A 112882-nucleotide genomic window follows, 5' to 3' on the forward strand; every position below is an offset into this window, starting at 1 on the left:
TCCTTGGCGTCGGAGAGCACGCTGCCATAGGCGAGGTAGCTGCGGATGTCCTTCGGGTCGGAGGCGATCAGCGCCTGCAGGTGCTTGCGCGCCTCGTCCACCTTGCCGCCCTGGGCAAGGGCAAGGCCGAGCTGAAGCTCGGAGATGCGCCGCATCGGTGAATTCTCCGGCACCTTCTTGTAGAGCGCGATGGCGCGGTCCATCTGGTTCTGTTTCTCGGCGATGCCGCCGAGCAGCACCAGCGTATCGGCGCTGTTCGGGTCGAGCGCTTTGGCCGTCTGCAGGTAGAGCGAAACGATATCCTCGGCGCCGTCGCGATTCAGCGCGCCGCCGACCGAGAACAGCACGCCGGCGGCCCCTTCTGCGGCGGTCTTGACCTGCTGTTCCTGCTTCTCGCCCTTCTCGATACTGTCGCGCAGCGCGTTCAGCGGCGCGTAATTCGGCAGCAGGTTGTCGCCGACGGAAACGGCGTCGAGCGCCTTCTGCTTGTTGCCCTGTGTTGCTTCGAGGCGGGCAAGCGCCATGACAGCCCGCATGAAGGTATCGGGCGCGGTCGCACCGCCCTCCTTGTCGAGCACGGCGTCGTTCAGATGCTTTCGGGCGGATTTCACGTCGCCGGTGGCAATGGCGATGGCGCCGGCATTGTAATTCTGGAAGATGCGGAACCAGTCCGGCCCCTTCATCTTCTCGACCATGGTGAGTGCTTCCTTGCCGCGGCCGGCGCCGACGCGGGCCCAGGCGAGCAACAGATCGTTCATCATCCGGTCGAGATCGTTCGGACCCTTGTATTTCAGGATAGCTTCGGCGCTCTTGTAGTCATCGCGGCGCACGGCATCCATGCCGCGCACGATCGTGGTGATGCGCTCGACCGAGGGATCGCCCTTCAGGTCGTTGGCATATTTGACGCCTTCCTTGATGTCGCCGTTGAGCAGCAGTGAGATCATCAGCCGCTGGCGAATCTCCGGATTGCCGGGCTCGATCTGAAGCGCCTTCTTGTAGAGTGCGATCGCCGTTTCATAATCGTGATCGACATCGGCCGTGCGTGCGGCGAGGAAGGCACCGGAGAAGGTGGTGACGCTATCGGCATTGAAGGTCTCGGTTTTGCCGGCATCGCCCGCCGTCTTGGCCGCATCCTCGGCATTCACGCCGGCGACGACGCCGAGCGAAAGAACAGCCGCCAATGCTGCGCTCGTAAGAAGACGGATGGCAATTCTCTGCCGCATAAGGAAACCTTTCTTCGAGAGCGTCCGGCCATAAGGCCGGCCGCAAATCAGTTGCGATCACTGATTCATAACAGGATGGCTTTTTTGAAGCGGCGCCGCAAGAAAATCAGGCTGCGATCGAGGATGTGTGATCAGTTGACGCGCTCGATGCAGAAGTCGATCACTTCCATCAGGGCAGATTTCCACATCGTATCGGGAAGCGGCGCCAGCGCGTCGCGGGCGATCGTGCCGTAATGGACCGCCCGACCGATCGTGTCGCTGAGCGTGCCATATTTGGTGATCAGCCCCAGCGCTTTTTCGAGGTTGGCGTCTGTGCTGTTGCCGGCCTCGATCGCATCGCGCCAGAAGGCGCGTTCGTCCTGCGTGCCGCGGCGATAGGCAAGGATGACCGGCAGCGTGATTTTGCCTTCGCGGAAATCGTCACCGACATTCTTGCCGAGATCGGCGGCCTTGCCGCCGTAATCGAGCGCGTCGTCGACGAGCTGGAAGGCGAGCCCGAGATTCATGCCGTAGGATTTCAGTGCGTTGCGACCGGACCGGCCGGCTTCGGCGACGATTGGCCCGACCTCGGCGGCGGCGGCAAACAGGGCGGCCGTTTTGGCGCGAATGACGGAGAGGTAATCGTCCTCGGTCGTCTCCATGTTCTTGGCGACGGAAAGCTGCAGCACCTCGCCTTCGGCGATCACGCAAGCGGCGGAAGACAAGACGTCGAGCGCGTCGAGCGAGCCGACTTCGACCATCATGCGGAACGCCTGGCCGAGCAGGAAATCGCCGACCAGCACGCTTGCCTGGTTGCCCCAAATCATCCGTGCCGTCGATCTGCCGCGGCGCAGGTCGCTTTCGTCGACGACGTCGTCATGCAGCAGTGTCGCCGTGTGCATGAACTCGACCGAAGTCGCGAGCTTGACGTGATTTTCGCCGCGGTAGTCGAACAGCGAGGCGGCGGCCAGCGTCAGCATCGGCCGCAGCCGCTTGCCGCCGGACGAGATCAGATGGTTGGCCACTTCGGGGATCATCTGCACGTCGGAGCCGGCCTTGGACAGAATGAGCTGGTTCACCCGCTCCATATCGGCCCTGGTAAGATCGACCAACGGCTTTATGGATGCCAGTTTGTTTTTGCTTTCTTCAAGCGGTATGACCACGCCCAACGACCCGGACTCCTGTTCATTCATTGCAGCTGACAATAGAAAGGGGCGATGGACGCGGCAAGAGGTGAATTGTCGCGCAGGGCGAAATTGGAAGGAAAATGACGGCAAATGCATGAGCTTATCCGCGCCAACGACCCCGTGCTGCTCTCCTATGCCGAGAGCTTGATGAAGGATGCCGGCATTCATTGCTTCATCGCCGATCAGGGCATGAGCGTGCTGGAAGGCTCGCTCGGCATGCTGCCGCGCCGTCTGCTGGTGGATGAGGAGATGGCCGATCAGGCCCGCCGCATCCTCATCGATGCCGGTCTCGGCGGCGAATTGCGCGACAGGAAGTGAGCGGGGATGACCGGCGAGCCTGCCCAAACAATCGATGCCTTCCATCGCGGCGCCTTCCACCTGGTGCAACCGCAGGGCAGGGGGCACCGCGCCGGCATGGATGCGATGCTGCTGGCCGCACTCGTCGCCGATAACCGTCCGGTCCGGGTTGCCGATCTCGGCGCCGGCGCCGGTGCGGCCGGCCTTGCCGTCGCCTCGCGCCTTGCCGATGCTGAGGTGGTGCTGTTCGAACGCTCTGCCGAGATGGCCGCTTATGCCAGCCGCAGCATTCTGTTGCCGGAAAATGCCCATCTCGCCGGCCGCGTCAGCGTCGTCGAGGCCGATGTGACGCTGACCGCCAAGGCGCGCAATGATGCCGGCCTCACCGATGAGAGTTTCCACCACGTCATCATGAACCCGCCCTTCAACGACGCCGGCGACCGGCGCACGCCGGATGCGCTGAAGGCCGAAGCCCATGCGATGACCGACGGCCTGTTCGAAAGCTGGATCCGCACGGCCGGCGCCATCATGATTCCCGGCGGACAATTGTCGCTGATCGCGAGGCCCGAATCGATCGCCGAGATCGTTGACGGCTGCGGCCGGCGTTTCGGCGGCATCGAAATCACCGCCATCCATCCGCGCGAACGTGAAAACGCCGTGCGTATCCTGGTGACCGCGATCAAGGGGTCGCGGGCGCGGCTGTCGCTGCGCGCACCGCTCATCATGCACGAAGAGGGGAGCCACAAGTTCTCCCCTCTCGTCGATGATTTCAACAATGGCCGGGCGGCCTATGCCAGGCTTCGATCTTCATCAGCCAGAGCATGATGCCGAAAAGTGTGAGCGGTTTTCGGACAACATCATGCTCTAACTCTTTAATTTAGAACAGTATTCAGATTTTGGGCCGACCGGGCCTAAAATCATCCTGTTCTAGCCGGTGACGAAGTCGAGCAACAGCTTGACGTTCAGCCCGGCGATCACGACCGCGATCACATAGGAGATGCCGCTCAGCCAGCGCGGCGCCACCAGTTCGCCCATCTTGGCCTTGCTGGCGGTGAACATCACGAGCGGGAAGACGGCGAAGGAAAGCTGCAGGCTGAGCACCACCTGGGTGAGGATCAGAAGCTCCGCCGTGCCCTGGTCGCCGTACCATATGGTGACGACCGCCGCCGGCACGATGGCGATGGCGCGGGTGATCAGCCGGCGCACCCAGGGTTTCAGCCGGATCTTGAGGAAACCTTCCATGACGATCTGGCCGGCAAGGGTCGCCGTCACCGTCGAGTTGAGGCCGCAGCAGAGCAGCGCGACGCCGAACAGCGTCGGCGCGATCGCGAGACCGAGCAGCGGCGACAACAGCGAATGCGCTTCGCCGAGCTCGACGACGTCGGTCCTGCCATGCGCATTGAAGGCGGCAGCGGCCAGGATCAGGATCGAGGCGTTGATCAGCAGCGCGAAACAGAGCGCGACCGTCGAGTCGATCGTCGCATAGGTCAGCGCCTCCTTCTTTTCGGGAACCGTATGGCCATAGGCCCGCGTCTGCACGATGCCGGAATGGAGATAGAGATTGTGCGGCATGACGGTCGCACCGAGAATGCCGAGCGCCAGATAAAGCATCTCCGGATTGGTGACGATCTCGGTGGTCGGAAAGAAGCCGGTGATGACGGCGCCCCATTGCGGGTCCGCGAGCAGGATCTGCACGCCGAAGCAGAGCGCGATGACACCGAGCAGCGCGATGATGAAGGCCTCGACCCAGCGGAAACCGAGTTTCTGCAGGAAGAGGATCACGAAGACGTCGAGCGCGGTAATGAGAACGCCGAGCTCGAGCGGAATGCCCATCAGCAGGTTGAGGCCGATCGCCGTGCCGATCACCTCGGCGATGTCGGTGGCGATGATGGCAATTTCGGCAAAGGCCCAGAGCGGCACCGAAACCCATTTCGGATAGGCGTCGCGGCAGGCCTGCGCCAGGTCGCGGCCCGAGGCGATCGCCAGGCGGGCGCAGAGCGATTGCAGCACGATCGCCATCAGGTTGGAAAGCAGTGCGACGGTCAGCAGCGCATAGCCGAATTTCGAGCCGCCGGCGAGCGAGGTCGCCCAATTGCCGGGGTCCATATAGCCGACCGCGACCATATAGCCCGGCCCGGCAAAGGCCGCAGCCCTGCGCCACCTCGAGCTGTGTCGCCCGGTTCCGACGCTACGGTAGACATCCGACAGCGACGCCTCGCCGCGTTCGTGCCGCCAGCCTTTTACATTGGAATTGAGGGCATCCATGCGATTTCCAAACCTGTTTTATCGTGAGGGCACTATGACGAATTGGAATGATAATGCAAGTCATTCGCAACAAGAAAGCCAATCCGGTGTTTTTCAGGAACGCGGCCATTGCGTTTGTCGTTCCAACGCATACATGGATGCGATCGCGAAATGACGATCGTGCGACCCGAAGCGAAGGATGAGAGATGGCCGGATTGTTGAGAAAGCTGTTGCCGAAACGGTTCCGCAAGGATGGCCTCACCATCCCGGTCGTCCGGCTGCAGGGGGCGATCATCAGCGGCGGCGGCCAGTTCCGGCCGACCCTCAATCTCGCCAATGTCGCGCCGGTGCTGGAAAAGGCCTTCGCCATGAAGGGGGCGCCGGCGGTTGCCATAGCAATCAATTCGCCGGGCGGCTCGCCCGTCCAGTCGCGGCTGATCTTCACCCGCATCCGCGAGCTCGCCCGCGAGAAGCAGAAGAAGGTTCTGGTCTTCGTCGAGGATGTCGCCGCCTCCGGCGGCTACATGATCGCGCTGGCCGGCGACGAGATCATCGCCGACGCCACCTCGATCGTCGGCTCGATCGGCGTCGTCTCCGGCGGTTTCGGCTTCCCTGAACTCTTGAAGAAGATCGGCGTCGAGCGCCGCGTTTATACGGCGGGCGAAAACAAGGTGATCCTCGATCCGTTCCAGCCGGAAAAGGAAAAGGACATCGAATATCTGAAGAGCCTGCAGCTCGAAATCCATCAGGTCTTCATCTCGATGGTGCGCGAGCGCCGCGCCGGCAAGCTGACGGACGATGCGACGGTGTTTTCCGGCCTGTTCTGGAGCGGCACCCGCGGCCTCGAACTCGGCCTCATCGACGGCCTCGGCGACATGCGCCAGGAGCTGAAGCGGCGCTACGGCCAGAAGACGAAGCTGGAGCTCGTCACCGCCAGCCGCGGCCTGCTCGGCCGCCGCATTCCCGGCATATCGCCGGTCTCGCTCGAAGGTGCTGCATCCGGCCTCGCGACAGGGCTTGTCGAAGCGGCCGAAGAGAGAGCATTGTGGAGCCGCTTCGGGCTTTAGGAGGAGCAGGAGAGGGACATGGCGCAGCTTATCACCATCCTGGTGCTGGTCTTTTCGGCCTGGTGGCTCTACCGCCGCTTCGTCTCCGACGCCCGCAGGCTCGCCGAAAAATCCCGCCGCGCCGAAAAGGAGCGCCAGACCGGCGCGATCGGCACCTTGGTCAAGGATCCCGTGACCGGGGAATATCGGCTGAAGCGGGATGAAGAGTAAGGTTCAATTCTCCCGCCCCTCATCCGCCTGCCGGCACCTTCTCCCCGCTTGCGGGGCGAAGGGGACCGCGACCTCTCCGTCCCCACCGACCTCTCGCGGGGCACGTCCCCTCTCCCCGTCAGTACGGGGAGAGGGTTAGGGTGAGGGTGAGGGGCAGGCTCTCTCCATACGGGCCGGCCACTCTTGCAAAACCCTTGACCCCTGCCGCCCTCCATGGCACCTGTCGCGCCGATAATCCCCAAGCAATCGGTGCCGTTTCATGTCAGCTATCCCAGACCATATGAACCCGAAGCGCTCCTTCCAGGCGCTGATCCTGACCCTGCATAACTACTGGGCGGACAAGGGTTGCGCGGTGCTGCAGCCCTACGACATGGAAGTCGGCGCCGGCACCTTCCACCCGGCTACGACGCTGCGCGCCCTCGGGCCGAAGCCGTGGAAGGCAGCTTACGTCCAGCCCTCCCGCCGCCCGTCCGACGGCCGCTATGGCGAAAACCCGAACCGCCTGCAGCATTATTACCAGTACCAGGTCATCCTGAAGCCGAACCCACCGAACCTGCAGGAGCTCTATCTCGGCTCGCTCGCGGCAATCGGCCTCGATCCGCTGCTGCACGACATCCGCTTCGTCGAGGATGATTGGGAAAGCCCGACGCTCGGCGCCTGGGGCCTCGGCTGGGAATGCTGGTGCGATGGCATGGAGGTCTCGCAGTTCACCTATTTTCAGCAGGTCTGCGGCATCGAATGCGCGCCGGTCGCCGGTGAGCTGACCTATGGTCTCGAGCGCCTGGCCATGTATGTCCAGGGCGTCGACAATGTCTATGACCTGAATTTCAACGGCCGAGAGGGCGATGAGAAGATCAGTTATGGCGACGTCTTCCTGCAGGCCGAGCAGGAATATTCGCGGCACAATTTCGAATTCGCCAATACCGAAATGCTGCATCGTCACTTTGTCGATGCCGAGAAGGAATGCCGCGCGCTGCTCGACGCCGGCGCACCCGACGACAGCGCCAACCAGCGCCTGCACAAATGCGTCTTTCCGGCCTACGACCAGTGCATCAAGGCCAGCCACGTCTTCAACCTGCTCGATGCCCGCGGCGTCATCTCGGTGACCGAGCGCCAGAGCTATATCCTGCGGGTGCGCACCCTCGCCAAAGCCTGCGGCGAAGCCTTCCTGCTGACCGATGCCGGCGGCGTCAACCTGTCGAAAGAGGCGGCGTGACGCAAAAGCCTGCCAGCCGTATCGTCCACATCAACGGCTGGCCAGGCACCGGCAAGCTGACGGTCGGTCGCTTGCTGGCGAAAGGGCTCGGCGCGCGGCTCATTGACAATCACATGCTGCTTAATCCGGCCGAAGCTCTTTTCGCTCGCGGCAACCCTCTGCATGCATCACTGCGTGAGCAGATTCGGCGGGCGGTTTTTGACCATGCTGTGCACGCCGATCCGGCTGAAAGCTTCGTCTTCACCGATGCTCTTTCGGATGATGAGCATGATAGTGCGATGTTTTCCTGGTATCTCGATCTGGCTGCCGCCAGAGGCGCGGATCTGGTCGCGGTTCTCCTCGACTGCGCGCCGGAGGAGAATGCCAGGCGCCTCATCTCGCCGGGGAGGTCCGAGGCGCTCAAGCTGACGGATACGGCGAAGCTGCAACAGCTCCGGGCAAACTATAGATTGTTGCGCGGGCTGGCTGAACACACAGTCGAAATTGATACGACGGAGCTTTCACCGGAAGAGACGGCGGCTCGAATTCTCGCGCATCTCGGTGTTTGATGGCGGCGGCGCCAATCTCACGAGCGAGGCCCGAAGGCCAAGCTCGAAGCAGCGGCAGATCCGCAATAACATCCTCAATGTGAATCGTTATATCAGCGGCGAGATAAACGGCCCCGCAATGTCGGTCGAATGCTACGAGCACTATCTGCCGTTCGCAGTCGCGCTCAACGTCGAGCAGCGCTGGACCGAGCGCTTCAATCTCTGGCGAGAGAGCCAGAAGATGAATGCCTATGCTCCGGATTGGCTGATAACCTCTTAGTCAGCAGGGTATCGATCAAAGTCTCGTCGAAACCGGCTGGAGAATTGTTTCGCCAAGATGACTTTGTTCTGCCGAATCACTAACGTGCGATCATCGAATCGGGAGCCCATCTGCATGTATGTCATACTCGCTATTGTCGTTGTGATCGCGCTTTACATCGTGTTCATCTATAACGGCCTCGTTCGCTCCCGGCAGATGGCGCAAGAGGCCTGGTCGGGCATCGATGTGCAACTGAAGCGCCGCGCCGATCTGATCCCGAACCTGATCGAGACGGTCAAGGGTTATGCCGCCCACGAAAAGTCGACGCTCGAGGAGGTAGTTTCGCTCCGCAACAAGGCGCAGGCCGTGCCATCAGGCGATGTCGCCGGCAGGGCGCAGGTGGAAGGGCTGCTCGGCCAGGCGCTCGGGCGCGTCATCGCGCTCGCCGAGGCCTATCCGGACCTCAAGGCCAACCAGAATTTTGCCGAGCTGCAGGATTCGCTGGAAACCATGGAAGGCGAGCTGCAGATGTCGCGGCGTTATTACAATGGTGCGGCCCGCGATCTGAACGTCAAGGTCGAAAGCTTCCCCTCCAATCTCGTCGCCGGCCAGTTCGGTTTTGCCAAGCGGGAATATTTCGAAATCACCAATGAGGCCGATCGTGCGGTCCCCAGCGTGAAATTCTGACGGTCCGGCATTTTGCCTTTGCCAGAAAGCGATTAAGAGCAAGGGCAGATTGCGGCCGGCAATGGCCGCTCCATGGAAGAAACAACATGACACGCACAGCCAAACTCACGATCATCCCGCCTGCCGGGCCGCTTTCGGGCCGCGCCATGCCGCCGGGTTCGAAGTCGATCACCAATCGCGCACTGCTGCTCGCCGGCCTTGCCAAGGGCACGAGCCGGCTGACCGGCGCGCTGAAGAGCGACGACACGCGTTATATGGCCGATGCGCTGCGGGCCATGGGCGTTGCGATCGACGAGCCCGACGACACCACCTTCGTCGTCACCGGCCGCGGCAGGCTCGCGCCGCCGAAGGCGCCGCTCTTCCTCGGCAATGCCGGCACCGCGACACGCTTCCTGACGGCCGCCGCCGCCCTGGTCGACGGCACCGTCATCGTCGATGGCGACGAACACATGCGCAAGCGCCCGATCGGCCCGCTGGTCGAGGCGATGCGCACGCTCGGCATCGACGTGAGCGCCGAAACCGGCTGCCCGCCGGTCACCGTCCGGGGCACCGGCCGCTTCGAGGCCGACCGCATCCTGATCGATGGCGGGCTGTCCAGCCAATATGTTTCGGCGCTGCTGATGATGGCGGCCGGCGGCGACCGTCCGGTCGACATCGAACTCGTCGGCGAGGACATCGGCGCGCTTGGCTATATCGATCTCACCACGGCGGCGATGCAGGCCTTCGGCGCCAAGGTCGAAAAGACCAGCCCTGTCACCTGGCGCGTCGAGCCGACCGGCTACCGCGCCGCCGATTTCGTCATCGAGCCGGATGCGTCCGCTGCGACCTATCTCTGGGCGGCTGAAGTTCTGAGCGACGGCAAGATCGATCTCGGCGTGCCGAACGATGCCTTCACCCAGCCGGATGCCAAGGCCTACGAGACGATCGCCAGGTTCCCGCACCTGCCGGCTGTAATCGATGGTTCGCAGATGCAGGATGCCGTTCCGACGATCGCCGTGCTTGCCGCCTTCAACGAGACGCCGGTCCGCTTCGTCGGCATCGCCAATCTGCGCGTCAAGGAATGCGACCGTATCCGCGCCCTGTCTACGGGGCTCAACAATATTCGCGAAGGCCTGGCCGTCGAGGAGGGTGACGATCTGGTCGTCCATTCCGATCCTGCTCTCGCCGGTCAGACGCTGCCGGCCGAGATCGACACTTTCGCCGATCACCGTATTGCGATGAGCTTTGCGCTCGCCGGCCTCAAGATCGATGGCATCACCATTCTCGATCCTGATTGTGTCGGCAAGACCTTCCCCGCCTATTGGCGCACGCTCGCCGCACTCGGCGTGACATATCGGGACAAGGATTGACGGAAAGAGCAGTCGAGGCTGCTGGCGGGGAGACAGGGATGGGGCGTCGGTTTGTCGGTTTTTGCTTGGCGCTCATCTTGTTGGTGGCCGGCCCGGCGGCCTTTGCCACGGAGCTGATCGACAGTTTCGTTTCCGACATTGCGCTCGAAAAAAGCGGTGCGATGACGGTGACGGAAACTGTCACCGTCAATGCCGAGGGCTATCGGATCAGGCACGGCATCTTCCGTGACTTCCCGCTGTATTTCACCGACGCCGGCGGCCGTCGCCGCAGCGTCGACTTCGATGTCGTCTCGGTTAAGCGTGACGGTAAGGATGAGCCCTGGCACACGGAAAAGATAACAGGTGGCATCCGCATCTATACGGGCATGGCCGAGTTGACCGTGAGCCCGGGCCTTCATCGCTACGTCTTCACCTACACGACCAATCGCCAGATCCGTTATTTCGACGATCATGACGAACTCTACTGGAATGTCACCGGCAATGGCTGGCTCTTCCCGATCCGCTCGGTCACCGCGACGGTAAAGCTGCCGCCTGGTGTCGGCGCCACCGGGACGACTTTTTTCACCGGCCCGAAGGGCGCGACGGAAAAGAATGCCCGCGTCAGCCAAACCGCAGCCGGCATTGTCTTTTCCACCACCGCAACGCTCCACCCCAGTGACGGCCTGACTTTCGCGATCCGCATGCCGAAAGGGTCGATCGATCCGCCGACCAAGGATATGGAGAGCACATGGTGGCTGAAGGATAACCGCGATTATTTCATCGGCTTCGGCGGCCTGATCCTGGTTTTCGGCTATTATGCGAGATCATGGCTGAAGGTCGGCCGCGATCCCGCCCGCGGTGTCGTCGTGCCGCGCTGGGATGCGCCGGAGGGCATCTCGCCGGCCTTGGTCAACTATATCAACAATAAGGGCTTTTCCGGTGGGGGCTGGACCGCGCTTGCCGCAACCGCCCTCGATCTGGCTGTCCGCGGTTACGTCAAGCTCGAAGATCTCAAGAACTCGATCACCATACGCGGCACCGGCAGACCGCTCGACAGGCAAAAATTGCAGGCCGGCGAAACCGAACTCCTGAAAGCCGCCGGCGCCGCAGGCAGGACGCTGACGATCGACAAAGCCAATGGCGAGCATGTGAAATCGGTGGGTCAAGCCTTCCGCTCGGCGATCGAGAAGGAACACCGCGGCAAATATTACAATTCCAACATCGGCTACACTATCGGCGGCATCGCGCTCAGTGCCGTCTTCCTGGCGGCGCCGTTCATTGTCGGGTCGCTGGAGCCCGATACGGTCGTGCTGATGCTCATTCCGGTCGCCATCTCGGCCTTCATTGCCGTCTTCGTCGCCAGGTTCACCCGGCTGCTTTATCGCGGCAGGTCGCTGTTCGGCAGGATCGTCGCACTCGTGGTGACATCAATTATTGTTTTCGCCGGGGTCAGCATCCTTCTGCTCAGCGTACTCTCCTTTGCCTCGTCGCTCGTGGAGTTGCACGAGACTCCGATGCTCTTTGCGATCGGCGGCATCGTGCTGCTCAACATCCTCTATTTCTTCATTATGGGCGCGCCGACCCCGCTCGGCGCCAGGATGATGGACGGCATTGACGGCCTGCGGCAATATCTGACGCTTGCCGAGAAGGACCGCATGAACATGGCGGGCGCGCCTGAAATGTCGCCGCAGCATTTCGAGACGCTGCTGCCCTACGCCGTGGCTTTGGGCGTCGAAAAACCGTGGTCGCGCACTTTTGAGACCTGGCTTGCGGCCGCTGCCGCCGGCGCGGCCGCGGCCTATGATCCCTCCTGGTACTCCGGCGATTTCGACAGCGGCAGCTTCTCCGACCACGTCGGCGGCTTCTCCTCGTCGATGGCCTCGACCATTGCTTCGACGATACCCTCGCCGCCGTCGAGTTCATCCTCCGGTTTTTCCAGTGGCGGCTTCTCCGGCGGCGGCTTCTCCGGCGGCGGTGGCGGAGGCGGGGGTGGCGGCGGCTGGTAAGCTTTCTCGCTTGACCTTTCCGCCCTTGGCCCTTAACCGCCTGACGGAACAGGAAAGGGGTCGCGCATGAAGGTTCTGTTGATCGGATCGGGCGGACGCGAGCACGCGCTCGCCTGGAAGCTGGCGCAATCGCCGTTGATGAGCGAGTTCTACGCCGCCCCCGGCAATCCCGGCATCGGCGAACACGCTGTCCTCGTGCCGGTCGATGTCGAGGATCATGAAGCTGTGGCTGCCTTCTGCAGGGAGAAGGCGATCGATTTCGTCGTCGTCGGGCCAGAAGCGCCGCTCGTTGCCGGCCTCGCCGACCGGCTGCGCGCCGATGGACTGGCGGTCTTCGGTCCCTCCGCCGCCGCCGCCCAGCTCGAAGGCTCCAAGGGCTTCACCAAGGATATTTGCGCCCGCTACGGCATCCCCACCGGAGCCTATCAGCGCTTCAACAATGCGCCGAAGGCCAAAGCCTATATCCGCGCTCAGGGCGCGCCGATCGTCGTCAAGGCAGACGGTCTGGCCGCCGGCAAGGGTGTGACTGTTGCGATGACCCTGGACGAGGCGTTTGCTGCCGTCGACGACTGTTTCGAGGGCGCTTTTGGTGCCGCGGGCGCCGAAGTCGTCGTCGAAGCCTATCTCGATGGCGAGGAGGCAAGCTTCTTCTGCCTCTGCGACGGCAAGAACGCTCTGCCGCTTGCAACCGCCCAGGATCACAAGCGGGTGGGCGAGGGCGATACCGGCATCAATACCGGCGGCATGGGCGCCTATTCGCCGGCACCCGTGATGACCACCGAAATGGTCGAGCGCACCATGAAGGAGATCATCGAGCCGACGATGCGCGGCATGGCCGAGAGTGGTCATCCCTTCTCCGGCGTGTTCTTTGCCGGATTGATGATCACCGACAAGGGACCGGAGCTCATCGAATACAATGTCCGTTTCGGTGATCCGGAATGCCAGGTGCTGATGATGCGGCTGAAGAGCGATCTGCTGCCGCTGCTGCTCGCCACCGCCAACGGCACGCTTGATCAGGTCAGCGCCGAATGGAGCAACGATCCGGCCCTGACCGTGGTCATGGCCTCGAAGGGCTATCCCGGCGCTTACGAGAAGAACACGCCGATCCTGGCGCTGCCCGAGGCAGCGGACGGCGAGAAAGTGTTTCATGCCGGCACGGGCCTGAAGGACGGTGTACTGGTGGCAACCGGCGGCCGCGTGCTGAACGTCACCGCGACGGGCGGCACGGTCGCCGAAGCAAGCACACGCGCCTACGCCCTGCTCGACAAGGTCCGCTGGGATAACGGCTTCTGCCGGCGCGACATCGGCTGGCGGGCGATCGAGCGTGAAAAGGCCTGATATCACGTATAAACCGGCGCCTTCGTTAAATTTTTACCCTTTCCCCTGACGGGATGGAAACAAAGCTGCGTTATACCGCTGTCATAGTGAGACGGAGCAGCCTTCATGCGTCAGATTTTCCTCGGTGCGGCAATCCTGCTGATGGCGGGTTCGGCAATGGCCTCCTCGATCGAGGTGATCGGCCAGGCTGCGCCGCGCGCTGCCGAGGGCAGCATCGTCACCGAAAGCTGCGCCGACTGCCCGCCGCTGCAGGTCGAGGTTGCCAAAAAGGATTATACGGTGCCGGAGCTTAAGCCCGGCGCCGTGCAGGCGACCGAGATTCGCGATGTCGGCGGCGAAAAGAAGATCTATCGCACCGAAAGCTGGATGGGCGGCTCGCCCGTGGTCTTCGTCAGCAAGGCGACCCCGGAAGCGATGATGGCCGCCGCGCCGCCGGCTCCGCCTGCCGAAGGCGTCGATATGAATGCGACGACTGCGGCCGTCATCGGCGGCGACGACAAGCCTGTTGCCGCCGGCATGGCGGAACAACCGGCGACCCTCAACGTTTCCGATTTCAAGCTGCGTTTCTGAAACAATTCCCGTTTTGCGTCCGGCTTGAAGACAAAGTTCCCTGCCCCGCCTGATCAAGGTTTCGATCGTTTGGGGTTCCACCACCGGTGGATCGAATGCACCCTCGATGAGCAGCGAGGGTGCATTCATGTTTTGACGGCAGGTAAAATCGAATGCAATTTTACCCCTGGATTTTTAGGGAAAACCCTATCGAGAACAGCTAAATTAAAGATTTCTTATGGGGTGAGCATTAATGGTTACTTACCCGGTCGCAGCATGTTGTTTTTAGCAGCGGTAGACGCGTCGTCTTGTTTGGCGCGCTCGCACAGGCGGTAGAAGACCGCACCGGAATGAATCCCACCATTCCCGTTGCGAGGCGTCATGAAAAATCTGAAAATATCCAAACAGCTCATAGTGCTGGTCGCCGGACTGATGATCGCCTTCGCGGTCGCCACGTCCCTGCAGATCCGCTCCTCGGTCGGTGCGATATACAAGGAGCGTTACGACATGCTCCGCGCCGAGGTTCAGTCGGCGATCTCCATTCTCAAGCTCTACCAGGCCAAGGTGACGGCAGGCGAGATGACTCTGGAAGACGCCCAGAAGCAGGCCTACACCACCGTCAACGGCATGAAATACGACCCAGACGGCTATTTTTTCGGTTATAGCTACGACGTCAAGATGATGTTCCACTACGACGCCGCGAAAGTCGGGCAGAACCTGAAGGGCCAGCCGGACAGCAAGGGCAAGCTCTATCGCGAAGAGTTGGTGAAGCTCGGGCAGCAAGGCGGCGGTCTCGTCGAATTTTATTCCACCAGCAAACCGGGCCAGCCCGCCGGTGATTTCCGCAAGACGGCCTATGGACAGGCCTTCGAACCCTGGAAGGTCGTCGTCGTCACCGGCGTCTACATGGATGATCTCGATGCTCAGGTAAACAGCACGATCCTGACCGCATTGACCGGCAGTATCGTTCTGTTCTTTCTTGCCATGACGGCCGCCTACATCGTCATCCGCGGCATTTCCGGCCCCCTCAACAACGTCCATGCTGCCCTGAAGGCAGTAGCCGAGGAGGACGTTTCCATCGCCATTCCGCACACCGCCATGAACAATGAAGTCGGGATGATGGCCAAGGCGACGTTGTCGCTGCAGGAAAAGATCAGGGAGCGCCATCAGATGTCGGATCGCGAGGCGGCCCAGCAGCTGGCGCTCGAAAACGAGCGCGAAAACAACCTTCGCCAGCAGCAGGACGAGGCGGCCCTCCAGGCCCGCGTGGTGACGACGATCGGCCAGGCTCTGGAGCTGATCGCCCGCGGCGATCTCACCGTCCGCTGCGCCGAACTTGGCCAGAAATACGCCGCCCTTCGCGACAATTTCAACGATGCGCTGTCGCATCTCGAAGCCGCCATGGCCAAGGTCAGCGCCAAGGGCACCGATATCGGCACGAGCAAGGAAGAGATCCGCCGCGCCTCCAACGAGCTCTCGCAGCGCACCGAGCGCCAGGCCGCCAGCCTGGAAGAGACGTCTGCCGCCCTCGACGAGCTCACCGTCGCCGTCCGCCAGACGGCCGATGGCGCTCATGAGGCAAGCAAGCGCGTCCACGCCGTCAGCACCGAGGCCACCCATAGCGATGCGATCGTCGGCCAGGCGATCGAGGCGATGAGCGGGATCGAGAAATCATCGTCGGAGATCACCAAGATTATTGGCGTCATCGACGAGATCGCCTTCCAGACCAACCTGCTGGCGCTGAATGCCGGCGTCGAGGCCGCTCGTGCCGGTGAAAGCGGCAAGGGGTTTGCGGTCGTAGCCCAGGAAGTGCGCGAGCTCGCCCAGCGCTCGGCCGCCGCGGCAAAGGAGATCAAGGACCAGATCGCCCGCTCCTCCAGCCAGGTCGACCATGGCGTCCGGCTGGTCGGCGAGGCAGGCGCGGCGCTGAAACGCATCTCCGACCAGGTCAAGGCGGCCAACGAGATTGTGGCCAAGATCGCCCACAGCGCCTCCGAACAGGACACGACGCTGCGCTCGATCTCCTCGTCGATGAACCAGCTCGACGCCGCCACCCAGCAGAATGCCGCCATGGCCGAAGAGACCACCGCCTCGGCCGAGACACTCGCCAGCGACACCGACGAACTGATCGACCTGATTCGCGGCTTCCGGGTCAATGACCAAAGCGCTGCCCCGACAATGCATCAGGGCCGCCGCGCCGCCTGAACGGCGCGCGGGCGACCGGGTTTTTTCATCAGCAAAGCCTCAGCGGCCGTCGGGTTTCCGGCGGCCGTGCCTTTTTGGAAGATCACTCGGAAACGAGCTCGACCAGTCGCTCTATTTCGCGATCGGAAAACACCTCGATACCGGCCGCCTTCAGCGCGGCGGCCGTCACGCCATTGCCGGCCTGCTTACGGCCGGAAAAACTGCCGTCATAGATGAAGTCCGAGCCACAGGACGGGCTGCCGTCGATGAGCAGGGCATAGCGGCAGCCGGTTTGCCGTGCGAGCGCCACGGCATTTTCCGCCGCCTGCAGAAACTCTGCCGTCACATCGCCGCCGGTCAGCTCGACGACCCGAGCTGTGCCGGCCAGCACCTCTTCGCCCGTTGCCGCGCCGGCGATCTCCGCCGGCGGCCGCGGCACCGGCATGCCCGCCGACATTTCCGGACAGATCGTCACCAGCCGCCCCTCGGCGCGCCAGCGCTCGATCGCGGGATGCACCAACGGCTTCGCCCGCCCGTCATAGCGGACGGCGTGGCCCATAAGGCAGGCGCTGACGAGAATCCTATTTTGCATGCCTGTTTGATAACGCCACGGCGGAGATAATGCCAGTGTCGGGGTGGGCGGGTTGTTCAATAGGTAGCGAACCGTATCCGCCCCTCATCCGCCTGCCGGCACCTTCTCCCCGCCTGCGGGGAGAAGGGACTAGCGGCTACCTTTCTGTTCCTCGTTCACCTTCCGTAGGGCACGTCCCCTCTCCCCGCGGGCGGGGAGAGGGTTAGGGTGAGGGGCAGATATTTTGCGAGACCGCACTGCATCGACACTGGAAGAAGCCGAATATCACCCCGAAATCTTCGAGAAATCCGCAACCGTTCCCGTCGCTTCTCGGATCAGCCGGAGCAAAGCGAGGCGGTTGGCGCGGATGGCGGCGTCCTCGTCGTTGACCAGCACCTCTTCGAAGAAGCGGTCGACCGGGCCGCGCAGCTTGGACAGAGCTTCCATCGCCGAGCGGAAATCTTCCCCGGCCACGGCATCCGCCGCATCCTTCGAGGCAGCTGATATGGCGGCGAACAGTTCCTTCTCGGCGTCGAGCTTCAGGAGTGCCGGCGATACGCCGTCGGCAATGACCGTGCCCTTCTTTTCCTCGGCGGCGAGCAGTTGCGTCGCGCGCTTGGTGCCGGCAAGCAGGTTCTTGCCGTCTTCCGAGGTGATGAAGGCCGTCAGCGCTTCGACGCGGCGCGCCACCATCAAGAGGTCGTCGGCATCGGGCGTCAGCACGGCGTCGATGAGATCGTGGCGGGCGCCCTGATCGCGCAGATAGACCTTGAGGCGGTCGTGGAAGAAGGAGAGCAGGTCGCCATCCCTTGTCGTCGCCAGCAGCGGCAGGCGAACCCTTCGCTCCAGCAGGATCCTGACGACGCCGAGGGCTGCCCGCCGCAGCGCAAACGGGTCCTTGGAGCCGGTCGGCTTTTCGTCGATCGCCCAGAAGCCGGTCAGCGTGTCGAGCTTGTCGGCAAGCGCCAGCGTGATCGCCGCCTTGTCTTCCGGCACCCGGTCGGACGGGCCTTGGGGCTTGTAGTGATCCTCGATGGCCGTAGCAACCGAGGCGTTTTCGCCCTGCAGCACCGCATATTTGCGGCCCATCAGGCCCTGCAGTTCGGGGAATTCGCCGACGGCTTCGGTGCGCAGATCGGCCTTGGCGAGCACGGCGGCGCGATCGGTGAGCGCCGCATCGGCGCCGGTGACGGCAGCCAATTCCTTGGCCAGCGCCCGGATGCGGGCGACACGCGCGCCCTGCGTGCCGAGCTTGGCATGGAAGGTCACGTCGAGAGCGTCGAGCTTGGCCATGCGCTGGTCGAGCGGCTTCTTCAGGTCGAGGCCGAACTTTGCCGCCGAAGCTGCGAGCGTTTCGAGATCCGGCAGGTTGCCCTGGTCGCGCTTCCAGAAATGCAGCGCGTCCGAAAGCCGGGCCCGCACCACCTTGCCGTTGCCGTGGACGATTTCCTTGCCGCCGTCATGCGCTTGGATGTTGGAGACGAGGATGAACCGGTTCGACAGCGTCTCCTCGCCCTGCTTGCGCGTGACGAAGCACTTCTGATTGGTCTTGATCGTCAGCCGGATGATTTCCGAGGGGATGGAGAGGTAATCCTCTTCGAAGGAGCCCATCAGCACCTGCGGCCATTCGACGAGGCCGGAGACTTCCTCCAGCAAGCCTTCATCCTCCACCAGCTCCAGCCTGTTGGCAAAAGCGATATCGCGTGCGTCGTGCAGGATGATGTCCTTGCGCCGCTCGGCATCGAGGATGACCTTGGCCTTTTCCAGGCTCGCCGCATAATCGTCGAAGCGCCGGACGGTGATCGCCTCGGGCGCATGGAAGCGGTGGCCGTAGGTGATGTTGGAGGCGGTGATGCCGTCGATCTCGAAGGGGATGACGGTGGTTTCCTCATGTTCGGGGCCGAAGGTGCAGACGATCGATTGCAGCGGCCGCACCCAGCGCAGCGCGCCGGACTTGGACGAGGCCTTGCCCCAGCGCATCGACTTCGGCCAGGGAAAATCACGGATGATGCCGGGCATCACCTCTGCGACGATCTCTTCCGCCGCGCGGCCGGGCTTGGAGATGACCGCGACGTAGAAATCGCCCTTCTTCGGATCGCTGACCACCTGCGCCTCGGAGACCGAGGAAAGGCCGGCGCCGCGCAGAAAACCTTCGATCGCCTTCTCATTGGCGTCGGTGCGCGGTCCCTTGCGCTCTTCGCGCACGTCGGCCGAGCGCGCCGTCAGGCCGTGAATGTCGAGCGCCAGCCGCCGCGGTGTCCAATATTCGCGCGCGCCCTCATAGGACAGACCCGCTTCGACAAGCGCATCGGTGACGAGCTTCTTCAGGTCGCCGGCAGCCTTGCGCTGCATGCGGGCCGGGATCTCTTCGGAGCGGAGTTCGAGAAGAAGGTTTGGCATGTCACACTTTTCCTTGCGCCCGCGGGCAGGGCGATCCAAAACGTTGCTTCTGCTATCAAAGAATGCCGCATCTGCACAACCGCAAAAACGGAAGAGAGCGAAGGGTAGGGGCGACCCTTCAGGCGTGTTGCCGTGTAGCCCCCTCATCTGCCTGCCGGCATCTTCTCCCCGAGGGGAGAAGGGATATGCCGCACCGCTTTTCCTCCATCGCAAAGGGCAGCGGCAAGCATAAGCCGCTGCCGCACCTCCCCTTCTACCCATCGGGGAGAAGGTGCCCGGCAGGGCGGATGAGGGGCCACACGGCAACACGCCTGCCGATGATCCCCCAATCCAATAACTTGCGCTGTGGAAACCACAGTCGGGCATTGCCTTGCCGCTTTTCGCCGCTATGGTCCCGCAACTTTCGTCGACACAGGAAATCCCATGGCCGCTGACCTCCGTTTTCTCGCAGCCCGCATCTCGGCCGAAATCAACGCCCGGCCGGATCAGGCCAAGGCCGCCATCGAGCTGCTCGATGAGGGCGCCACCGTGCCCTTCATCGCCCGTTACCGCAAGGAAGTGACGGGCGGGCTCGACGACACGCAGCTGCGCAATCTCGCCGAGCGGCTGGTCTATCTGCGCGAGCTTGAAGCCCGGCGCGCCGCGATCGTCGAATCGATCACCGGCCAGGGCAAGATGACCGACGAGCTGATGGCCAAAGTGGCCGGCGCCGAGACCAAGGCCGAGCTCGAGGATCTCTATCTGCCGTATAAGCCGAAGCGCCGCACCCGCGCCGAAATCGCCCGCGAACGCGGCCTCGGCCCGCTTGCCGAAGCGATCCTTGCCGAACGTGGCCGGGAACCGGCGGCGCTCGCCGAGGGCTTCGTCACCGCTGATGTGCCCGATGTGAAGACGGCGCTCGAAGGCGCGCGCGACATCATCGCCGAAGGCATTGCCGAAAATGCCGATCTGCTCGGCAGGCTGCGCGCCCATATGCGCCAGGCCTCGCTGCTGAAGGCCAAGGTCGTGGACGGCAAGCAGGCGACGGGCGAAAAATTTTCCGACTATTTCGACCATTCCGAACGCTGGGCGACGGCGCCCGGCCACCGGGCGCTCGCCATGCTGCGCGGCTGGAACGAGGAAGTGCTGACACTGACGATCGAAGCCGATGCCGAGACCGCCTCGCCGAACAAGCCGGTCGAACGCATGATTGCATCAGCCTACGAAATCGGCGCGACCCGTCCCGGCGACCGCTGGCTGATGGAGGTCGCCAGCTGGACCTGGCGCGTCAAGCTTTCCATGTCGCTGTCGCTCGATCTGATGCGGGAGCTGCGCGAGCGGGCAGAAGAGGAGGCGATCCATGTCTTCGCCCGCAATCTCAAGGACCTGCTGCTCGCCGCCCCCGCCGGCTCGCGCGCGACCATGGGTCTTGATCCCGGGATCCGCACCGGCGTCAAGGTTGCCGTCGTCGACGGCACTGGGAAGGTGGTGGCGACCTCGACCGTCTATCCGTTCCAGCCGAGGAACGACGTGCGCGGCGCCCAGGTCGAGCTCGCCTCGCTGATCCGCAAGCACAATGTCGAGCTGATCTCGATCGGCAATGGCACCGGCAGCCGCGAAACGGAAAAGCTGGTGGCCGACATGCTGGCCGAACTGCCGGCGCCGAAGCCGACCAAGGTCATCGTCTCGGAAGCCGGCGCCTCGGTCTATTCCGCCTCGGCGACCGCAGCGGCCGAGTTTCCCGATCTCGACGTGTCGCTGCGCGGCGCCGTCTCGATTGCCCGGCGTCTGCAGGATCCTCTGGCCGAACTCGTCAAGATCGAGCCGAAGTCGATCGGCGTCGGCCAGTATCAGCACGATGTCGACCAGCAGAAGCTGTCGCGTTCGCTCGATGCCGTGGTCGAAGACGCGGTGAACGCCGTCGGCGTCGATCTCAACACCGCGTCGGCGCCGCTGCTCGCCCGCGTTTCCGGCCTCGGGCCCTCGATCGCCGACGCCATCGTCCGCCACCGCGACAGTGAGGGCCGTTTCGAGACGCGAAAGGATCTGCTGAAGGTTGCCCGGCTCGGCGGCCGCACCTTCGAGCAATGCGCCGGTTTCCTGCGCATCCCGAACGGCAAGGAGCCGCTCGATGCCTCCTCGGTGCATCCGGAGGCCTATGGCGTCGCCAAGAAGATCGTCGCCGCCTGCGGCCGTGATCTCAGGGCTCTGATGGGCGACAGCGCCGTGCTGAAAGCGATCGATCCGCGCCAGTTCGTCGACGAGAAATTCGGCCTGCCGACGGTTCGCGACATCATCGCCGAATTGGAAAAGCCCGGCCGCGACCCGCGTCCGAGCTTCAAGACCGCGACCTTTGCCGAGGGCGTCAACGAAATTTCCGATCTCAAGCCCGGCATGGTGCTTGAGGGAACGGTGACCAATGTCGCTGCCTTCGGCGCGTTCGTCGATATCGGCGTGCACCAGGATGGTCTCGTGCATGTGTCCCAGCTCGCTGATCGCTTCGTCAAGGATCCCCATGAGGTCGTCAAGGCCGGCGATGTCGTCAAGGTGCGGGTCGTCGAGGTCGACGCCAAGCGCAAGCGCATCGCTCTGTCGATGAAACGAGATGATGGTTCCGCAGCGCCGCCGCGTGGTGATTCTCGCGGAAACCAGGGCTCGCGGCCGCAGAACGAGCGCCGGCCTGCTGCGCCGAAACAGGAGAGCCAGGGTGCCTTCGGCGCCGCACTGGCCGAAGCGATGAAGCGAAAATAAGGGTTTAGCCGGCATTTCGGCAAAAATGCAACAATTTGGCAGCGTTCTGAACGGAGTGCTAGATCCGGCGCTTGTAAGGCGAAAGAGATCGCTTAAGTTGATGTGACCACCCTGTCACATCTGCGAGGCGTCCATGGCGTCGGCATTCCTATCGATCGTGCAGCAAATCATCCGCAAGGGTTCGTTGAAGCTTACCCTTGCCAATGGCGAGACCCATGATATCGGCGACGGCAGCGGTGAGACCGTTGTCGCCCGCCTTGCCGACCAGGAGGCGGAGGACGCCATCCGGCGCGACCCGACGATGAAGCTCGGCGAAATGTACATGCAGGGCCGGTTCATTCTCGAACAGGGCAACATCTATGATTTCCTGTCGCTGGTGAAACAGAACACCACCAACGAGATCTTCGATTTCAAGATGGCAGCACTGCTCGTCGGCCGCATTGCCTGGCAGCAGTTGAAGAGCCGCCTGCCGGTCAATCGCAACAAGCACAACGTCGCCCATCACTACGACCTGTCGGCCAAGCTCTTCGATCTTTTTCTCGACGAGGACTGGCAATATTCCTGTGCCTATTTCGAACCGCCGGGCATCAGTCTCGACGAGGCGCAGCTCGCCAAGAAACGCCATATCGCCGCCAAGCTCCTGCTTGCGCCGAACCAGCGCATTCTGGAGATCGGCTCCGGCTGGGGCGGCATGGGCATGTATCTGACCGAGGCGACGGAGGGCGCCGAGTTTACCGGCATTACGCTCAGCGAAGAACAGCTCAAGGTCTCCCGTACGCGCGCCGAAAAACGCGGCCTTGCCGACCGCGTGCGTTTCGAGCTGCAGGACTATCGCAGCATGACCGGCCAAAAGTTCGACCGCATCGTCTCGGTCGGCATGTTCGAACATGTCGGCATCGGCAATTACGCCAATTTCTTCCGCAAGGTCTCTGATCTCCTCGATTACAATGGCGTCATGGTGCTGCATTCGATTGGCCGTCCGAAGCCGAGCTTCGGCACCAATGCCTTTATCGAGAAGTATATTTTCCCCGGCGGCTATATTCCGTCCGTCGGCGAAGTCGTGCCGCCGCTCGAGAAGGCCGGGCTGCTCGTCAAGGATATTGAGATCCTGCCGATGCATTATGCCTATACGCTGCGCCATTGGCGCGAGCGTTTCGTGGCGCGCAAGGCCGAAGCGGTGGCGCTTTACGACGAGCAGTTCTTCCGCATGTGGGAATTTTATCTCGCCGGTTCCGAGATGGGCTTCCGCTGGGACGAGCTCTTCATCCTGCAGATCCAGATCGCCAAGAACCAGTTCGCCGTTCCCAACAATCGCAATTACATCGCAGAGAACGAAGCCAGGCTGAAGGAATTTGAGGCGCGGCGCGCGCCGCTGGAAAAGGTGACATTCTGAGCGGCAGTGGTCGGACCTGATGAAAGGACATGCGGATGAGCAGTGCGTTTCCCGAGATCTACCTCGTCCGCCACGGCGAGACCGAATGGAGCCGGTCGGGGCGTCACACCGGACGCAGCGACATTCCGCTGACTGAGGTGGGCGAGGCCGCCGCCGGCAAGCTTGCCGAACGGCTCTCGGGCCTATCCTTCGCTGCCGTCTGGTCGAGCCCCTCCGCGCGCGCCCGCAAGACCTGCGCGCTCGCCGGCTTCGGATCGGGCGCGGTGATCCGCGACGATCTCGCCGAATGGGACTACGGCGCCTATGAAGGCATCACCACCAAGGAAATCCTGGCCGACCGCCCCGGCTGGCAGCTCTTTCGCGATGGCTGCCCGAATGGCGAAACACCCGCCGATATCGGCGCCCGCGCCGACGCCGTCGTCGAGGCGCTTCGCCAAGTGAGTGCGAACATCCTGATTTTCTCGAGCTCGCATTTCCTGCGCGTGCTCGCCGCCCGCTGGCTCGGCCTGCCACCCGAAGGCGGCGCGCATTTTGTGCTTGATACTGCTTCTATCAGCGTGCTCGGTTTTGAGCACGATCTGACAGAGCCGGTCATTCGCCGGTGGAACCAGAGATAGACCGGCTGCAGAGCGAGACTGCGGTGAGGTCGGTTCAGGATGACCAAATCGTCGTTGGCGCCGTGCCTGCGGCCCCCTCATCCGACCCTTCGGGCCACCTTCTCCCCGAGGGGAGAAGAGGGAGCGAGCGGCACCGCCGTCACTCCTAGCTAAGGTCCTGGGGAACGAGACGTTGCCGCGATTCCCTTCTCCCCTCGGGGAGAAGATGCCGGCAGGCAGATGAGGGGGCCGCACGGCACAGCTTTCAATAGCAGCCTTTGCTTGCCGTGGTTAACATTGGCGTAACGACCTCACGATAAATGTAGCCACCGCCGCCATCCGCGGCTTTGTTTTGCGTTTCTGGAGTGCGGACGTGTTTCATCGATCAGTCGTATCGATCTCTTTCCTTATTGCCTTTTCATCCATCGCTCCCGCGGCCGCACAGGAAAGCGGCCAGCATTTCTGGTCGGGCGACTGGTATCTGAACGTCGGCGTCGCCGGCTTTTCCGCCCCGAAATTCGAAGGCGCGTCGCGCAACGAGTTCAAGTTCAGCCCGCTGATCTCGGTCGGTCGGCAGGGCGCCGGCCCGCGCTTTTCCTCGCGCAACGACAATCCCTCCTTCGCCCTGATCGACAAGGGCGCCCTCCGCGCCGGCATCGTCGGCAGGTTCGTGCCGTCGCGCGATGACGGTGATGGCCATGAGCTCAAGGGCTTTAGGAAGGTCAAGTGGGGTGCTGAGGCCGGCGGCTTCGTCGAGGTCTATCCGACCGATTTCCTGCGCGCCCGCGCCGAGGTCCGCCAGGGCATCCGCTCCCATGACGGCGTCGTCGCCGATCTTGCCGTCGATGCCTTTACCGATATTGCACCCGACCTGCAGCTGTCGGGCGGTCCGCGCGCGACATTTGCGACAAGCGGCTATTACGACGCCTATTACGGTGTCAGCGCCAAGCACGCCGCGGCAAGCGGCCTCGATCCCTACAAACCCTCCTCGGGCATTCAATCCTATGGCGCCGGCGCGGCGCTGACATGGAAGGCGACGGAAAACCTGTCGGCAAGCTCCTTCCTTGAGTACAAGCGGCTGGCCGGTCCCGCCGCCGACAGCAGCCTGGTGCGCGAGCGCGGCTCGAAGAACCAGCTCCTGATCGGCGTTTCGGCGACCTACAAGTTCAATTTTTCGCTGCAGTGATTGCCGGCGCCCGCGCGTCTCTTTAGGTACGCGGGCGCTGCAGGATCTTGAATCGCCGCAAAATTAATCCCTGAATCGAGTCCGATCCCAAAGAGCATGCACGTGGCAGGCGGCGATCGCTTCTTGACCGGATCGCCGGCCGGTCGCTAGATGGCGGCATGCAAGATACTGGCGACTTCAACGACCGCGTTTCCGACGCGCCTTCCGACAACTGGGTTTACCGGATCCTGCCGCCATGGCTCTGGCCCTATGCGCAGCTCGCCCGCTGGGACCGCCCCATCGGCTGGCAGCTGCTGATGTGGCCGTGTTTCTGGTCGGCGACCCTTGCCGCCAATGCGGCGATCGACGAGGGGCTCTATTCCGGCAGCCTGCTGGTCTCCCACCTTATCCTCTATTTCATCGGCGCCGTCGCCATGCGCGGCGCCGGCTGCACCTACAACGATCTGGTCGATCACGAGATCGACATGCAGGTGGCGCGCACCCGTTCGCGCCCGCTGCCTTCCGGCCGCGTCACACGCGCCCACGCGAAAATCTTCATCGGCCTGCAGGCGCTGGTCGGGCTTTTCGTGCTCTTGCAGTTCAACTGGTTCACCGTCTTCCTGGGTCTGCTCTCGCTCGGCATCGTTGCGCTTTATCCCTACGCCAAACGTTTCACCGACTGGCCGCAATTCTACCTCGGCCTTGCCTTTTCCTGGGGCGCGCTGATGGGCTGGGCCGGCATTTTGGGCGAGATTTCCTTCGCCTCCGTCCTGCTTTATGCCGCCTCCGTCGCCTGGACGATCGGTTACGACACGATCTATGCCCATCAGGACAAGGAGGATGACGAGCTGATCGGCGTCCGCTCCACCGCCCGGCTGTTCGGCGATAGGACGAGGGCGTGCCTGATCGGCCTTTACGGGCTGACGCTGGTGCTGATGTTTGTCGCCTTCGCGCTTGCCGGCGCCAATCTCATCGCTTTCTTGGCGCTGCTCGGCGCGGCCGGCATGTTCGCCTGGCAGATCGTCCGGCTCGATATCGAGGATGCCGCCCAATGCCTGGTGCTCTTCAAGTCGAACAACCGCGTCGGCCTGATCATCTTCTTCGGCCTGTTCATCTCGCTGCTCTTCGCCATTCCCTGAATGGAACGGCGAGTGAAACGACAAAACCCGGCGCGGGCGCCGGGTCTTAATGTTTGCGAAAACCAAGCGTCGCGATGCCGCTCAATTGCGGGCGATGATTTCCTTGCCTTCGATCCGCATGGCGACGCCGAGCTGGCCGGTGGTGCGGCGCACCAGGAAGCGCGGACGACGATTGGCGAAGTAGGAATGGCGACGGCGCGGCTTCAGATCGCCGGTGCGCAGGGCGCCGATGTGGTCTTCGAGCGGCCGCGCCACGCCGTCGGCCTCGACCATCAGCATCGGAATGCGGAAGGCCTCGGACCAGCTGCGCCAGTCGGCGGCGATATCGCTGAGATCATGGGCAACCAGCAGCGGAATGCAGAGCTCCGGGTCGGCATGGTGGAGTTCGAGCGTGACGGTCACCTCGCCGTCGCCATGGTCGATGGCGCGGGCGGCGACACCCTTGAAGACACGCTTCGGCAGGGCAATCGAGAGCGGCAGGCCGCTGGAGGGAAGGACTTTGCGCAGGACCGCGCCGCGTTCGTCTATGGTGATGCTGACGTCATCCGAACAATCATGGATGGCGTAGCTGACCTGCTGCGGGAAGCGGGACGGATCGAGACGCAGCGTCGTGCCAGCCCAAGCGGGCTTCAAAACGGGATTGTTCATTTCATTCTACCCTTGTCTTACCTGAGAGCCGGTTTGCGGTCTTCTCCTCGGGACTTTTCGTCCTCTATGGCCGACAATAGGCGGGCGCCCTTCCGTACAGCTTAAAAATTGCGGTTAAGAAAACTTTGCCTCCCCTGATGGTTATCAAAACCGAATCCGGCAGGGTTTCCGGAAGGTGAACGCTGTGCCGTCCCGAAATGACGCAACCCAGAGGTAAGTCTCGGGTAAGTTTTGCGTGGCAAAATGGGCTTACCGGCAGTTCGTCGTTCTTTTAGAGATTTTGCCAAAAGGGCGCTTTTGATGATTACGGCTTCCCTCGCTTATTCGATCCTGTCGAAGGATATGACGTCGAGCCTCAACAAGGTCGCGTCGCAGGCGACGGTCAAGAAGGATGCGCAGTACTACGCCGACCATATCAACAAGGTCACCTCGGTCGACGACTTTCTCGGCGATTACAAGCTCTACAGCTATGCGATGAAGGCCTATGGTCTCGAGGATATGACTTACGCCAAGGCGTTCATGAAGAAGGTGTTGGAGAGCGATCTGACCGATCCCAACAGCTACGCCAACAAGCTCTCCGATGCGCGCTACCGCGAATTCGCCGCCGCCTTCAATTTCAACGCACCCGAGAAGGACGTGCAGACGGACGCCCAGGAGGACGAGCTCATCGGCCTCTACAAGCAGTCCTTTGTTGATGCCGACAAGGCGTCGGCCGCCGAGAGCACCTATTACAGCAACAATATCGACAGCGTGCAGACCGTCGACGATCTGGTCAACAACACAAGGCTGCGCACCTATGTGCTGAAGACCTTCAAAATCGATCCGACCTATGCGTCGAAGGATTTTCTGCGCCAGGTGCTGACGAGCGATCTCAGCGACCCCGCAAGCGTCGTCAATACGCAAGGCGGCGACAAGTACAAGGCGCTTGCCGCCCAGTTCAGCTTCAATGCCGACGGCACCGTCACCGGCACCGCCCAGACCGCGGCGCAGAAGGCCTCCGTCATCGAGACCTACACACTGAATTCCCAGTCCGTCATCATCGACAATTCGGTCGGTTCGGACGTTGTCTATGTCAGCAAGACGGCGGCCGAATACAACAAGGCCTATTATACCGCCAAGATCGGCACGATCACCAATGTCGACGATCTGGTCGCCGACAGCCGCCTGACCTCGTACATCAAGACCGCCTACAGCATGGGCGCCGATTTCACCGCTGCGGCACTGCGCACGGTCCTGACCGATCCCGGATATGCCCAGCTGATGGGCTTTACCAACGTCTACAACGCCTTCAACTTCAAGGCGGATGGTTCGACCTCGAACACGGCACGTGTGCGGACGATCGAGCAGGCGAACAAGCTGTCGTCGGCGGCGTCGCAGACCGCCAACTACTATAAGGTGACCTCGCAATCGAGCGGCATCACCAATGTCGACGACCTGCTCGCCGACGCAAACATGGCGCGCTACATCAAGGATGCCTATGGTCTCGGCACCGATTTCAGCAATGCCGATCTGAAGAACATCCTGACCGACCCGGCCTATGCCGCCGCGCAGGGCCATGCCGATATCAATGCCGATTTCAACTTCCAGGCGGATGGCTCGATCAACGGTTCGGTGATCCAGACAGAGACGCAGCGGAAATCGACGACCGACAAGTCGGCGGCGAATGCCGCCCACTTCAACGCCATGATCGACAATGTCACCAATGTCGACGACCTCATGTCCGATCCCGTTGCGGTCAGCTATCTCAGAACAAGCATGCAGATCGCCGACAGTGTTTCCGATGCGACGCTGAGGACTTTCCTCGTCGATCCGGCGGCGGCCAGCGCCCAGGGCTATAGCGACGTTCACGATCTCTTCAATTTCAAGACGGACGGGTCTGTCGCCACCCTTTATGCCTCGCAGACCGCCACCCAAAGCGCCAACACGACAAGCAAGGCCGACAATGCGGCCGTCTATTACCAGTCGACCATCGCCGGAATCTCGAACGTCGATCAGTTGCTGGCGGACCAGAAGCTCAACAACTTCGTGCGCAATGCCTACGGCATCCCGTCTACCGTCACGGACGTCGATCTTCGCAACATCCTGACCGATCAGAGCGGCACCGGCACCTATGCCGACGTTGCCGCCGCCTTCAACTTCAAGGCCGACGGATCGCTCGAGGATGGCTTGGCTGCGCAGACGTCCAGCCAGATCACCAACACGAAAATTGCCGCCGGAGCGCGCACCGACGATTATTCTTCCCGGATGGCGACGATCGCCAATGTCGACGAGCTCATCGCCGATCCCGCCATCACCAATTTCCTGAAGAGCACCTACAATCTGCCGTTCAACATCTCGGACGCCGACCTGAAGAGCATCCTGACCGATGCGACGGCTGCCGCAGCCGCCGGCCATGCCGACCTCAACGCCGATTTCAATTTCGCCGCCGATGGATCGCTGCCGGCCGTCAGCTCGGTGCAGACGGCCGATCAGGCGCAGACCACCAATGACAACTATATGGCGCGCTATGACGACGAGCGCGACGAGGCGATCGAGGAGGTCGCCGACAACTACTCGAGCATGATGGCCGACAGCACGAGCCTGCTCGATACTGCCGAGATCAAGAGCGTCAACGACTTCCTGCGCACCAATGCCGCGGCCGATTTCAAGAAGAGCAACGACAATCTGCCGGACCCCTATCATGTGGCGCTGCAGGCCTTCGGCCTGACCGACCAGGACGTGCCGCGCTCGATGATGCGCAAGATTCTGACGAGCGATGCTTATGACCCGGATGGCTATATCGCCTCACTGAAGGACGAACGCATCACCAATCTCGCCCGCGCCTTCAATTTTGGACCGGACGGCAAGGCGGCGTCACCCTTCCAGGCGCTTCCCGACGCGACCCTGGCCAAATACGCCACCGACTACAAGGCGCATATGACCATGCTGCTGAAGGCCGGCCCGGTAAAGGACAAGGCGTCGAAGGACGCGACCGCCGAAGTCGATTATTTTGCCAAGGGCATGGCCAAGGTGAAGTCGCTCGACGATTTCCTCGACGACAGCCGCCTGACCGATCTGGTGCTGAAGGCGAACAACCTCGACCCGAAGGATTACGACAAGGCGACGCTGAAGAAGATCTTCACCTCCGACCCCGACGACAAGAAGAGCTACCTGAACAGCAAAGCCGATGCGCGCTTCCAGGACATCGTCGCCGCCTTCAACTTCGACAAGGACGGCAATCTGACCCGCGCCAAGATCGGCACGATCCAGAACAAGGCGGCCGAGGAGAACACCCAGGAGCTCTATGTCAGGCAGACGCTGGAAGCCCAGCAAGGCGAAACCAACGACGGTGTGCGCCTGGCGCTCTATTTCAGCCGCAAGGCCCCGAGCATCACTTCGATCTATTCAATCCTCGGCGACAAGGCGCTCTATCAGGTGATCACGACGGCCTACAGCCTGCCGGCTCAGATATCGAGCATGGACGTCACCAAGCAGGCCGATCTGATCAACCGCTTCGTCAAGCTCGAGGATCTCCAGGATCCGAAGAAGGTCGACAAGCTGCTGCGCCGCTTCACCGCGATGTACGATGTTCAGAACAGCGCCCAGCAATCGCCGGCGCTGCAGATCCTGACCGGCGGCGGTTGATAGCGGTCGTCTAAAGGTGATTTCAGTAAATCGCGTTGCGGGTTCCCGACGCTCGTTATTGATGGCTGCCCCTCACCCTAACCCTCTCCCCGCTCGCGGGGCGAGGGGACGTGCGCTGCGACAGCGTCGCGAGGACCGGAGAGGTCGCGGCTCGGTCCCTTCGCCCCGTTTACGGGGAGAAGGTGGCGGCAGCCGGATGAGGGGCGGGCTCGCCGGCGCCCCCGACCGCCACCTTTAAACGTCGAGGCTGACGACCTTCCCCGGATTCATGACACCAGCCGGATCGAAAGCGCGTTTGATGCGGCGCATCAGCTCGATTTCGATCGCCGGGCGGATCGCCGCCAGTTCGTCGCGCTTCAGTTGGCCGATGCCGTGTTCGGCCGAGATCGAGCCGCCCTGGGCGAGCACCAGCCCGTGCACGATGTGGTTCATTTCGCGCCAGCGGGCGATGAAGGCGGCTTTGTCGGCGCCGATCGGCTGGGAAATATTGTAATGGATATTGCCATCGCCCATATGGCCGAAGGCGCAGATGCGGGCTCCGGGCATGGCCGCAATGACCGCCTCTTCGGCCTCGGCGATGAAATGCGGGATCCTCGACACCGGCACGGACACGTCGTGCTTGATCGATCCGCCTTCCGGCTTCTGAGCATCCGACATGCTCTCGCGCATGTGCCAGATGGCTTTCTGCTGGGCGACGGATGAGGCGATCGCCGCATCGAGCACCAGACCGGCCTCAAAACCCTGTTCGAGCACGCCGTTCATCATCCGCTCCGCCGTCTCGGCCGAATCCGACGTCGAAATATCGATCAGCACGTACCAGGGATAGGCCGCTTCCAGCGGATCGCGCACCCCGTCGATATGGCGCGTGGTGATCTCGACCCCGAAACGCGGCATCAGCTCGAAGCCGGTGAGCGAGGTGCCGCAGAGACTGGCGGCAAGGTTGAAGAGACCGAGCGCGTCTTCGACCGAATTAAGGCCGGCGAATGCCACCTGATGGCCGAGCGGCTGGGGAAACAGCTTCAGCACCGCCCCGGTGATGATGCCGAGCGTGCCCTCGGCGCCGATGAAGAGATCACGGAGGTCGTAGCCGGTATTGTCCTTCTTCAGCCGACGCAGGCCATCCCAGATCTCGCCGGTCGGCAGCACCACTTCGAGGCCGAGACAGAGCTGGCGCATATTGCCGTAAGCAAGCACCGCCGTGCCGCCGGCATTGGTGGAGAGATTGCCGCCGATGCGGCAGGAGCCTTCCGAGCCGAGCGACAGCGGAAACAGCCGCCCATGCGCCTCGGCCGCCTTCTGCACATCGGCCAGAATGGCGCCGCCGTCGGCGACCAGCACGTTGGCTACCGGATCGACGTCGCGAATCCTGTTCATGCGCTCCAGCGACAGGATGATATCGGACTGGCCCGCGCGCGGCGTCTGGCCGCCGACGAGGCCGGTATTGCCGGTCTGCGGCACGATTGCGGTTCCGGTCTCGGTGGCGAGTTTCATGATTACAGAGACCTCCTCGACCGAGCCGGGCTTTAAGAGGAGAGGGGAGGAGCCGTGATAGAGCCCGCGGTTTTCGATGAGATGCGGCGCCAGGTCGGCCTCGCCACGCAGCGCGTATTTGTCGCCGACGATGGCGGCGAAGCGGTCGAGAAGATCGGTTGAAATGCCGGGGTTGCTCATCGGGTCGATCCTCTGTCGCTTCTATCAGCTTTGTCAGTCGCGCGGGGAGCGGCAGCCCTTTGCAGGCGGTCGTTGATCGCTTCGCCCAGGCCGTCGTCGGGAATGGGCGAAAAGGCGATGCTCGAAACGCCGCTGGCATCGGCCCGCTTCATGTAGTCGAAAAGGTTGGCCGCCGCTTCCGCAAGGTCGCCGCGCGGGCTGAGGTCGAGAACGATGCGTGCGTCGCGCGCGCCCGCGACCGCCGCACCGCCGAAGGCGATCAGCGCCTCGCCGGGTTCCACGGCGCTCGCATTGAGACGCACGCTGGCGCCCGGCGCATAATGCGAGGCGAGCATGCCCGGCGCCTCGATGGCCGCCGATGCCTTTTTGGCGCGCAGCAGCGGCCTGCCGGCGACATGCTCGATCTCGCGCGCCGCAAGGCCGCCGGGCCGAAGCAGCCTAACCCGGTCGCCTTCCACCTTGACGATCGTCGATTCGACGCCGACCGTGCTCGGGCCCGCATCGAGGATCAACGGAATCTTCGCGCCGAGATCGGCCTCGACATGGGCGGCACTCGTCGCGCTGATGGCGCCCGAGGTATTGGCGCTCGGGGCTGCGAGCGGCCGCCCGAAAGCGCCGATCAGGGCGCCGGCGAAACCCTTCGGCACGCGCACGCCGACGCTGTCGAGACCGGCAGTCGCCAGCGAATGGATCGGGCTTTCGGCCTTGAGCGGCAGCACGAGCGTCAGCGGACCGGGCCAGAAGGCTTCGGCGAGCGCCCGCGACAGCGGATCGAACTCGGCATGATGTTCGGCCATGGCAAGGTCGGCCATGTGACAGATCAGCGGATTGAAGCGCGGCCGGCCCTTCGTCTCGTAGATGCGGGTGATGGCGGCGGGGTTGGTGGCGTCGGCGGCAAGGCCGTAGACGGTCTCCGTCGGCATGGCGATGGCGAAGCCGTCGGCAAGAGCCGCTGAGGCCGCTTCGAGCGCCGCCTGCCTGTCTGCCTTGATGTCGATGATGCGTGCCATGTGCTGCCCGGATTGATCCCGGCAGGTCATTAGGCTTTCCGCCGCCGCCGATCAATCGCTGTTATAGCTGCCGGATGATTTCGCGCAGCTGTTCGTTGCGGGCGCCGAGCAACAGGACGTTGCGGATCGCCGCCTGTGGGTCGTGGGTGCGGAAGAGCAACCCATTGCCGCGCACCGACCGGTCGATGGTCATCTTTTCCGAGGAATCCTCGCCCGGCTTCATCGCGACGGCGAAATACATGCGGGAATAGCCGACGTCGATCCGCTGGAAGAAATTGTCGTTGTCGCCGATGTCGGAGTAGAAGTTGGCGATATAGAAGGCCCAGCTGACGTCTTCATAATGGGCAAACTTCGTGCGCGCGGCGGTGACATGGCAATAGCCGAGATGTGGGCTGTCCTCCAGCGTCCGGTGGAAGACCATCTTCGGAAACTGGATCGAGTGGTGAAAGCCGTTGATGTGCTGATGCGTTTTTTCGCCGGCCACCTGCAGCTTGCGGCCGGTCTTTGCCGCGACCTCGTCATGGGTAAGGTAGCGCTTTTCCTCCGCCAGCCAGTGCCGCCGTTCGCGAGGGATGCGGCCGGTGCGCAGGAATTCGGAATGGGCGGCAATCGGCTGCCGCTCCCGCAATCTGCTGGTGTCCTTCGCATCGAAATAGCGGAGTCTGGCCATGGTTCGCGTTCTTCGGTCGGTCTGATTCATCGCAAGGATAGGGTCCTATGCTTAAGGCGGTGTTAACGCGGTTCCGGCTGCGCCACGGCTGCCGGCAGATGCAAGAGGATGTCGCAAATGCGACGGTGATCGGCATCCGGCAGCCGAGCTCTTTGCAAAACGGGGCTTTACGCCATGTCGCAATTGACGATAATTGCCTGGAGAGTCGGCGATGCGATTGATCGGGGCGGGCCGCCACAGCCTTGCCGCATCCTGTCGTCAATTTCGAAGCCGATGTCGCATTACAACCAAGCAGCGGCCGGGCTCGGTGATTAAATGACGCCATGAACAATTCTCCAAAAGGAGAAGGAAGCGGGCGCGCTTCCGCGGTTTTTCCGCTGAACGGTACCGGATGCACGAGGATATGAAGATGGATATTCGCAGCAACGTTTTGCGTCAGCTCAAGAACCGCCGTGAGGGCTTCAGCCTCGAGCAGCCGTTCTATATCGACGAGGATTATTTCCAGCTCGACATGGAGATGATCTATTATCGCGACTGGCTGTTCATGGGCCATGATTGCGAGCTGCCGAAGCCGGGAGCCTATTTCACCGTCCAGATCGGCCGCTATCCCGTCGTCATCGTGCGCGGTCGCGACAATGTCATCCGAGCCTTCCACAATAGCTGTCGCCATCGCGGCTCGCGCGTCTGCACCAAGGAGCATGGCTCCTCCGTGCGTCTCGTCTGCCCCTATCATCAGTGGACCTATGATCTCGACGGCAAGCTCGCCTTCGCCCGCCACATGGGCGATGATTTCGACAAGACCGGCTTCAACCTGAAGCCCGTCCATTGTGAAAGCGTGGCCGGCTATATCTTCATCTGCCTTGCCGACACCGCCCCGGATTTCCAGACCGTGCGCGACAAGATCGAGCCCTACATGGCGCCGCATCGCATCGGCGAGACCAAGGTCGCCTTCCAGAGCACGATCATCGAGAAGGGCAACTGGAAGCTCGTCTGGGAAAACAACCGCGAATGCTATCACTGCGCCGCCAATCACCCGGAACTCTGCCGCACCTATCCGGAAGCGCCGAGCGTTACCGGCACCGATGGCGGCGCCGACGACCCGGAGATCGCCGGCCATTGGTCGCGCTGCGAGGCCGCCGGCCTGCCGAGCAAGTTCCAGATTTCACCGGACGGTCAGTTCCGCACCGCCCGCATGCCATTGATCGAGGATGCCGAGAGCTACACGATGTCCGGCAAGCCGGCCGTCAAGCGCCGGATCGCCGACGATATCTCGATCAGCCATATCGGCACCATGCTGCTCTTCCACTATCCGACGACCTGGAACCACTTGCTCGGCGACCATGCCATCTCCTTCCGCGTGCTGCCGCTCAGCGCCAATGAGACGGCGGTGACGACCAAGTGGCTCGTCCATAAGGACGCGGTCGAAGGCGTGGATTACAATCTCGAGGAACTGACGCATGTCTGGACCGAGACCAACGATCAGGATCGCCGCATCGTCGAAGAGAATGCCTTCGGCATCCACTCGCCCGCCTACGAGCCCGGCCCCTATTCTTCCCTGCACGAGGGCGGCGTCATGCAGTTCCTCGAATGGTATTCGAACTTCATGGTGAACCGGCTACAGGGCGACCAGGCGAAGATCTCCGCCGTCGCCTGATGTATGTCGCCTGCAATTAAGGCCGGTTCAGGTCCGCCGATCGAAAACAAAAGCAGCCGGTCCTCGGCTGCTTTCGGAACCATTCAGCCACGAACGCGTTGCGTGGCAGGCGGTGATCGCCGTTGAATGGGAGAGAAGAATGATCGGGCTGAAAAGCAAAATCGCGACTGCAATTCTCACTGCCGCCGTCGTGCTGACGGGCTTTGCCCCGTCGCAGGCAATCCAGATGCCCACCACCCCGAAGGTGGAGAAATCCTCCGCCGTCGAGGAGGTCCAATACCGCCGCTACTATCGCCGCGACTATTACCGGCCCGGCTATCGCCCCGGCGCCTATTACCGCCCCGGCTATTACGGCGGCTATCGCGGCTATAGTTACTATCGTCCGGGTTATCGCCGTTATAATGGCTACTGGTACCCGCTCGCCGCCTTCGGCGCCGGCGCGGTCATCGGTGGCGCCATTGCGGCGCAGCCGCGCTACGTCGCGCCGGCACCCCGGATGGGCTCAAGCCACGTCGCCTGGTGCGCCAACCGCTATCGCTCATATCGCGCCTACGACAACACCTTCCAGCCCTATAACGGCCCGCGCCAGCAGTGCTATTCACCGTATTGATGTAGGCACGACAAGCGCAGGGCTGGGCAATACGAGCGCCGACGGTGAACCGATTTCATCGTCGGCTGTGAAGCTCAGTGAACGACAGTTATTACCGAAATTCCAGCTTCGTCGGCAGCACGGATAAGCGCTGCTCGCGCGGCCTGAGCCGGAATCTCCCCGTGTATTGCGTCCCGGCAAGCCATAATTGCCGTGAGGTATTCTTCTCCATCGTCGATTGGCCAGCCAACGGTCAGCATCTCGGCGGCCTGCACGAGAGTTGCAACAAGCTTGTATTTTTCCGGCCCACTCACAACGAGCATCAGAGGGGCAAACTCTCCGGATGTGCACCATTTCATGACATTAGGTCTCCCCACGGTAAATATATTAGTAACCGTGCAAGAACCGTTCCGGGCGAGGTGGCGGCCTGAACCAGCCGATCATTCGAGCGTCGATCGATGGGATGGCCCGCCAGCAGGGCGGGCTATTCGCCTTAATTGATGGCCCCGAAAGCTGCCCCTCACCCTAACCCTCTCCCCGTAAAGACGGGGCGAGGGGACGTGCCTTACGAGACGCTGGAGAGGGACGGAGAGGTTGCGGCTATCCCCCTTCGCCCCGCAAGCGGGGAGAAGGTGCCGGCAGGCGGATGAGGGGCGCGGCCAACCGCACCTCTCACATTCAAAGAATATTCACCCGCCTCAGCAGCCACCAGGCAAGCGCGACGGAGCCGACTATGAGGATGACGGCGTATTCCGTGCCGTAATCGCCGACGGAGAAGGGCAGGTTGGCGGTGTTCATGCCGAAAAAGCCGGTCACCAGCGTCGGCGGCAGCAGGAAGGCCGTCATGATCGACAGCAGGTAGAGGTGGCGGTTGGTTTCGGAGGATTGTTTCGAATCGATTTCTTCGTGCAGCAGGCGCGCCCGGTCCTGCAGCGCGTAGATATCGTGGTCGACCGTTTCCAGCCGGCTCGTCAGCCGCCGCGCCACGTCGTCGAAGCCGAAGGGCATCTCGTCGTCGTCGGCCGCCGCCGCCCGGCGCATCAGCGCCAGCACCGTGCGCAGGTGCCGGTGCAGCCTGACCACGGTTCGCCGCACCGGCGCCAGCCGCCGGCGCTCGTCGCGCGGGGCGTTGTCGTAGACGATATCCTCGATCTGGTTCAGTTCTTCGGTGAGTTCGATAACGATGGCGATCAGCGTGCGCTGAAATTCGATCACGAGCAGTTCGAAGAGATCGACCGGCAGCGCAATTTTGCCCGGGTTCTTCTCGATCAGCGCGCGCGCGCGCTCGACGCTGCGCAGCGGCTGCAGCCGGGTGGTGATGATGAAGCGGTCCGACATGGCGAAATGCAGCCAGCCGAGATTGTTGGTGTCCTGGGCGAAATCACGCTGGCAGTCGACGAGCGTGCCGTAGAGCATCTGCTCGTCGACGGTCAGCGCCGCATGCGTGTCATGCGTCGTCAGCGCCGATTTGGCGTCCTCGGTCAGCCCGCCGAGCGTCTCGAGCAAGGCCGGCACCCGGGCGTCCACGAGGTTGAGATGCAGCCAGTAGAAACAGTTGTCGGCGGTCAGATCCGCCACCGTCGCGCTGTTGTTCAGCCGTACCGCCGTCTTGTCATCCGGCGAGAAACGATAGGCCCAGACGAAACCGGGTATGTTGACGGGCAATGTATCCATTGTTCGCCGGTCCTTTGCGAGGGCGATGTCATTCTAAAGCGCGTCGCATCAAATTTGATTCATGCGACGCGCTTTAGCCCTTTGTTTTGATGCATGTCGTTGTCCCGGAACCGCTGCACACTTCCGGGCGACATGCATTAGAAATTCTCCATGACGTCCATTTGTGCAACTGTGCAAGAGCAAACCGCCATGTCGGGTAAACTATCGCACGGCAGCCCGGGAAATCGAAATTGACGTTTACGTAAAAATCAATTAGCCCTTGCCTCGGAGGGGCTTTGCGCGAGGTGCAGGCCGGTCCCATGGAGGAGAAAGCATGTATAAGGCGCCCGTCGAGGAAATCGCGTTCACGTTGAAGCATGTAGCGGGCATGGGCGAGGCGCTGTCGAACGGTCTTTTCGGCGATCTCGGCGAAGATCTGGTCGACGCGATCCTCTCCGAGGCGGGACGTTTTGCCACAGAGGAGGTGGCGCCGCTCGCCGAGATCGGCGACCGCCAGGGTGCCCGCCTCGTCGACGGCGAAGTCCGGCTGCCGGATGGCTGGCGCGAGCTCTACCGCAACTGGATTGCCGGCGGCTGGAACGGCCTGACGGCGCCGGAAGCCTTCGGCGGCCAGGCACTGCCTGATATGCTGAATGTCGCGGCGCTGGAAATGTGGAATTCTGGCTCCATGGCCTTTGCGCTCGCCCCGACGCTGACGATGGGCGCCATCGAGGCGGTCAGCGCCCATGGCAGCGCTGCACTGAAAGACAAATATCTGGCAAAGATGGTGTCCGGCGAATGGACCGGCACGATGAACCTGACGGAGCCGCACGCCGGCTCCGATCTCGGCGTGCTGAAAGCCCGCGCCGAGCGGCGCGACGACGGCAGCTATCGCATCTTTGGCCAGAAGATCTTCATCACATGGGGCGAGCACGACGCGGCCGACAATATCATCCACCTGGTGCTGGCCCGGCTGCCGGATGCGCCAGCCGGGACACGCGGCATCTCGCTCTTTCTCGTGCCGAAATTCCTGGTGAACGACGACGGTTCGCTCGGGCCCCGCAACGATCTCTTCTGCCACTCGCTGGAACACAAGCTCGGCATCCACGGTTCGCCGACCTGCACGATGATCTATGGCGACGGCCGGTTCGGCGGCGAAAAGGGTGCGATCGGCTGGCTCATCGGCGAGGAGAACAAGGGGCTCGCCTGCATGTTCACGATGATGAACAATGCGCGTCTCGCCGTCGGCATGCAGGGCGTGGCGATCTCGGAGGCGGCCACCCAGAAGGCGCTCGCCTATGCCAGGGAGCGCACGCAGGGCAGGGCGCCAGATTCGACCGGCGCCGGCATGAGCCCGATCGTCGAACATCCCGACGTCGCCCGTATGCTGCTCACGATGAAGGCGCTGACCCAAGGTTCGCGCACCATCTCCTATGCCTGCGCCCATGCGCTCGACATGTCGCGCCGGGCAGGCGATAACCGCCACTGGCAGGAGCGCGCCGCGCTTCTGACGCCGATCGCCAAGTCGTTTTCAACCGATGCCGGCGTCGAGGTCGCCTCGCTCGGCATCCAGGTGCATGGCGGCATGGGCTTCATCGAGGAGACGGGTGCCGCGCGTTATCTCCGTGATGCCCGCATTGCGCCGATCTACGAGGGCACCAATGGCATCCAGGCGATCGACCTCGTCACCCGCAAGCTGCCGCTCTCCGGCGGCGATCAGGTCACGGGGTTCATCGCTGAATTGAAGGCGATCGCCGAGGCTGTCGGCCGTTCCAATCTCGATGGTTTCGGCGAGACTGCCGCGAGACTCGCCGTCGCCATCGCGGATCTCGACGCGGCGACCGCCTGGCTGCTGAAGGCGCTTGCCGACGGGAGGGCTGCCGAGGCGCTTGCCGGCGCCAGCCCCTATCAGCGCCTGTTCGGCCTTGTGCTCACCGGCTGTTACCTCGCCAAGGGTGCTCTGGCCGAAAGCGGTGACGGCAAAGGCGAGAGCCGTATCGCGCTCTGCCGCTTTGCCGCCGAAAACCTGCTTGCCGAGACCGCGGCCTTGCGCGACCGGGTCGTCAACGGCGCGGCGAGCCTCGCCGCCGCCCGCATCCTGCTTGCCTGACCAGGCCCCATGAGTTCTGAGGAGATCCTATGACCGACCACATCATCGTCGAGCAGCCTTCCGCCCATCCCGGCGTTCAGCTGATCCGCTTCAACCGGCCGGAAAAGAAGAACGCCTTCACACGCGCGATGTATCGCACCATGGCCGATGCGCTAACCGCCGCCAACGCGGACGCGAATATCAAAGTGACGGTCTTTCTCGGCACCGAAGGCAGCTTCTCGGCCGGCAACGACATCGGCGATTTTCTTGCCACTGCCATGGGCGGCAGCATGGGAGACGAGCTGATCGATTTCCTCTACGCGCTCGCCAGATCCGAAAAGCCGCTGGTGTCAGGGGTCGACGGTCTGGCGATCGGCATCGGCACCACCCTCAACCTGCATTGCGACCTGACGATCGCCTCCGACCGCAGCCAGTTCCGCACGCCCTTCGTCGATCTGGCGCTGGTGCCGGAAGCGGCTTCCAGCCTGATTGCGCCGCGCATCATGGGTCACCAGCGCGCCTTTGCCATGCTGGCCGCCGGCGAGGCCTTCAGCGCCGAAGAAGCCCGCGAGGCCGGCCTCATCTGGAAGGTGACGACGCCGGTCGAGGTGGAGAATGCCGCCCTTGCCGCGGCCACGAAACTCGCCGCCAAGCCGCCGGAAGCCTTGAAAATCGCCCGCGATCTCATTTGCGGCTCCAGGGAAGAGGTCATCGCTCGCATCGATGTCGAGGCCCGCCATTTCGCCACGCGGCTGAAAAGCGCCGAAGCGCGCGCGGCCTTCGAAGCCTTCATGCGCCGCTGAGGGCTGCCGAAAACCTATGGAATGCCGACCTCCTATCAGGCCGGCGGCACATCGAATACTTCGCCTGCCCTGAGCGGTCGGAATCGGTGCGAGGGGATATCGTGCTCTCTCATCGCCTCTCGCAACGCCTTTGTCGGCGCGTCGACCGCTTCATTCGTCAGTTGGAACGTTGCGAAGTGATGCCCCGCCACATAGGCCGCATTTGCGAGCTTCATCCCCATCACCGCTTCCTCAGGATTCTGGTGCTGCCCTTTCATGAACCATCGCGGCTCATAGGCGCCGAAGGGTAGAATCGCCAGGCGAAAACCGCCGTGTTTCCGCTGTGCCGCCTTGTAATTGATGCCGCGGTGAAAGCCCGTATCGCCGACGTGATAGATCTTTCCGGCGGGAGTCGACAAAACGAACGCGGCCCAGAGCGCCATCCGGCGATCGGCGCCGCCTCGGGCGGACCAATGATGGGCAGGCTCCGCATCGATGCTTATTCCGGCGTGAGAGATGCGCTCGCCCCAATCCATCGATGTCGTCTGCAGATCGGGCACGGCGCGGCGAATGATCGTGTCATTGCCGAGCGGCGTCACGACAAGCGGCCTATGCCTAGCATGCAAGCGTTTCAGCGTCGCAATATCGAGATGATCATAATGATTGTGCGATACCAGCACGAGATCGATCGGCGGCAAATCATCGAACGCGATGCCCGGTTCGACGACGCGTCTGGGTCCGGCAAAGGTGAAGGGGCTGACCCGCTCCGACCACACCGGATCGGTGAGAATATTGAGCCCGGCGACCTGCACCAGCAGGGTTGCATGCCCAACCATGGTCACCCGCAGGCCTTCGCCGTCCACGCTTGGATCCGGTTTTGCCGCCGCAAATGGACTTGGGACCGACCGCGGCCAGCGCTCACGGCCGCCGCCGAATTGCCACCGCAAGAGCTCGCGGAAACCAAGCGGCTCGATGCCTCCGGGATTGAAGAAGTACGTGCCGTCGAAGTGGTCGGACACCGGGCCCGCATAGTAGGGATTGCGTCTTTTGGTCTTGCGCATTCGGAATCGGTTTCCTTGGCCGAGGATAGGATGACTTTAAGCCTGTCGGCTTGAATCTGAATCCTATCCTCGATGAATGAGTCAGGCTGAGGCCGGAAACTCGTTGACCTTACGCAGCAGGCTGTCGACCAGCCGCTCCGGCAGGTAGCGGCGAAGCGAGCGGACCTGACGCGACTGCTTGCCGGCGGAATAGCGCAGCTTCGGCTTCTTTGCCATTGCGGCTTTCACCACCATGTCGGCGACGACCTGGGGGGCATCGCCCGTCTCCACCCATTTGCGCATCAGCGCTTCGCTGCGGGCGCGTTCCGAAGCATAGACCGGAAGAGGTTGGTCTGCTCGCGTCAGGTTTTCCTCGAAGGATGTTCTGGTGACGCCGGGTTGGACGAGGACGACACGAATGCCGAAATTGCGCACTTCATGATCGAGTGATTCCGAATAGCCCTCGAGCGCATGTTTGGTCGAAGCATAGAAGGCATTGTACGGAGCCGGGATGAGGCCGAGGATCGAGCTCATGTTGATGATCCGGCCGCTCTTCTGCTTCCGCATGACCGGCAGCACGGCATTGGCGACGCGCGCCACGCCGAAGACGTTGACGTCGAAAAGCCGCTGGGCCTGAGCGATCGAGGATTCTTCCGCACCACCGATGAGGCCGATGCCGGCATTATTGACGACGAGGTCGAGCCGGCCGGTTTGCTGGACGACCTCCGCAACGGCCGCCTGCACCGAGGCTTCATCGGCCACGTCACAGATCAGCATCGTTATCCCGGGCCTGTTGGCGACCGGTTTGCGGCTGGTCCCGAACACGCGGTAACCGGCCTTGACCAGAGACTCCGCCGTTGCAAGGCCGATGCCTGAGGACGCACCGGTGACCAGTGCAACGCTTCTGTTTTTGTCGGTCATATTATCAGCTTTCAAAAGAGTGGATCATCGTTGGCTGATCTGTTACTATCTTTTCGATATCGTGTCACTATCGAAAAGATACTAAATGAAAAATAGTCCGATTCCTCAATGTCCGGTCGCCCGCGGCCTTCAATCCGTCGGCGACGCCTGGAGCATTCTCGTCTTGCGCGACGCCCATTCGGGCCTCACCCGCTTCGACCAGTTCAGGAAGAGCCTCGGCATCGTGCCGACCATGCTGACCAAGCGGCTTAAGGCGCTGACGGAGGATGGTCTGCTGGAGAAGCGCCTCTATTCCGAACGGCCGCCCCGCGAAGAATATGTCCTCACGGAAGCGGGTCGGGATTTTCTGCCTGTGCTGATGATGATCGGGGCTTGGGCGCACCGCCATTGCGATGGCGAACTCGCCCGCTATATCGACGTCGAGGCAGGATCAGAGATCGAGCCGGTCGCAATCGATGCCGTCACCGGCGCAAAGCTCGGAACGCGACCAATGCGCATGAGTTTGCAGCGCGAAAGCGAGCCGGGCGACCGATAAGATGTTCCTGACGCTCTGGATATCGCGATCGCTTCGGCCGCGAAGTGTGAGGCCGCGGCTTATTTTTCCAGCGTCGCGACCACCTCGACATGCGAGCTCCAGAGGAACTGGTCGATCGGTGTCACCCCGGTAATGCGGTAGCCGCCCTCGACGAGGATTTGAAGGTCACGGGCCAGCGTCAGCGGATTGCAGCTGACGGCTGCGATCTTCTTCACGCCTGAGCGGGCGAGCTCCTTGCACTGAAACTCGGCACCCGCCCGCGGCGGGTCGAAGACGACCATGTCAAAGGGCTTGAACTCCTGCGTCATCAGCGGGCGGCGGAAGAGATCGCGCTTTTCGACGCTGACCGGCTTCAACCCCTGTGTCTTGCGGGCGGCCTGGTCGAGGGCGGCGAGCGCCGCCGCCTCGGCCTCGACCGCATGGACGCGGCCGATCTGCGCCAGCCTGAGCGAAAACGTGCCGGCGCCGGCAAAGAGATCGGCGATCCGCTTGGCCTTGCCGGCATGGGCAAGCACCAGCTCCGCCATCGCTTCTTCCGCAGGCTTGGTCGCCTGGGCAAATCCGCCCGCTGGCGGCGAAACCTCGACGCCGCCGAAATCGACGATCGGCTTGGCCGGCTCGACGAGAATCTCGCCATTCAGCGTCACGCGGGCGATGCCGCGCAGGCCGAGCACGGTTTCGATCGCCTTGCGCCGCTGCGGGTCGGAGAGTTTCTTGATGTCGTCGGCCGCTATATCGAGGCCGGAAAGCGTCTCGAGCACCGCCACCCGGAAGGGTTCGGCGCTGATCGCCAGCGCGGCGGCGATCGCCTTGATCGCCGGCAGCCGGGCGACGATCCCGGCCGATGAGATCGGACATTCCTCGATGGCGACGATATGGTGACTTTCGGCCTGGTTGAAACCGATCAACATATCTTTTTCGGTCTTGCGCGCCGCAAACACCACGCGCCGGCGTTCGCCCGGCCGGGCCGGAACGATGTCGCCGACCTCAGGCGTCAGACCCTTGGATCTCAGCGCATCGACGACCAGCTGCCGCTTGAAGGCGCGGTAGGGGGCATCCGCCAGATGCTGCAGCGTGCAACCGCCGCAGGTGCCGTTGACGCCGTCCGGGCCGAAATGCCGACAGGGCGGCTCCTGTCGGTCGGGCGAGGGCGTCGCAATCGACATGATCGTGCCCTGGCTTTTGACGCGGGCGATCGCCACCGTTTCCCCGGGCAGGGAAAAGGGCACGTAGACCGGCCCGCCGGCGCTGCCTGCAATGCCGTCGCCCTGGGCGCCGAGCTTCTCGATCGTGACGGTTTCGGTGCTCACGGTTTCAATCCTGCCAGAAGAAATTCCTGATTGCCGTCGCCGCCGGCAATCGGGGAGGGGATGAGGCCGAGGCTATTCCAGCCCCGATCCTCGATGAACCAGCGCTCCAATTCCGCAGCGACGGCGGGCGCAGACGAGGGATCCTTCAACAATCCGCCCTTGCCGATCGCCTCGCGCCCCGCTTCGAACTGCGGCTTGATCAGCAGCACGGCGATGGCACCCGGCTCGGCGATATCAAGGGCCGGCGCCAACGCCAGCTTCAGCGAGATGAAGGAGACGTCGGAGACGATGAAACTGGCGGGGTGGCCGATATCCTCGGCCGTCAGGTTGCGGGCGTTGAGGCCTTCCCGGTTCGTCACCCGCGGATCGCCTGAGATGCGCGGATGCATCTGCCCGTGGCCGACATCGATCGCCGTGACATGTGCAGCACCGCGTTGCAGCAGCACCTCGGTGAAGCCGCCGGTGGACGCGCCGATATCGAGACAGTGATGGCCGGCCGGATCGAGCCGGAAATGGTCGAGGGCGCTAGCAAGCTTCAATGCGGCGCGCGAGACGTAATCCTGCGCCGGATCATCGATTGCGATATCGGCGTTGACGCCGAAGAGCGCGCCGGCCTTCGTCACCACCTGGCCGGCGATCCGCACCGTGCCGCGCTGCAAGGCGTCGCGCGCCCGCGAGCGGCTGGCAAAGAGGCCGCGGGAGACGAGCAGCTGGTCGAGGCGTTGGCTGTTTTGATCGGACATCGGCTGTGAATGACCGGCAAAGCCGCCGGTTGCAAGCATTTTGTTCCAGGATCGCCATGACCGTCGGAGCTTTCGGACGCCGGAGGCAGATAATCGTCGGGCTCGCCGTTGCTGCAGCGCGTATTTAAGCAAATTTAAAGTCTGCCCGCATAGGGTCGGCTCGATTGCAGCGGTTCGTCCGAACCTCTCTGGCGCCATGAAGGCGCAGGGCGTCATTACGCCGATCATGTTTCCTATTGAAAAGTCTTGGCGGTTGCGCATTGGCGCGACCTGTCTCTCGCCGCGTCGACTGTCGTCAGGAGAAATTCACCGATGTCCGCTAAAAACATATCCTTGAACGGGAAGCTTGCGGCGACGTTCGCAGCCCTCATCCTCATCTTCATGTCCGTCTCGGCCTTCGTCTATTCCAAGGCGACTGCGTCGGCGGCCGCGTCCGCCGAGCAGGAAAAATCAGTGCTGCTCGTCAACCAGATCGACGATGCACTGCAGGCGATGCTCGAGCAGGCGGTCAACCTGCGCGGCTTCATCCTCTTCCGCAGCGACAGCACCTATGGCGACCTCTTCGCCAACCGCGAGCGCATGCTGAAGGCGATCGCCGCTGCCAAGCAGACCGCGGCCGGCGAGCCGCAGTTGGTCGAGATGATCGACGGCATGCAGAAGGCCGCCGACCTCTATTTCCATGAACTTGCCGAACCGCAGACCAAGGCGCGCAAGGAAACCGACATGCCGATCGAAGAGGTTGTCAAGATCGGTGTCAACGCCACCAAGGGTCAGCTCGACGGTTTCCGCCAGGCCTCCGCCAAGATCAAGGCCACCGCCCGCGAAAAGTCGAATGCGCTCGCCGCCATCCGCGCCGATGTCAACAGCGATCTGACGATGACGCTGATTGCCGGCGGCATTGTCGCCTCGCTTGCCGCCGCCGTGCTTGCATGGCTGATGTCGCGCACCATCGTCCGCCCGGTCGTCGGCATGACCGCGGCCATGGATCGCCTTGCCGGCGGTCAGAACGACATCGAGGTTCCGGCTGTCGAGCGCGGCGACGAAATCGGCCGCATGGCCCAGTCCGTCCTGGTCTTCAAGCAGGCGGCGATCGAGAAGCTGCGCCTTGCCGGCGAAACCGACCGCATGCGCGGTGACGCCGAGCGCCAGCGCCAGGCAAGCGACGAGCAGAAGGCGCGCGAGGAAGGCGAGCTGCGTTATGCCGTCGACGCCTTGGCCGGCGGCCTTGCCGGCCTTGCCGTCGGCGATGTCGCCGCCCGCATCCAGACGCCGTTTGCGCCGCAATATGACAGCCTGCGCAACGACTTCAACAATGCCGTCGAAAAACTGCAGGCCGCACTGCAGTCGGTCGGCCGCAACGCCTCGGCCATCAATGCCGGCGCCGGCGAGATCCGCTCGGCCGCCGACGATCTTGCCCACCGCACCGAGCAGCAGGCCGCCGCCGTCGAACAGACCGCCGCAGCGCTCGAAGAGGTGACGACGACGGTGCGCGACAGCGCCAAGCGCGCCGAGGATGTCGGCAATCTCGTCGAGCGCACCCGCCTTGGCGCCGAAAAATCCGGCGAGGTCGTCCGCAAGGCAGTCTCGGCGATGCAGCAGATCGAACAGTCCTCGGTCGCGATCGGCAACATCATCGGCGTCATCGACGACATCGCCTTCCAGACCAATCTGCTGGCGCTCAATGCCGGTGTCGAGGCGGCGCGTGCCGGTGAGGCCGGCAAGGGCTTTGCGGTGGTGGCGCAGGAAGTGCGCGAGCTCGCGCAGCGCTCAGCCAAGGCGGCCAAGGAGATCAAGGACCTGATCACCACGTCAGGCACGCATGTCCAGACCGGCGTGTCGCTGGTCGGCGAAACCGGCAAGGCGCTGGAAGCCATCGTCGCCGAGGTGCAGGACATCAACCGCAACGTCAACGCGATCGTCACCGCCACGCGCGAACAGTCGATCGGGCTGCAGGAGATCAACACCGCCGTCAACAACATGGATCAGGGCACGCAGCAGAATGCCGCCATGGTCGAAGAACAGACTGCGGCCAGCCATGCGCTCGCCAGCGAGGCAAGCGCCCTGGATGAACTGCTGCGCCAGTTCAAGCTCGGCACCCAGCTGGCCGCGCCGGCCCAGAAGACCGCCGCCGCCACGCCTGCCTCCCGCCCGGTCGCTTCTCCCGCCCGCGCACTTGCCGGCAAGGTCACCAAGGCCTTCGGCGGAAGACAGGCGAGTGCCGCGGTTGCGGTGCAGGAAGACTGGACGGAGTTCTGAGGGCGCTCAGAATGGGACGTTAGATGAAGAGGGCGGTGCAGTGATGCGCCGCCCTTTTTTCGTTGGTGGACGAACCGGTATGATCAGCTCGAGAAGCGTAGTGTCATCCGCTCTGTCGACGGCGAGTTTGGCTGGGGCATCTCCTCACTCTCCGTCATCCTCGGCCTTGAGCCGAGGATCCATGCCACCCACGCTGGTGGATGCGGTGTGGATGCTCGGCTCAAGGCCGAGCATGACGGAGGGTGGGGTGGCTGCTGGAGCAAGTACAGCGATGGACGGCGGAAACCCGCGGCCCCCCTCATCCGCCTGCCGGCACCTTTTGCCCGAGGGGAGAAGAGATATGCCGCAACGTCTCGATTCCCTCTTCTCCCCTCGGGGGTCCGAAGGACGGGCCGAGACGAGTGGCTCGGCCCAGGCATAGGTGCCCGTAGGGCGGATGAGGGGGCCACACGGCGCACCCTCACAAAGTCACTTACCCCGCCACCCCAACCGCAACCCCGCGGCCCAGCGCCCGGAACACGGTCGAGACGATTCCTGCACGATCCAACCCGGCATGCGCGTTCATCGCTTCCGGCTTGGCTTGTTCCATCCAGATATCAGGCATGACCAGCGAGCGGATTTTCAGGCCGTTGTCGAGCAGGCCCTCGCTTGAGAGATATTGCATTACCTGGCTGCCGAAGCCGCCGACGGAGCCTTCCTCGACGGTGATCAGCATCTCGTGGTGGCGGGCAAGCTGGCGGATCAGATCGTGGTCGAGAGGCTTGGCGAAACGCGCATCGGCGACCGTGGTCGACAGGCCGGCGGCCTCGAGATCCTCGGCGGCAAGCAGGCAGTCGGCAAGCCGGGTGCCGAAGGAAAGCAGCGCCACCTTGGTGCCTTCCTTGACGATGCGGCCCTTGCCGATCTGCAGGATTTCGCCGCGCGCCGGCATGTCGACGCCGACACCTTCGCCACGGGGATAACGGAACGAGATCGGTCCGGCGTCATAGGCGACGGCGGTGCGCACCATGTGCTTGAGTTCGGCCTCGTCGGCAGCCGCCATCACCACGAAGCCGGGCAGGGTGGTGAGGAAGGCGGTGTCGAAGGAGCCGGCATGGGTCGGGCCGTCGGCGCCGACGAAGCCGGCGCGGTCGATCGGAAAACGCACCGGCAGTCCCTGGATCGCCACGTCGTGCACGACCTGGTCATAGGCGCGCTGCAGGAAGGTGGAATAGAGCGCCGCGAACGGCTTGTAGCCCTCGGCCGCAAGCCCGGCGGCGAAGGTCACCGCATGCTGTTCGGCGATGCCGACATCGAAGCAGCGCGACGGGAAGGCTTCGGCAAACTTGTCGAGGCCGGTACCATTCGGCATGGCGGCGGTGATGCCGACGATCTTGTCGTCAAGCGCGGCCTCCTGCACCAGCGCCTCGGCAAAGACGCTGGTATAGCTCGGCGCGTTGGGTTTGACCCGGGCCTGGGCGCCGGTGATGACATCGAACTTGTTGACGCCGTGATATTTGTCGGCGGCGGCTTCGGCTGGCGGATAGCCCTTGCCCTTCTGGGTGACGACATGGATCAGCACCGGTCCGCGGGCATTGTCGCGCACATTGCGCAGCACCGGCAAAAGATGGTCGAAGGAATGGCCGTCGATCGGCCCGATGTGATAAAAGCCCATTTCCTCGAACATCGTGCCGCCGGTGACATAACCGCGCGCATGCTCGACGGCGCGGGTGATGGCGCGATCGATGTTCTTGCCGAGATAGGCCGTCAGCTTCTTGCCGAAATCACGGAAGCCCATATAGGTGCGCCCCGAGGCGAGGCGGGCGAGATAGGCGCTCATCGCGCCTGTCGGCGGCGCGATCGACATGTCGTTGTCGTTGAGGATGACGATGAGCCGCGCATCGAGCGCGCCGGCATTGTTCAGCGCCTCATAGGCCATGCCGGCCGACATCGCCCCGTCGCCGATGACGGCGATGACGCGGCGATCGGTCTTGTCGAGATCGGCGGCGATCGCCATGCCGAGGCCGGCGGAGATCGAGGTCGAGGAATGCGCCGCGCCGAACGGATCATATTCGCTCTCCGCCCGGCGGGTGAAGCCGGACAGCCCGTTTTCCTGGCGCAGCGTCCGGATGCGGTCACGCCGGCCGGTGAGTATCTTGTGCGGATAACATTGATGGCCCACATCGAAGATCAGCCGGTCGTCAGGCGTGTCGAAGACGCTGTGGATGGCGATCGTCAGCTCGACCACGCCGAGACCGGCGCCGAGATGACCGCCGGTGCGCGACACCGCATCGATCATTTCGTCGCGAACCTCGCGGGCGAGCTGCGGCAGGTCGCGATCCTCGAGCTTGCGCAGGTCGGCAGGGTAAGTGACCTGGTCGAGCAGAGGGGTCTTCGGCGGATGTGTCACGGGCGGGCGCTCTTTCTTACTTTTCCTTGTACCGCTTTATTCGATTAGAACGAGGCAAAACAAGTGATTTCAGGAACCGAAGGTTTTCACCTTAGAGCATGGCGGAAAAATGTGTGAGCGGTTTCGGGAGATATCACATTCTATTTCCGTGAGTTGCATTCGCCTGTTCTTGGCCGCGTCGCGCCCTGGTTTTCCGCCGCCGATCGAACGCGCAACCCGCAGCGAGCGGCTTGAATATGACACGGAATGGTAGCACTGTTGCCGCGCTGGGCTGGGGGATCAGGTCATGGGAACGATTGTTGCAGCGCATGCCTATGTGAACAACGAGGTCGCCTATGTGGCCTGGGATATCGACGCCAAGATCGACGGATGCCTTGGCTTCGAGGTCGTCCGCGTCTATCTGGACGAGCAGGGAAACGTGGCAAGAAGATCCGATGGCAGCGAGGATCGTGTGACCTGCGCCGCCTGGGTCGCCTTCAAGGGGCAGCGCAATCCGCATTGGCTGCCTCAGACGACGTCGCTCTGGCCGGTGCAGAAGCTTTCCTGGCGCGATCTGACGCTGCGCAAGCGGCGCAACGAGATGCGGCGGCGGCCGGCCGAGGTGCGGGTGCGCTACGAGATCCGCCCGCTCGGCGATCTGAAGCCGGGCATGTTGGCGGCCCCCGACCCGACGCCGGCGCTTGTCGAGATCAACAAGCGGGACGACAACGGCAGGCCGATCAAGAAGGCTGACGGCACCTTCGAGAAAATCGCAGTCAAGGCCTATGACGGGCCGCCGCGGCCACTCGGTTATCTCGGGCCGGCTGTCGCCTCCAACCCGGTCCATGTGACGCGCAAGCGCGGCCAGTTCGAATCCACCTTCACCAACGGCATCCTCGCCGCCCAGTGGCTGCGCAACGTCCTGCTGGAAGACGGTGTGAAACAGCCGAACGAGCTGATCGACATGATCTCCAATCCGGCGAACGGCATCCGCAAATATCTCGCCGGCGATGTCATTCCGATGCTCAGGGAATACTTGAATGCGCCCGGCCGGTACCTTGTCGCGCTCTACGAGCTCGAGGACAAGGAGCTGCTCGACCTGCTGCTTGCCAACAAGGACAAGCTGCGCATCATTCTGGCCAATACGGGAAAGGTCGGAGACGAGTGGGATGTGCGCAATGCTCACGCACGCCAGGCGCTGATCGATGCGGGCGTCGAAATTCACCACCGAATGTTCAACAATTCGAGCCAGATCGGCCATAACAAATTTGTCGTGCACATCCCGTCGGACGGGACTGACCGCAGCGTCTTCACCGGCAGCACCAACTGGACGGCCACGGGACTTGCCGGCCAATCCAACAACGCCTTGATCGTCCGCAACGATGCGGTTGCCGCGGCCTATGTCGCTTACTGGGAGCGGATGCTGGAGGACAATACGACGCTGGAAGCACCCGTCGAATTCGACGACGGCATGCCCGACAACCAGCAGAGCAAGGCGTTCCGGCGCTCGAACGAGGCGCCGTCCATTGTGCCCACCGGCAATGGCGCTTCGGTCGAAACGTGGTTCTCGCCGAACATGCAAAGCCGCAGAAAGGGCAAGGAGACGCCGCCGGATCTTCGCGAGGTCTACCGGCTGATGCGCCGTGCCGAGCACGCGGTGCTGTTTCTGGCCTTCTATCCCGGCCAGTCGGGCCGGGATTGCATCGTCGGCGAGGCGATCGATATCGGCCTCAAGGATCAGAAGCTGATCGTCACCGGCGCCGTGTCCAGCGCTCAGGCCATGCCTAATTACGTCGCCGGCAAGAAGAACGATCCCGACGACGAGGACGACGATACCGAGTCCATCTCGCCTCATACCTTCGACGAGGCCAATGTCTCCATTGTCCGCGCCTCGCGCATCGACGACCGCCAGCTGCTGGCGGATTTCGGCGCCGAGGAACTGACGGCCAAGAAGGTCGGCGCCATCATTCACGACAAGGTGCTGGTGATCGATCCCCTGTCGGACGATTGCGCCGTCGTGCTCGGCAGCCACAATCTCGGCTTCAAGGCCTCCTACGCCAATGACGAGAACATGCTGATCGTCAAGGGCGACCGGGCGCTGGCCGAGGCCTATGCCGTCCATATTCTCGATGTCTATGATCACTACCGCTTCCGTGCCGTCGAGGCGGAGCTGAAGCGTCAGGGCAAGAAGGGCTGGTCGGGCTTTCTCAATGTCGATGACAGCTGGCAGGACCGCTACGTCAACCGCACCAAGGGTGCGCTGATGCGCTATTTCGCGGCGGGTTGAATTGTCTGCCGCCGTCAGCCTTCCGGCAGCGGCACGAATTCCTCCTCGTCGCCGGGAACGATATCGAAGCGGCCGGTGCGCCATTCCTCCTTGGCCTTTTCGATCCGTTCCTTCGAGGAAGAGACGAAATTCCACCAGATATAGCGCTTCGAGTTCAGCGCCGCGCCGCCGAAGAGCATCAGATGGCAGCCGTCGCTGCCGGCTTCGAGCGTGATCGGATCGCCCGGCCGGAAGACCAGCAGCTGATCGGCGGCGAAACGGTCGCCCGATATGACGACCTCGCCGGAGAGCACATAGACGGCGCGCTCCTCATGGCCCGCGCCGAAGGGAAAGCGCACGCCGGGTTGCAGGTTGAGATCGACATAGAGCGTGTCGGAGAAGGTGCCGACCGGCGATGTCATGCCTTCGAACGAGCCGATGACGACCCGCCCGCGCACGCCTGATGTTTCGATCAGCGGCATCTCTGTCTTTTGCGTATGGGCGAAGGAAGGATCGATCTCCTCCTTGTCGTCGGGCAGCGCCAGCCAGGTCTGCAGCCCCGACATCAGCAGCGGATGGCCGCGCAGATTGTCGGGCGTGCGCTCGGAATGCACGATGCCGCGGCCCGCCGTCATCAGGTTGATGTCGCCGGGGCGAATAACCTTTTCGGTACCGAGGCTGTCGCGATGGCGGATCTCACCGTCGAAGAGATAGGTGACGGTCGACAGGCCGATATGCGGATGCGGCTTGACGTCGAGCGCCTCGTTCGGCTTCAGGATCGCCGGCCCCATGCGGTCGAAGAAGATGAACGGCCCGACCAGCCGCCGCTGCCTTGTCGGCAGCGCGCGCCGCACCTGAAAGCCGCCGATATCACTGGTGCGCGGAATGATCAGATTCTCGATCGCATCACAGGCGAAGGCGTCGCCGGGCAGGGGATCTTTGCCTGGAAAGAAGGACATGACGGGTCTCCGCTTTTAAAGGATGTCGGCCACAGATAGCGCCTCACACCTCGCGCGTCCAATCGAGATAGGCTTGCGCTCAGATGGCAGTGAAGCCGTTATCGACGAAGAGGTGGGCGCCGTTGACGAAATTCGACTCGTCGCTGGCGAGATAAAGGGCGGCGCGCGCCACATCCTCCGGCTCGCCGATCCGGCCCTGCTGCGCGGCGATGGCGGCATCCGAGACATCGACGCCGAGCGCCTGCAGGTCGGCCACCTCGCGCAACCCGTGCGGCGTGCGGATGAAGCCGGGGCAGACGGCATTACAGCGGATGTTGCGGTCGCGGAATTCCACCGCAATCGCCCGGGCAAACATATGCACGGCGCCCTTGGTCGTGTCGTAGAGCACCTCCATCGGCGTGGCGGCGACCGCCGAGATCGACGAGGTACAGACGATCGATCCACCGCCCGCGGCAATCATCTTCGGCAGCACGGCCTTGGTCATCAGGAACATCGAGCGCACATTGACGGCGTGCAGCCAGTCCCATTCCTGAAGCGTCGTTTCCAGGAAGGGCTTGATGACGATCGTGCCGGCATGGTTGAAGAGCACGGTCACCGCGCCGTAGCGTTCCTCGACGCCGGCGACGGCGGCATTGACAGCGGCTTCATCCGAAACATCGGCCGTCCAGCAATCGGCCTCGCCGCCGGCATTGCGGATCGCCTTGACGGTCTCATCAGCCGCTTCGCCGTTGCGGTCGATGATCGCGACACGCGCGCCTTCGGCTGCAAACAGCTTGGAGGCGGCACCGCCCATGCCGGTGGCGCCGCCCGAGATGATGGCGACCTTGCCCTTCAATCTATCCGTCATTTGTCTATCCCCTCATGGTTCTGGAGGGGATCATAGATCGGACGCAAGCCGATCGCCAAGCGGCTTCGAAAGGCTGCTCCGATCGTTCAGGCGCCGTCCAGCGGCTCGACGCCCTGCGGCTTGCCGGCGCGGTCGAGCCGGATCTTCTCGATGCGGTTTTCGGCGGCCGAAAGCAGCGTCTCGCAATGTTTCTTCAGTGCTTCGCCGCGCTCGTAGATCTCGATCGATTCATCCAGCGCCACGTCGCCGCGTTCCAGCCGGGCGACGATGCTTTCGAGTTCGGCGACCGCCTTTTCGAAGGAAAGGCCCGATACCTCAGGCTTGGCGCTGTCAGTCATTCTCAACCCTTCATCATTCGCAGAATATGCATGCCCGCCGATTCGGCGAGACCTTCGAGATCATAGCCGCCTTCGAGCAGGCTGACGACCCGGTTCTTCGCGTGCCGGTCGGCCAGTTCCAGGACGCGGCCGGTCGCCCAGTCGAAGTCCTCGCCCGTCAGGTTGATCTGCGCTAAGGGATCGCGGTGATGGGCGTCGAAACCGGCCGAGATGATGATCAGATCCGGCCGGAAATCGTCAAGCGCCGGCAGCACGCGCGATTTGAACGCCTCGCGGAAATGGTCGCTGCCGACATTCGGCGACAGCGGCGCGTTGACGATGGTATTGTGCTTGCCCTTCTCCTCTTTGGCGCCGCTGCCGGGATAAAGCGGCATCTGATGTGTCGAGCAGAACAGCACGGAAGCATCGTCCCAGAAGATGTCCTGGGTGCCGTTGCCGTGGTGGACGTCCCAGTCGACGATGGCGACACGCTCGGCGCCATGCCTTTTCTGCGCGTGGCGGGCGGCGATCGCCGCATTGTTGAAGAAGCAGAAGCCCATCGCCGTCGTCTTCTCGGCATGGTGCCCGGGCGGGCGGGCGGCGACGAAAACATTGTCGGCGGCACCGGAAAAAACGTCGTCCACCGCCGCCATCGCGCCGCCGATCCCGGTCAGCGCCGCCTGCAGGCTCTTGACGCTGGCATAGGTATCGGCCTCCAGCTGGGTGATCCGATCGTCCTCCTCGGGGATCTCCCGCATGACGGCCATCAGGTGCTCTTCCGGATGCGCCAGCAGCACCGCATCCTCGCTCGCCTGCGGCGCCTGTCGGCGCTGCAGCCGCTCGAAATTCGGATGTTCCAGCGCCACATTGATGGCGCGGATCCGATCCGATCGCTCCGGATGGCCGGAAGGCGTCACATGTTCCAGGAAGATCGGGTGTTCATAAAGACGGGTGCTCATGGAGACACTCTATCGGCCGCTTGTGTCATGTTCCACAGCAGATGGGGCATCGCAGGACGATTTCAACAAGCGCTCCGCCGCACCATCCCGCCGGCGGCGGCATTATAAATTCCTGTCATCTCAGCCGTTTACTTCAAAAAACCTCGTGCTACTGTCGTTAAAGGGGAATTTTGCAGGCAGAGTTGTTGATGAGTCAGTCGAAACGCCCGGGTGTGACGGAAATACATGTGCCGTTTCGCGATGTCGATATGACCGGCCGGATGTTCCTGGCCTCCTATATTTCCTATGCCGAGTCCGTCATTGCGAGCTTCTGGTTGGCGCGGCCTGAAGTCGAGGACGAGCCGGTCTATAGCGCCAGCAAGTTTACCTGCATTCTCCACCGCCCGCTGCATTACGACGAGCCGGCGATTTTCACCGCCGCCGTCGACAAGATCGGCGTGCGCTCGATCGGCTTCCTCGTTTCGATCGACACCGGCGAGGAGCGCGCCGCCGAGGTCGAGATCATCTGGCAGGCCCGCAGCCGCGAAGATCAGCAGCCGGTCTCGCTGCCGGAGGAAACACGCGACTGGCTCTATCGGTTCTTGGATTAGGCAATTCTATCTCGCTGCCATGCTTGCGACCAGATCGCTGAACCTTTCTCCCTGAATGCCGACATGGGTTCGCAGCAGGCGGCGGGCTTCGTCTCCGTCTCCTGTAAAGATCGCATCGACGATGGCGCAATGTTCCGAGAAGGATGTCGACAGGCGGTTACGCACCCGCAACTGCAGACGGCGATAGGGCCGCAGGCGGCGATGCAATTGCGCACATTGCTCCTGCAGGAAATCGCTGCGGCTCGCGGCGTAGATCGCCTTATGAAACTCCTCATTGTCATAATAATAGGCATCGCTGTCACCGGCAGCGGCTGATTTCTCGCAGCGGCCGTGAGTGGCGGTGATCGCTTCGCGTGACGCCTTGTCCAGCCGGCGTGCGGCGAGCGATCCGGCCAGGCCCTCGAGCTCGGCCATGACCTCGAACATTTCGTAAATGCGGTGCGGCCCCGGATCGATCACGATGGCGCCGCGGCGCGGACGGATTTCGATCAGGCCGATCGCGTCGAGCTGCATCAACGCCTCGCGCACCGGCGTCCGCGACACGCCGAACCGATTGGCTAGCACGGTTTCATCCAGCCGTTCGCCGGGGGCGAATTCGTAGGAAAGTATCGCATTTTCAATCTCATCCCGGAGCCACCGGCCGACATTCTCGGACATTTCTCGCGCTTCCTTCATACATAATTGCAGATCTTGTATACACAAACGTTGACGTCGTGTACGAAGAATGGCAATGTACATACTACAGACGAAGCCCGGCGATGGGAAGCAGCTGGTCCAACGGCGCGCACACCGCCATCAGAAGAGAGGAGAATGGCATGGCCGAGGCGTCTTTCTTCACCGACATGCTGCAAAGCATCACGGATCACGGACGCCAGCTGCTGTTTTCCGGCTCGCGCAATACGCAGGCCGCCGCCAAGGCCGATCTTGAGACCCTTTGTGAAATGTTGCTGTCGAGCCGCGGTGAAGCCTCCGGCATGGCCCTTGCAGCCGAGATCCTCGATCGCTGGGGCGCGCTCGACAGCGAGGGTGCGCAGAAATTCTTCCATATGCTTCAGCAAAAATTCGGCCCCCACACCGCCAGGCTCGATCAGGCGATTGAAGATTACCGCACGGACAAAAGCTCAGCCGCGGTGATCGCGCTCCACCAGGCAGCAGAGCCGCGGCGGCAGGAGTTGCTGCGCCGATTGAATCACGCGCCGAACGGCACTGCCACGCTCGTCCGCATGCGTCAGCAGCTGCTTGCTTCCAAGGACCGATCCGAAGCCTATCACGCGCTGGATGCCGACTTCACGCATCTGTTCGGTTCCTGGTTCAATCGCGGCTTTCTGACGCTGCGGCCGATCGACTGGACGACGCCGGCCTATATTCTCGAAAAGATCATCCAATACGAGGCTGTGCATGAGATTGCCGGCTGGGAGGAGTTGCGCCGTCGTCTGGCGCCGGCTGACCGTCGATGCTTTGCCTTTTTCCATCCCCGATTGGCCGATGAGCCGCTGGTCTTCGTCGAGGTGGCGCTCACCCGCTCCGTGCCGAAGGCGATCGCGGACGTGCTCGACGAGGGGAGGGAGCAGATCAATGCCGACGAGGCGACGACGGCCGTGTTCTATTCGATTTCCAACTGCCAGGACGGCCTGCGCGGCATCTCGTTCGGCAATTTCCTGATCAAGCAGGTCGTGGAAGATCTGCGCAAGGACCTGCCCGGCCTCAAGAATTTCGTCACGCTGTCGCCCGTTCCGGGTTTTGCCCGCTGGCTTGCCAAGATGCGCACCGCGACCGGCGATCGGTCTCTATCCGAAGCGGCGCTGAAAACGCTGAGCTTGCTCGACGATCCGAACTGGCCGGGCAGCGAGAGCAGCGCGGCCGAGGTGGAGCGTGTGTTGCTGCCGCTTGCGGCCCGCTATTTCCTGACCGAACGGACGCCGGAGGGCCGCCCCGTCGATCCCGTCGCCCGCTTCCATCTCGGCAATGGCGCCCGGCTTGAAAGAGTGAATTTTCTCGGCGACCGCTCGCCCAAGGCGCTGCAACAGGCGCACGGTCTGATGGTCAATTACCTCTACAAGCTCGACGATATCGTCGCCAACCACGAGGCCTTAGCGCAACGCGGCGAAGTGATCGCCTCGCCCGCCGTCAAAAGCCTGCTCAGCCAGAGCGACGAAGGCCGCCGTGGCGGCAATGGCCAGCAAGGTTCTCGAGCATTCGCGCAACTGATGAATTCCACGCTTGGAGGAGGGCGAAAGTGAGCAACCATCTTTTCGACGCCATGCGGGCCGCCGCACCCGATAACGCACCGTTCATCCGGATCGATAGCACCCGCACATGGACCTATGACGAGGCCTTCGCCCTTTCCGGCCGCATTGCCGGCGCGATGGATACGCTCGGCATTCGCCCCGGCGACCGGGTTGCGGTACAGGTGGAGAAAAGCGCCGAAGCATTGATCCTCTATCTCGCCTGTCTTCGCAGCGGCGCCGTCTACCTGCCGCTCAACACCGCCTATACGCTGGCCGAGCTCGATTACTTCATCGGCGACGCCGAGCCGCGTCTGGTGGTGGTTGCCTCGGCCGCTCGGGAAGGTGTGGAGACGATCGCCAAGCACCGCGGCGCCATTATCGAAACGCTCGACGCCGACGGCAGCGGCTCGTTGCTCGATTTGGCGCGCGACGAGCCTGCCGACTTTGTCGACGCTTCGCGCGCCGCCGATGATCTCGCCGCGATCCTCTACACCTCGGGAACGACGGGACGCTCCAAGGGGGCGATGCTCACCCACGGCAATCTGCTCTCGAACGCCCTGACCTTGCGGGACTACTGGCGCGTCACCCCCGACGACCGGCTGATCCATGCCCTGCCGATCTTCCATACGCATGGGCTGTTCGTCGCCACCAACGTCACGCTGCTTGCCGGCGCCTCGATGTTCCTGCTGTCGAAATTCGACGCCGACGAGGTCGTTTCACTGATGCCGCAGGCAACGATGCTGATGGGCGTGCCGACCTTCTATGTGCGCCTTTTGCAAAGCCCGCACTTCGGCAAGGAGGCAGCAGCCAACATCCGCCTGTTTATATCAGGCTCGGCGCCGCTGCTTGCAGAAACGCATACCGAATTCCAGGCCCGGACCGGTCACGCGATTCTCGAGCGTTACGGCATGACGGAAACCAATATGAACACCTCCAACCCTTACGACGGGAAACGGATTGCCGGAACGGTCGGCTTTCCGCTGCCCGGCGTGACGGTGCGCGTCACCGATCCCGCCACCGGACAAGTGCTGCCGCCGGAGGAGACCGGCATGATCGAGATCAAGGGGCCGAACGTCTTCAAGGGCTACTGGCGCATGCCGGAAAAAACCGCGGCCGAATTCACCGGCGATGGGTTCTTCATCAGCGGCGACCTCGGCAAGATCGACCACGACGGCTATGTCCATATCGTCGGCCGCGGCAAGGACCTGGTGATCTCCGGTGGCTACAACATCTATCCGAAAGAGGTCGAAAGCGAGATCGACCAGATCGAGGGCGTGGTCGAGAGCGCCGTCATCGGCGTGCCGCATCCCGATTTCGGAGAAGGCGTAACCGCCGTCGTGGTGCGCAAGCCGGGCGCCGTGCTGGATGAAAAGACCATTGTCGGCGCCCTGCAGGACCGTCTCGCCCGCTACAAACAGCCAAAACGCATCATCTTCGCCGAGGACCTGCCGCGCAACACGATGGGCAAGGTCCAGAAGAACATCCTGCGGCAGCAATACGCCGATCTTTATACCGGGACGTAAGACGGCCGCCCTCTGGGAGGAGGGTCGGCGGCATCCGCATCAATTGCAAACAGCAACCACGGCGCTGGAGGCGTCGGAGGGAGGGGAATCATGGGTATTGAAATACTGGCCATAGGCCTGCTCATCGCTATGTTCATCGTTGCGACGATCCAGCCGATCAACATGGGCGCGCTCGCCTTTGCCGGCGCCTTCGTGCTCGGCTCCATGACCATCGGCATGAAAACCACCGATATTTTTGCCGGCTTTCCGAGTGACTTGTTCCTGACGCTCGTCGCCGTCACCTACCTCTTCGCCATCGCGCAGATCAACGGCACGATCGACTGGCTGGTCGAATGCGCCGTCCGGCTGGTGCGTGGACGCATAGGCCTGATCCCCTGGGTAATGTTCCTCGTCGCCGCCGTCATTACCGGTTTCGGCGCTCTTGGACCTGCTGCCGTCGCCATTCTCGCGCCGGTCGCGCTGAGCTTTGCCATCCAGTACCGCATTCACCCAGTCATGATGGGCCTGATGGTGATCCACGGCGTACAAGCGGGCGGCTTTTCGCCGATCAGCATCTATGGCGGCATCACCAACCAGATCGTTGCCAAGGCCGGCCTGCCCTTCGCGCCGACGTCCCTTTTTCTCTCCAGCTTTTTCTTCAACCTGGCGATTGCGGTGCTGGTCTTCTTCGTTTTCGGCGGCGCAAAGGTCATGAAGCAAGTTCCCGCAGCATCCCTTGGCCCCTTGCCCGAACTGCATCCCGAGGGCGTGTCGGCATCGATCAGAGGTCACGGCGGCACGCCGGCAAAACCGATCCGCGAACATGCCTACGGCACGGCGGCCGATACTGCTGCGACGCTGCGTCTGAACAATGAGCGAATTACCACGCTGATCGGCCTGACGGCGCTTGGCATCGGCGCCCTGGTTTTCAAGTTCAATGTCGGCCTCGTCGCCATGACGGTCGCCGTCGCCCTGGCGCTGCTGTCGCCGAAAACCCAGAAGGCAGCAATCGATAAGGTGAGCTGGTCGACCGTGCTGCTGATATCAGGCATCATCACCTATGTCGGCGTCATGGAGAAAGCCGGTACCGTCGATTACGTCGCGAACGGCATATCCAGTCTCGGCATGCCGCTGCTGGTGGCGCTCCTGCTTTGCTTTACCGGCGCCATCGTCTCGGCCTTCGCATCCTCGACCGCGCTGCTCGGCGCCATCATCCCGCTTGCCGTCCCGTTCCTCATGCAGGGACATGTCAGTGCCATCGGCGTGGTCGCGGCCATCGCGATCTCGACGACGATCGTCGATACCAGCCCATTCTCCACCAATGGTGCGCTTGTCGTCGCCAATGCGCCGGATGAAAGGCGCGAGCAGGTTCTCAAGCAGTTGCTGGTCTACAGCGCGCTGATTGCCATCATCGGCCCGATCGTTGCCTGGCTGGTCTTCGTCGTGCCGGGACTGGTTTGACGACGGGCCGGCGAACCATTGCTTTCCGCCGTGGGCCATCGCCCGCGGCGGTCAAGGCATTCACGCTGTGAGCAGGCGTTCCGGAGTTCCACTCATTCCCTGCCGAAAGCGTTGATCGGAAATCTAACTCCGCCGAAGCTATAACATGCTTGAGTTGTAGTATTGATCGCCTCGCGGAATAGAGAAGATGTCGACTATTAATGCTTGAATTTCGTTGCATTTGGAGAGCCGACACTATTCAATATTTGGAGATGCTTCTTTCCGTGATGTTGAAAATTGATCATGGTTCAATCGACCGACGTCTCATCTCTGCTGACGGATATGATTTATGGAAGTCTGTTCGGAGAGTGCAGCTGGCAGGATTTCCTCGATCGCCTTGCACAGACGTCGCCGGGCGGCAAGGCGGCGCTTCACTATCATGATCTGACCGCGTCCGTCGCCCATGTTCCCTTCATGTCGGGATTTTCGCAGTCCGAGATCGATCAGTTCGTGAGCCACTTCGCCTCGGTCAACCCCTGGATTCCGAGACTGGATCTCGTGCCCGTCGGCCAGGGCCTCTGCGGCGACGAGATCGTTCCACGCGAGGAGCTGATCAGATCGGAATTTTACAATGACTGGCTGAAGCGGCAGACCGGCTGCGAGACGAGCATTGGCGTCTCGATCATTCGCGAGGAGAACCGCACCTTCATCCTTTCGGCTTGCACGTCTTCCGCCGACCCCGATCTCAACAGCGAGGCGGCCAAGCTTTACACGCAGCTCGCGCCGCATCTGAGAAGGGCTTTCGACTTCATTCGCAAGCGCGATCTTTTCGCACCGCACGAACAGGCGACGCAGGCCCTGTTCGACAGCATCGGCGTCGGATTGATCTATGTCTCGGAGCAACGCAAAGCCCGTCGCTGGAATAAAAGCGCAGAGGCCTTGCTGGCCGCCGGCTTGCCTGTGCGGATCGGCGCCGACGGCACGCTCGCACTTCAATGCGAGAAGACGGCCGCGGTTCTCGAATTTCTGACCTCCAGAAACGGCGTGCAGACCAAACCGCACACGGCGATCGTCAAGGGCGGCAACCAGGATAATTACCGCTTCACCCTCGTCCGGCTGCATTCCGATACAGTCACAGAGTTCCTGGAGGGACCGACCGTGGCGGTGATCGTCGAGCCGATCGTGGCGACGCCTCTCAATGAGCGTCGCGATTTGTTGATGCAGCTGTATAAGCTGACGGCCACCGAAATTCGGATCGCATCGAGCATTGCATCCGGGCAATCGCCGAGAGAAGTGGCGATGGCCGACGACATCAGCTACGAGACGGTCAGAACGCACCTCAGAAACATCTATTCGAAGCTCGGGGTCAATTCCCGGGTCGGCCTAGTGTCGCTGCTGATGCGGTGAATTCTGGATGCAAAATCCGGCGGGATCTGGCCCACGGTCGCTCAACTCAATATTCCGAACCGCTTGTGTTATTCAGGTCGTGACGCTCCGTCACCTTGAGCGGCGGATTGAAAACGCTGACGAGGATGAGATCCTCGTCCTTGCCGCCCCGCAAATAGTGTCGATCGTGTTTGTCGAGGACATAGATATCGCCGACTAGAATGTCACAAAACTTTCATATTGGAGCGATTGCGAAAATCGAAAAATAATCTACAATTTTTATCAGGAAACAAGATTTCCTGAAGCAAACGAAAGGATACTGATTGGTCACATTTTTTACGAATGTCTTCCTCATTGCCTATTTCGCCCTGATTTGCGCCCTGATCGTTGCGAGTGGCAAGCGAAGGTCAAAAAGCTCCGGCGATGGCGGGGGAGGCTGGTTCCAAGCCTCGGACGATGGCGGCTGTGACGGCGGCGGCGACGGAGGTGGAGGAGACTAGATCAAACTGAAATCGATAGAATGCCCGACCGCCTCAAGGCGGTTTTTTGTTGCCTGTGTTCCAGGCGTACCTTGCTCAAGGCTTTCTCTCGCAATCCATCAGCATCGAGACACAGAGCCTGCGCCGCAGCAAGCGGTCTTGGCTTGCCGCAAACGCAAATGGCCGCCTTCGGGTGAAGACGGTCCACTGCATGTATTTGCGATCGAGGCGCCTTACACGCGCGCCGGCAGCAGGGGATAGCCGACCATGACGGCGCGGCCGAGCAGGGCGGCGACGAAAGCCTTGACCACGTCGCCCGGAATGAAGGCCATCGACCCGACGAAGGCCTTGGTGAAGCCGAGGCCGGCGACGGTCGCGAGATAGGCGATGCCGAAGGCATAGAGTACGACGATGCCGCCGGCCATGGCGGCGAGGAAGAAGCTGACCGTCTGCACCAGGCCGGATTGGCCGTGATTGACCAGGCGCTCGCTGAGATAACCGGTGACGAAGGCGCCGAAGATCCAGCCGACGAGGAAGCCGGCCGTCGGCGAGGCGAAGATGGCAAGCCCGCCGCGGCCGCCGGAAAGCACCGGCAGGCCGATGGCGACGAGCAGCAGCACGATCAGCACGGCAATCGCGCCGCGCCGGGCGCCGAGCACGACACCCGCCATCATGACGCCGAGCGATTGGGCGGTGATCGGCACGGGAATGAAGCCGAGCGAGATCGGCGGCAGCAGGCCGAGCGCCACGATGATCGCGGCAAAGAGGGCGGTAAGAACGAGATCGCGGGTGCTCATCATGACTTCCGTGGTTAAAATTGGTTAACTTCCATGCCGCCGAATGCCACGCGCGTCAATCGCCGCGGCGATATTATCTGCATCTCGGAGCGTCAGAATGATCAGCGGCGCCAGCAGGCTCGTCGGCCGGACCCTCAGCCCTCGTGCCCTGTGCGCCTCGCGGATCGCTTGATAACGCTCGACAATCTCCGGCACGAAGCGCAGCACCAGCCCAAGCGCCAGGCCGATATCGTCGGCCTGCACGAGGCCGGTGCGCTCGAGCGGGCGGGCAAGCGCCGTCACCTCGTCGATGAACTCTGTGATCGAAGTCGTCGCCGTCACGGTGGCGGCCAGCAGCATCAGCGCCGTCAGCCGCAACAGCGGCACGAGAGCCTGCTGCCACGGATTGAAGATCAGGTTGAACAGCGCCACGACGGCGATCGTCAGGAAGACCGGCCGCAGCCGCCTGAGCGCCTCGCCGAGCGGCAGGCCGACCATGCGGTAGACGACCGCCGTTATCAGCGCGGCGATCGAAAGCAGAACGAGGTTGTCCGTGATAAACAGCACGATGCCGAAGGTCGCCAGCGACAAGAGTTTCAGCCGCGGCGAAAGCCGGTGCATCACGCTGTTGCCTTCGACATAGAGCGACTGCATCAGGCGGCGATCTCCCTGTAGCGGGCGATCGCCTCGGTCGCCGGCGCGTCGGCGGCAAGCCGCCCCTCATGAAACAAGAGCACCCGCTCGAACCCGGCGATCAGTTCGAGATCATGGGTGATGACGATGGCGCTTTCCGGCAGGCCGGCGATGATGCTCTCGACCAGTGCCCGGTTTTTGAGGTCGAGCTGATTTGTGGGTTCGTCGAGGATGAGAATGCCAGGCCCCGTCGCCAGCACCGAGCACAGCGCGGCCACCTGCAACTCGCCGCCGGAAAGCTCATGCGCCCGGCGATCGGCGAGTGCCTCGGCGCCGAAGCGAGCGAGCACACCCTCGACCTTGGCCTCGATCTCCGCCTTGGTGAAGCCGCGCCGCTTCAGCCCGAAGGCGATGTCGTCGCGGACGATCGGCAGGATGATCTGGTTCTGCGGCGATTGGAAGATGAAGCCGACATCGGCGGACGCCGCCTTCTCGTCAGCCGTGTCGCGGCCGTTGACGATGACGCGCCCGACCGTCGGCTTGGTCAGCCCGTTGATCAGCCGCGCGAAGGTGGTCTTGCCCGACCCGTTGAGCCCGATGACGCCGATGCGTTTGCCGCTGACGCCAAGCGTTAGTGGTTCCAGCGCTACCCGCGTTCCGAAACTGACCCCGGCGCCTTCGAATTGTATGTCCAACTCAGTTCCTCGCATCCATGCGATCGTGCTGCCGCACCAGCCCCTCATCCGCCTGCCGGCACCCTGCCTGGGTCGAGCCACGCGTCTCGACCCGTCCTTTCGGACCCCCGCTCGCGGGGAGAAGGGATATGCCGCACCGTCTCCCTCTATCTCGACGCTGCGTTTGGCACGTCCCCTCTCCCCGCGAGCGGGGAGAGGGTTAGGGTGAGGGGCAGCCATTCGCGCCAACCTGACAGCAGCGCTTCTATACGGGTAATCCAGGGTGATGAAGAGCAAATCTCGATATCGGGTGGCTAGGAAGATTTTCCGCGATATGATGCGCCTATGACGAATCTGCTCTCCAATGCCGATGCCCGCCGGGTCTTCCTCGCCAAGCAGGGCCTCAGCGCCCCGCCGAACCGCGCCTTGACCAAGCAGGGCCTGCTGCAGCTCATCCATGAGCTGGGTTTCGTCCAGGTGGACAGCATCCAGACGGTGGAGCGGGCGCATCACCAGATCCTGTTTTCCCGCAACCAGACCTACAGGCGCGAGCACCTGACGGCGCTGCTAGAAAAGGAACGTGCGCTGTTCGAGCACTGGACGCACGATGCCTCGATCCTGCCGAGCGCCTTCTTCGTCTATTGGAAGCACAAGTTCCGCCACCAGGAAAAGGTCTTGATCGAGCGCTGGCGCAAATGGCGCGGCGAGGGTTTCGAGGCGGCCTTCGAGGAGACCTATGAGCGTGTGCGTCGCGAGGGGGCGATGCTGGCGCGCGACGTCAAGGCCGACGGCCATGTCTCCGGCGGCTGGTGGAACTGGCATCCGAACAAGACGGCGCTCGAATATTTCTGGCACACCGGCAAGCTCGCCATCGCCGGCCGCTCGAACTTCCAGAAGATCTATGATCTCACGGAGCGGGTCATTCCGGCGGAATTCCGCGAGCAGGAGGTCGGCCGCGAAGACTTCGTCGACTGGGCCTGCCGCAGCGCGCTCACCCGCCTCGGCTTTGCCACCCATGGCGAAATATCGGCCTTCTGGAACCTCGTCTCGCCTGAGGAAGCCAAGGCCTGGGTATCGGCCCATCGCGATGAACTGACCGAAGTGCTGATCGAGCCGGCGACGGGCGACAAGGCGCGCGCCTCCTGGGCCTTTGCCGATTTCTTCTCGACGCTCGACAGCCATCCCGACGCACCGCCCCGCATCCGCGTGCTCAGCCCCTTCGACCCGATGATCCGCGACCGCAACCGCACCGAACGCCTGTTCGGCTTCTTCTACCGCATCGAGGTTTTCGTGCCCGAGCCGAAGCGCGAATATGGCTATTACGTCTTCCCGCTGCTCGAAGGCGACCGACTGGTCGGCCGCATCGACATGAAGGCGGACCGGAAGAAATCGACGCTCGATGTCAGGCGGCTCTGGCTGGAACCGGGCGTGAAGCCATCGGCAGGACGGCTGGAGCGGCTGGAAGCGGAGCTCGATCGGGTGGCGCGGTTTGCCGGCGTGGAGAAGGTGGTGTGGTTGGATGGGTGGAGAGGGTAAGTGAATTAGCCGCTGCCCGTTACAGCGCCCTCGCAAGCGCGGCCGTAATAAGTGCCGGCGGAATGTAACGCCAGCAGCGGTGCGCCTCTGTACGCCGACCGCGAGTTTGGCAACAACGCCAACCACACTCTCCGTCATCCCAGGCCTTGAGCCTGGGATCCATGCCACGACTGCCGGTGGATGCGGCGTGGATGCTCGGCTCAAGGCCGAGCATGACGGAGAGTGGGGTAGGCAGGAGAAAACCCATTCACCGCAGACGTTTTTCAACGCCATCCGCTAGCGAAAACGGACAGCCGCTCACGGCCTAAACTGATCTTGATGAGGGAGTCGCGAGGCCTCCCCTCAGCAAATCTCCGTCTTGCTGATCTTGATCCCGAAACCTTCGAGGCCGACATAGTGACGCTCGCGGCTGGTCAGCAGCTTGATCGAGCTGACGCCGAGGTCCTTGAGGATCTGGGCGCCGAGGCCGATTTCAAGCCATTCGCTTTCGCGGCTCTGCGCTTCGGCATGGGCTTCGCGGCCCTGGTTGCGGGCCTTGCGGCCGTTGTCGTAGTGGCCGACGCCGACGGAGCCCTCGCGGAGATAAACGATGACGCCGCGCCCCTCCGCTGCGATCTTCTCCATGTAGAAATCGACCGGGCTCTTCCTGCCGAACAGGTCTTCCGCCACATTTTCCGGATGCAGGCGCACTGGGATATCGATGCCGTCGCGGATGTCGCCGAAGACGACGGCGAGATGCTGCATCGGGTCCCAGGGCAGGGCATAGGTATGGGCCCTGGCCTTGCCGAAGGCCGTGTCGATGTCGAAGCTCGCGCCATGCTCGACCAACGTTTCCTTGCGCTGGCGATAGGCGATGAGATCGGCGACAGAGACGAGCTTCAGCCCGTGCTTTTCGGCGAAATCGACCACCTGCGGCCCGCGCGTGACGGTGCCGTCATCGTTGACGAGTTCGGAGATGACGCCGATCGGCGGCAGGCCGGCGAGCCGGCAGAGGTCGACGGCGGCTTCCGTATGGCCGGAGCGCATCAGCACCCCGCCTTCGCGTGAAACCAGTGGGAAGATGTGGCCGGGACGGACGAAATCGGCGGCCCCGACATTCGGGTTGGCGAGGTTGCGCACCGTCAGCGTCCGGTCGTCGGCGGAAATGCCGGTCGTCGTACCGTGCTTGAAATCGACCGAGACGGTGAAGGCGGTCGTGTGGGCCGAATCGTTTTCCGCCACCATGGCGTTGAGGTTGAGGCGTTTGGCCTCTTCCTTCGGCATCGGCGCGCAGACGATGCCGGAGGTGTGGCGGACGATGAAGGCCATCTTTTCCGGCGTGGTGTGCACGGCGGCGACGATCAGATCGCCCTCGTTCTCGCGGTCATCGTCGTCCATGACGACGACGATTTCGCCGGCCTCGAAGGCCCTGATGGCGTCGACGACGCGTTTCTGATCGTAAGACATGGACGCTCCTATTTCAGACGGCCGGTCTGGCCGCGGTCGCGAAGATAATGATCGGCGATGGCGCAGGCGACCATCGCCTCGCCGATCGGCACGGCGCGAATGCCGACGCAGGGGTCGTGCCGGCCCTTGGTGCGGACATCGACATTCTTGCCGTCGGCGTCGATCGACTGGCGTTCGGTCAGGATCGAGGAAGTCGGCTTGACGGCGAACCGCGCCACGACAGGCTGCCCGGTCGATATCCCGCCAAGAATACCGCCGGCATTGTTGGAAAGGAAGATCGGCGTACCGTCATTGCCCATGCGCATCTCGTCGGCATTATCTTCGCCCGAGGTCTCGGCAGCGGCAAAACCATTGCCGATCTCCACGCCCTTGACGGCATTGATCGACATCAGCAGCGAGGCGATGTCCTGGTCGAGCTTGGCATAGATCGGCGCGCCGAGGCCGGCCGGCACACCCTCGGCGATCACTTCGATGACGGCGCCGATCGACGAGCCGGCCTTGCGAATGCCATCGAGATATTCCTCCCAAACCGGCACGATCGCCGCATCGGGGGAGAAGAACGGGTTCTGACCGACCTGGTCCCAATCCCAGTTGCGGCGGTCGATCTTGTGTTTGCCGATCTGCACCAAGGCGCCGCGCACGGTCACACTGGGCACGACGAGCCGGGCAATGCCGCCGGCGGCAACACGCGCGGCGGTTTCGCGAGCCGAGGAACGGCCGCCGCCGCGATAATCGCGAATGCCGTATTTGAGGTCATAGGTAAAGTCGGCATGGCCGGGGCGGTATTGCCGGGCGATCTCGCCATAATCCTTAGAGCGCTGGTCGGTGTTTTCGATCAGCATCGAAATCGGCGTGCCTGTCGTCGTCATCGTCTCGCCGTCGGCATCGAGCATGACGCCTGAGAGCACCTTCACCAGATCGTCCTCACGGCGCTGCGTGACGAAGCGGGATTGGCCCGGCTTGCGCTTGTCGAGCCAGACCTGGAGATCGGCGAGCTTGAAGCGCAGCCCCGGAGGGCAGCCGTCGACGACGCAGCCGAGCGCCGGACCATGGCTTTCGCCCCAGGTGGTTACGCGGAAGAGGTGACCGAATGTATTGTGCGACATGTGTTCCCACGTGGCGCCAGCGCCGGTCGCCGCCGGCCGCGCCATTGCTTGAAAAAGGCGCGTCACTCATAGGCCAAAAAGCCGCCCGGTCAAAAGCCTTTCTTTGCGTCAAACCGGCCGCTGCCGAAATGCTGTTCCCGGACTTTGCGATGGATGGCCGGCTCCAAGCCGGCCACGTGGCGCGGGACGCAGCGGCCGCGAGGCAGACCTGGGTTAACGCGGCATCTTGATTATATTTAAAATCCTATTCATCAATGAGGCGTGAAAAGCCATTCTTACGGGCAATTTTCGCCATATTCAGGAGCTTATCTGTGGCCAGTCTTCTCGTGCAGCGTTTCAAAAGGATTGTTGCCATGCGTTTCGTCGTCGCCACGCTTTTGGCCACAGCAAGTTTCCTGTCGCCGATGAGCGGCTTTGCCGAGAGCGCCGACGTCGAGGCGACGATCAAGAAGGTCGACACGGCCAATCTGGTGCTGACGCTCGACGACGGCAAGACCTATCAGGCGCCTGAGGAATTCAACTTCGACGGCCTCGAAGCCGGCGTCAAAGTGATCGTCTTCTATACCGAAGTCGACGGCAAGCGCGTCATCAACGATCTCGACATCGTCAAGTAAGAGGTTTCTGGCGAATGATCCGGCGAGGTTCGCGCCGATCGCGGCCCCTCACCCTTACCCTCTTCCCGTAAACGGGGCGAGGGGACGTGCCCTGCGAGGTCGAGGGGAGCGAGAGAGTGCGGCATGTCCCTTCGCCCCGCGCGCGGGGAGAAGGTGGCGGCAGCCGGATGAGGGGCACATATCGGCGATCTCTTGGGCCTAACAACTTGCTCGTAACGCAAGCCGACCTACTGAGCGAAAGCTGGCTGGTGACGACCTACAGCCAGACGATCGTCCGGTCATTCGTGTCGATCCTGACGATCTGGTCCTGCGGGATGCCGCCTTCGGCAGCGCTGCTTTTCGGCAGGTCGGCAACCATCTGGAAAAGCGTGCGGATGACGCCGCCATGGGTAACGCAGACGGTTGGGCGATCGACGGAGCGCAGCCATGCGCCGGTGCGCCAGGAGAGAATCTCATAGCTTTCCGCATCGTCGCCGGGCGGGATGAAATCCCATTTCGAGGCATTGCGTTCGGCCACCCGCTCGGCCTGCGTCGCCTTCAGCTCCTTGAGCGTCGAACCCTCCCAATCGCCGAAGGAAATCTCCACCAGCCGCGGATCGGTGCGATAGGCAAGCGGCGGCAGGCCCATGGCGGCGCGCATGATCTCCATGGTCGCGCGCGTGCGCCCAAGCGGGCTGGCGACGAAATCGAATTCGCCGACCGTATCGCCGAGAATCTCCGCCAGAGCAATGCCGTTCCGCCGGGCCTGTTCCAGGCCGATGGCGTTCATCGGAATGTCCTTCTGGCCCTGCAGGCGGCGCTCGGCATTCCAGTCCGTCTGACCGTGTCTGATCACATAGATAAGCACGGTCAAGACTCCGGCGGCATTTAGTCCTTGACGACCGAAATATCCGGCGCGTCGACCGCCTTCATGCCGATGACATGATAGCCGCTGTCGGCATGGTGCACTTCACCGGTGACCGAGCGCGACAGGTCGGACAGCAGATAGAGGCCGACATCGCCGACTTCTTCGATGGTGACGGTGCGCCGCAGCGGGGCGTTATATTCGTTCCACTTCAGAATGTAGCGGAAATCGCCGATGCCGGAGGCGGCAAGTGTCTTGATTGGTCCGGCCGAAACGGCGTTGACGCGGATGTTCTGCGGCCCGAGGTCGACGGCGAGATATTTGACGCTGGCTTCGAGCGCGGCCTTGGCGACACCCATGACGTTATAGTTCGGCATCACCTTCTCGGCGCCGTAATAGGTCAGCGTCAGCATCGAGCCGCCTTCCGTCATCAGCTTCTCGGCGCGGCGTGCGACCGAGGTGAAGGAATAGACGGAGATCTGCATCGTCTTGTTGAAATTGTCGGGCGAGGTGTCGATGTAGCGGCCGGTCAACTCGTCCTTGTCGGAAAAGCCGATCGCATGCACGAGGAAATCGATCTTGCCCCAGAGCTTTTCGACATTCTCGAAGACCGCGTCGATGGTGGCTTCATCGGCGACGTCGCAGTGGCCGACGAGCGCCGCTTCGATTTCGGCGGCGAGCGGCTCGACACGCTTCTTCAGCGCATCGCCCTGATAGGTGAGCGCAACTTCTCCGCCCTGCGCATGAATGGCCTTGGCAATACCCCACGCAATCGAACGATTGTTGGCGACACCCATGATGACGCCGCGTTTGCCTGCCATGAGGCCGGATGCTTGAGCCATATTTCGCTCCCTAGGATTCTGATCGATCCTGCCTATGGCATAGGCCGTTAATCGGTTCAAGCTTGGCCTGGATCATCAACTGTTAGGGATCGTAACAAAGGGTGCGAAAGTCATAAAAATTTCATAGAAACAGACCTTCGCGCATGCTGCGCATGAGATCGGTGATCTTGTCGTCTGGTTTTTCCCACAGGATAATGCGCAATTCGACGACGAGATCGCCTCTGCTGCCGTCTTCCCGCGGCAATCCCTGAGCAGGAATCCGGATCGTCTTGTCCGAGCCCGACCAGGCGGGAACGGTGATATCAAGCGGCCCAGCCGGCCCGTCGATGCGCGCTTCGGTGCCGAGCACGGCATTTTCGATGCTGAGCGGCAGCACGGCGTGCAGGTCGAAACCGTCGACGGTGAAGCGCGGATCGGCGGCGATGCGGATATTGACGACGGCGTCGCCGCGCTGCATGCCCGGCAGCTTGAAGCCCTGTCCCTTGAGCCGGATCTCGTGACCATCCGTCGTGCCCGCAGGCAATGCGAAGCCGATCTCGCGGCCCTCGGGCAGCGATGCGGTGATCCAGCCGCTCTTCAGCACATCGTCGATCGTCACCGTCGCCGTCGTCACCTCGTCGGGCGCTTTTTCGAGGCCGGTATCCTTGGCGCCGGTGAAACGGCGCACCAGCGATGTCAGTATACTGAGCGGCAGCGGCAGGTTGGCGCCGGCATTATTGGCCGCCTCGCCGGCTTCCTCCTCGGCTTCGGCGGCGTCGCCCTCGGCGCGCTTGCCCGCTTCGGCCTGTGTCTGGCCCTGCGTCTGCTGATTGTGAGTCTGCTGATACTGGGTTTGCTGATTCTGGGCATGGTGGGCGCGACCCTGCGCCTGGCCGCCCGCCGCAGCGCGGGCCTGCGCGCCGAAAATGCGTTCCACCATCTCTTCGGCGCCTTCGCCGGCGGCCGCCTGCTGCCTGGAGCCTTCGGCCGCGGTCTTCTGGGCAGCCCGGGCAAGCTCTTCCATCACCCGCTCGGCATTGGCCTGCGCCGCCCTGGCGCGGGCCGCGGCCTCACGTGCGGCCTGGCGCTGCTGCATGATCGTCTGTTCTTGCTTCTTGGCTTCCGCCATGCGCACGGCATTGTCGAACAGGCTGCGTTTGCGCGGATCCCTCAGCGTTTCATAGGCGCGGCCGATTTCGGCGAACCGGGCGGTCGCCGTCGGATCATCCTGGTTGTGATCGGGATGGGCAGCCTTGGCCATGTTGCGCCAGGCCGCCTTGATCTCGTCCGCCGCCGCGTCGCGCTTGACGCCCAGAATTTTATAAGGATCGCGCATGTCAAAACCGCCGGTGTTGCGATGCGGGCGCCTGTCCTTGCCCGGCATTCCCGCCCAATATCAAAGTCCAATATCAACGCTGTGAGGCGCCACCGGCCGCAAAGGCATGCAGGGCACTCTCAACGCCGATCGTGCGGCCGAGTTGCTAATCACTTCTTATTTCTGTGGAAGGATTGGGAGTGTTTTGCCGGAAATGGTTAGCTCTTTGCTAAGCATTCGGCGGAAAGCCGGCGGCCGTTAACCTGTCGGCGCGCCAGATTAGCGTCAGCTTTCCCGCCGGATCAACTTTCCGGCTGGAAGCTCAGGAGTTGCCAGTTGCCGCCGCCGACGAGGCAGGTCTTGCCGTAGAATTTGGCGATGCCGACATAAGAATGCCGGGTGGTGCGGAACTGCCGGCAGACCTGGCCCGCCTCATTGTTTTCGACGATCGTATCGATGACGCCGGCGCTGCCGGTCGATGCATTCGCCCAGGGAAGCGGCTGGCCTTCGAGCCTGTTCACATCGGCCGAAGTCACGGCGTTGCGCACCGTCATCTCGTCCGAGAGCGTGTCGGTGCTCGGCGGCGTCTGCGGCACCGTGCCTGTTGCCACCGACCGATCGACCTTGGCTTCGCTCAAGAAATCCATGCCGCCGCCAACGCAACCGGAAAGCGACAGCATTGCGACGCCGAGGATCAGGACGGCGCTGCTGCGTTGCCGCAGACCCTTTGTATGGCGATATGACTTTGCTATGACTTCCACCCTGCATCCTGTCCAGTTATGAAAAGCTGGGCGAGTTTTGAACAATCCGGGGCATTTGAACCAATATGTCGGCAAACGAGTTAACAACCGGTGACTTTACCGAAAGTGGCGAGCCCTTCAAGCTCTTTGCCGAATGGCTGAAGGAGGCGGAGGCCTCGGAGCCGAACGATCCGAATGCCGTGGCGCTGGCGACGGTAGACGAGGATGGTCTTCCCAATGTCCGCATGGTTCTCCTGAAGGGATTCGATGATGACGGTTTCGTCTTCTACACCAATTTCGAGAGCCGGAAAGGTCACGAAATCTTGGGTCAGAGGAAAGCCGCCATGTGTTTCCACTGGAAAAGCCTGCGCCGGCAGGTCAGGCTGCGCGGCCCGGTCGAGATCGTCAGCGACGCCGAGGCCGACGCCTATTTCCAAACACGGGCGCGCGGCAGCCGCATCGGCGCCTGGGCTTCCAAACAATCCCGCCCGCTCGAAAGCCGATTCGCGCTCGAGAAGGCGGTGGCCGAATATACCGCCCGCTATGCCATCGGCGATATTCCGCGGCCCTCCCACTGGTCGGGCTTCCGCATTCGGCCGACCTCGATCGAATTCTGGAAGGATCAGGCATTCCGCCTGCACGACCGCATCGAATTCCGCCGACCCACGCCGGTCGGGGCATGGGAAAAGGTGCGGATGTATCCGTGATCGGTTTACCTGCCCATGAGCTTCAGCGGTATGCCGGAGGCAAGCGCCGAGACGTAGCGTCGCTTCTGGTAGAAGCCGTTCAGCGACATGCGCGGCAGATAGGCGGTGCTGGCGGCTGCCGGCAGCCCCGGCTGCGTGGTAACGGCGACCGAAAAGCCGAGATCGCCGGCAATCCGCGCCTCGCGGGCGGTGGCAGCCTGCGGCGTGCCGTAGGGATAGGCGATCGTATCGGGGCGGATGCCGGTCAGCCCCTCGACATAATCGGCCGAAACCTGCATCTCTATCCGCGCTTCGGCTGCCGGCAGCCGGGCAAGGGCGCGGTGGCTGATCGTGTGTGCCCCAAGTGCGGCGAGCGGACGTCTGGCAAGCCATTGCAGCTCACCGGGTCCCATGACCAGCTCACGCACGATTTCCGTCGGCTCGATGCCGTTTTCCCGCGCCAGGCTGTCGATGGCGGCGACGGCGCGTGCCTCGTCCGTACGGTGGATGTAAGCGGCAAAGCGATCGAAGGCGTTCCACTGCTGCTGCGGACGGTCGAGCGCCAGGCACTCCCGGCCGCCGCCGAAGTCGAAACGGATCTCGTTTCGGCTGCGCAGCAGCACGGCGAGCGTCTCCCACCAGATGCTGTGGGAGCCTTCGGCAAAACCCTGGCTGACGAAAACCGTGAACGGCGCCTGGTGCCGTTCGAATACCGGCAGCGCATGCTCCAGATTGTTGCGGTAACCGTCGTCGAGCGTGAAGGCTGCAAATGGCCTGCCGCCCTCCGGCTCCGCCAACAGCTCCGGCACCCGATCGAGCGGCACGAAACGATAGCCCTCCCGCGTCAGCCGGCGCAGCGCGGCATCGAGAAAGGCAGGGGTGATTTCCAGATGCGCGTTCGGCTCGAAGGCCTGGCTCACATGCGGGCGGACATGGTGAAGCGTGAAGATGACGCCGCGCCCGCGCGCTTGTGGCATCAGCCCGGCAGAGGCGATCAGCCATGACACCTCGAGCCCGGCGCCGATCGCCACGCGTTTTGCCAGCCGCTTCAATTGTCCCGTCATGCCCCGCCCATCGCCTTTTACGGCAAACTAGCAAGAGCGGCTTAAGCCTTGCTGAATCCCGTTTGCGCACAGCTTCTTTCGTTTTTTGTTAACCAAGACGATGAAAAGGCTAGAAAAATGTTAGGCGTTGCCGCAAAGTCGCGACAAACTTGCGGCTTCTGTCACATTACGACACAGGCCGGCCTATGAGAGCCAGCGCATCAGGGGGAATTCCATGAGAAAGCTATTGGCGGCTGTTTTGACCGTGACGCTGGCCGTTTCGGCACCGCTTGCGGCTCTTGCCGGCAGCGCCTCGCTGATCCTCGATGCCCGCACCGGCAAGGTTCTTGCCTCCGAAAACGCCGATACGCTGAACCATCCGGCCTCGCTGACGAAGATGATGACGCTCTATCTCACCTTCGAGGCGCTGAAGCGCGGCAAGATCACCTGGGATACGCCGATCAGAATGTCGAAATACGCGGCCGCGCGGCCGCCGACCAAGCTCGGTGTCAAAGCGGGCGGCACCATCACGGTGCGCGAGGCGGTCTATGGCATGATCGTCAAATCCGCTAATGACGCCGCCGCCGCCATGGCCGAGACGCTCGGCGGCTCGGAGAGCGGTTTTGCCCGGATGATGACGGCAAAAGCCCGCCAGCTCGGCATGAGCCGCACCGTCTTCCTCAACGCATCCGGCCTGCCGAACAGCAGCCAGGTGACGACGGCGCGCGACATGTCGACGCTCGGCGTGGCGCTGATGAAGAATTATCCGAATGAATACCGCCTGTTTTCGATGGCGAGCTTCAATTTTCGCGGCAAGACCGTGCGCGGCCACAACAATCTCATGTATCGCTACCAGGGCATGGACGGCATCAAGACCGGTTATACCAACGCCTCGGGCTTCAACCTCGTCAGCGCCGTCAGGGACGGTAACCGCCGCGTCGTCGGCGTCGTGCTCGGCGGCCGCACCGCCCGCAGCCGCGACGCCAAGATGGCGGCGCTGCTCGACCGCTATCTCGGCCGCGCCTCGTCTTCCGGCGGCGCCAGGCTGGTGGCGAGCGTCGGCGCCAAGGAGGCCGTCGAAGTCGCTTCCGCCGCCGATGCTTCCGATGTCCCGGTACCGCTCAACGCGCCGCGCCCGGCCGACGACCTCGCGTCGAAGAGCCTGGCCTATGCCGATGACGCCGTCGTGCCGTTGGACCGTCCGGTCGCGATGGATGAGATCCTGAATGCCGGCAAGACATCGAAGACCTCGGCGAAAAAGGCTGATGGAGACTGGCAGATCCAGATCTCGGCCGCCCCGAGCGCCGATGCGGCGCGAGCGCTCCTCGCCCAGGCGCAATCGGAAGGCGGCGCGCCGCTCGTTTCCGCCTCGCCCTATACCGAGGCGGTCGGGGAGGGCGCCAACAGGATTTATCGCGCCCGCTTCGTCGGTTTTGCCAGCAGGGACGCCGCCGTTTCGGCTTGCGATGCGCTGAAGCAGCGCTCCTACGACTGCATGCTGCTGCCGGACCACGGCTGATCGCCGCATCGCTGGCAAGCCGCTCTGGACAAGCATCGGGAATCAGCGTCTCCTCCATAAACAAAAGGAGAACGCTGATGTTGCGTCGTCTTGCTGACCAGTTCGAAATCTCATCCGCCGCCCATGTCGCCGCAAACGGTATCGAACGCGATGCCGATTGGTTTCTCTTGAAGCTGCAGGAAGAAATGGGCGAACTGACACAGGCCTGGAACCGGCTGACCGGCCGGGGCCGTGCCAAAGGCCGCTCGCCCGAGGAGATGCGGCGCGATCTGGCCGACGAGACCGCCGACCTCCTCGGCCATCTCCTGCTGTTTGCCCGCAGCAACGATATCGATCTTGCCGCGGCGATCGAACGCAAGTGGCTGTTTCAGCCGGCGGAGCTGCCGAAGAGCTGAGGCATATCGGCCGCGTGAATCAGCCGAGCTTGTAGCGATAGAACTTGTTGTCCACCGCCATCAGCGGGAAGGCGCGGGGCAGGGCGCTCTTGGCAATTTCGGTAAAACCGTTCTTCTCGTAGAAGCGATGGGCAGCGACAAACTTGTCCGTCGTGCCGAGGAAGATGTCGCTGAGGCCGGCATCCCTCGCATGGGTAAACATGCGCTCGAGCAGCAGCGCCGCGACGCCATGTTCGCGGCCGCGCACCTCGGCGGCGACGAACATCTTGCGCAGCGCCGCCTGGTTGTTGCCGATATCCTTCAAGCCCAGCGTGCCGACGATCGCGCCGTCCTTGACCGCGACCCAGAACTGGCCTTTGCCGGACTGGTAGAAATCCGGAATGACCCTCAAATCCGGCTGCGCATCGGCGGTGATGTCGATGCCGAATTCCTCGCGCTGGATCGGCAGGATCACCGACAGCACGTCGTCGGCGTCGCCTTCGGCAAAAGGTCTGATTTCGATCTCCGCCATCAGCTCCTCCCGCCTCAGGTCTGCGTGCCGCCGACGGTGACCTGATCCATGCGCAGATGCGGCTGGCCGACGCCGACCGGAACCCATTGGCCAGCCTTGCCGCAATTGCCGATGCCGGTGTCGAGCTTCATGTCGTTGCCGATCATCGTGACCCGCTTCATCGCGTCCGGGCCGTTGCCGATCAGCATGGCGCCCTTGATCGGCGCACCGACCTTGCCGTTCTCGATCAGGTAGGCCTCGGTGCAGCCGAAGACGAATTTGCCGGAGGTGATGTCGACCTGGCCGCCGCCGAAGGAGACGGCATAAATGCCCTTCCTTACCGAGGCGATGATTTCATCAGGTGTCTTGTCGCCGCCGAGCATGTAGGTGTTGGTCATGCGCGGCATCGGCACATGCGCATAACCCTGGCGGCGGCCGTTGCCGGTGGCCGCCATGCCCATCAGCCGGGCATTCTGCCGGTCCTGCATATAGCCGACGAGCTTGCCGTTCTCGATCAGCACATTGTAGCCGGATGGCGTGCCCTCATCGTCGACGGTGATCGAGCCGCGGCGGTTGTCGATCGTGCCGTCGTCGACGACGGTGACACCGGGCGCTGCGACAATCTGGCCGAGAAGGCCTGAGAAGGCCGACGTCTTCTTGCGGTTGAAATCGCCTTCAAGCCCATGACCGACCGCCTCGTGCAGCATCACGCCCGGCCAGCCGGAGCCGAGAACGACGTCCATCGTGCCTGCCGGCGCATCGATCGCTTCGAGATTGACGAGCGCCTGGCGCAGCGCCTCGTCGGCGCCGAGCTTCCAGCTTCCCGTCGCGATGAAATCGCCGAAGCCGATGCGGCCGCCCTGGCCATAGGAGCCGCTTTCCTGCCGGTCGCCATCGCCGACCACGACCGAGATGTTGATACGCGTCATCGGGCGGATGTCCTGGACGCGATGGCCGTCGGCGCGCAGGATGTCGACCATCTGCCAGCTTGCAGCCACCGAAGCCGTTACCTGTCTCACCTTGTCGTTCTTGTTCCTGAGATAGGCGTCGATCTCGGTCAGCACCTTCACCTTTTCCTCGAAGCTCGGTGAGCCGATCGGATTTTCGTCGGTATAGAGCTTGCGGTTCGTGCGCTGGGGCGCCGCTGCATAGCTGCCGGCATAGCCGCGTGTGACCGCACTGACGGCATCGGCCGCCCGTTTCAACGCCGTGACGGAAAGATCGCCCGCATGGGCATAACCCACCGCTTCGCCGGCAACGGCGCGAAGGCCGAAACCCTGCTCGGTATTGAAGCTGCCGCCCTTCAGCCGGCCATTGTCGAAGGTCAGCGCTTCGGCCTGCGCATGCTCGATGAAGAGCTCGCCGTCATCGGCGCCGGCGAGCGCCTCGGCGACAAGGCCCCGCATCGTGGCTTCGTCGGCATCGAAAAGCGTCAGGAGATCGGTGGTCATGGTCTGGCTCCAATGGGCATGCGGGAATGCGCTTACTCACCTAGATAGGGCTCTACCTGATAAAGAGTGAAGCCCTGCGGCGGAATTATTCTTTGTTGGGAGAAGGTACTCGGTCTTGTGCGACACTGGCCCGTTCAGCGGATGCTGCCCCTCACCCTAACCCTCTCCCCGTGAACGGGGAGAGGGGACGTGCCCTGCGAAACGTGGGCGGGGAACCGAGAGGTTGCGGCGATGCCCCTTCGCCCCGCGAGCGGGGAGAAGGTGCCGGCAGGCGGATGAGGGGCGGACCAGGAGACGGAAATTGCCCTTACGGCAGCGCGTCAAAACCCTCGGCAAAACCCTTGAGGTCGACGGGGATGCCGATGCCTTCTTCCGGAGTCTGGAAGACGATGAAGGTTGCCTGAGCGCCGCTGCGGAAGGTCTTCAGCAACTCGTCCTCGAGCACGACTTCGGCATAACAGCCATCGGCGAAGCAGCGGACGAAATAGGCGCGGCCGATATCCTTGCCGTCGACATTGAGGCCGAGGCCGTTCGGCAGCAGTACACCGAGAGGGGCAAGCACGCGCAGGATCTTCGACTTGCGGTCGGCCGTCTTCAGGACGACGACGGAAAGCCCGACTTCCGGCCGGTCCTCGGCGATGACGTTCTGCATCAGCGCGCATTGTTCGGCCGAAGCGCCGGCCGGCTTGTCGCAGACAACGGACCAGGCGCCATGATTGGATTTCACCGTGCCCGGCGCCTGCGGCTGCGTCTGGCCGGGCGTCACCGGTTCGACTTTCGGGCTGGCGGCGTTCGGCTGCTGCGGGGCAGGCGCCGGGGCGGCCGGTGCTGGTGCGGTGGGCGGGGCCGGGGAGGGAGCGGGTTGCTGTGCGAAAACGGGCGTCGCCGCGGCAGCCGCGATGCTGACAGTCACGACGAGCGACTGCGCGAGGGAACGGAAACCCATGAAAACCTCTGGATATCGAATCATTGCGGCTATTGTTGAAGCTGCCCACCGGAAATGAAAAGCCCCACCCCGTGAAAACCGGGGGACTGCGGCAGAAATTGGACCTTTCGGCAAGAATGTGCGGCGGCCGGATTGGCCGGAAAGGTGTTTTTTCATATGCTGATGAAAAACTTGTGATGTTTTGCCGTTCGGGCCTGCCTATGCTTTAAGCAAAAATGCCGCATAGACAATTGCTCTGGCCTGTTGCGGCAAATGCCAAACTGTGGTTTGAAGCGCTGAAGATGGCAAGGATTCTGCATTGGTTTTGCAGGTCAAGCGCTCGAGGGAGATAATAAGGTGATGAAGAAGGCTTATGCAGCTCTGACCGCGCTGGTCTGTCTGCTTTTTGCTTCCGGCACATATGCCGACCAGCCGACGCCGTGGCAGGCGACGCTGCAGCCGGCTGCGACGCCGATCATGCGGGAAATCCAGTGGTTCGAACAATATACCCTGTGGTTTATCGTTCCGATCACGCTCTTCGTTCTGATCCTGCTCATTCTCGTCTGCGTCAAGTTCCGCGCCAGCGCCAATCCGGTGCCCTCGAGAACGAGCCACAACACGCTCATCGAGGTCATCTGGACCGTGGGGCCGGTCCTGGTGCTGCTGCTTCTTGCCATTCCCTCCTTCAACCTGCTGACGGCGCAGCTGACGCTGCCGGAAAATCCCGACGTCACGGTCAAGGCGACCGCCACCCAGTGGCAGTGGAATTATGAATATGAGGGCTCGGGCGAAACGCCGCTGGCCTTCGATTCCTATCTCCTGAAGGATCAGGACCGCGCCGCCGCCGGCAAGGAAGACAAGTCGGTCTATCCCCGGCTTCTCGCCGTCGACAACGAGCTTGTCCTGCCGGTCAACAAGACCGTGCGCGTTCTCGTCACTGCCGCGCCGACCGACGTCATCCACGCCTTCGCGATGCCCTCCTTCGGCGTGAAGATCGACGCGGTTCCCGGCCGCCTGAACGAAACCTGGTTCAAGGCCGAGCGCGAAGGCCTGTTCTACGGCCAGTGTTCCGAGCTCTGCGGCAAGGACCATGCGTTCATGCCGATCGCCATCCGCGTCGTTTCCGAGGACAAGTACAAGCAGTGGCTGACCACGGCCGCCAGCGACCTGCCCGGCGCCTATAAGACACTCATGGCCGCAACCGATGGTCCCGCAAAGACCGTCGACGTCGCCGAAGCACAGTAATTAAAGGGGATCGGGACAATGGCTGGACCTTCCGCTCACGACGATCATTCTCACGGTCATGCCCATGATGACCACGCCCATGATCATGACCACGATCACGGGCACACGCCGAGCTTTGTCAATCGCTGGCTGTTTTCGACCAACCACAAGGACATCGGCACGCTCTACCTGATCTTCGCGATCATTGCCGGCATCATCGGCGGCGCTCTGTCGGTGGCCATGCGCATGGAGCTGCAGGAGCCGGGCATCCAGATCTTCCACGGCCTGGCCTCGATGGTCTACGGCTATGAGGGCGATGCCGCAATCGACGGCGCCAAGCAGATGTTCAACATGTTCACGACCGCGCACGCGCTGATCATGATCTTCTTCATGGTCATGCCGGCGATGATCGGCGGTTTCGCCAACTGGATGGTGCCGATCATGATCGGCGCCCCCGACATGGCCTTCCCGCGCCTCAACAACATCTCCTTCTGGCTGATCGTACCGGCCTTTATCCTGCTGCTGCTTTCGATGTTCGTTGAAGGTCCCGCAGGCGCTTATGGCGCCGGCGGCGGTTGGACGATGTATCCGCCGCTGTCGACCAGCGGCATGCCGGGGCCGGCAGTCGACCTTGCGATCTTCGCGCTCCATATTGCCGGCGCCTCGTCGATCCTCGGTGCGATCAACTTCATCACCACCATCCTCAACATGCGCGCGCCCGGCATGACCCTGCACAAGATGCCGCTGTTCGCGTGGTCGGTGCTGATCACTGCCTTCCTGCTCCTCTTGTCGCTGCCGGTTCTGGCGGGTGGCATCACCATGATGCTCACCGACCGCAATTTCGGCACGGCCTTCTTTTCTCCGGAAGGCGGCGGCGATCCGATCCTCTACCAGCACCTGTTCTGGTTCTTCGGTCACCCCGAGGTCTACATCCTCATCCTGCCGGGCTTCGGCATGGTCAGCCACATCATCTCGACCTTCTCGAAGAAGCCGATCTTCGGTTACCTCGGCATGGCCTACGCCATGGTCGCGATCGGCGCCGTCGGCTTCGTCGTCTGGGCCCACCACATGTACACGGTCGGCCTGTCGCTCGACGCGCAGCGCTACTTCGTCTTCGCCACGATGGTCATCGCCGTTCCGACGGGCGTGAAGATCTTCTCCTGGATCGCGACGATGTGGGGCGGCTCGATCTCGTTCCGCACGCCGATGCTCTGGGCGATCGGCTTCATCTTCCTGTTCACGGTCGGCGGCGTCACCGGTGTCCAGCTCGCCAATGCCGGTCTCGACCGGTCGCTGCATGACACCTATTACGTCGTGGCGCACTTCCACTACGTTCTGTCGCTCGGCGCCGTCTTCGCGATCTTCGCCGGCTGGTATTACTGGTTCCCGAAGATGACCGGCTACCTCTACAGCGAATTCCTGGGCAAGCTGCACTTCTGGATCATGTTCATCGGCGTCAACCTGGTGTTCTTCCCGCAGCACTTCCTCGGCCTCGCCGGCATGCCGCGCCGCTACATCGACTATCCCGATGCCTATGCCGGCTGGAACTACGTCTCCTCCGTCGGCTCCTACATCTCGGCCTTCGGCGTGGTGGTCTTCCTCTTCTGCGTCTTCGAGGCCCTCGCCAAGAAGCGCGTGGCGGGCGACAATCCGTGGGGCGAAGGCGCGACGACGCTCGAATGGCAGCTGCCTTCGCCGCCGCCCTACCACCAGTGGGAACAGCTGCCGCGCATCAAGTAAACTGTGCGGATAACAGGACGCCGCATCTCGATACGGCGTCCTGACATTGAGACATTCAGGACGGAATGATGACGGTCATCGACAATCACGAGGCGCTTGCAGAGGACGGCGAATTGTCGGAAGCCAGCGCACGCGATTACTTCGAACTCTTGAAGCCACGGGTGATGTCGCTCGTGGTCTTCACTGCTTTTGCCGGCCTGGTGCTGGCGCCGGGCCATATCAATCCGGTCCTCGGCCTGATCGCCATCCTCTGCATCGCCGTCGGCGCCGGCGCCTCCGGTGCGCTCAACATGTGGTACGACGCCGATATCGACGCCGTCATGAGCCGCACCGCCAAGCGTCCTATCCCGGCCGGCCGCATCGCGCCCTCCGAGGCGCTGGCCTTCGGCCTGGTGCTGTCGGGCTTTTCGGTCGTCATTCTCGGCCTTGCCGTCAACTGGCTGTCGGCCGGCATCCTCGCCTTCACCATCTTCTTCTACGCCGTCATCTACACCATGTGGCTGAAGCGCTCGACGCCGCAGAACATCGTCATCGGCGGTGCCGCCGGCGCCTTTCCGCCGATGATCGGCTGGGCCTGCGTGACGAACACGGTGACGATCGAGAGCACGGTGCTCTTCCTGATCATCTTCCTATGGACGCCGGCGCATTTCTGGGCGCTTGCCCTCTTCAAGATGCGCGATTACGAGGCTGTCGGCGTGCCGATGCTGCCGAATGTTTCCGGCGAGCGGGTCACCAAACATCAAATCGTCGCTTATGCGGTGCTGACGGCCGTCTGTGCGGTCCTGCCGTCCTTCCTCGGTTTTGCCAGCTACGGTTACGGCCTCGTCGCCGCCGCCCTCGGGGCGATCTTCGTCTACTGTTCCATCGCGGTCTGGCGCATGCCGGACGGCGATCTGAAGATGATCCCGGCAAAGAAGCTCTTCGCCTTCTCGATCTTCTATCTGTTCGCCGTCTTCTCCGCCCTGATGATCGACCGGCTGGCCGCCATGCTGGTTTCGCAAGCGGGAGGCTTGTTCTGATGGATCTCGTCAAGCTCACCGAAAAGCAGATGAAGTCGCGCCGCAACCGCAACATCGCCCTCGGGCTGGTGCTCGCCGGTCTCGTCGTTCTCTTCTACGTGATGGCGATCGTGAAGATGGGTGGGGGAGCAGCCGGATGAGCGACAAGGCCGCCGCACCGAGGAAGCAGGGGCGCAACAACGGCGCCGTCGTCATGATGTGCCTGAGCTTCGTCTTCGGCATGGGGGCGATGAGCTATGCCGCCGTGCCGCTCTACCGTCTCTTCTGCCAGGTGACGGGCTATAACGGCACGACCCAGCGCGTCGAGCAGATGTCGAGCGTCGTCCTCGACCGCAAGATGCGGGTGACCTTCGACGCCAATGTTGCGCCGGGCCTGCAATGGAATTTCAAGCCGGTCGAGCGCGAGGTCAATCCGAAGATCGGCGAAACCATCCAGGTCAATTTCGTCGCCGAGAATCGCTCGAACGAGATCCAGCGCGGCCAGGCGGTGTTCAACGTCACGCCGGGCGAAGCGGGCGCCTATTTCAACAAGGTGCAATGTTTCTGCTTTACCGACACGGACCTGAAGCCGGGCGAGAAGCTGGAAATGCCGGTCGTGTTCTACATCGACCCTGATATCGTCAAGGCGGTGGAATCGAAGGATATCCACACGGTGACGTTGTCATATACGTTCTATCCGAAAGAGGGTCCGAAGCCTGTCGCTTCGAATGAGGGTGGAGCGGTGAAGATAGAAAAGAAACTTTGATCAAGGCTCGTTTCCGGCTATGCCGGGAGCGAAGTGAGGAAGACATCCGGGGATAGCTACATGGCCGATGCGCACCAGAAGAATCACGACTACCACATCATCGATCCGAGCCCGTGGCCGATTCTCGCCTCGTTCGGCGCCTTCATCATGGCGATCGGCGGCGTCTGCTACATGCGCTACCTGAACGGCGGCTCGTTCAAGGTTGCCGGCGCCGAGCTCGCCAATCCCTGGCTCTTCTATATCGGCCTCGTGCTGGTTCTCTACGTCATGTACGGCTGGTGGGCCGATACGGTGAAGGAAGCCCATGAGGGCGCCCATACCCGCGTCGTCTCGCTGCACCTGCGCTACGGCATGATCATGTTCATCGCTTCCGAAGTGATGTTCTTCGTCGCCTGGTTCTGGGCCTATTTCGACGCCAGCCTCTATCCGAACGAGGCAATCCAGGCCTCGCGGCTCGCCTATACCGGCGGCGTCTGGCCGCCGAAGGGCATCGAGGTCCTCGATCCCTGGCACCTGCCGATCTACAACACCGTCATCCTGCTGCTGTCCGGCACGACGGTCACCTGGGCGCACCATGCGCTGCTGCACAATGACCGCAAGGGCCTGATCCAGGGCCTGACGCTGACCGTGCTGCTCGGCATATTCTTCTCCACCGTCCAGGCCTATGAATATGCTCATGCGCCTTTCGCCTTCAAGAATTCGATCTACGGCGCGACCTTCTTCATGGCGACCGGTTTCCACGGTTTCCACGTCCTCGTCGGCACCATTTTCCTGCTGGTCTGCCTGCTGCGCGCGCTGCGCGGCGACTTCACCCCGAAACAGCATTTCGGCTTCGAGGCGGCCGCCTGGTACTGGCACTTCGTCGACGTCGTCTGGCTGTTCCTGTTCTTCTGCATCTACGTCTGGGGCGGCTGGGGCGCACCCGTCGCAGCCGGTTGATCGGGAAGATATTGAAACGAAAGGCGGGCCTGGTGCCCGCCTTTTTTGTATGGTTCGCTCCATCCTCCGTCATTGCGCGGCTGCCCGGTTCGGAACAATGGCTGCCCCTCACCCTAACCCTCTCCCCGTAAACGGGGCGAGGGGACGTGCCCTGCGAGAGGTTAGTGGGGAACGGAGAGGTCGCGGCTATCCTCCTTCGCCCCGTTTACGGGGAGAAGGTGCCGGCAGGCGGATGAGGGGGCCGTCCCCGCGATCTCCTGGGACAAGACGGAGCGCGTGCATGGATGCCGAGCATGACGAACAGTGAGGCGTACGATTGGCAGGAGGCGGACACTCATCCATTCTTTGTCATCGATAGAGCATTGGCATGATCCGGGAGAGGTCTTGAGTGCTCCATCTGCAAAATTCCTGAATTCATAGAGGAGTAGGCAATTTGCAGATCCCCGATCGTTTTCATGTTGTCGAGACGGATGGATGGCTGGTGAACCACCGGGTGAATTCCGCTCTTCCCGGTTATCTCATGATCAGTTCCAAGCTGGACACCAACGATCTTTCCGATCTGTCCGAAGCCGCATTAACGGAGCTTGGTCCATTGCTGGCGAAAGCTCAGGACGTACTGAAGCGGAAACTGGGAGCGCAACGCATTTATATCGGCCGGTTTGGACACTCTCCCGGCTATCCCATCCATTTTCATGTGATCCCGATCTATGCTTGGGTGGAGGAACTGTTCTGGAAAGACAGCCGCTATCGCGTGCTTCAGAATTTTGCGGACGGGCCGGGAGAAACCCCGACAGACGGCGCTGAGCTGACGCTGTTTGTCTGGCGCGAGTTTTGCGAGCGCGCGCTGCCGCCCCAGGTTGAAGGCCGATCCGTCACGCAGACCATTGAATTGCTGCGGGAAGCAATGCGAGCTTGATCGCCAAACGCCTACCGGCGCGGGAACGACGGATCGTCGCCGGATCCGCTGCCATGACGGGATGACTGAATGTCCTTCGCCATGAGCGGACTGCTTTTGCCGGCATCGACCATGACCCAGCCAAGCTTTTCGTAGAAAGGCACAGCATCCGGCGCCGCATGGACCTCCAGGCGGCAGAGGCCATGCCATGCCGACAGCCTCTCGACTTCGGACATCAAAATCCGCCCGAGCCCCTGTCTCTGATATTCCGGCATGATGGCGACAAGTCGCACGACACCGGACTGGCCGTTCGACAGGTCAAGGCGAACTGTGCCGAGTGCTATGCCATCCTTCCTCAGTAGAAGGGGTATATGGCTCGCGTCATGCTCATCCGGATGTTTGTCGTCGTAACCATCGAGGCCACGCAGTTCGAACAAGACGTGCCGCCGAATGGCATGATAGGCCAGCCAATCCTCGGCCTCTTTCACGGGCAGAAGTTCTACAGCCATCAGCGCCCGCCAGCGATTCTCTCGAAGGCTGAAGGTTCGGGGATGCCGAGATCGAGCCGGTGGCGGATCGCCTCGGCGCATTCCAGAGCGGTCAGCACCGACGTATCGACCTCGATGTCGTAAATGCCGGGCCGGTGCACTTCGTCCTGCCATCGCTGCACCGGTTCGGGGATCGGCACGTCGTCAGTGGCGCGCAGATACAGTGTCTCGCGGCCCCCCTCTGCAACCTCCCGCCGCTGCATGATTGTCTCGATCGGACAGCGCACGCCGACGAACAGCACGGAAAATCCTTCAAGGCGCCGGGCGCAATCGCCGAGAATGCCGAGCGGCTGTGAGTAGCTGTCGTGATGGCCGAGATCGGCGACCACGTTGAGGCCGAGCCCGGCATGGATGGCGATCGATTCATAGAGGGCGGCATAGAGGAATGGTATCAGCTCTTCCAACTCCGGCCGCTCGCCGCCGGGTCTGAGGCCGATGCCGGGCAAATAGCGCTTCGGCGTCATGGCATTGTAGCTGTCGACGCCGAGGTTGATCCACGGTCCCTCGAATTCCTCCTGGATTGCCCGGGCGATGCTGGATTTGCCGCTCCGCGGCGCACCGTTCAGGATGATGATCTGCCCGGCATGGCTGTCATGGGTCATCGTTCTTCTTCTTCTGTTTGGCGCGAATCGGTGAGGCGAAACCGCGCAGGCCTTTCCATTCGGGATGCGAATACATTATGGGAGAGTTAAGGCAGCATTGAACAAGCCGCGACCGCGAAGGCAACTGCGGGAAGGAATGGCATGAACGAGGACAGCGCTCATTTTCCCCCCGTCGATCCTGTTAAAACAGGTATCAAGGGCTGCTGCCCGCGCTGCGGTCAAGGCCAGCTGTTCGATGGCCTGCTCGGGGTAAAGCCGCGTTGCGCCTCCTGCGGCCTCGATTATTCCTTCGCCGATTCCGGCGACGGTCCTGCTGTCTTCGTCATCCTCATCGTCGGCTTTGTCATCATCGGCATGGTGCTCTGGCTGCAGGTGAATTACGGCCCGCCGATCTGGGTGCATATCCTGCTGTTCGGGCCGCTGACGATCATCCTGTCGCTGCTGACGCTGCGCTGGTTCAAGGGCATCCTGATCGCCATGCAATACCGCCACAATGCCCGCGAGGGACGCCTGAGTGACTGATATCGACCGCGCCGCCCCGCGCCGCCGGCTGCCTGTGATAACAGGCGTGCTGGTGCTGATTGCGCTCGCCATCCTGATCTCGCTCGGCACCTGGCAGGTGGAGCGTCTCCACTGGAAAGAGGGCCTGCTCGCCGATATCGCCGCGCGCCAGGCTGCCGCGCCCGTGCCGCTCGCCGATATCGAGGCAATCGCGGCATCCGGCGGCGACATCGAATACCGCAAGGTCACCGCTACCGGCCGCTATATCAACAACAAGGAGCGGCATTTCTTCGCCACCTGGCGCGGCCAGGCCGGCTTTTACGTCTACACCCCGCTCGAGCTTGCCGACGGCCGGGTCCTCTTCGTCAATCGCGGCTTCGTTCCCTATGAGAACAAGGAACCGGAAATGCGCATGCAGGGCCAGTTGACGGATCAGCAGACCGTCACCGGCCTGGCGCGGGCAAAACTTCCCGGCAAGCCCTCCTCGCTGGTGCCGGACAATGACGTCGCCAAGAACATCTTCTACTGGAAGGACCTCGACGTCATGGCCGACAGCGTCGGGCTGGAGAAGGGGCGTGTCATCCCCTTTTTCGTCGATGCCGATTCAGCGCCCAATCCGGCCGGCCTGCCGATCGGCGGCGTCACCCAGGTCGATCTGCCGAACGACCATCTGCAATATGCCTTCACCTGGTATGGCCTGGCCGCCGTGCTCGTCGTCGTGGTGGCGATCTCCTGGTTCCGCAAGCCGGGCAACAAACCCTCGCAATAGTATCGCTTCAATTCTCGACTATATTGGGCTAGACGTCGATTACGACCTCGCGGGACGTCGCTGTTGAAGCTGGACCTGGCCACGTTCTCCCTCATTCCTGTGACAGGTACAGGAATATGAATTCTTGACGGAAAAGACATGAATATTGCGGCGAAACCTCCCTTGACGATCAGGCTCTGCGGGCCGCGCGGCTTCTGCGCCGGCGTCGACCGCGCCATCCAGATCGTCGTGCTGGCGCTGAAATCCTATGGCGCTCCGGTCTATGTGCGCCACGAGATCGTCCACAATCGTTATGTCGTCGAGGGGCTGGAGGCCAAGGGCGCCGTCTTCGTCGAGGAACTGGACGAGATCCCGGCCGAGCATCGCGCCCAGCCGGTGGTCTTCTCCGCCCATGGCGTGCCGAAATCCGTGCCGGAGGATGCGGTTAGCCGAAACCTCTTCTATCTCGACGCCACCTGTCCGCTGGTTTCCAAGGTCCACAAGCAGGCGATGCGCCACAACCGCCTCGGCCGCCATGTCGTCCTGATCGGCCATGCCGGTCATCCTGAGGTGATCGGCACGATGGGACAGCTGCCGGAGGGCTCTGTCTCGCTGATCGAGACGATCGAGGATGCCGACGCCTACGCGCCCGCCGACCCGGACAATCTCGGCTATGTCACCCAGACGACGCTGTCGGTCGACGATACGGCCGGCGTCATCGCCCGCCTGCAGGAGCGTTTTCCCAAGCTCACAGCGCCGGCGGCCGATTCGATCTGTTATGCGACGACCAATCGCCAGGAAGTGGTGAAGCAGGCGGCCCCCGGCTGCGATCTCTTCATCATCGTCGGCGCGCCGAATTCCTCCAATTCCAAGCGTTTGGTCGAAGTGGCGCTGAGGGCAGGGGCGAAGAAATCGATCCTGGTGCAACGCGCCGCCGAACTCGACTGGGACGAGATCGGTGCGATCTCGACGCTCGGCCTTTCCGCCGGCGCTTCCGCGCCCGAGGTCATCGTCAACGAGATCATCGAGGCGTTCCGCGCCCGCTTCGACGCCCGTGTCGAACTGGCCGAAACGGTGCAGGAAACCGAGAATTTCCTGGTCAATCGCGAGCTGCGCAGCATCGAGCTGACGGCGGCCGACATGGCCTTCGTCAACGGCTAGGCCGAACCGCGGTCCGGCCCATCCACCATCCATAACGCGAAGACGAGACCTCACTTGGCAGTCTATACCGATATCGCCGAAGACGATCTGAAGTGGTTCCTGACCGACTATGATGCGGGAAGCCTGCTCTCCTACAAGGGCATCGCCGAAGGTGTGGAAAATTCCAACTTCCTGCTGCACACCTCCAAGGAGCCGCTGATCCTGACGCTTTACGAGAAGCGAGTGGAAAAGGCCGATCTGCCGTTCTTCCTCGGCCTGATGCAGCATCTTGCCGCCCGCGGCCTGTCCTGCCCGCTGCCGCTGCCGCGCCGCGACGGCGCGCTGCTCGGCTCACTCTCCGGCCGCCCGGCGGCGCTGATCTCCTTCCTCGAAGGCATGTGGCTGAGAAAGCCGGAGGCAAAGCATTGCCGCGAAGTCGGCCGGGCGCTCGCCCAAATGCATGTGGCGGGCGAGGGTTTCGAGCTGAAGCGGCCGAACGCGCTGTCGATCGACGGCTGGCGCACACTCTGGGAAAAATCCGCGGCGCGCGCCGACGAGGTCGAGCCCGGGCTGCAGGATGAAATCCGCAGCGAACTCGATTTCCTCGCCGCCGCCTGGCCAGCCGACCTGCCGGCCGGCGTCATCCATGCCGATCTTTTCCCCGACAACGTCTTCTTCCTCGGTGATGAGCTCTCGGGCCTGATCGATTTCTATTTCGCCTGCAACGACCTGCTCGCCTATGACGTCTCGATCTGCCTGAATGCCTGGTGCTTCGAGAAGGACTGCGCCTACAACATCACCAAGGGCACGGCGATGCTCGAGGGTTACCAGAGCGTGCGCCCCTTGAGCAGCGAAGAGATCGCCGCCTTGCCGGTGCTGTCGCGCGGTTCGGCGCTGCGCTTCTTCCTGACCCGGCTCTACGATTGGCTGACAACGCCGGAGGGCGCCATGGTCACCAAAAAGGACCCGCTCGAATATCTGCGCAAACTGCGCTTCCACCGCCAGATCGGCTCGGCCGCCGAATACGGGTTGAGCCTATGAAACACGTCGATATCTTCACCGACGGCGCATGCTCCGGCAATCCCGGTCCCGGCGGCTGGGGCGCGGTGCTGCGTTACGGCGACGTCGAAAAGGAGCTTTGCGGCGGCGAAGCAGACACGACCAACAACCGCATGGAACTCATGGCGGCGATCTCTGCCCTGCAGGCGCTGAAAACCCCTTGCGAGGTCGACCTTTATACCGACAGCGCCTATGTCAAGGACGGCATCTCCAAGTGGATTTTCGGCTGGAAGAAAAACGGCTGGAAGACATCGGACAAGAAGCCGGTGAAGAACGCCGAACTCTGGCAGGCGCTGGAAGAAGCCCGCAACCGCCACAAGGTGACGCTGCACTGGGTCAAGGGCCACGCCGGCCACCCGGAAAACGAACGTGCGGATGAACTTGCCCGCCGGGGCATGGAGCCGTTCAAGAAGGGTAAGGCGGTTTCGGTTTAGGGTGTGGCGGCGATTAGGGGGCTTACACCTGTGCCTGAAGGCTGCCCCTCACCCTAACCCTCTCCCCGTAAAAACGGGGCGAGGGGACGTGCCATACGAGACCTTGGCGAGGGACGGAGAGGTCGCGGCATATCCCCTTCTCCGCGCCCGCGGGGGTCCGAAGGACGGGTCGAGACCCGTGGCTCGACCCCAGTGGGGCCGGCAGGCGGATGAGGGTTGTTCTGTTCAGGAGGTGGATGTGTCATCTATTCCCACGACCATCGAATTGAGCTCAACGATAGATCGTATGGAGAACGTGTATCGTCGGCAGGACGAGGCAAGAGCACTTTTCGATGTCTATGAAAAGCTCTGTCAGCGTTTCGAACAGGATTTGGCGGACGAGCGCGATCTGTTACTTAGCAAGGCGGCAGCGCTGATGATGATTAAGTACTCGGTTGAGCAGACAGGGTCGCACCCGTCGCGCGGTTGAAGCAGGACACGGCGATGCCACGATTCCCCTTCGCCCAGCGGGGAGAAGATGCCGGCAGGCAGATGAGGGGGTGAGCGACGACAGGAGCGAGGCACTGAGCGCGAGCGAAGGGCAATGAATGGTGTGCCGTGCGGCCAGCGAAGTTCGTGCAGCATTTACCCCACCTATTGCCGCGCCACGACGGCGGCCCCCTGGATCAGCCGGTGCAGATATTCGAGCTTGGCCACAACAGGCGAGGAGAGCACGAAGGGATAGGCGTCGGGCTGGCCCATGCTGCGTTGGATGGCGTTGATCGCCAGGCTGAGCGGTACCCAGGCGCTGACCAGCTGCTCGGCGCTTTTTGCCCTGTAAGGGATGAAATCGACCTCGCCTGATATTTCCTCGTGGCCGCGCGGATCGATGGCGATGCCGAAGGCGCGCGCCGTCTCCAGCGTGTCGACAATATGGAGGTAGTGGGCGAAGCACTCGGCGAAATCTTCCCAGGGGTGGGATGCCGCATAGGCGCTGATGAAATTGTCCTGCCATCCCAGAGGCGGGCCGCCGGCATAGTGTCTTTGCAGTGCGGCCGCATAATCCTGCCGTTCGTCGCCGAAGACGGCGCGGAAATCAGCAAGGCCGTCGCGGTCGCGCACCAGCTTGTTCCAGATGAAGTGGCCCGCCTCGTGGCGGAAATGGCCAAGCAGCGTGCGATAGGGCTCCTTCATCGAGCTGCGCGCCTGTTCGCGCGTCGCATCGTCGGCTTCCGCGGCGCGGATGGTGATCAGGCCTTCCTCGTGGCCGGTCATGGCTGGCACGACATGGCCGTCATTCTGCAGCGAATCCTCGAGGAAATCGAAGACCAGACCGCCTTGCGGATCCTCGAGGCGGTCGGGGTGCGGCAGTTTCCAGCGCAGGAGCGAATAGAAGAGGTGGCGCTGCGCCTGGCCGATCCGCCGCCAGCGGCCAATGCCGTCCTCGGTATCGGTGTTCGGCACCAGCCGGTTATGGCGGCAGGCGGAGCAGAAGTCGCTGTCGCCCTCCACCAGCCAGTTGCAGATGTCGAGGCCGGCATTGGCGCAGAAGCGCACCTGCCGCTCGGGATCGGCAACAAGCTGCCAGACCGTCTCGTCGCCCGGCTCCAGCGCATGCATGGCGAGATCGCCGGGCAGAAACCCGAGACGATGGTTGCAGCGCACGCAGTGGCGGTTGTCGAAATGGACCACCTGATCGCAATTGTCGCAGGCGAAAAGCTTCATAGTCTTAATCTCAGCAAAGCAGCGGCGGATTAAAAATGCCCGCCGCGCGAAGGGCGCAGCAGGCATGGTTCATCAAGGATGCGCTTTCTGGTCAGAGCCGGTCGACGGCGCCCTTGAGCTTGCCCTTGACCTTGCCGGTTGCGACCTGCCCCTTGCCCTTGGCTTCCTGGACGGCGCCTTTGGCCTGCATGTCGCGATCATCGGCAGCCTTGCCGACCGCCTGCTTCGTCTTGCCGGCGATTTCGTTGGCCTTGCCTGAGATCTTGTCGCTGGTGCTACCCATGTAATATCTCCTTGTTGGCGTCGGACCTCTCGTCCGCGCGGGAAGGAAACGTCACTTGCAGCTATTCGTTCCAGCGACCGCCAGCCACGGCGCCACAGGCGTCAGGCGTGGCCGGCCTCGGCCGAAAGCATGGCGGCGGTCACGCCCATGCCGGCGAGCGCCCGCTCGTATTTGTCCTCGAGGCTGCGGTCGAAGATCAACTCCTCATTGGCCGGGCAAGTGAGCCAGCCATTGTTGGCGACCTCGTTTTCGAGCTGGCCGGCCCCCCAGGAGGAATAGCCGAGCAGCATCGTCGCGCGCTTCGGCCCGACGCCCTTGGAGATGGCGCGCACGATGTCGAGCGTCGCCGTCAGGCAGATGTCGTCGCTGACCGGGATCGAGGAGTCGCTGGAATAATCGTCCGAATGCAGCACGAAGCCGCGGCCGCTTTCCACCGGGCCGCCTGTCTGGATCGGGAAGTCACGGGCGCGCTGCGGCAGCACGATCGGCTCTTCCTGCTTGATCATGTCGAGATGCAGCAGCACGTCGGTGAAGGTGAGGCTCTGCGGCCGGTTGATGACGAAGCCCATGGCGCCTGCATCCGAATGCGCGCAGATGTAAATCACGGTGCGCGCAAAATTGCGGTCCTCCATGCCGGGCATGGCGATGAGGAACTGGCCATCGAAGAAGCCACGTTCCCGTCTGTTCTTCAGCGTCGATAAGGACATCGTTCCTCCTGCCGCCAGACCGCAAAAAGGCCCCGACAAGAGAAAGATGGGCCAATGTCACCAATCAATCAACTGAAAATGAAGATTATGTGGCCGTCCGCTTCTGGCGACCAAACGACACTTTCTGTAAACCTTTGTTCCATGATGATTATTTGTTTGGCACCCCGCCAGCTTTTCATGGCGGCCATTTCACTGGCCGCGACCTTCGCCCCCTGTTGTTCCGCCCGGGCGGAGATGAGCGCCTGGGCCGAGGCCGAAGGCGGCCGCATGCGCCTCGTGGCGCTGGCGCCCGATGCCGGCGGCAAAATCCGCGCCGGCCTGCAGATCGAACCGAAACCCGGCTGGATCACCTATTGGCGCGAGCCCGGCAACAGCGGCATTCCGCCTCAAGTCACCATCGCACCGGCAAACGGCGTCACGCTTGAAACCATCGCCTATCCGGTTCCGAAGCATTTCTTCAAAGGCGCCATCGAGGATATCGCCTATGACGCGCCGGTGACACTGCCGCTGTCGCTGATGGCGGCCGGCAAAGGTCCGGTCGCGATCGACGCGACTGTTTTCATCGGCATCTGCAGGGATATCTGCATTCCCTTCCAGGCAAATCTGGCGGTGACGCTCGGTCCCGCCATCCAGTCGCATCCGCAGGAGGAGGCGATCCTTGCGGCCGCCGATGCGGCGCTGCCGAAGCCGCCTTCGGCCGATTTCAAGGTCACGGCGCATGCGGTCTCGCCGGACAGGAAGACGTTGTCGCTGACGCTCAGGCTGCCGGGCGGGGGAAGCGGCGGCGTCCCCGATATCATCGTCACCGGCCCGAGCGGCTATGCCTACACCAAGCAGATCGGCGGCAAACGCGACGGCGCCACCTTCAAGACCGACATTGCAATCGGCAAGCTGCCGAAGGATTATGATCTATCGGGCAAGCGCTGGAGCGTGCTGGTCATCGATGGCGGCAAGGCGATGGAAACCACGCTTGCCTTCGACTGAGCGGCACCTATAGTCGCCTGCGATCTTCTCGCGGCGCCCGCCAAGCCGGCATCCGCCGCAAACCAGAACAAAGGAGAAAACCCATGACCATCGCGATCGGCGACAAGCTTCCTGCCGCCACCTTCAAGGAAAAGACTGCCGACGGCCCGGTCGAAATCACCACCGATCAGCTCTTTGCCGGTAAGCGCGTCGTGCTCTTTGCCGTGCCGGGCGCCTTTACGCCCACCTGCTCGCTGAACCATCTGCCGGGTTATCTCGAAAACCGCGACACCATCCTCGGCAAGGGCGTCGACGACATTGCCGTCCTCGCCGTCAATGACTGGCATGTCATGGGCGCCTGGGCGCAATCCTCCGGCGGCCTCGGCAAGATCCACTTCCTCGCCGATTGGGACGCCGGCTTCACCAAGGCCGTCGGCCTCGAAGCCGATCTCTCCGCCGGCGGCCTCGGCCTTCGCTCCAAGCGCTATTCGATGCTGGTGGAAGATGGCGTCGTGAAGGCCCTCAACGTCGAGGAAAGCCCCGGCCAGGCCATCGTCTCGGGTGCTGCCGCGATGCTGGAACTGCTTTGAGTTTTCATTGCTGACAGTAAAAGGGGCGGCCGGTCGGCCGCCTTTCCGAGTTGTCAATCGTCGAGAAACTCGCTCAGCGCAGCATTGAACGCCGATGCCGACTCGACATTGACGATATGCCGCCCCGGCAATGACAGATGACGACCCTGCCGCACACGAACGGCGATGCTCTCCAAATCGGACGGCGGACATACCGGATCTTCTTTTCCGGAGACGGCAAGCAGGGGGTTGGTGATCCGCGTGATTTCTTCCCGCAAATCCGTGGTTGCCAGAGCCGCGCAACCGCCGATATAGCCCTGGACCGTTGTCGCGGTGAAACGATAGAGAATGTCTCGCACGATGCCAGGTTGGCCAGCGTTGAACGCCGGCGTGAACCAGCGTTCTGCCGTGGCCGCGGTAAGCCCGCCAAGGCCGTTTTCCTGCACGGCCTCCATACGCGCGACCCAGCTTTCGGCGGTGCCGATCCTGGCGGAGGTCGCACACACAACGATCTTGCCCAGACGTTGTCCGGCATGAATGCCCAGCCATTGCCCGGTCAGGCCGCCGATGGACAGGCCGCAGAAATGCGTCCGCTCTATCTCCAGCGCATCGAGCAGCGAAAGGACATCCTTGCCGAAGTCTGACAGCGCATAAGGCGGTGGCGGCGCCGACGAGCGACCGTGGCCGCGGCGGTCATAACGCAGCACGCGGTGGTGCTGTGACAATGCGGCTGCCTGTGCATCCCACATGTGCAGATCGGTTCCAAGCGAATTGCAGAACATGAGCCACGGCTTGCCGGCCGCACTCCTGTCACCGTCGATGCGATAGTGCAGGCGGTGGCTGGCGAGATCGAGATAGGGCATGGCTTGACGACTTTCGGTTTTTAGAAGTGTCTGGAGGTAATTTCCCGACGATCCGGCCGAACCTCCTATCCAGGCGTCGGCGCAGTTGCGACGCGAAGGCGCCGGCGGCCACATCGGGATGGCCGTCGGCGGAAGCATGCGTTCCGCACTCTTATGCGGCAGCCAGCACGACGGCGCCGGCGCGGCGGGCGTTGCTGATCGCGAAGATCAGCATGGCGAGCGCCGAGACCGCCGCGGGGATCGCGAAGATCAGGAAGTTCTGCTGCAGCGGCAGCTGTTGTGCCAGAAGCACGCCGCCGAGGGTCGGGCCGACGATGGCGCCGATACGGCCCACGCCGGACGCCCAGCCCAGCCCCGTCGAACGGACGGAGAGGTTATAGAGCTGCGCGACGCTCGCATAAAGCAGGATCTGCGTGCCGATGGTGGTGGCGCCGGCGATGAAGATCGCCAGGAACAGCAGCCCGGCAGGCAGATTGAAACCAATCAGCGCGATCGACAGGGCCGCCGCCACGAAGAAGCCGACGACGACCTTCGGAAGGCCGAAACGGTCGCCCAGCCAACCGCCGGCGATGGCGCCGACCATGCCGCCGAAGTTGAGTGAGAAGAGGCTGACAAGGCTCGCTCTTTCGGCATAGCCGGCTTCCTGCAGCACTTTCGGCAGCCAGGACGACAGCAGATAGACAAGCAGCAGGCAGCAGAAGAAGGCCACCCAGAGCATGAGCGTGCGCAACGTGCGCTGGTGGCGGAACAGTTCGGCGACCGATGCGGACGCGCCCTTGGTTTCGGTGAAGACCAGCATGTCGTCTTTGCCGAGGCGCGCCGACGGATCGATCTTCGCATAGATCCGTCTGGCTTTCTCCTGCTGGCCCTGGCGGATCAGAAAGCCAAGGGATTCGGGCAGCTTCCAGAGCACCAGCGGCAGCATCAGCAACGGCAGGGCGGCGACGAAGAACATCGGCTGCCAGCCATATTGCGGGATCATGCCGATGCCTAGCCCTGCGGCAACAATGCCGCCGACGGAATAACCGGAGAACATCAGCGCCACGATGGTGCTGCGGAGCCGCTTAGGGGCATATTCGTTCATCAGCGCTACCGCATTGGGCATCAGTCCGCCGCAGCCGAGACCGGCGACGAAGCGAAAGATTTTGAACTGGTCGGGCGAACTGGCAAAACCGGTCAGAAGGGTGGAAAGGGTGAAAAGCACGAAGCTGATCGCAATGCCCTTCTTGCGTCCGATCCTGTCGGCCAGGGAGCCGAAAGCGAGGGCTCCGAACATCATCCCGAACAGCGCCCAGGCCTGCAGCGCACCGGCCTGCGGTTTGGTCAGGCCCCATTCCGCAATCAGCGTCGGCAGCACGGTGCCGGCCACGAAGACGTCATAACCGTCGACGATCAGCAGCAGCGCGCAGAGCGCCACCACCGACCACTGAAATCTTCCGAATGGATTGTTGTCTATCGCTTCATTCACATCGATCGTGCGCATCATGGCTCCTCCCTGAGTTTTAACGCAGTCAGTATTGAGATGTCAGCCGGTATCGCCCCCGGCCACGGGCAGTACGCTGCCGGTGATGTAGGACGCTTCGTCCGAGGCGAGGAACGGGATCGGCGCCACCTGTTCCTCGATGGTCGCGTACCGCTTCATGAGACTGGATTGCTTCACCTGGCAGACGACTTCGGCCATCCAGGCCTTCTCCGCATCCGTATCGCCCGCGCCATTGCGCGGAATCCGACGCGCAGGCGCTTCCGTGCCGCCCGGTGCGGTGGCGACGACGCGGATGTTGCGCTCAGCCAGTTCCATGGCAAGCGACTGGGTGATGGCGTTCACGCCGCCTTTGGCCGCCGAATAAGGCACGCGATGGATGCCGCGCGTTGCATTCGAGGATATGTTGACGATGGTGCCGCCGCCCCGTGCGAAGAGATGCGGCAGGACGGCATGGCAGCAATAGAGCGTCGGCATCAGCGAGCGGCGGATCTCCGCGTCGATCTGCTGCGCTTCGAATTCCGCGAAGGGGCGCATGCGGATGGCGCCGCCGACATTGTTGATCAGGATATCGATGCCGCCGAAGCGTTGCTCGGCGAAGCGCATCGCGGAAACCGCGCCGTCATAGGTCTCCAGATCGGCATTGAAGGCGGCAGTTTCGGCGGCGCCGGCTTCGGCTGCGATCTCCGCCACGAAATCGGCGCGGTCGACGAACAGCACCTTGCCGCCCTCCTTCGCGGCACGGACGGCCACGGCACGGCCGATGCCCTGCGCGGCGCCGGTAACGACCAGCACCTTGCCGTCAAACCGACCGGTAACGCGCGGCGCGCTCATGCTGCCTCCTTCGCCGCCGCATTGGGCGTGAATTTTTCGTATTGGAAGCTGTTGGGCTTCACGCCGTTGGCGTCGAAATGTTTGCGCACCGCATCGACCATCGGCGGGGGACCGCAGAGATAGACGTCGATATCGCCGTCATGAAGCAGCTTGGCCGGCATATGTTGCGTAACCCATCCCTTACGCGGATGGCTCGAGGCCTCCTCGGCCACCACCGTGGTGAAGCTGAAGTTGGGCAGGCGCGCGGCATAGGCCTCGATCTCGTCGACGAGAACCAGATCGAGATCGCGCGTCACGCCGTAGATCAAATGGATTTCCTGCTCCGATCCTGCGCGGGCAAGAACCTCGAGCATCGAGAGGAACGGCGCAAGACCGGTGCCTCCGGCCAAAAACAGAAGCGGCCGCTCGACAATGCGCAGATAAAAGCTGCCCAGGGGCCCGGTCAGATTGAGCCTGTCACCGGGCTGGGCCTTGGCAAGCCAGCTGCTCATCAATCCACCCGGGATTTTCTTGATCAGGAAGCCGATGCGTTGCTCGCCCGGCGCTGTGCTGAACGAATAGGAACGGCTCCGGCCGCTGCCCGGCACGTCGATATTGACATACTGGCCGGGCAGGAAGGAGGGAGCGGCCTCTGCGTCCACATCCAGTTCCAATACGATCGCCGCATCCTTGTGCGGCACGACAGCCGCCACCGTGGCGGTGAATTTCTGTTGCCCGGTCTTGCAGGCGGTTGATGTCGTCGGCACCGCTATGACGCAGTCGGATGAGGGCCTCATCTGGCAGGTCAGCACCAGCCCGGCCTCTGCCTCGTCGGCGGTAAGCGCGTCATCGATAAAATCATCGCCGAGATCGTAGGAGCCGCTTTCGGCGCGACACTTGCAGGTGCCGCAGACGCCGTCGGAACAGTCCATCGGCAGGTTGATCTTGGCGCGATAGGCCGCGTCGAGAACCTTCTCGCCGCTCTTGCACCCGATGAAACGGGTTACGCCGTCTTCAAAATTCAATGCGATCTTGTAGCACATGACTCCTCCTCAAGGTCTCGGCTGCGCGCGCCGGCCTTCAGATGTGGTAGACGTCGATGACCTGGCGGATGTAGTCGTTCTTCAGCACGATTTTCTTCTTTGCGATCAGAAGGTTGTCACCGTGCTTGCGCAGAGTGACGAACATTGTGCCGAAGAACTGGTCGGTGACCTTGTAGCGGTGGTTCAGCGTGTGGAAGTTGTAGCGCACGTCCACTTCCCCGCTCCGATCCGCCAGTACCTCGACATTGGTCACGTTGTGGCTGGTTCGAGGCTCGGGGGTCGACGCGCCAGACCGCTCGGTCTTGATCCGAAACACGCGGTCTTCCAGGCCGTCGCGGTTCGGGTAGTAGATCAGCGAAATCTGCGACTGAGGGTCTTCGGTAATCCGATCGTCGTCATCCCAGGCCGGCATCCAGTAGGTCACGTCGGGTGCATAGCAGGTCAGCCATTCGTCCCACTCGCGATCGTCCAGGAGACGCGCTTCCCGATAAAGGAACGCGCAGATGGCGTCATGGGAAATGCTCATGGGACAACTCCGTTCTTTTCGGCGGACAGTGCCTGGCGCATCACCCTGGCCCAGTATTCGTGCTGGCGAACGAACAGGCCCTCGTCCTCGCTGCGCTCGCCCGACAGCAGCGGTGCGATGCCCATCTGCTTCGCGTTTTCGTCAGGACCATCGATCCAGAGCGGCGCACCCCGCGACAGGTCGTTCCAGAGCGCTGCTGTGCCTGCATATCCGGACTGGCAGGCGCGGAATTCTTCCAGGTCGTCGGCCGTGCCCATGCCGGACACGTTGAAGAAATCCTCGTATTGGCGGATGCGGAGCCGGCGATCGGCCTCGCTTTCGCCCTTCGGCGCGAAGCAGAAGATATTGATTTCGGTCTTGTCGACGCTGATCGGGCGGGTCACGCGGATCTGCGTGCTGAACTGGTCCATCAGGAACACATTCGGGTAGAGGCAGAGGTTGCGGGTCTGGTTGACGATGAAGTTTGCCTTCTCGGCGCCGACGCGGGCTGCGATCTCGTCTTTCTGGTCGTAGATAGGACGCACTTCGGGGTTCATCGTGTTGGTCCACAACAGGATGTGGCCGTTCTCGAAACCATAGACGCCGGCAATCGATTTGCTCCAGCTGTTGGCGTCGACCGCCTTCGTGCCCTCTTCCTTGCGCCGCCCCATTGTTGCGGCGTAGTTCCAGTGCACGGAACTGACGTGATAGCCGTCGCAGCCGTTTTCCATCTGCAGCTTCCAGTTTCCGTCGTAGATGTAGGACGAATTGCCCCGCAGCACTTCAAGCCCGTCCGGCGCCTGGTCGACGATCTGGTCGATGATGACCTTCGTCTCGCCGAGATAGTCCGCGAGCGTCGCGACCTCATCATTCAGGCTGCCGAACAGAAAGCCCCGATAATTCTCGAACCGGGGAACGCGCTTCAGGTCGTGCGAACCGTTCTGCGCGAACTGAGGCGGATACTGGGTGGTCTTCTCGTCCTTGACCTTGAGCAGCTTGCCGGTGTTGGAAAAGGTCCAGCCGTGGAAGGGGCAGGTGAAGCTGCCCTTGTTGCCGTGCTTGCGGCGGCACAGCATCGCGCCGCGGTGGGCGCAGGCGTTGATGACCGCGTGCAGCTCGCCGTTTTTGTCGCGAGTGATGACGACCGGCTGACGGCCGATATAGGTCGTGTAATAATCGTTGTGTTCCGGAATCTGACTCTCATGGGCCAGATAAACCCAATTGCCTTCGAAGATATGTTTTATCTCCAGCTCGAAGAGGTCTTCGTCGGTGAAGATGTCCCGGCGGCAACGGAACAGGCCGGCCTCCTTGTCGTCCTGCACGGCAGTGGCAAGCAGATGATCGAGGTCTCTTGCTTTGTCGATGATCGCAGACATGGTTTTTCTCCCGCAAAGTGCGCAATAACCGGCGCAACCTTTGCAACAGTGTCGATGATGACGATGATATGCGGGCTGGCGGCTATTCAGCCGCCCTCCTTGCCGTTTACGCGGCGGCGCGTTTGCGCTGTTCGTTGATCTGGTTGTCGATGCCGTCCACCAGTGCGGTCAGATGGATGTCGAACGTGATCTCGGCGAATGGGCCGCTCAAACCATTGGCCTTGATGCTGGCCTCGTCGCTGCGCTCGATCAGGGCCGGAACCAGGCCGTCTCGCGTCGCATAGGCAAAATCGTCGTTGACCAGCGGATCGCCTTCGATGTTGATCTGGGTCGTCAGCTTGCGATGGCCGTCGGCGCTGATGAAGAGATGGATATGCGCCGGCCGCTGGCCGTGGCGCCCGAGGGCGGAAAGCAGCTGTTCCGTCGGGCTGCCCGGCGGCACGCCATAGCCGTGCGGCACGATGCTCTGGAATTTGTAACAGCCCTGTTCGTCAGTCACGATCGTGCGGCGCATGTTGAACGGCGCCTGCTTGCCGGTCGGGTCGAAATGCGAATAGAAACCGCGGGTGTCGCAATGCCAGACTTCGACAGTCGCACCCGGCTGCGGCTTGCCGTCAGAACCATAGACGGTGCCGTGCATGATCAGTGTGTGACCATTGGCGTCGGTGCCGTCATCGAGACGGGCAAAGCCGTGACAGACCGGTGCGCCGGCCACATAGAGCGGACCCTCGATCGTGCGCGGCGTCGGATTTTCGATGCCCAGCGCCTCATCGATCGCATCGAGGCGTTCGTCTAGGAAATGATCGAGACCGAGACCGGGCGAGATCAGGCCGGCCTGGCCGGCGGCGCCGATCTCATTGAGCCAGGCAATGCCGCTCCAATATTCGTCGGGGGTGATATCGAGATCGTCGATCGCCTTGAACAGGTCGGACATGATCCGATGGACGATCAGTTTGACGCGCGGATTGCCGCCGTCCTTGTCGAGGCCGCTGAGGACACTCAGAAAGTCCTGAATGTCGGGCCTGCCGAAAATCTTCACGCTCATTTTTTCCTCCTCTTGGATTGCTCAGAAAGTCGATGCGGCTTCCGTCCCGCGCCGAACATGGCGCTAGGTGTCGTCCTCGCGGATCGCCGAGGGATGCCGCAGCAGCGGCGTCACTTCGATGTCCATGAACTTGAACAACGGCAGCCCCGACAGGATCTCGTGCAGCTCCGTATTGTCCGTCACGTCGAAGATGCTGTAGTTCGCGTATTCACCGGCAATGCGCCAGATATGTCGCCATTTGCGGCTGCGCTGCAGCTCATGCGAATAGGTCTTTTCCCGAGCGATGATCTCCGCCGCCTCCGCCGAGGGTAGATCATGGGGAATCTTCACATCCATCCTTACATGGAAAAGCATCATCGCCTCCCTTATCCGGCAATGCTGATCGTCTTGCGCACTCTGCCCCGAACAAAGAACGCCATGCGATCCTCGTCCAGTTCGATCCCCAGTCCCGGTCCGTTGGGAATGGTCAGTTCGAAATCGCTGTAATCCAAAGGCGTGGCGAGGATCTCTTCGGTCAGCAGCAGCGGGCCGAAAAACTCCGTGCCCCATTGCAGATCCTTCACGCCGGCCATCAACTGCGCAGCAGCGATCGTGCCGATCGGCCCTTCGAGCATGGTGCCGCCATAGATGCCGATGCCGGCCGTCTCGGCGATGGCGACGACCTTGGCGGCGGCGAACAAGCCGCCTGCCTGCTCGATCTTGATCGAGAACACGTCGGCTGCGTGCGCCGTCACCGCTTCGAGTGCGCTTTCGGGACCGACGAGCACTTCATCGGCCATCATGGCGATCGGCGACCCGCGCGTCAGCCGGGCAAGCGGCGCCACACCGCACACCGGCTGCTCCACCAAGACGCAGCCCGCATCGGTGAGTGCCGCAATCGCATTGCGCGCCTCGCGTTCCCGCCAGGCCATGTTCACGTCCACACGAACCGAGGCCATGTCCGGCAGCGCCTTGCGGATGGCCGCCACGTGGCGGATATCCTCCTTGATCGACTTGACGCCGATCTTCAGCTTGAAGTCCTTGTGGCGGCGCCGGTCGAGCAGCGCCTGCGCCTCTTCGATATCCTTTGCGGTATCGCCGGACGCGAGCGTCCAGGCAACCGGCAGTTTCTCGCGACGCCGGCCGCCGAGCAGCTCCGACATCGACACGCCGAGGCGGCGGGCCTGGCAATCCAGCAACGCGGATTCAACGGCGCATTTGGCAAAGTGATTGCCCTTTACCGCCTTCCGAACGAGATCCATCGTCGCCTGTACGCGCGTCGGGTCGCGGCCGAGAAGCAGCGGCGCGATATATTCGTCGATGGTGAGCTTCATGCCTTCCGGGCTCTCCGGCCCGTAGGCGAGACCGCCGATGGTCGTGCCTTCACCGAGGCCATCGATCCCATCGGAGCAGCGAACACGCACGATCGTCATGCTCTGGCGGCTCATGGTGACCATTGAGAGCGTGTGCGGCCGGATGGTCGGCAGATCGAGTATAGTAGCCTCGATGGAAACGATCCGAATTTCCGCGCGCACTGCACTTCCTCCCTTAATTTGCAGGAAGGCTAGCCCTCGTTTAGGGTAAGGTCCAAGACTATATAGGTCGAACTCTATACCTGGGAGGTATAATAGGAATGGAGCTGCGCCAACTCCGCTATTTCGTGGCGGTCGCCACCGAGCGCAATTTCTCGCGCGCCGCGGAAATTCTCCACATCGCCCAGCCGCCGCTCAGCCGGCAGATCCAACAGCTGGAGGAGGAGCTCGGCGTAAGCCTGATCGACAGGTCCAGGCGGCCGCTGAGCTTGACGGAGGCGGGACGGTTCTTCTTCGACCAGACCTCGCAGATCATCGCTCGGCTCGAGCATATCCGTGATCAGACCCGGAGAATAGGAAAGGATCAGCGCGAACGGTTCGTCATCGGCTGCGTCGGCTCCACCCTCTATGGAGGCATGCCGGACCTCGTCAGGCGCATGCGGCAGCGCTGGCCCGACCTCGATATCGAGATCCGGGAAATGATGTCGACGGAACAGGTGACTGCGCTCAAGGAACGACGCATCGATCTGGGTTTCGGCAGGGTGCGTTTCAACGACAGGGAAGTCGAACGGCTGACGCTCCGAGAGGAGCGGCTTGTCGTCGCCTTTCCGAAGAACCATGCCAAATCCATCGCCAAGGAGCCTATCGCGCTTTCCGAGTTGGAGGGGGAATCCCTGATCATCTATCCCTCGACGCCCCGGCCAAGCTTTGCGGACGAGACGCTGAACCTGCTTGGCGAGATCAACGTCAATCCCGGACATGTCGAGGAGGTTCGCGAAATCCAGACGGCGCTGGGCATGGTCGCTGCGGGCGCCGGCCTCTGCATCATCCCCGCGGCCTCGCAGCGCCAGCGGCCGGACGATGTCTGCTATCGCATGATTGCCGACGAGAGAGCGACCTCACCCATCATCATGAGCTATCGCCGTGACGAAGCCGGCGGTCGGATCGAATCGATAAAGCTGCTTATCCGCGAAATGTATGCCGACAATCCACCCTGGCTCCAACTCTCCAATGTCCATCTGGATGCGCTCGAGAGTTGACGCAGGCCCGCCGGATGTGCCTCGTTCGCTCCCTTGAGGATGCATCGCGCTCAGGCTGACCCCGACCGGCATCCTAAGTGGAGCGCACGCCCGACGGCGAGTTTGCCAGAAACGCACCCCCAGTCTCCGTCATCCCAGGCCTCCGAGCCTGGGATCCACGCCCAGTCCGATCGAGGGCAGAGTGGATCCTCGGGTCAAGCCCGAGGAGGACGGAGGGTGGGGTGGCTTACGGAGCAAGACAGCACGGTATGGCAGAATGCACGCGTGCGGCACGGCCGCAGCATCATGAACCAAATTCGGCTCTGAAGCGTCCGGCTGTCAAATGGCCGCACCTTGCCGTCCCGCAATATCAAACCCGTCAAGAGGCTCCGCCTCAATCCCGCCGCAATCGTTATAACATAACAGTAACGTTATTACATTGTCAGGATGAGCCATGCCCCCGAACCCCGATCGCCCCCCCGTCAGCCTGCTGGGGCAATCGGCCTTCTCAAGGGTGATCGGCATCTCGCTGGTCATTGCAGCGCTCTGGCTGGCCATTCACTGGGCGGTTCTGCTGCCATGACGCGATTGATCCGGCTTGAAGATCTCACGGTCGCCTATGACAGACACCCCGCCGTCCATCATCTCTCCGGCGCCTTTGCGCCAGGCAGCCTGACGGCGATCGCCGGGCCGAACGGGGCGGGCAAGTCGACGCTGCTGAAGGCGATCATGGGCGAGCTGCGTCCCGCCGAGGGCAGGGTCGAGCACCGGCTGGGGCGGGCGGAATTCGGCTATCTCCCGCAGGCGGCCGAGATCGATCGGCGTTTCCCGATCTCGGTCATCGACACCGTCATGCTCGGCGCCTGGAAGAGCAGGGGAGCCTTCGGGCGTGTCGCGCCGGCCGATGTGAAAAGGGCGGGCGAGGCGCTTGCCGCCGTCGGTCTCGAAGGCTTCGGCAGACGCCATGTCGGATCGCTCTCGGCCGGCCAGTTCCAGCGCGTGCTCTTTGCCCGCCTGCTCTTGCAGGATGCCGGCGTCATCCTGCTCGACGAGCCGTTCACGGCAATCGACGCCCGCACGACCAGGGATCTGCTCGATATCGTCGCCCGCTGGCACGGCGAGGGCCGCACCGTCATTGCCGTGCTGCATGATTTCGAGCTCGTCCGGACGCATTTCCCTCAGACGCTGCTGCTCGCCCGCGAGCTTGTGGGATGGGGGCCGACCAGCGATGTCATGTCGTCCGCCAATCTACTGAAGGCGCGCGCCATGGCCGAGCGCTGGGATGAGGATGCCGAGGCCTGCGGCCCGCAAGAGGCGCCGGCGGCATGACGGCTTACGATCTCTTCCTGGCGCCCTTCGCCGATTTCGGGTTTATGCGCCGCGCCCTTGTCGCCTGCCTCTGCCTCGGGCTCGGCTCCGGGCCCATCGGTGTCTTCCTGATGCTGCGGCGCATGAGCCTGATGGGCGACGCCATGAGCCACGCCGTGCTGCCGGGGGCGGCGATCGGTTATCTCGTCGCCGGCTCGCTCTCCTTGACAGCGATGGGCCTCGGCGGCCTTGTCGCCGGCTTGTCGGTGGCGCTGCTGTCCGGCGCCGTCAGCCGCATGACCGTGCTGCGCGAGGATGCAAGCTTTGCCAGCTTCTATCTCGCTTCGCTGGCGCTCGGCGTGCTGATCGTCTCGCTGCGCGGCTCGAACATCGATCTGCTGCACGTGCTCTTCGGCACCATCCTGGCGATCGATGCGCCCGCCCTTTATCAGATCGGTGCGATCACCTCGCTGACGCTCGTCATTCTTGCCGCCATCTACCGGCCGCTGGTGGCCGAATGTTTCGACCCCGGTTTCTTGAGAGCCGTCGGCGGGCGCGGGCCGGTCTATCACGTCCTCTTCCTGCTGCTCGTGGTGTTGAACCTCGTCGCCAGCTTCCAGGCGCTCGGCACGCTGATGGCGGTCGGCCTGATGATGCTGCCGGCGGCAATCGCCCAGCTCTGGTGGCGCAGTTTGGCCGTGATGATGCTGATTGCGACCGCCAGTGCGGCCGCCTCCGGCTATCTCGGCCTGATCGCTTCCTACCATCTCGAGCTCGCCTCCGGCCCGACGATCATCATGACGGCGGCGCTGTTTTACGCCTTCTCGATCCTTTTCGCGCCCTCCGGCATCGCCCGGCGCTTCTTTCCCCGCCCGCATCTGAAGGGCTGATTTCAAGGAGACTTCGATGATATCGCGCAGACTGCTTCTCTCCGCCGCCGCACTTCCCGCACTGATAGTGTTCTCGGCCGCACCCGCTTCGGCCGCAACGCTGAAGGTTGTGGCGTCCTTCACCGTGCTTGCCGATGTCGTGAAACAGGTCGGCGGCGACCATGTTCATGTCACGAGCCTCGTCGGACCGAATGGCGATCCCCATGAATTCGAGCCGTCGCCGGCCGATGCGAAGAACTTGAAGGCGGCCGAAGTCACCTTCGTCAGCGGCGAAGGGCTGGAAGGCTGGATGGATCGGCTGATCACCGCCTCGGGCTACAAGGGCAAGCCGGTGACGGTTTCCGAGGGCATCAACACCCGCACCATGGAGGAGGACGGCAAGACCATCACCGATCCGCATGTCTGGAACAGCCCTGTGAACGTCAAGGTCTGGGTCGCCAATATCGAAAAGGCGCTGTCATCAGCCGATCCCGCCGACGCCGCCGCCTTCAAGGCCAATGCCGAGAAATATACCCAGAAGCTCGATGAGCTGAACGCCTATGCCCATTCGAAATTCGATACGATCACCGAGGATCGCCGCAAGGTGCTGACCAGCCACGACGCCTTCGGCTATTTCGGCCGCGAATACAAGGTGAGCTTCCTCGCGCCGCTCGGTCTCTCCACCGAGAGCGAGGCCTCGGCCGCCGACGTCGCCAAGCTGATCGAACAGATCAAGAGCGAGCATGTGAAAGCCTATTTCTTCGAAAATTCCAACGATCCGCGGCTGGTCAAGCAGGTCGCCAAGGCAACGGGTGCGGCACCGGGCGGCGAGCTCTATGTCGAATCGCTCTCCGACGCCAAGGGACCGGCGCCGACCTACGAGAAGATGTTCCGCTACAATGTCGACCAGCTTGCCGCCGCCATGGCGAAATCGAGCTGAGGGGCGGTCGGATGGTGAAAAGCATGATGCCGGGATTCGCTTCGGCGTCATGCTCCCATGTCAAATCGCTTCGCGGCGTCGCTCGACGCCTTTGGCCGCCAGGACGTCATCCACGGCTGCCGACACCAGAAATTCCGAGAGCTGCCCCGCAGCTTCCGCGTCGCTTGAATCGGCGCCGATGCCCACGTCAAAGTCGATGTAACTTTGGAGTTCTGCCGGAAACCGGCCGACAAGCATGACCTCGGGGGCAGCAGCGAGAATTGACGTCACGGGGACGACGGCCAACTCGGCTTCCCCACGGGCGACGGCCGATGCTGTCTGTCCTCCTGGCGCAGCCACCAGCCGGGGCTTTACCTCATCTGCTATTCCCAGCCGATCCAGCAGACTGGAAAAATAGCCGCCGCTGGTTCCGTCACTGGCATAGGCGATCGATTTCGCGTTCTTCAATGCTCGTTTGACCGCTTCTGTCGATCCGATGTCGAGTGGTCGGCTGCCGGCCCTGGCCGCCAGCCCCATCCCGATTCTGCCGAACGCCACCTGGCTTCCCGCCTTGACTTTTCCCGAGGCGGTCAGCGCCTCAACCATATCAGGGTTGATGATGACGAGGTCGAAAGGCTCGCCGGCTTCGATCTGCTTCTTGACCGTGGGATTGACCTCCCACCTGGCGGCAACAGTAAAACCTGTGACCATCTCGAACCGGGGGATGAGAGCAAGGACGGCGGGTCGGACAGCGATCGCGCCAAAAAGCCGGATTTCCTGATTCATGGCCAAGCCGTCCCAGATGCGCTCTTACATATTGAGATCGAAGACCAGAATGCCGGCGAGGCCTCCGTCGGTCGAGGAGACGATGCGCTCGCCGACGACCACATGTTCGGGATGGACGAGATAGGCGTCCCGGGCTTCAGGGCTTTCGAAGGTGACGGCAAAGCCGTCGACGAAGCCGCCATGCAGCCCCTCGGGCGAAACATTCGGCCCGTATTTAATATCCACGATGCCGGGAATGACCTGTTTCAGCGCGACGATCGCGGCAAACAGCGCCTGCTTGTCGTCGATCGTCATCGCGGTCTTCAGCCGCAGGAACACGCAGTGCAGGATCATCAGTGGTCCTCCCGATTGTCGTTGCCGGCAGAATAGCGGCGAAAGCCGGGAGGGCAATCAGATTTATCGTCAACCGGACGTGGCCGGCAGGCGAGGTTACATCTGATCGCTTTCAGCAGGTGCGCGATTGTAGAGCTTGCGGATGAGCTCGCCGGACAAGGCGCGGGCTTCATCCTTCTGCGCCGGCGTCATCGGCCGGCAGGTATTTCTGAGATTGGAGCGGTCGAGCACCGTCGCAGCGCCCGAATTGACGATGACGAGGTACCAGCTGCAGGAGGCGACCCTGTCGATGGCGACGGCGCCGTGGCAGCCGGAGTACAGGCAGAAGGCCACGGTCTGCTGGGCGACGTGATCGCCCTTCTGCGCCAGCGCCAGCGATCTCTTGAACTCATCGGTCCACCGCTCGCAATGCGGCTTGCCGGGCACGCAGGCCTTGGTGGCGGGATAAAGGTCGGTCGCCTGAACCGGCGAGACGAACAGGGTGCTGACCGAAAGGGCGAGCAGAAACTTGAGCATTGAATTGTCCTTATGCGATGGGAAAGAGGCGCATATCGCCGGTCGTTGGTCAATGACCATTCATGGGAGAGGCGCGCTGCGCAGGCGGAAAACCGGTCAGCCCGTTCGCCTGCGTTCAAGCCCTTTTCGTCAGCGGAAACCGGTCGCGAAGCAGCCGCAGCACCGATTCCGACGGGATCGGCGGCCCGAACAGATAGCTCTGTCCGTAGCTGCAGCCCATCTTGGCGAGCTCGATCGCATCCTCGTTGGATTCGATCCCTTCGGCCACCACCTTCATTTCCAGCTCGCGCGCCATCGCTATGACCGAGCGGAGCACGGTCGCCTTCTTGTCGCTGCCGTCGCGCACCAGCGCCTTGTCGAGCTTGATCGTGTCGAAGGGGAAGCGGGTGAGATAGGCAAGCGAGGAATAGCCGGTGCCGAAATCGTCGAGCGCCAGGCCAATGCCGGCCTCCTTCAGCTTCTGCAGTACCAGGCGCGCCTGCTCCGGATTTTCCATCACCATGGATTCCGTCAGTTCCAGCTTGAGCCGCGAAGGCGCGCAATGCGTCTTGGCGAGAACCGAACGCACGTCGTCATAGAGCTCGTTGTTGAGCAGCTGCACGCTCGACAGATTGATCGACACGAAGATCGGCAATTCGCCGGTCTGGGTCTGCCAGCTCATCAGGTCGTTGGTCGCCTGCTCCAGCGCGAACATGCCGAGCGGGCCGATGAGATCGGAGGCCTCGGCGATGGGGATGAATTCCGAGGGCGGGATATTGCCGCGTTTGGGATGTTCCCAGCGCATCAGCGCCTCGAAGCCGGCGACCTCGACATCCTCCAGCCGGGCGATCGGCTGGTAAACCATCGACAATTCCCTGCGTTCGATGGCGCGGCGCAGATCGGTTTCGAGCTGCAGCCGGTCGGTGCCGAAATCGCGGAAGGCCGGCTGGAACGGTTCGACGCGGTTGCCGCCGGCCCGTTTCGCCCGGTACATGGCAAGCTCGGCATCGCTGAGCAGACCGCTGGCGCTCTCCTGCCGGTCCACCCAGGAGGCGAGCCCGATCGACGCGGTCAGAATGATCTCGCGGTTGGAGAAGTTGATCGGCACCATGATCGCCTTGCTGATCGCATCGGCAAAATCGGCGACCTTGGCCGGATTGTGCTCGGATACCAGGATCAGGCCGAACTGGTCGCCGGCAAGCCGCGCCAGCGTGTCCTGCGGCTTCATCAGCCGGCGCAGCCGCCGGGTCAAAGCGATGAGGATATTGTCGCCGGCCGCAACGCCGAGCGCGTCATTGACCAGCTTGTAGCGGTCGATATCGATCACCATCACGGTGGGCCTGAGCGTGTCGCCGCCCGGCGCCAGCGCCAGCACCGCCTGCAGCCGGTCGAGGAAGACCTGCCGGTTCGGCAGGCCGGTCAGATTGTCGTGCAGCGCATCCTGCAGCAGCCGCTCGACGGAGTTCTTCTGCTCGGTGACGTCGACGATCGTGCCGACGCAGCGGATGATCTCGCCGTTGGAGCCGAGCACCGGCCGGGCGCGGATCAGCAGCCAGTGGAAATGCCCGTCCTCGGCGCGGATGCGGAACTCGTGATTGAGCCGCCCGCGCCGGTGTTCGAGCAGCACGTCCAGCGTGGCGCGGAAGCGGTCGCGGTCATCAGGGTGCAGCCGCGGCAGCCAGTTGCGCGCCGCCCCGTGCATGGTGCCGGGGGAGAGGCCGAGTTTGACCGAGACATCGGGAATGGTGACGACGCGGTCGCGCGCCACGTCCCAGTCCCACACCATGTCGCCGGAGCCGGTCAGCGCCAGCGATTGCCGTTCGAGATCGGAAAACAGCCCCTGCTGGAAAGCGCCGCCGGCAAAGGCGTGCTGCATCACGGTAAAGCCGATCAAGAGCACGATCAGCACCAGGCCGCCGCCGAGCGCCGGCTGGATGATGTCGTTGTCGAGCCGGCCGGTGACGGTCAGCCACGCCCCGAACAGCCAGACGAGCGTCAGCGCCCAGGCCGGCACCAGCAGAATGGCGCGGTCGTAGCGGTTGAAGCCGAGATAGATGATCAACAGCAGCCCGGTCGCCGCCGTCAGCGCGAAGGACAGCCTGGCGATGCCGGCGGCAATCGACGGATCGTAGATCGCCACGCCGAAGAGCAGCGCCAGGCCGAGCACCCAGGCGAGCGTGGCGTAACCGAGATGCGCATGCCAGCGATTGAGGTTGAGATAGGTGAAGAGGAAGATGACGAAACTCGAGGCGAGCGCCACTTCGGCGCAGGCACGCCATATTCGCTGGTCGGCCGAGGCGACGCTGATCAGCTTGCCGAGGAAACCGAAGTCGACGCAGATATAGCCGAGCACCGCCCAGGCGAGTGCGGCCGTCGCCGGCAGCATCGAGGTGCCCTTGACGACGAAGAGGATGGTGAGAAACACCGCCAGCAGGCCGGCAATGCCGAGCACGATGCCGCGATAGAGGGTGAAGGCGTTGATCGTATCCTTGTAGGCGTTCGGCTCCCAGAGATAGATCTGCGGCAGCTCCGGCGTCGACAGCTCGGCGACGAAGGTGATGACGGCGCCGGGGTTCAGCGTGATGCGGAAGACATCGGCCTCGTCGCTCGGCTGCCGGTCCAGCGCAAAACCTTCGCTCGGTGTGATCGCGCTGATGCGCTGCGAGCCGAGATCCGGCCAGAACAGCTTGGAATTGACCAAACGGAAATGCGGCGCGACGATGACGCGCTCCAGCTGTTCCTCCGAGACGTTGGCAAGCGCAAACACCGCCCAGTCGCCCTGGTGATTCTCCGAACTCGCCCGAACCTCGATGCGGCGGCGAATGCCATCGGCGCCGGCCGCCGTCGACACC

Annotated in this window: 107 protein-coding genes and 2 pseudogenes (2 of these 109 only partly in view); 56 read left to right on the plus strand and 53 right to left on the minus strand. The window is 62.7% G+C overall.

Annotated features, from left to right (window positions below; translation table 11 throughout):
* On the minus strand, positions 1-1223 hold the 5' portion of the coding sequence (locus EFR00_RS16680; RefSeq protein WP_077991054.1) for a tetratricopeptide repeat protein. 613 nt of this gene lie to the left of the window's left edge; the window shows 1223 of its 1836 coding nt (coding positions 1-1223); the start codon lies at positions 1221-1223; the stop codon falls past the left edge of the window.
* A gap of 131 nt (positions 1224-1354) precedes the next feature.
* Positions 1355-2371: a polyprenyl synthetase family protein gene (locus EFR00_RS16685; protein ID WP_038687181.1), complete on the minus strand. Its 1017-nt coding sequence runs from the start codon at positions 2369-2371 to the stop codon at positions 1355-1357.
* 108 nt (positions 2372-2479) lie between these two features.
* On the opposite strand from EFR00_RS16685, the gene EFR00_RS16690 reads away from it, so the two are divergent.
* Both EFR00_RS16690 and EFR00_RS16695 read left to right on the plus strand, forming a co-directional pair.
* The gene (locus EFR00_RS16690) at positions 2480-2707 is read left to right on the plus strand and encodes a putative signal transducing protein (RefSeq protein ID WP_004672609.1); all 228 of its coding nucleotides are present in this window, start codon (positions 2480-2482) and stop codon (positions 2705-2707) included.
* 6 nt (positions 2708-2713) lie between these two features.
* The gene (locus tag EFR00_RS16695; RefSeq protein WP_077991051.1) at positions 2714-3511 is read left to right on the plus strand and encodes a tRNA1(Val) (adenine(37)-N6)-methyltransferase; all 798 of its coding nucleotides are present in this window, start codon (positions 2714-2716) and stop codon (positions 3509-3511) included.
* Positions 3512-3613: 102 nt separating this feature from the next.
* Here the strand turns inward: EFR00_RS16695 and EFR00_RS16700 are convergent, their stop codons facing one another.
* Complete coding sequence (locus tag EFR00_RS16700) at positions 3614-4951, minus strand: Nramp family divalent metal transporter (protein WP_077991049.1); 1338 nt, start codon at positions 4949-4951, stop codon at positions 3614-3616.
* A 185-nt stretch (positions 4952-5136) separates the two neighbouring features.
* Between EFR00_RS16700 and EFR00_RS16705 the strand changes: the two genes are divergently transcribed.
* The 11 genes and pseudogenes from EFR00_RS16705 (at position 5137) to EFR00_RS16755 (ending at position 16322) form a co-directional block, all read left to right on the plus strand.
* Positions 5137-5997 carry a S49 family peptidase gene (locus EFR00_RS16705; RefSeq protein ID WP_038687187.1) on the plus strand — a complete coding sequence of 287 codons (861 nt, stop codon included), beginning with the start codon at positions 5137-5139 and terminating at the stop codon, positions 5995-5997.
* 18 nt (positions 5998-6015) lie between these two features.
* Positions 6016-6207 carry a hypothetical protein gene (locus EFR00_RS16710; protein ID WP_009990644.1) on the plus strand — a complete coding sequence of 64 codons (192 nt, stop codon included), beginning with the start codon at positions 6016-6018 and terminating at the stop codon, positions 6205-6207.
* A 259-nt stretch (positions 6208-6466) separates the two neighbouring features.
* Positions 6467-7423: a glycine--tRNA ligase subunit alpha gene (locus EFR00_RS16715; protein ID WP_038687193.1), complete on the plus strand. Its 957-nt coding sequence runs from the start codon at positions 6467-6469 to the stop codon at positions 7421-7423.
* Entirely contained in the window at positions 7420-7971 is a 552-nt protein-coding gene (locus EFR00_RS16720) for an adenylate kinase family protein (protein WP_077991046.1), read from the plus strand. Before EFR00_RS16715 ends, EFR00_RS16720 begins: the two co-directional genes overlap by 4 nt.
* A gap of 31 nt (positions 7972-8002) precedes the next feature.
* A pseudogene (locus EFR00_RS16725) lies at positions 8003-8230 on the plus strand (DUF2207 family protein); the annotation flags it as partial.
* 114 nt (positions 8231-8344) lie between these two features.
* Positions 8345-8896, plus strand: coding sequence for a LemA family protein (locus EFR00_RS16730; RefSeq protein ID WP_009992658.1), 552 nt, complete (start codon positions 8345-8347; stop codon positions 8894-8896).
* An 86-nt stretch (positions 8897-8982) separates the two neighbouring features.
* Complete coding sequence (locus EFR00_RS16735) at positions 8983-10245, plus strand: 3-phosphoshikimate 1-carboxyvinyltransferase (RefSeq protein ID WP_077991043.1); 1263 nt, start codon at positions 8983-8985, stop codon at positions 10243-10245.
* 38 nt (positions 10246-10283) lie between these two features.
* Positions 10284-12230, plus strand: coding sequence for a DUF2207 domain-containing protein (locus EFR00_RS16740; protein WP_077991041.1), 1947 nt, complete (start codon positions 10284-10286; stop codon positions 12228-12230).
* Between the two features lie 66 nt (positions 12231-12296).
* A complete protein-coding gene (purD, locus tag EFR00_RS16745) occupies positions 12297-13568 on the plus strand; it encodes a phosphoribosylamine--glycine ligase (RefSeq protein ID WP_077991039.1) in 1272 nt (423 codons plus the stop codon).
* Positions 13569-13673: 105 nt separating this feature from the next.
* On the plus strand, positions 13674-14138 hold the full coding sequence (locus tag EFR00_RS16750) for a plant virulence effector HPE1-like domain-containing protein (RefSeq protein WP_077991037.1): 465 nt from the start codon (positions 13674-13676) through the stop codon (positions 14136-14138).
* Positions 14139-14498: 360 nt separating this feature from the next.
* Positions 14499-16322: a methyl-accepting chemotaxis protein gene (locus EFR00_RS16755; protein ID WP_077991036.1), complete on the plus strand. Its 1824-nt coding sequence runs from the start codon at positions 14499-14501 to the stop codon at positions 16320-16322.
* 82 nt (positions 16323-16404) lie between these two features.
* Here EFR00_RS16755 and EFR00_RS16760 read toward each other — a convergent pair whose 3' ends face one another.
* Together EFR00_RS16760 and glyS are read right to left on the minus strand one after the other, a co-directional pair.
* The gene (locus tag EFR00_RS16760) at positions 16405-16893 is read right to left on the minus strand and encodes a 2-thiouracil desulfurase family protein (protein WP_038687209.1); all 489 of its coding nucleotides are present in this window, start codon (positions 16891-16893) and stop codon (positions 16405-16407) included.
* Positions 16894-17157: 264 nt separating this feature from the next.
* Complete coding sequence (glyS, locus tag EFR00_RS16770) at positions 17158-19272, minus strand: glycine--tRNA ligase subunit beta (protein ID WP_077991035.1); 2115 nt, start codon at positions 19270-19272, stop codon at positions 17158-17160.
* 423 nt (positions 19273-19695) lie between these two features.
* On the opposite strand from glyS, the gene EFR00_RS16775 reads away from it, so the two are divergent.
* The 5 genes from EFR00_RS16775 to ubiA all read left to right on the plus strand — a co-directional run bounded on the left by EFR00_RS16775 (position 19696) and on the right by ubiA (position 26295).
* Positions 19696-22002 carry a Tex family protein gene (locus EFR00_RS16775; protein WP_077991034.1) on the plus strand — a complete coding sequence of 769 codons (2307 nt, stop codon included), beginning with the start codon at positions 19696-19698 and terminating at the stop codon, positions 22000-22002.
* A 133-nt stretch (positions 22003-22135) separates the two neighbouring features.
* A complete protein-coding gene (locus EFR00_RS16780) occupies positions 22136-23395 on the plus strand; it encodes a cyclopropane fatty acid synthase (protein ID WP_077991032.1) in 1260 nt (419 codons plus the stop codon).
* Positions 23396-23430: 35 nt separating this feature from the next.
* Positions 23431-24012, plus strand: a complete 582-nt coding sequence (locus EFR00_RS16785; RefSeq protein WP_077991128.1) for a histidine phosphatase family protein — start codon at positions 23431-23433, stop codon at positions 24010-24012.
* A 352-nt stretch (positions 24013-24364) separates the two neighbouring features.
* Positions 24365-25177, plus strand: a complete 813-nt coding sequence (locus EFR00_RS16790; protein ID WP_077991029.1) for a MipA/OmpV family protein — start codon at positions 24365-24367, stop codon at positions 25175-25177.
* 158 nt (positions 25178-25335) lie between these two features.
* Positions 25336-26295, plus strand: coding sequence for a 4-hydroxybenzoate octaprenyltransferase (gene ubiA / locus EFR00_RS16795; RefSeq protein ID WP_077991026.1), 960 nt, complete (start codon positions 25336-25338; stop codon positions 26293-26295).
* A gap of 81 nt (positions 26296-26376) precedes the next feature.
* On the opposite strand, the gene EFR00_RS16800 is transcribed toward ubiA, so the two are convergent.
* Positions 26377-26943, minus strand: a complete 567-nt coding sequence (locus EFR00_RS16800) for a DUF6101 family protein (RefSeq protein ID WP_038687219.1) — start codon at positions 26941-26943, stop codon at positions 26377-26379.
* Between the two features lie 300 nt (positions 26944-27243).
* Between EFR00_RS16800 and EFR00_RS16805 the strand changes: the two genes are divergently transcribed.
* Positions 27244-30567 (plus strand): DUF1217 domain-containing protein, encoded by a 3324-nt coding sequence (locus EFR00_RS16805; protein ID WP_077991024.1) that lies wholly within the window; start codon positions 27244-27246, stop codon positions 30565-30567.
* 234 nt (positions 30568-30801) lie between these two features.
* Here the strand turns inward: EFR00_RS16805 and EFR00_RS16810 are convergent, their stop codons facing one another.
* From EFR00_RS16810 to EFR00_RS16820, 3 genes are all read right to left on the minus strand, one after another.
* Complete coding sequence (locus EFR00_RS16810; RefSeq protein ID WP_077991023.1) at positions 30802-32238, minus strand: FAD-binding oxidoreductase; 1437 nt, start codon at positions 32236-32238, stop codon at positions 30802-30804.
* Complete coding sequence (locus EFR00_RS16815; protein WP_077991125.1) at positions 32235-33248, minus strand: L-threonylcarbamoyladenylate synthase; 1014 nt, start codon at positions 33246-33248, stop codon at positions 32235-32237. Before EFR00_RS16815 ends, EFR00_RS16810 begins: the two co-directional genes overlap by 4 nt.
* A gap of 61 nt (positions 33249-33309) precedes the next feature.
* Positions 33310-33918: a DUF6656 family protein gene (locus tag EFR00_RS16820; protein ID WP_077991022.1), complete on the minus strand. Its 609-nt coding sequence runs from the start codon at positions 33916-33918 to the stop codon at positions 33310-33312.
* A 409-nt stretch (positions 33919-34327) separates the two neighbouring features.
* On the opposite strand from EFR00_RS16820, the gene EFR00_RS16830 reads away from it, so the two are divergent.
* A complete protein-coding gene (locus tag EFR00_RS16830) occupies positions 34328-35572 on the plus strand; it encodes an aromatic ring-hydroxylating oxygenase subunit alpha (protein WP_077991123.1) in 1245 nt (414 codons plus the stop codon).
* Positions 35573-35711: 139 nt separating this feature from the next.
* On the plus strand, positions 35712-36182 hold the full coding sequence (locus EFR00_RS16835) for a BA14K family protein (protein WP_077991020.1): 471 nt from the start codon (positions 35712-35714) through the stop codon (positions 36180-36182).
* Between the two features lie 74 nt (positions 36183-36256).
* Here EFR00_RS16835 and EFR00_RS16840 read toward each other — a convergent pair whose 3' ends face one another.
* Positions 36257-36520, minus strand: coding sequence for a DUF982 domain-containing protein (locus EFR00_RS16840; RefSeq protein WP_009986459.1), 264 nt, complete (start codon positions 36518-36520; stop codon positions 36257-36259).
* A 319-nt stretch (positions 36521-36839) separates the two neighbouring features.
* Entirely contained in the window at positions 36840-37835 is a 996-nt protein-coding gene (locus EFR00_RS16845) for a transporter (RefSeq protein WP_077991018.1), read from the minus strand.
* Positions 37836-38148: 313 nt separating this feature from the next.
* Here EFR00_RS16845 and EFR00_RS16850 point away from each other — a divergent pair, with 313 nt between their 5' ends.
* Together EFR00_RS16850 and EFR00_RS16855 are read left to right on the plus strand one after the other, a co-directional pair.
* On the plus strand, positions 38149-39924 hold the full coding sequence (locus EFR00_RS16850) for an acyl-CoA dehydrogenase family protein (RefSeq protein WP_077991017.1): 1776 nt from the start codon (positions 38149-38151) through the stop codon (positions 39922-39924).
* 29 nt (positions 39925-39953) lie between these two features.
* On the plus strand, positions 39954-40706 hold the full coding sequence (locus tag EFR00_RS16855; RefSeq protein ID WP_077991016.1) for a crotonase/enoyl-CoA hydratase family protein: 753 nt from the start codon (positions 39954-39956) through the stop codon (positions 40704-40706).
* A 35-nt stretch (positions 40707-40741) separates the two neighbouring features.
* On the opposite strand, the gene EFR00_RS16860 is transcribed toward EFR00_RS16855, so the two are convergent.
* Both EFR00_RS16860 and EFR00_RS16865 read right to left on the minus strand, forming a co-directional pair.
* Positions 40742-41746, minus strand: coding sequence for an MBL fold metallo-hydrolase (locus tag EFR00_RS16860; protein WP_077991015.1), 1005 nt, complete (start codon positions 41744-41746; stop codon positions 40742-40744).
* A gap of 81 nt (positions 41747-41827) precedes the next feature.
* A complete protein-coding gene (locus EFR00_RS16865) occupies positions 41828-42646 on the minus strand; it encodes an oxidoreductase (protein WP_038687237.1) in 819 nt (272 codons plus the stop codon).
* A gap of 85 nt (positions 42647-42731) precedes the next feature.
* On the opposite strand from EFR00_RS16865, the gene EFR00_RS16870 reads away from it, so the two are divergent.
* Entirely contained in the window at positions 42732-43181 is a 450-nt protein-coding gene (locus EFR00_RS16870; RefSeq protein WP_009993571.1) for a winged helix-turn-helix transcriptional regulator, read from the plus strand.
* Between the two features lie 59 nt (positions 43182-43240).
* On the opposite strand, the gene EFR00_RS16875 is transcribed toward EFR00_RS16870, so the two are convergent.
* Complete coding sequence (locus EFR00_RS16875; RefSeq protein ID WP_077991014.1) at positions 43241-44491, minus strand: class I SAM-dependent RNA methyltransferase; 1251 nt, start codon at positions 44489-44491, stop codon at positions 43241-43243.
* Positions 44488-45273, minus strand: coding sequence for a TlyA family RNA methyltransferase (locus EFR00_RS16880; protein WP_009994799.1), 786 nt, complete (start codon positions 45271-45273; stop codon positions 44488-44490). Before EFR00_RS16880 ends, EFR00_RS16875 begins: the two co-directional genes overlap by 4 nt.
* Positions 45274-45546: 273 nt before the next feature.
* Between EFR00_RS16880 and EFR00_RS16885 the strand changes: the two genes are divergently transcribed.
* Positions 45547-47490, plus strand: coding sequence for a methyl-accepting chemotaxis protein (locus tag EFR00_RS16885; RefSeq protein ID WP_077991013.1), 1944 nt, complete (start codon positions 45547-45549; stop codon positions 47488-47490).
* Between the two features lie 472 nt (positions 47491-47962).
* On the opposite strand, the gene dxs is transcribed toward EFR00_RS16885, so the two are convergent.
* Positions 47963-49879 carry a 1-deoxy-D-xylulose-5-phosphate synthase gene (dxs, locus tag EFR00_RS16890; protein ID WP_077991011.1) on the minus strand — a complete coding sequence of 639 codons (1917 nt, stop codon included), beginning with the start codon at positions 49877-49879 and terminating at the stop codon, positions 47963-47965.
* Positions 49880-50165: 286 nt separating this feature from the next.
* On the opposite strand from dxs, the gene EFR00_RS16895 reads away from it, so the two are divergent.
* Positions 50166-52145 (plus strand): phospholipase D-like domain-containing protein, encoded by a 1980-nt coding sequence (locus tag EFR00_RS16895; protein ID WP_077991010.1) that lies wholly within the window; start codon positions 50166-50168, stop codon positions 52143-52145.
* 14 nt (positions 52146-52159) lie between these two features.
* Here EFR00_RS16895 and EFR00_RS16900 read toward each other — a convergent pair whose 3' ends face one another.
* The 4 genes from EFR00_RS16900 to EFR00_RS16915 form a co-directional block, all read right to left on the minus strand.
* Positions 52160-53083: a pirin family protein gene (locus EFR00_RS16900; RefSeq protein ID WP_077991009.1), complete on the minus strand. Its 924-nt coding sequence runs from the start codon at positions 53081-53083 to the stop codon at positions 52160-52162.
* A 79-nt stretch (positions 53084-53162) separates the two neighbouring features.
* Positions 53163-53930 (minus strand): SDR family NAD(P)-dependent oxidoreductase, encoded by a 768-nt coding sequence (locus EFR00_RS16905; protein ID WP_077991008.1) that lies wholly within the window; start codon positions 53928-53930, stop codon positions 53163-53165.
* An 86-nt stretch (positions 53931-54016) separates the two neighbouring features.
* A complete protein-coding gene (locus EFR00_RS16910) occupies positions 54017-54268 on the minus strand; it encodes an exodeoxyribonuclease VII small subunit (RefSeq protein WP_003545921.1) in 252 nt (83 codons plus the stop codon).
* Positions 54269-54270: 2 nt separating this feature from the next.
* Positions 54271-55206 (minus strand): histone deacetylase family protein, encoded by a 936-nt coding sequence (locus EFR00_RS16915; protein WP_077991007.1) that lies wholly within the window; start codon positions 55204-55206, stop codon positions 54271-54273.
* 188 nt (positions 55207-55394) lie between these two features.
* On the opposite strand from EFR00_RS16915, the gene EFR00_RS16920 reads away from it, so the two are divergent.
* Positions 55395-55796, plus strand: a complete 402-nt coding sequence (locus tag EFR00_RS16920; RefSeq protein ID WP_077991005.1) for an acyl-CoA thioesterase — start codon at positions 55395-55397, stop codon at positions 55794-55796.
* A gap of 6 nt (positions 55797-55802) precedes the next feature.
* On the opposite strand, the gene EFR00_RS16925 is transcribed toward EFR00_RS16920, so the two are convergent.
* A complete protein-coding gene (locus EFR00_RS16925; RefSeq protein ID WP_077991003.1) occupies positions 55803-56453 on the minus strand; it encodes a GntR family transcriptional regulator in 651 nt (216 codons plus the stop codon).
* A gap of 158 nt (positions 56454-56611) precedes the next feature.
* Here EFR00_RS16925 and EFR00_RS16930 point away from each other — a divergent pair, with 158 nt between their 5' ends.
* The 4 genes from EFR00_RS16930 to EFR00_RS16945 all read left to right on the plus strand — a co-directional run bounded on the left by EFR00_RS16930 (position 56612) and on the right by EFR00_RS16945 (position 62373).
* Entirely contained in the window at positions 56612-58036 is a 1425-nt protein-coding gene (locus EFR00_RS16930) for a malonyl-CoA decarboxylase (protein WP_077991000.1), read from the plus strand.
* The gene (locus EFR00_RS16935) at positions 58033-59547 is read left to right on the plus strand and encodes a malonate--CoA ligase (protein WP_077990998.1); all 1515 of its coding nucleotides are present in this window, start codon (positions 58033-58035) and stop codon (positions 59545-59547) included. The genes EFR00_RS16930 and EFR00_RS16935 overlap by 4 nt, the downstream gene beginning before the upstream one ends.
* 90 nt (positions 59548-59637) lie before the next feature.
* Positions 59638-60987, plus strand: a complete 1350-nt coding sequence (locus EFR00_RS16940) for an SLC13 family permease (protein ID WP_077990996.1) — start codon at positions 59638-59640, stop codon at positions 60985-60987.
* 282 nt (positions 60988-61269) lie between these two features.
* Entirely contained in the window at positions 61270-62373 is a 1104-nt protein-coding gene (locus tag EFR00_RS16945; RefSeq protein ID WP_077990994.1) for a helix-turn-helix transcriptional regulator, read from the plus strand.
* A gap of 46 nt (positions 62374-62419) precedes the next feature.
* Here the strand turns inward: EFR00_RS16945 and EFR00_RS16950 are convergent.
* From EFR00_RS16950 to EFR00_RS16965, 4 genes and pseudogenes are all read right to left on the minus strand, one after another.
* Positions 62420-62575 (minus strand): annotated as a pseudogene (locus EFR00_RS16950) (ectoine synthase); the annotation flags it as partial.
* Between the two features lie 489 nt (positions 62576-63064).
* On the minus strand, positions 63065-63628 hold the full coding sequence (locus EFR00_RS16955) for a biotin transporter BioY (RefSeq protein WP_077990986.1): 564 nt from the start codon (positions 63626-63628) through the stop codon (positions 63065-63067).
* Between the two features lie 24 nt (positions 63629-63652).
* Positions 63653-64261 (minus strand): energy-coupling factor transporter transmembrane component T family protein, encoded by a 609-nt coding sequence (locus EFR00_RS16960; RefSeq protein WP_077990984.1) that lies wholly within the window; start codon positions 64259-64261, stop codon positions 63653-63655.
* On the minus strand, positions 64261-64935 hold the full coding sequence (locus tag EFR00_RS16965; protein ID WP_009995000.1) for an energy-coupling factor ABC transporter ATP-binding protein: 675 nt from the start codon (positions 64933-64935) through the stop codon (positions 64261-64263). Before EFR00_RS16965 ends, EFR00_RS16960 begins: the two co-directional genes overlap by 1 nt.
* A gap of 324 nt (positions 64936-65259) precedes the next feature.
* On the opposite strand from EFR00_RS16965, the gene EFR00_RS16970 reads away from it, so the two are divergent.
* Positions 65260-66450: a winged helix-turn-helix domain-containing protein gene (locus EFR00_RS16970; RefSeq protein ID WP_077990981.1), complete on the plus strand. Its 1191-nt coding sequence runs from the start codon at positions 65260-65262 to the stop codon at positions 66448-66450.
* 342 nt (positions 66451-66792) lie between these two features.
* Here the strand turns inward: EFR00_RS16970 and ribB are convergent, their stop codons facing one another.
* Together ribB and aroC are read right to left on the minus strand one after the other, a co-directional pair.
* Complete coding sequence (ribB, locus tag EFR00_RS16975; protein ID WP_077990979.1) at positions 66793-67896, minus strand: 3,4-dihydroxy-2-butanone-4-phosphate synthase; 1104 nt, start codon at positions 67894-67896, stop codon at positions 66793-66795.
* Positions 67897-67904: 8 nt separating this feature from the next.
* Positions 67905-69002 carry a chorismate synthase gene (aroC, locus tag EFR00_RS16980; RefSeq protein WP_009995938.1) on the minus strand — a complete coding sequence of 366 codons (1098 nt, stop codon included), beginning with the start codon at positions 69000-69002 and terminating at the stop codon, positions 67905-67907.
* A gap of 353 nt (positions 69003-69355) precedes the next feature.
* Here aroC and EFR00_RS16985 point away from each other — a divergent pair, with 353 nt between their 5' ends.
* A complete protein-coding gene (locus tag EFR00_RS16985) occupies positions 69356-69616 on the plus strand; it encodes a DUF1344 domain-containing protein (protein WP_003569889.1) in 261 nt (86 codons plus the stop codon).
* Between the two features lie 256 nt (positions 69617-69872).
* Here EFR00_RS16985 and EFR00_RS16990 read toward each other — a convergent pair whose 3' ends face one another.
* From EFR00_RS16990 to EFR00_RS17005, 4 genes are all read right to left on the minus strand, one after another.
* On the minus strand, positions 69873-70463 hold the full coding sequence (locus EFR00_RS16990) for a histidine phosphatase family protein (protein WP_009995943.1): 591 nt from the start codon (positions 70461-70463) through the stop codon (positions 69873-69875).
* A gap of 20 nt (positions 70464-70483) precedes the next feature.
* A complete protein-coding gene (fabI, locus tag EFR00_RS16995) occupies positions 70484-71302 on the minus strand; it encodes an enoyl-ACP reductase FabI (protein WP_009995944.1) in 819 nt (272 codons plus the stop codon).
* A gap of 121 nt (positions 71303-71423) precedes the next feature.
* On the minus strand, positions 71424-72617 hold the full coding sequence (locus tag EFR00_RS17000; RefSeq protein WP_077991121.1) for a J domain-containing protein: 1194 nt from the start codon (positions 72615-72617) through the stop codon (positions 71424-71426).
* 281 nt (positions 72618-72898) lie between these two features.
* Complete coding sequence (locus EFR00_RS17005; protein WP_009991628.1) at positions 72899-73357, minus strand: RT0821/Lpp0805 family surface protein; 459 nt, start codon at positions 73355-73357, stop codon at positions 72899-72901.
* 65 nt (positions 73358-73422) lie between these two features.
* On the opposite strand from EFR00_RS17005, the gene pdxH reads away from it, so the two are divergent.
* Positions 73423-74043: a pyridoxamine 5'-phosphate oxidase gene (pdxH, locus tag EFR00_RS17010; protein WP_077990973.1), complete on the plus strand. Its 621-nt coding sequence runs from the start codon at positions 73423-73425 to the stop codon at positions 74041-74043.
* A gap of 5 nt (positions 74044-74048) precedes the next feature.
* On the opposite strand, the gene EFR00_RS17015 is transcribed toward pdxH, so the two are convergent.
* Positions 74049-75086, minus strand: coding sequence for a polysaccharide deacetylase family protein (locus tag EFR00_RS17015; RefSeq protein ID WP_077990971.1), 1038 nt, complete (start codon positions 75084-75086; stop codon positions 74049-74051).
* 214 nt (positions 75087-75300) lie between these two features.
* Between EFR00_RS17015 and EFR00_RS17020 the strand changes: the two genes are divergently transcribed.
* Together EFR00_RS17020 and EFR00_RS17025 are read left to right on the plus strand one after the other, a co-directional pair.
* Entirely contained in the window at positions 75301-76584 is a 1284-nt protein-coding gene (locus tag EFR00_RS17020) for a D-alanyl-D-alanine carboxypeptidase family protein (protein ID WP_077990968.1), read from the plus strand.
* 77 nt (positions 76585-76661) lie between these two features.
* Positions 76662-76979 (plus strand): pyrophosphohydrolase domain-containing protein, encoded by a 318-nt coding sequence (locus tag EFR00_RS17025; protein ID WP_009990581.1) that lies wholly within the window; start codon positions 76662-76664, stop codon positions 76977-76979.
* A gap of 19 nt (positions 76980-76998) precedes the next feature.
* On the opposite strand, the gene EFR00_RS17030 is transcribed toward EFR00_RS17025, so the two are convergent.
* The 3 genes from EFR00_RS17030 to EFR00_RS17040 form a co-directional block, all read right to left on the minus strand.
* Positions 76999-77490, minus strand: coding sequence for a GNAT family N-acetyltransferase (locus EFR00_RS17030; protein ID WP_077990967.1), 492 nt, complete (start codon positions 77488-77490; stop codon positions 76999-77001).
* A 14-nt stretch (positions 77491-77504) separates the two neighbouring features.
* Positions 77505-78920 (minus strand): metalloprotease TldD, encoded by a 1416-nt coding sequence (gene tldD, locus EFR00_RS17035; RefSeq protein WP_077990966.1) that lies wholly within the window; start codon positions 78918-78920, stop codon positions 77505-77507.
* A 307-nt stretch (positions 78921-79227) separates the two neighbouring features.
* Complete coding sequence (locus EFR00_RS17040) at positions 79228-79890, minus strand: invasion associated locus B family protein (protein ID WP_077990964.1); 663 nt, start codon at positions 79888-79890, stop codon at positions 79228-79230.
* Positions 79891-80205: 315 nt separating this feature from the next.
* Between EFR00_RS17040 and coxB the strand changes: the two genes are divergently transcribed.
* The 7 genes from coxB to EFR00_RS17070 all read left to right on the plus strand — a co-directional run bounded on the left by coxB (position 80206) and on the right by EFR00_RS17070 (position 86428).
* Positions 80206-81090 (plus strand): cytochrome c oxidase subunit II, encoded by an 885-nt coding sequence (gene coxB, locus EFR00_RS17045; protein WP_077990963.1) that lies wholly within the window; start codon positions 80206-80208, stop codon positions 81088-81090.
* An 18-nt stretch (positions 81091-81108) separates the two neighbouring features.
* On the plus strand, positions 81109-82809 hold the full coding sequence (ctaD, locus tag EFR00_RS17050; protein ID WP_038687311.1) for a cytochrome c oxidase subunit I: 1701 nt from the start codon (positions 81109-81111) through the stop codon (positions 82807-82809).
* Between the two features lie 68 nt (positions 82810-82877).
* Entirely contained in the window at positions 82878-83828 is a 951-nt protein-coding gene (locus EFR00_RS17055; protein ID WP_077991119.1) for a heme o synthase, read from the plus strand.
* On the plus strand, positions 83828-83968 hold the full coding sequence (locus EFR00_RS33040; RefSeq protein ID WP_038687313.1) for a hypothetical protein: 141 nt from the start codon (positions 83828-83830) through the stop codon (positions 83966-83968). Before EFR00_RS17055 ends, EFR00_RS33040 begins: the two co-directional genes overlap by 1 nt.
* Complete coding sequence (locus EFR00_RS17060) at positions 83965-84573, plus strand: cytochrome c oxidase assembly protein (protein WP_077990962.1); 609 nt, start codon at positions 83965-83967, stop codon at positions 84571-84573. The genes EFR00_RS33040 and EFR00_RS17060 overlap by 4 nt, the downstream gene beginning before the upstream one ends.
* Positions 84574-84633: 60 nt before the next feature.
* Positions 84634-85512, plus strand: a complete 879-nt coding sequence (locus EFR00_RS17065; RefSeq protein WP_010055616.1) for a cytochrome c oxidase subunit 3 — start codon at positions 84634-84636, stop codon at positions 85510-85512.
* 433 nt (positions 85513-85945) lie between these two features.
* Complete coding sequence (locus EFR00_RS17070) at positions 85946-86428, plus strand: HIT family protein (RefSeq protein WP_009992277.1); 483 nt, start codon at positions 85946-85948, stop codon at positions 86426-86428.
* 11 nt (positions 86429-86439) lie between these two features.
* On the opposite strand, the gene EFR00_RS17075 is transcribed toward EFR00_RS17070, so the two are convergent.
* Both EFR00_RS17075 and EFR00_RS17080 read right to left on the minus strand, forming a co-directional pair.
* Positions 86440-86916 (minus strand): GNAT family N-acetyltransferase, encoded by a 477-nt coding sequence (locus EFR00_RS17075; RefSeq protein ID WP_077990960.1) that lies wholly within the window; start codon positions 86914-86916, stop codon positions 86440-86442.
* On the minus strand, positions 86916-87557 hold the full coding sequence (locus EFR00_RS17080; RefSeq protein WP_077990958.1) for a chloramphenicol phosphotransferase CPT family protein: 642 nt from the start codon (positions 87555-87557) through the stop codon (positions 86916-86918). The genes EFR00_RS17075 and EFR00_RS17080 overlap by 1 nt, the downstream gene beginning before the upstream one ends.
* Positions 87558-87698: 141 nt before the next feature.
* Here EFR00_RS17080 and EFR00_RS17085 point away from each other — a divergent pair, with 141 nt between their 5' ends.
* From EFR00_RS17085 to EFR00_RS17110, 6 genes are all read left to right on the plus strand, one after another.
* Entirely contained in the window at positions 87699-88079 is a 381-nt protein-coding gene (locus tag EFR00_RS17085) for a DUF983 domain-containing protein (RefSeq protein WP_077990953.1), read from the plus strand.
* Positions 88072-88827: an SURF1 family protein gene (locus EFR00_RS17090; protein ID WP_009991967.1), complete on the plus strand. Its 756-nt coding sequence runs from the start codon at positions 88072-88074 to the stop codon at positions 88825-88827. The genes EFR00_RS17085 and EFR00_RS17090 overlap by 8 nt, the downstream gene beginning before the upstream one ends.
* A 138-nt stretch (positions 88828-88965) precedes the next feature.
* Entirely contained in the window at positions 88966-89967 is a 1002-nt protein-coding gene (ispH, locus tag EFR00_RS17095) for a 4-hydroxy-3-methylbut-2-enyl diphosphate reductase (RefSeq protein ID WP_039618273.1), read from the plus strand.
* A gap of 54 nt (positions 89968-90021) precedes the next feature.
* Positions 90022-90987 carry a homoserine kinase gene (locus EFR00_RS17100; protein ID WP_009994545.1) on the plus strand — a complete coding sequence of 322 codons (966 nt, stop codon included), beginning with the start codon at positions 90022-90024 and terminating at the stop codon, positions 90985-90987.
* Positions 90984-91439, plus strand: a complete 456-nt coding sequence (rnhA, locus tag EFR00_RS17105; RefSeq protein WP_009994544.1) for a ribonuclease HI — start codon at positions 90984-90986, stop codon at positions 91437-91439. The genes EFR00_RS17100 and rnhA overlap by 4 nt, the downstream gene beginning before the upstream one ends.
* A gap of 238 nt (positions 91440-91677) precedes the next feature.
* Positions 91678-91908: a hypothetical protein gene (locus tag EFR00_RS17110; protein WP_125461962.1), complete on the plus strand. Its 231-nt coding sequence runs from the start codon at positions 91678-91680 to the stop codon at positions 91906-91908.
* Positions 91909-92072: 164 nt separating this feature from the next.
* Here EFR00_RS17110 and EFR00_RS17115 read toward each other — a convergent pair whose 3' ends face one another.
* From EFR00_RS17115 to EFR00_RS17125, 3 genes are all read right to left on the minus strand, one after another.
* A complete protein-coding gene (locus tag EFR00_RS17115; RefSeq protein ID WP_009992170.1) occupies positions 92073-93143 on the minus strand; it encodes a zinc-binding metallopeptidase family protein in 1071 nt (356 codons plus the stop codon).
* A 91-nt stretch (positions 93144-93234) separates the two neighbouring features.
* Complete coding sequence (locus EFR00_RS17120; protein ID WP_009992169.1) at positions 93235-93426, minus strand: CsbD family protein; 192 nt, start codon at positions 93424-93426, stop codon at positions 93235-93237.
* 101 nt (positions 93427-93527) lie between these two features.
* Positions 93528-94133, minus strand: a complete 606-nt coding sequence (locus EFR00_RS17125) for a YqgE/AlgH family protein (RefSeq protein WP_038687330.1) — start codon at positions 94131-94133, stop codon at positions 93528-93530.
* Between the two features lie 141 nt (positions 94134-94274).
* On the opposite strand from EFR00_RS17125, the gene EFR00_RS17130 reads away from it, so the two are divergent.
* Both EFR00_RS17130 and EFR00_RS17135 read left to right on the plus strand, forming a co-directional pair.
* A complete protein-coding gene (locus tag EFR00_RS17130) occupies positions 94275-95117 on the plus strand; it encodes a protein-disulfide reductase DsbD domain-containing protein (RefSeq protein WP_183739279.1) in 843 nt (280 codons plus the stop codon).
* Positions 95118-95200: 83 nt separating this feature from the next.
* Positions 95201-95686 (plus strand): peroxiredoxin, encoded by a 486-nt coding sequence (locus EFR00_RS17135; RefSeq protein WP_009986679.1) that lies wholly within the window; start codon positions 95201-95203, stop codon positions 95684-95686.
* Positions 95687-95739: 53 nt separating this feature from the next.
* Here EFR00_RS17135 and pcaD read toward each other — a convergent pair whose 3' ends face one another.
* The 9 genes from pcaD to EFR00_RS17180 all read right to left on the minus strand — a co-directional run bounded on the left by pcaD (position 95740) and on the right by EFR00_RS17180 (position 104304).
* Complete coding sequence (gene pcaD, locus EFR00_RS17140) at positions 95740-96528, minus strand: 3-oxoadipate enol-lactonase (protein WP_077991117.1); 789 nt, start codon at positions 96526-96528, stop codon at positions 95740-95742.
* A gap of 151 nt (positions 96529-96679) precedes the next feature.
* Positions 96680-98014, minus strand: coding sequence for an MFS transporter (locus tag EFR00_RS17145; protein ID WP_077990946.1), 1335 nt, complete (start codon positions 98012-98014; stop codon positions 96680-96682).
* Between the two features lie 39 nt (positions 98015-98053).
* Entirely contained in the window at positions 98054-98842 is a 789-nt protein-coding gene (benD, locus tag EFR00_RS17150; RefSeq protein WP_077990944.1) for a benzoate diol dehydrogenase BenD, read from the minus strand.
* Positions 98839-99864 (minus strand): benzoate 1,2-dioxygenase electron transfer component BenC, encoded by a 1026-nt coding sequence (benC, locus tag EFR00_RS17155; protein WP_077990941.1) that lies wholly within the window; start codon positions 99862-99864, stop codon positions 98839-98841. The genes benD and benC overlap by 4 nt, the downstream gene beginning before the upstream one ends.
* A 37-nt stretch (positions 99865-99901) precedes the next feature.
* Positions 99902-100390: a benzoate 1,2-dioxygenase small subunit gene (gene benB / locus EFR00_RS17160; protein ID WP_009997079.1), complete on the minus strand. Its 489-nt coding sequence runs from the start codon at positions 100388-100390 to the stop codon at positions 99902-99904.
* Positions 100387-101745, minus strand: a complete 1359-nt coding sequence (locus EFR00_RS17165; protein WP_009997080.1) for a Rieske 2Fe-2S domain-containing protein — start codon at positions 101743-101745, stop codon at positions 100387-100389. Before EFR00_RS17165 ends, benB begins: the two co-directional genes overlap by 4 nt.
* Before the next feature lie 106 nt (positions 101746-101851).
* A complete protein-coding gene (catA, locus tag EFR00_RS17170) occupies positions 101852-102790 on the minus strand; it encodes a catechol 1,2-dioxygenase (protein WP_077990939.1) in 939 nt (312 codons plus the stop codon).
* A gap of 63 nt (positions 102791-102853) precedes the next feature.
* On the minus strand, positions 102854-103144 hold the full coding sequence (gene catC, locus EFR00_RS17175) for a muconolactone Delta-isomerase (RefSeq protein ID WP_009997083.1): 291 nt from the start codon (positions 103142-103144) through the stop codon (positions 102854-102856).
* Between the two features lie 11 nt (positions 103145-103155).
* Entirely contained in the window at positions 103156-104304 is a 1149-nt protein-coding gene (locus EFR00_RS17180; RefSeq protein WP_077990937.1) for a muconate/chloromuconate family cycloisomerase, read from the minus strand.
* 98 nt (positions 104305-104402) lie between these two features.
* Between EFR00_RS17180 and EFR00_RS17185 the strand changes: the two genes are divergently transcribed.
* The 5 genes from EFR00_RS17185 to EFR00_RS17200 all read left to right on the plus strand — a co-directional run bounded on the left by EFR00_RS17185 (position 104403) and on the right by EFR00_RS17200 (position 108437).
* Positions 104403-105341, plus strand: a complete 939-nt coding sequence (locus EFR00_RS17185; protein ID WP_009997087.1) for a LysR family transcriptional regulator — start codon at positions 104403-104405, stop codon at positions 105339-105341.
* A gap of 433 nt (positions 105342-105774) precedes the next feature.
* Positions 105775-105903 carry a hypothetical protein gene (locus tag EFR00_RS33915; RefSeq protein WP_280950813.1) on the plus strand — a complete coding sequence of 43 codons (129 nt, stop codon included), beginning with the start codon at positions 105775-105777 and terminating at the stop codon, positions 105901-105903.
* Positions 105900-106649, plus strand: coding sequence for a metal ABC transporter ATP-binding protein (locus tag EFR00_RS17190; RefSeq protein WP_077990936.1), 750 nt, complete (start codon positions 105900-105902; stop codon positions 106647-106649). The genes EFR00_RS33915 and EFR00_RS17190 overlap by 4 nt, the downstream gene beginning before the upstream one ends.
* Positions 106646-107518, plus strand: coding sequence for a metal ABC transporter permease (locus EFR00_RS17195; protein ID WP_077990935.1), 873 nt, complete (start codon positions 106646-106648; stop codon positions 107516-107518). The genes EFR00_RS17190 and EFR00_RS17195 overlap by 4 nt, the downstream gene beginning before the upstream one ends.
* A 16-nt stretch (positions 107519-107534) precedes the next feature.
* Entirely contained in the window at positions 107535-108437 is a 903-nt protein-coding gene (locus tag EFR00_RS17200; protein ID WP_077990933.1) for a metal ABC transporter solute-binding protein, Zn/Mn family, read from the plus strand.
* A 60-nt stretch (positions 108438-108497) separates the two neighbouring features.
* Here EFR00_RS17200 and EFR00_RS17205 read toward each other — a convergent pair whose 3' ends face one another.
* The 4 genes from EFR00_RS17205 to EFR00_RS17220 all read right to left on the minus strand — a co-directional run.
* The gene (locus EFR00_RS17205; RefSeq protein WP_077990931.1) at positions 108498-109202 is read right to left on the minus strand and encodes a molybdate ABC transporter substrate-binding protein; all 705 of its coding nucleotides are present in this window, start codon (positions 109200-109202) and stop codon (positions 108498-108500) included.
* A gap of 24 nt (positions 109203-109226) precedes the next feature.
* Positions 109227-109535, minus strand: a complete 309-nt coding sequence (locus tag EFR00_RS17210) for a Dabb family protein (RefSeq protein ID WP_038687345.1) — start codon at positions 109533-109535, stop codon at positions 109227-109229.
* A 96-nt stretch (positions 109536-109631) separates the two neighbouring features.
* Entirely contained in the window at positions 109632-110051 is a 420-nt protein-coding gene (locus tag EFR00_RS17215) for a hypothetical protein (RefSeq protein WP_039618293.1), read from the minus strand.
* A gap of 115 nt (positions 110052-110166) precedes the next feature.
* A protein-coding gene (locus EFR00_RS17220; protein ID WP_038687346.1) for a sensor domain-containing phosphodiesterase crosses the window boundary here: on the minus strand, positions 110167-112882 show its 3' portion. 197 nt of this gene lie beyond the right edge of the window; 2716 of the gene's 2913 nt are visible here — the last part of the coding sequence; the start codon falls outside the window, past its right edge — the gene reads right to left on this strand; the stop codon is at positions 110167-110169.

The organism is Rhizobium sophoriradicis (assembly GCF_003939025.1).
Taxonomy (GTDB): domain Bacteria; phylum Pseudomonadota; class Alphaproteobacteria; order Rhizobiales; family Rhizobiaceae; genus Rhizobium; species Rhizobium sophoriradicis.

What these genes read in the sequence shown, in the direction of transcription:
- EFR00_RS16970 (WP_077990981.1), top strand. Translation starts at nt 65,260, where the DNA reads ATGACGAATCTGCTCTCCAATGCCGATGCCCGCCGGGTCTTCCTCGCC.
- EFR00_RS17020 (WP_077990968.1), top strand. Translation starts at nt 75,301, where the DNA reads ATGAGAAAGCTATTGGCGGCTGTTTTGACCGTGACGCTGGCCGTTTCG.
- EFR00_RS16690 (WP_004672609.1), top strand. Translation starts at nt 2,480, where the DNA reads ATGCATGAGCTTATCCGCGCCAACGACCCCGTGCTGCTCTCCTATGCC.
- EFR00_RS16715 (WP_038687193.1), top strand. Translation starts at nt 6,467, where the DNA reads ATGTCAGCTATCCCAGACCATATGAACCCGAAGCGCTCCTTCCAGGCG.
- benB (WP_009997079.1), bottom strand. Translation starts at nt 100,390, where the DNA reads ATGAGCATTTCCCATGACGCCATCTGCGCGTTCCTTTATCGGGAAGCG.
- EFR00_RS16920 (WP_077991005.1), top strand. Translation starts at nt 55,395, where the DNA reads ATGAGTCAGTCGAAACGCCCGGGTGTGACGGAAATACATGTGCCGTTT.
- EFR00_RS16905 (WP_077991008.1), bottom strand. Translation starts at nt 53,930, where the DNA reads ATGACGGATAGATTGAAGGGCAAGGTCGCCATCATCTCGGGCGGCGCC.
- EFR00_RS16870 (WP_009993571.1), top strand. Translation starts at nt 42,732, where the DNA reads ATGAAAAATAGTCCGATTCCTCAATGTCCGGTCGCCCGCGGCCTTCAA.
- EFR00_RS16760 (WP_038687209.1), bottom strand. Translation starts at nt 16,893, where the DNA reads ATGCAAAATAGGATTCTCGTCAGCGCCTGCCTTATGGGCCACGCCGTC.
- EFR00_RS16815 (WP_077991125.1), bottom strand. Translation starts at nt 33,248, where the DNA reads ATGGCACGCATCATCGACATCAAGGCAGACAGGCAGGCGGCGCTCGAA.
- glyS (WP_077991035.1), bottom strand. Translation starts at nt 19,272, where the DNA reads ATGCCAAACCTTCTTCTCGAACTCCGCTCCGAAGAGATCCCGGCCCGC.
- EFR00_RS17205 (WP_077990931.1), bottom strand. Translation starts at nt 109,202, where the DNA reads ATGAATCAGGAAATCCGGCTTTTTGGCGCGATCGCTGTCCGACCCGCC.
- tldD (WP_077990966.1), bottom strand. Translation starts at nt 78,920, where the DNA reads ATGACCACCGATCTCCTGACGCTTTTCGATGCCGACGAAGCCACGATG.
- EFR00_RS17065 (WP_010055616.1), top strand. Translation starts at nt 84,634, where the DNA reads ATGGCCGATGCGCACCAGAAGAATCACGACTACCACATCATCGATCCG.
- purD (WP_077991039.1), top strand. Translation starts at nt 12,297, where the DNA reads ATGAAGGTTCTGTTGATCGGATCGGGCGGACGCGAGCACGCGCTCGCC.
- EFR00_RS16850 (WP_077991017.1), top strand. Translation starts at nt 38,149, where the DNA reads ATGTATAAGGCGCCCGTCGAGGAAATCGCGTTCACGTTGAAGCATGTA.
- EFR00_RS17195 (WP_077990935.1), top strand. Translation starts at nt 106,646, where the DNA reads ATGACGGCTTACGATCTCTTCCTGGCGCCCTTCGCCGATTTCGGGTTT.
- EFR00_RS17075 (WP_077990960.1), bottom strand. Translation starts at nt 86,916, where the DNA reads ATGGCTGTAGAACTTCTGCCCGTGAAAGAGGCCGAGGATTGGCTGGCC.
- EFR00_RS16900 (WP_077991009.1), bottom strand. Translation starts at nt 53,083, where the DNA reads ATGTCCTTCTTTCCAGGCAAAGATCCCCTGCCCGGCGACGCCTTCGCC.
- EFR00_RS16955 (WP_077990986.1), bottom strand. Translation starts at nt 63,628, where the DNA reads ATGAGCACCCGCGATCTCGTTCTTACCGCCCTCTTTGCCGCGATCATC.
- EFR00_RS17055 (WP_077991119.1), top strand. Translation starts at nt 82,878, where the DNA reads ATGACGGTCATCGACAATCACGAGGCGCTTGCAGAGGACGGCGAATTG.
- EFR00_RS16925 (WP_077991003.1), bottom strand. Translation starts at nt 56,453, where the DNA reads ATGTCCGAGAATGTCGGCCGGTGGCTCCGGGATGAGATTGAAAATGCG.
- EFR00_RS16785 (WP_077991128.1), top strand. Translation starts at nt 23,431, where the DNA reads ATGAGCAGTGCGTTTCCCGAGATCTACCTCGTCCGCCACGGCGAGACC.
- EFR00_RS17125 (WP_038687330.1), bottom strand. Translation starts at nt 94,133, where the DNA reads ATGTCCTTATCGACGCTGAAGAACAGACGGGAACGTGGCTTCTTCGAT.
- EFR00_RS17115 (WP_009992170.1), bottom strand. Translation starts at nt 93,143, where the DNA reads ATGAAGCTTTTCGCCTGCGACAATTGCGATCAGGTGGTCCATTTCGAC.
- EFR00_RS16845 (WP_077991018.1), bottom strand. Translation starts at nt 37,835, where the DNA reads ATGGATACATTGCCCGTCAACATACCCGGTTTCGTCTGGGCCTATCGT.
- EFR00_RS17165 (WP_009997080.1), bottom strand. Translation starts at nt 101,745, where the DNA reads ATGTCTGCGATCATCGACAAAGCAAGAGACCTCGATCATCTGCTTGCC.
- EFR00_RS16940 (WP_077990996.1), top strand. Translation starts at nt 59,638, where the DNA reads ATGGGTATTGAAATACTGGCCATAGGCCTGCTCATCGCTATGTTCATC.
- EFR00_RS17135 (WP_009986679.1), top strand. Translation starts at nt 95,201, where the DNA reads ATGACCATCGCGATCGGCGACAAGCTTCCTGCCGCCACCTTCAAGGAA.
- EFR00_RS17130 (WP_183739279.1), top strand. Translation starts at nt 94,275, where the DNA reads ATGATGATTATTTGTTTGGCACCCCGCCAGCTTTTCATGGCGGCCATT.
- EFR00_RS17200 (WP_077990933.1), top strand. Translation starts at nt 107,535, where the DNA reads ATGATATCGCGCAGACTGCTTCTCTCCGCCGCCGCACTTCCCGCACTG.
- benC (WP_077990941.1), bottom strand. Translation starts at nt 99,864, where the DNA reads ATGTGCTACAAGATCGCATTGAATTTTGAAGACGGCGTAACCCGTTTC.
- EFR00_RS16930 (WP_077991000.1), top strand. Translation starts at nt 56,612, where the DNA reads ATGGCCGAGGCGTCTTTCTTCACCGACATGCTGCAAAGCATCACGGAT.
- catC (WP_009997083.1), bottom strand. Translation starts at nt 103,144, where the DNA reads ATGCTTTTCCATGTAAGGATGGATGTGAAGATTCCCCATGATCTACCC.
- EFR00_RS16800 (WP_038687219.1), bottom strand. Translation starts at nt 26,943, where the DNA reads ATGAACAATCCCGTTTTGAAGCCCGCTTGGGCTGGCACGACGCTGCGT.
- EFR00_RS16810 (WP_077991023.1), bottom strand. Translation starts at nt 32,238, where the DNA reads ATGAGCAACCCCGGCATTTCAACCGATCTTCTCGACCGCTTCGCCGCC.
- EFR00_RS16740 (WP_077991041.1), top strand. Translation starts at nt 10,284, where the DNA reads ATGGGGCGTCGGTTTGTCGGTTTTTGCTTGGCGCTCATCTTGTTGGTG.
- EFR00_RS17080 (WP_077990958.1), bottom strand. Translation starts at nt 87,557, where the DNA reads ATGACCCATGACAGCCATGCCGGGCAGATCATCATCCTGAACGGTGCG.
- ispH (WP_039618273.1), top strand. Translation starts at nt 88,966, where the DNA reads ATGAATATTGCGGCGAAACCTCCCTTGACGATCAGGCTCTGCGGGCCG.
- EFR00_RS17060 (WP_077990962.1), top strand. Translation starts at nt 83,965, where the DNA reads ATGAGCGACAAGGCCGCCGCACCGAGGAAGCAGGGGCGCAACAACGGC.
- EFR00_RS16835 (WP_077991020.1), top strand. Translation starts at nt 35,712, where the DNA reads ATGATCGGGCTGAAAAGCAAAATCGCGACTGCAATTCTCACTGCCGCC.
- EFR00_RS16985 (WP_003569889.1), top strand. Translation starts at nt 69,356, where the DNA reads ATGCGTTTCGTCGTCGCCACGCTTTTGGCCACAGCAAGTTTCCTGTCG.
- benD (WP_077990944.1), bottom strand. Translation starts at nt 98,842, where the DNA reads ATGAGCGCGCCGCGCGTTACCGGTCGGTTTGACGGCAAGGTGCTGGTC.
- EFR00_RS16735 (WP_077991043.1), top strand. Translation starts at nt 8,983, where the DNA reads ATGACACGCACAGCCAAACTCACGATCATCCCGCCTGCCGGGCCGCTT.
- EFR00_RS17185 (WP_009997087.1), top strand. Translation starts at nt 104,403, where the DNA reads ATGGAGCTGCGCCAACTCCGCTATTTCGTGGCGGTCGCCACCGAGCGC.
- EFR00_RS16960 (WP_077990984.1), bottom strand. Translation starts at nt 64,261, where the DNA reads ATGCAGTCGCTCTATGTCGAAGGCAACAGCGTGATGCACCGGCTTTCG.
- pcaD (WP_077991117.1), bottom strand. Translation starts at nt 96,528, where the DNA reads ATGCCCTATCTCGATCTCGCCAGCCACCGCCTGCACTATCGCATCGAC.
- EFR00_RS16885 (WP_077991013.1), top strand. Translation starts at nt 45,547, where the DNA reads ATGTCCGCTAAAAACATATCCTTGAACGGGAAGCTTGCGGCGACGTTC.
- EFR00_RS16695 (WP_077991051.1), top strand. Translation starts at nt 2,714, where the DNA reads ATGACCGGCGAGCCTGCCCAAACAATCGATGCCTTCCATCGCGGCGCC.
- EFR00_RS17120 (WP_009992169.1), bottom strand. Translation starts at nt 93,426, where the DNA reads ATGGGTAGCACCAGCGACAAGATCTCAGGCAAGGCCAACGAAATCGCC.
- EFR00_RS16865 (WP_038687237.1), bottom strand. Translation starts at nt 42,646, where the DNA reads ATGACCGACAAAAACAGAAGCGTTGCACTGGTCACCGGTGCGTCCTCA.
- EFR00_RS17190 (WP_077990936.1), top strand. Translation starts at nt 105,900, where the DNA reads ATGACGCGATTGATCCGGCTTGAAGATCTCACGGTCGCCTATGACAGA.
- EFR00_RS16780 (WP_077991032.1), top strand. Translation starts at nt 22,136, where the DNA reads ATGGCGTCGGCATTCCTATCGATCGTGCAGCAAATCATCCGCAAGGGT.
- EFR00_RS17085 (WP_077990953.1), top strand. Translation starts at nt 87,699, where the DNA reads ATGAACGAGGACAGCGCTCATTTTCCCCCCGTCGATCCTGTTAAAACA.
- EFR00_RS16730 (WP_009992658.1), top strand. Translation starts at nt 8,345, where the DNA reads ATGTATGTCATACTCGCTATTGTCGTTGTGATCGCGCTTTACATCGTG.
- EFR00_RS16805 (WP_077991024.1), top strand. Translation starts at nt 27,244, where the DNA reads ATGATTACGGCTTCCCTCGCTTATTCGATCCTGTCGAAGGATATGACG.
- coxB (WP_077990963.1), top strand. Translation starts at nt 80,206, where the DNA reads ATGAAGAAGGCTTATGCAGCTCTGACCGCGCTGGTCTGTCTGCTTTTT.
- EFR00_RS17000 (WP_077991121.1), bottom strand. Translation starts at nt 72,617, where the DNA reads ATGCGCGATCCTTATAAAATTCTGGGCGTCAAGCGCGACGCGGCGGCG.
- EFR00_RS16880 (WP_009994799.1), bottom strand. Translation starts at nt 45,273, where the DNA reads ATGCTTGCAACCGGCGGCTTTGCCGGTCATTCACAGCCGATGTCCGAT.
- catA (WP_077990939.1), bottom strand. Translation starts at nt 102,790, where the DNA reads ATGAGCGTGAAGATTTTCGGCAGGCCCGACATTCAGGACTTTCTGAGT.
- EFR00_RS17015 (WP_077990971.1), bottom strand. Translation starts at nt 75,086, where the DNA reads ATGACGGGACAATTGAAGCGGCTGGCAAAACGCGTGGCGATCGGCGCC.
- EFR00_RS16910 (WP_003545921.1), bottom strand. Translation starts at nt 54,268, where the DNA reads ATGACTGACAGCGCCAAGCCTGAGGTATCGGGCCTTTCCTTCGAAAAG.
- EFR00_RS17030 (WP_077990967.1), bottom strand. Translation starts at nt 77,490, where the DNA reads ATGGCGGAGATCGAAATCAGACCTTTTGCCGAAGGCGACGCCGACGAC.
- EFR00_RS17040 (WP_077990964.1), bottom strand. Translation starts at nt 79,890, where the DNA reads ATGATTCGATATCCAGAGGTTTTCATGGGTTTCCGTTCCCTCGCGCAG.
- EFR00_RS16915 (WP_077991007.1), bottom strand. Translation starts at nt 55,206, where the DNA reads ATGAGCACCCGTCTTTATGAACACCCGATCTTCCTGGAACATGTGACG.
- rnhA (WP_009994544.1), top strand. Translation starts at nt 90,984, where the DNA reads ATGAAACACGTCGATATCTTCACCGACGGCGCATGCTCCGGCAATCCC.
- EFR00_RS16945 (WP_077990994.1), top strand. Translation starts at nt 61,270, where the DNA reads ATGGTTCAATCGACCGACGTCTCATCTCTGCTGACGGATATGATTTAT.
- EFR00_RS16710 (WP_009990644.1), top strand. Translation starts at nt 6,016, where the DNA reads ATGGCGCAGCTTATCACCATCCTGGTGCTGGTCTTTTCGGCCTGGTGG.
- aroC (WP_009995938.1), bottom strand. Translation starts at nt 69,002, where the DNA reads ATGTCGCACAATACATTCGGTCACCTCTTCCGCGTAACCACCTGGGGC.
- EFR00_RS17145 (WP_077990946.1), bottom strand. Translation starts at nt 98,014, where the DNA reads ATGATGCGCACGATCGATGTGAATGAAGCGATAGACAACAATCCATTC.
- fabI (WP_009995944.1), bottom strand. Translation starts at nt 71,302, where the DNA reads ATGGCTCAAGCATCCGGCCTCATGGCAGGCAAACGCGGCGTCATCATG.
- EFR00_RS16705 (WP_038687187.1), top strand. Translation starts at nt 5,137, where the DNA reads ATGGCCGGATTGTTGAGAAAGCTGTTGCCGAAACGGTTCCGCAAGGAT.
- ribB (WP_077990979.1), bottom strand. Translation starts at nt 67,896, where the DNA reads ATGTCTTACGATCAGAAACGCGTCGTCGACGCCATCAGGGCCTTCGAG.
- EFR00_RS16775 (WP_077991034.1), top strand. Translation starts at nt 19,696, where the DNA reads ATGGCCGCTGACCTCCGTTTTCTCGCAGCCCGCATCTCGGCCGAAATC.
- ctaD (WP_038687311.1), top strand. Translation starts at nt 81,109, where the DNA reads ATGGCTGGACCTTCCGCTCACGACGATCATTCTCACGGTCATGCCCAT.
- EFR00_RS33040 (WP_038687313.1), top strand. Translation starts at nt 83,828, where the DNA reads ATGGATCTCGTCAAGCTCACCGAAAAGCAGATGAAGTCGCGCCGCAAC.
- pdxH (WP_077990973.1), top strand. Translation starts at nt 73,423, where the DNA reads ATGTCGGCAAACGAGTTAACAACCGGTGACTTTACCGAAAGTGGCGAG.
- EFR00_RS16700 (WP_077991049.1), bottom strand. Translation starts at nt 4,951, where the DNA reads ATGGATGCCCTCAATTCCAATGTAAAAGGCTGGCGGCACGAACGCGGC.
- EFR00_RS17215 (WP_039618293.1), bottom strand. Translation starts at nt 110,051, where the DNA reads ATGCTCAAGTTTCTGCTCGCCCTTTCGGTCAGCACCCTGTTCGTCTCG.
- EFR00_RS33915 (WP_280950813.1), top strand. Translation starts at nt 105,775, where the DNA reads ATGCCCCCGAACCCCGATCGCCCCCCCGTCAGCCTGCTGGGGCAATCG.
- EFR00_RS16820 (WP_077991022.1), bottom strand. Translation starts at nt 33,918, where the DNA reads ATGGCCAGACTCCGCTATTTCGATGCGAAGGACACCAGCAGATTGCGG.
- EFR00_RS16830 (WP_077991123.1), top strand. Translation starts at nt 34,328, where the DNA reads ATGGATATTCGCAGCAACGTTTTGCGTCAGCTCAAGAACCGCCGTGAG.
- EFR00_RS17025 (WP_009990581.1), top strand. Translation starts at nt 76,662, where the DNA reads ATGTTGCGTCGTCTTGCTGACCAGTTCGAAATCTCATCCGCCGCCCAT.
- EFR00_RS16840 (WP_009986459.1), bottom strand. Translation starts at nt 36,520, where the DNA reads ATGAAATGGTGCACATCCGGAGAGTTTGCCCCTCTGATGCTCGTTGTG.
- EFR00_RS16750 (WP_077991037.1), top strand. Translation starts at nt 13,674, where the DNA reads ATGCGTCAGATTTTCCTCGGTGCGGCAATCCTGCTGATGGCGGGTTCG.
- EFR00_RS16860 (WP_077991015.1), bottom strand. Translation starts at nt 41,746, where the DNA reads ATGCGCAAGACCAAAAGACGCAATCCCTACTATGCGGGCCCGGTGTCC.
- EFR00_RS16855 (WP_077991016.1), top strand. Translation starts at nt 39,954, where the DNA reads ATGACCGACCACATCATCGTCGAGCAGCCTTCCGCCCATCCCGGCGTT.
- ubiA (WP_077991026.1), top strand. Translation starts at nt 25,336, where the DNA reads ATGCAAGATACTGGCGACTTCAACGACCGCGTTTCCGACGCGCCTTCC.
- EFR00_RS17210 (WP_038687345.1), bottom strand. Translation starts at nt 109,535, where the DNA reads ATGATCCTGCACTGCGTGTTCCTGCGGCTGAAGACCGCGATGACGATC.
- EFR00_RS16755 (WP_077991036.1), top strand. Translation starts at nt 14,499, where the DNA reads ATGAAAAATCTGAAAATATCCAAACAGCTCATAGTGCTGGTCGCCGGA.
- EFR00_RS16895 (WP_077991010.1), top strand. Translation starts at nt 50,166, where the DNA reads ATGGGAACGATTGTTGCAGCGCATGCCTATGTGAACAACGAGGTCGCC.